This window comes from Kocuria himachalensis (assembly GCF_054784195.1).
In genome coordinates this window covers 77,863-192,117 of sequence record NZ_BAAGPL010000019.1, presented here as the reverse complement: position 1 = coordinate 192,117, position 114,255 = coordinate 77,863, and the positions used below count along the sequence as shown (strand labels likewise).

At 72.7% G+C, this 114,255-nt stretch carries 102 protein-coding genes, 1 tRNA gene and 1 pseudogene (1 of these 104 only partly in view); 71 read left to right on the top strand and 33 right to left on the bottom strand.

Features of this window, described 5'->3' with window-relative positions; translation table 11 throughout:
• Positions 1–34: 34 nt before the first annotated feature.
• From ACYVM4_RS13235 to ACYVM4_RS13205, 7 genes are all read right to left on the bottom strand, one after another.
• Positions 35–1,564 carry a SulP family inorganic anion transporter gene (locus ACYVM4_RS13235; protein ID WP_460668840.1) on the bottom strand — a complete coding sequence of 510 codons (1,530 nt, stop codon included), beginning with the start codon at positions 1,562–1,564 and terminating at the stop codon, positions 35–37.
• Between the two features lie 284 nt (positions 1,565–1,848).
• Positions 1,849–4,101, bottom strand: a complete 2,253-nt coding sequence (locus tag ACYVM4_RS13230; RefSeq protein ID WP_460668839.1) for an acyltransferase family protein — start codon at positions 4,099–4,101, stop codon at positions 1,849–1,851.
• Between the two features lie 231 nt (positions 4,102–4,332).
• A complete protein-coding gene (locus ACYVM4_RS13225; protein WP_368821346.1) occupies positions 4,333–4,701 on the bottom strand; it encodes a MerR family transcriptional regulator in 369 nt (122 codons plus the stop codon).
• 115 nt (positions 4,702–4,816) lie between these two features.
• Entirely contained in the window at positions 4,817–6,502 is a 1,686-nt protein-coding gene (locus tag ACYVM4_RS13220) for a ribonuclease J (RefSeq protein ID WP_368821347.1), read from the bottom strand.
• A 206-nt stretch (positions 6,503–6,708) separates the two neighbouring features.
• Complete coding sequence (locus ACYVM4_RS13215; RefSeq protein WP_460668838.1) at positions 6,709–7,590, bottom strand: ribonuclease Z; 882 nt, start codon at positions 7,588–7,590, stop codon at positions 6,709–6,711.
• A gap of 75 nt (positions 7,591–7,665) precedes the next feature.
• Positions 7,666–8,637, bottom strand: a complete 972-nt coding sequence (locus tag ACYVM4_RS13210; protein WP_460668837.1) for a CapA family protein — start codon at positions 8,635–8,637, stop codon at positions 7,666–7,668.
• Positions 8,638–8,809: 172 nt separating this feature from the next.
• Positions 8,810–10,162 carry an MFS transporter gene (locus ACYVM4_RS13205; protein ID WP_460668836.1) on the bottom strand — a complete coding sequence of 451 codons (1,353 nt, stop codon included), beginning with the start codon at positions 10,160–10,162 and terminating at the stop codon, positions 8,810–8,812.
• Between the two features lie 382 nt (positions 10,163–10,544).
• Between ACYVM4_RS13205 and ACYVM4_RS13200 the strand changes: the two genes are divergently transcribed.
• The 3 genes from ACYVM4_RS13200 to ACYVM4_RS13190 all read left to right on the top strand — a co-directional run bounded on the left by ACYVM4_RS13200 (position 10,545) and on the right by ACYVM4_RS13190 (position 14,557).
• Positions 10,545–11,120 carry a hemerythrin domain-containing protein gene (locus tag ACYVM4_RS13200; protein WP_368821351.1) on the top strand — a complete coding sequence of 192 codons (576 nt, stop codon included), beginning with the start codon at positions 10,545–10,547 and terminating at the stop codon, positions 11,118–11,120.
• Positions 11,121–11,414: 294 nt separating this feature from the next.
• Complete coding sequence (clpB, locus tag ACYVM4_RS13195; RefSeq protein WP_368821352.1) at positions 11,415–14,030, top strand: ATP-dependent chaperone ClpB; 2,616 nt, start codon at positions 11,415–11,417, stop codon at positions 14,028–14,030.
• Positions 14,031–14,332: 302 nt separating this feature from the next.
• A complete protein-coding gene (locus ACYVM4_RS13190) occupies positions 14,333–14,557 on the top strand; it encodes a DUF3073 domain-containing protein (RefSeq protein WP_368821353.1) in 225 nt (74 codons plus the stop codon).
• Between the two features lie 146 nt (positions 14,558–14,703).
• Here ACYVM4_RS13190 and purM read toward each other — a convergent pair whose 3' ends face one another.
• Genes purM through ACYVM4_RS13165 form a run of 5 tightly spaced genes read right to left on the bottom strand, consistent with a single transcriptional unit; the run spans position 14,704 to position 19,510 of the window.
• Positions 14,704–15,864 (bottom strand): phosphoribosylformylglycinamidine cyclo-ligase, encoded by a 1,161-nt coding sequence (gene purM / locus ACYVM4_RS13185; protein WP_368821354.1) that lies wholly within the window; start codon positions 15,862–15,864, stop codon positions 14,704–14,706.
• A gap of 1 nt (position 15,865) precedes the next feature.
• Positions 15,866–17,659, bottom strand: a complete 1,794-nt coding sequence (gene purF, locus ACYVM4_RS13180) for an amidophosphoribosyltransferase (protein WP_460668835.1) — start codon at positions 17,657–17,659, stop codon at positions 15,866–15,868.
• 5 nt (positions 17,660–17,664) lie between these two features.
• Positions 17,665–18,099, bottom strand: coding sequence for a hypothetical protein (locus ACYVM4_RS13175; RefSeq protein ID WP_460668834.1), 435 nt, complete (start codon positions 18,097–18,099; stop codon positions 17,665–17,667).
• 10 nt (positions 18,100–18,109) lie between these two features.
• A complete protein-coding gene (locus ACYVM4_RS13170) occupies positions 18,110–18,475 on the bottom strand; it encodes a sterol carrier family protein (protein WP_368821357.1) in 366 nt (121 codons plus the stop codon).
• 3 nt (positions 18,476–18,478) lie between these two features.
• On the bottom strand, positions 18,479–19,510 hold the full coding sequence (locus tag ACYVM4_RS13165) for an asparaginase (protein ID WP_368821358.1): 1,032 nt from the start codon (positions 19,508–19,510) through the stop codon (positions 18,479–18,481).
• 117 nt (positions 19,511–19,627) lie between these two features.
• On the opposite strand from ACYVM4_RS13165, the gene purD reads away from it, so the two are divergent.
• Together purD and ACYVM4_RS13155 are read left to right on the top strand one after the other, a co-directional pair.
• Positions 19,628–20,950 carry a phosphoribosylamine--glycine ligase gene (purD, locus tag ACYVM4_RS13160; RefSeq protein WP_368821359.1) on the top strand — a complete coding sequence of 441 codons (1,323 nt, stop codon included), beginning with the start codon at positions 19,628–19,630 and terminating at the stop codon, positions 20,948–20,950.
• Entirely contained in the window at positions 20,947–21,927 is a 981-nt protein-coding gene (locus ACYVM4_RS13155) for a phosphoribosylaminoimidazolesuccinocarboxamide synthase (RefSeq protein WP_460668833.1), read from the top strand. Before purD ends, ACYVM4_RS13155 begins: the two co-directional genes overlap by 4 nt.
• 124 nt (positions 21,928–22,051) lie before the next feature.
• On the opposite strand, the gene ACYVM4_RS13150 is transcribed toward ACYVM4_RS13155, so the two are convergent.
• From ACYVM4_RS13150 to ACYVM4_RS13140, 3 genes are all read right to left on the bottom strand, one after another.
• A complete protein-coding gene (locus ACYVM4_RS13150) occupies positions 22,052–22,393 on the bottom strand; it encodes an MGMT family protein (RefSeq protein ID WP_460668832.1) in 342 nt (113 codons plus the stop codon).
• The gene (locus ACYVM4_RS13145; protein WP_368821424.1) at positions 22,390–23,532 is read right to left on the bottom strand and encodes a sensor histidine kinase; all 1,143 of its coding nucleotides are present in this window, start codon (positions 23,530–23,532) and stop codon (positions 22,390–22,392) included. The genes ACYVM4_RS13150 and ACYVM4_RS13145 overlap by 4 nt, the downstream gene beginning before the upstream one ends.
• A 114-nt stretch (positions 23,533–23,646) precedes the next feature.
• Positions 23,647–23,775 (bottom strand): hypothetical protein, encoded by a 129-nt coding sequence (locus ACYVM4_RS13140; protein ID WP_368821362.1) that lies wholly within the window; start codon positions 23,773–23,775, stop codon positions 23,647–23,649.
• 217 nt (positions 23,776–23,992) lie between these two features.
• On the opposite strand from ACYVM4_RS13140, the gene ACYVM4_RS13135 reads away from it, so the two are divergent.
• Positions 23,993–24,676 (top strand): response regulator transcription factor, encoded by a 684-nt coding sequence (locus ACYVM4_RS13135; protein WP_368821363.1) that lies wholly within the window; start codon positions 23,993–23,995, stop codon positions 24,674–24,676.
• Between the two features lie 421 nt (positions 24,677–25,097).
• Here the strand turns inward: ACYVM4_RS13135 and ACYVM4_RS13130 are convergent, their stop codons facing one another.
• Together ACYVM4_RS13130 and ACYVM4_RS13125 are read right to left on the bottom strand one after the other, a co-directional pair.
• A complete protein-coding gene (locus ACYVM4_RS13130; protein ID WP_460669077.1) occupies positions 25,098–25,817 on the bottom strand; it encodes a FadR/GntR family transcriptional regulator in 720 nt (239 codons plus the stop codon).
• Between the two features lie 117 nt (positions 25,818–25,934).
• Positions 25,935–27,587, bottom strand: a complete 1,653-nt coding sequence (locus ACYVM4_RS13125; protein WP_460668831.1) for an L-lactate permease — start codon at positions 27,585–27,587, stop codon at positions 25,935–25,937.
• 274 nt (positions 27,588–27,861) lie between these two features.
• Here ACYVM4_RS13125 and ACYVM4_RS13120 point away from each other — a divergent pair, with 274 nt between their 5' ends.
• The 9 genes from ACYVM4_RS13120 to ACYVM4_RS13080 all read left to right on the top strand — a co-directional run bounded on the left by ACYVM4_RS13120 (position 27,862) and on the right by ACYVM4_RS13080 (position 36,432).
• The gene (locus ACYVM4_RS13120) at positions 27,862–28,713 is read left to right on the top strand and encodes a (Fe-S)-binding protein (protein WP_460668830.1); all 852 of its coding nucleotides are present in this window, start codon (positions 27,862–27,864) and stop codon (positions 28,711–28,713) included.
• The gene (locus tag ACYVM4_RS13115) at positions 28,710–30,371 is read left to right on the top strand and encodes a lactate utilization protein B (protein WP_460668829.1); all 1,662 of its coding nucleotides are present in this window, start codon (positions 28,710–28,712) and stop codon (positions 30,369–30,371) included. The genes ACYVM4_RS13120 and ACYVM4_RS13115 overlap by 4 nt, the downstream gene beginning before the upstream one ends.
• Positions 30,368–31,009 (top strand): LutC/YkgG family protein, encoded by a 642-nt coding sequence (locus ACYVM4_RS13110; RefSeq protein WP_460668828.1) that lies wholly within the window; start codon positions 30,368–30,370, stop codon positions 31,007–31,009. The genes ACYVM4_RS13115 and ACYVM4_RS13110 overlap by 4 nt, the downstream gene beginning before the upstream one ends.
• Before the next feature lie 116 nt (positions 31,010–31,125).
• Complete coding sequence (locus tag ACYVM4_RS13105) at positions 31,126–31,452, top strand: CHY zinc finger protein (RefSeq protein WP_460668827.1); 327 nt, start codon at positions 31,126–31,128, stop codon at positions 31,450–31,452.
• A 178-nt stretch (positions 31,453–31,630) separates the two neighbouring features.
• Entirely contained in the window at positions 31,631–32,389 is a 759-nt protein-coding gene (locus ACYVM4_RS13100) for an energy-coupling factor ABC transporter ATP-binding protein (protein ID WP_368821369.1), read from the top strand.
• Complete coding sequence (locus ACYVM4_RS13095) at positions 32,389–33,093, top strand: energy-coupling factor transporter transmembrane component T family protein (protein ID WP_368821370.1); 705 nt, start codon at positions 32,389–32,391, stop codon at positions 33,091–33,093. Before ACYVM4_RS13100 ends, ACYVM4_RS13095 begins: the two co-directional genes overlap by 1 nt.
• 86 nt (positions 33,094–33,179) lie before the next feature.
• Positions 33,180–33,776 carry a biotin transporter BioY gene (locus ACYVM4_RS13090; protein WP_460668826.1) on the top strand — a complete coding sequence of 199 codons (597 nt, stop codon included), beginning with the start codon at positions 33,180–33,182 and terminating at the stop codon, positions 33,774–33,776.
• A gap of 51 nt (positions 33,777–33,827) precedes the next feature.
• Positions 33,828–35,285, top strand: coding sequence for a class I adenylate-forming enzyme family protein (locus ACYVM4_RS13085; RefSeq protein WP_460668825.1), 1,458 nt, complete (start codon positions 33,828–33,830; stop codon positions 35,283–35,285).
• Entirely contained in the window at positions 35,266–36,432 is a 1,167-nt protein-coding gene (locus ACYVM4_RS13080; RefSeq protein WP_460668824.1) for a thiolase family protein, read from the top strand. Before ACYVM4_RS13085 ends, ACYVM4_RS13080 begins: the two co-directional genes overlap by 20 nt.
• A 91-nt stretch (positions 36,433–36,523) precedes the next feature.
• On the opposite strand, the gene ACYVM4_RS13075 is transcribed toward ACYVM4_RS13080, so the two are convergent.
• The gene (locus tag ACYVM4_RS13075) at positions 36,524–36,739 is read right to left on the bottom strand and encodes a hypothetical protein (RefSeq protein ID WP_460668823.1); all 216 of its coding nucleotides are present in this window, start codon (positions 36,737–36,739) and stop codon (positions 36,524–36,526) included.
• A gap of 87 nt (positions 36,740–36,826) precedes the next feature.
• Here ACYVM4_RS13075 and ACYVM4_RS13070 point away from each other — a divergent pair, with 87 nt between their 5' ends.
• The 13 genes from ACYVM4_RS13070 to ACYVM4_RS13010 all read left to right on the top strand — a co-directional run bounded on the left by ACYVM4_RS13070 (position 36,827) and on the right by ACYVM4_RS13010 (position 49,978).
• On the top strand, positions 36,827–37,402 hold the full coding sequence (locus ACYVM4_RS13070; protein WP_460668822.1) for a CGNR zinc finger domain-containing protein: 576 nt from the start codon (positions 36,827–36,829) through the stop codon (positions 37,400–37,402).
• A gap of 105 nt (positions 37,403–37,507) precedes the next feature.
• On the top strand, positions 37,508–38,707 hold the full coding sequence (locus ACYVM4_RS13065) for a glycoside hydrolase family 26 protein (protein ID WP_460668821.1): 1,200 nt from the start codon (positions 37,508–37,510) through the stop codon (positions 38,705–38,707).
• A 40-nt stretch (positions 38,708–38,747) separates the two neighbouring features.
• On the top strand, positions 38,748–39,950 hold the full coding sequence (locus ACYVM4_RS13060) for a glycosyltransferase (RefSeq protein ID WP_460668820.1): 1,203 nt from the start codon (positions 38,748–38,750) through the stop codon (positions 39,948–39,950).
• A gap of 91 nt (positions 39,951–40,041) precedes the next feature.
• The gene (locus tag ACYVM4_RS13055; RefSeq protein WP_460668819.1) at positions 40,042–41,859 is read left to right on the top strand and encodes a hypothetical protein; all 1,818 of its coding nucleotides are present in this window, start codon (positions 40,042–40,044) and stop codon (positions 41,857–41,859) included.
• A gap of 297 nt (positions 41,860–42,156) precedes the next feature.
• Complete coding sequence (locus ACYVM4_RS13050; RefSeq protein WP_460669076.1) at positions 42,157–42,843, top strand: prepilin peptidase; 687 nt, start codon at positions 42,157–42,159, stop codon at positions 42,841–42,843.
• Between the two features lie 245 nt (positions 42,844–43,088).
• Entirely contained in the window at positions 43,089–43,295 is a 207-nt protein-coding gene (locus ACYVM4_RS13045) for a Flp family type IVb pilin (RefSeq protein WP_460668818.1), read from the top strand.
• Positions 43,296–43,377: 82 nt separating this feature from the next.
• Positions 43,378–43,752: a TadE/TadG family type IV pilus assembly protein gene (locus ACYVM4_RS13040; protein WP_460668817.1), complete on the top strand. Its 375-nt coding sequence runs from the start codon at positions 43,378–43,380 to the stop codon at positions 43,750–43,752.
• Positions 43,749–44,726, top strand: coding sequence for a pilus assembly protein TadG-related protein (locus ACYVM4_RS13035; RefSeq protein WP_460668816.1), 978 nt, complete (start codon positions 43,749–43,751; stop codon positions 44,724–44,726). Before ACYVM4_RS13040 ends, ACYVM4_RS13035 begins: the two co-directional genes overlap by 4 nt.
• A 12-nt stretch (positions 44,727–44,738) precedes the next feature.
• Positions 44,739–45,476: a Flp pilus assembly protein CpaB gene (gene cpaB, locus ACYVM4_RS13030; RefSeq protein ID WP_460668815.1), complete on the top strand. Its 738-nt coding sequence runs from the start codon at positions 44,739–44,741 to the stop codon at positions 45,474–45,476.
• Positions 45,473–46,684: an AAA family ATPase gene (locus ACYVM4_RS13025; RefSeq protein ID WP_460668814.1), complete on the top strand. Its 1,212-nt coding sequence runs from the start codon at positions 45,473–45,475 to the stop codon at positions 46,682–46,684. Before cpaB ends, ACYVM4_RS13025 begins: the two co-directional genes overlap by 4 nt.
• Positions 46,681–48,129, top strand: a complete 1,449-nt coding sequence (locus ACYVM4_RS13020; protein ID WP_460668813.1) for a CpaF family protein — start codon at positions 46,681–46,683, stop codon at positions 48,127–48,129. Before ACYVM4_RS13025 ends, ACYVM4_RS13020 begins: the two co-directional genes overlap by 4 nt.
• Entirely contained in the window at positions 48,129–49,067 is a 939-nt protein-coding gene (locus ACYVM4_RS13015) for a type II secretion system F family protein (RefSeq protein ID WP_460668812.1), read from the top strand. Before ACYVM4_RS13020 ends, ACYVM4_RS13015 begins: the two co-directional genes overlap by 1 nt.
• A gap of 35 nt (positions 49,068–49,102) precedes the next feature.
• On the top strand, positions 49,103–49,978 hold the full coding sequence (locus ACYVM4_RS13010) for a type II secretion system F family protein (protein WP_460668811.1): 876 nt from the start codon (positions 49,103–49,105) through the stop codon (positions 49,976–49,978).
• An 84-nt stretch (positions 49,979–50,062) separates the two neighbouring features.
• Here ACYVM4_RS13010 and ACYVM4_RS13005 read toward each other — a convergent pair.
• Positions 50,063–50,139: transfer RNA gene (locus tag ACYVM4_RS13005), tRNA-Pro, on the bottom strand.
• A gap of 218 nt (positions 50,140–50,357) precedes the next feature.
• Here ACYVM4_RS13005 and ACYVM4_RS13000 point away from each other — a divergent pair.
• The 7 genes from ACYVM4_RS13000 to ACYVM4_RS12970 all read left to right on the top strand — a co-directional run bounded on the left by ACYVM4_RS13000 (position 50,358) and on the right by ACYVM4_RS12970 (position 58,510).
• Complete coding sequence (locus ACYVM4_RS13000) at positions 50,358–51,599, top strand: M28 family peptidase (RefSeq protein ID WP_460668810.1); 1,242 nt, start codon at positions 50,358–50,360, stop codon at positions 51,597–51,599.
• A 157-nt stretch (positions 51,600–51,756) separates the two neighbouring features.
• Positions 51,757–53,346, top strand: a complete 1,590-nt coding sequence (locus tag ACYVM4_RS12995; RefSeq protein ID WP_460668809.1) for a M20/M25/M40 family metallo-hydrolase — start codon at positions 51,757–51,759, stop codon at positions 53,344–53,346.
• A 196-nt stretch (positions 53,347–53,542) separates the two neighbouring features.
• Entirely contained in the window at positions 53,543–53,686 is a 144-nt protein-coding gene (locus tag ACYVM4_RS12990; protein WP_460668808.1) for a hypothetical protein, read from the top strand.
• A complete protein-coding gene (locus ACYVM4_RS12985) occupies positions 53,674–55,128 on the top strand; it encodes a M28 family peptidase (protein WP_460668807.1) in 1,455 nt (484 codons plus the stop codon). Before ACYVM4_RS12990 ends, ACYVM4_RS12985 begins: the two co-directional genes overlap by 13 nt.
• Positions 55,129–55,387: 259 nt before the next feature.
• On the top strand, positions 55,388–56,974 hold the full coding sequence (locus tag ACYVM4_RS12980; RefSeq protein ID WP_460668806.1) for a M20/M25/M40 family metallo-hydrolase: 1,587 nt from the start codon (positions 55,388–55,390) through the stop codon (positions 56,972–56,974).
• Positions 56,975–57,038: 64 nt separating this feature from the next.
• The gene (locus ACYVM4_RS12975; RefSeq protein WP_368821393.1) at positions 57,039–57,749 is read left to right on the top strand and encodes an HAD family hydrolase; all 711 of its coding nucleotides are present in this window, start codon (positions 57,039–57,041) and stop codon (positions 57,747–57,749) included.
• A 62-nt stretch (positions 57,750–57,811) separates the two neighbouring features.
• Positions 57,812–58,510, top strand: coding sequence for a haloacid dehalogenase type II (locus ACYVM4_RS12970; RefSeq protein WP_368821394.1), 699 nt, complete (start codon positions 57,812–57,814; stop codon positions 58,508–58,510).
• A 9-nt stretch (positions 58,511–58,519) separates the two neighbouring features.
• Here ACYVM4_RS12970 and ACYVM4_RS12965 read toward each other — a convergent pair whose 3' ends face one another.
• The 4 genes from ACYVM4_RS12965 to ACYVM4_RS12950 form a co-directional block, all read right to left on the bottom strand.
• Entirely contained in the window at positions 58,520–59,527 is a 1,008-nt protein-coding gene (locus ACYVM4_RS12965; protein WP_460668805.1) for an NADP-dependent oxidoreductase, read from the bottom strand.
• 58 nt (positions 59,528–59,585) lie between these two features.
• On the bottom strand, positions 59,586–60,008 hold the full coding sequence (locus tag ACYVM4_RS12960) for an organic hydroperoxide resistance protein (RefSeq protein ID WP_368821396.1): 423 nt from the start codon (positions 60,006–60,008) through the stop codon (positions 59,586–59,588).
• 5 nt (positions 60,009–60,013) lie between these two features.
• Complete coding sequence (locus tag ACYVM4_RS12955; RefSeq protein WP_460668804.1) at positions 60,014–60,502, bottom strand: MarR family winged helix-turn-helix transcriptional regulator; 489 nt, start codon at positions 60,500–60,502, stop codon at positions 60,014–60,016.
• A gap of 68 nt (positions 60,503–60,570) precedes the next feature.
• Entirely contained in the window at positions 60,571–63,426 is a 2,856-nt protein-coding gene (locus tag ACYVM4_RS12950) for an FAD-binding and (Fe-S)-binding domain-containing protein (RefSeq protein ID WP_460668803.1), read from the bottom strand.
• A 230-nt stretch (positions 63,427–63,656) separates the two neighbouring features.
• On the opposite strand from ACYVM4_RS12950, the gene ACYVM4_RS12945 reads away from it, so the two are divergent.
• Entirely contained in the window at positions 63,657–63,815 is a 159-nt protein-coding gene (locus ACYVM4_RS12945) for a hypothetical protein (protein WP_165979625.1), read from the top strand.
• Positions 63,812–64,411: an RBBP9/YdeN family alpha/beta hydrolase gene (locus ACYVM4_RS12940; protein WP_460668802.1), complete on the top strand. Its 600-nt coding sequence runs from the start codon at positions 63,812–63,814 to the stop codon at positions 64,409–64,411. The genes ACYVM4_RS12945 and ACYVM4_RS12940 overlap by 4 nt, the downstream gene beginning before the upstream one ends.
• Before the next feature lie 7 nt (positions 64,412–64,418).
• Here ACYVM4_RS12940 and ACYVM4_RS12935 read toward each other — a convergent pair whose 3' ends face one another.
• Together ACYVM4_RS12935 and ACYVM4_RS12930 are read right to left on the bottom strand one after the other, a co-directional pair.
• The gene (locus ACYVM4_RS12935) at positions 64,419–65,342 is read right to left on the bottom strand and encodes a metallophosphoesterase (RefSeq protein ID WP_460668801.1); all 924 of its coding nucleotides are present in this window, start codon (positions 65,340–65,342) and stop codon (positions 64,419–64,421) included.
• Between the two features lie 13 nt (positions 65,343–65,355).
• Entirely contained in the window at positions 65,356–67,512 is a 2,157-nt protein-coding gene (locus ACYVM4_RS12930) for a transglycosylase domain-containing protein (RefSeq protein ID WP_368821401.1), read from the bottom strand.
• Positions 67,513–67,603: 91 nt separating this feature from the next.
• On the opposite strand from ACYVM4_RS12930, the gene ACYVM4_RS12925 reads away from it, so the two are divergent.
• From ACYVM4_RS12925 to ACYVM4_RS12915, 3 genes are read left to right on the top strand one after another with little or no spacing between them, the layout of a single operon-like run.
• Positions 67,604–67,798, top strand: coding sequence for a DUF4177 domain-containing protein (locus tag ACYVM4_RS12925; protein WP_133409226.1), 195 nt, complete (start codon positions 67,604–67,606; stop codon positions 67,796–67,798).
• Between the two features lie 40 nt (positions 67,799–67,838).
• The gene (locus tag ACYVM4_RS12920) at positions 67,839–68,324 is read left to right on the top strand and encodes a RidA family protein (protein WP_095651153.1); all 486 of its coding nucleotides are present in this window, start codon (positions 67,839–67,841) and stop codon (positions 68,322–68,324) included.
• On the top strand, positions 68,308–69,228 hold the full coding sequence (locus ACYVM4_RS12915) for an NUDIX hydrolase (protein ID WP_460668800.1): 921 nt from the start codon (positions 68,308–68,310) through the stop codon (positions 69,226–69,228). Before ACYVM4_RS12920 ends, ACYVM4_RS12915 begins: the two co-directional genes overlap by 17 nt.
• 131 nt (positions 69,229–69,359) lie before the next feature.
• Here ACYVM4_RS12915 and ACYVM4_RS12910 read toward each other — a convergent pair whose 3' ends face one another.
• Complete coding sequence (locus tag ACYVM4_RS12910; protein ID WP_017832519.1) at positions 69,360–70,037, bottom strand: Crp/Fnr family transcriptional regulator; 678 nt, start codon at positions 70,035–70,037, stop codon at positions 69,360–69,362.
• A gap of 255 nt (positions 70,038–70,292) precedes the next feature.
• Here ACYVM4_RS12910 and ACYVM4_RS12905 point away from each other — a divergent pair, with 255 nt between their 5' ends.
• Positions 70,293–71,456: a MarP family serine protease gene (locus ACYVM4_RS12905; RefSeq protein WP_460668799.1), complete on the top strand. Its 1,164-nt coding sequence runs from the start codon at positions 70,293–70,295 to the stop codon at positions 71,454–71,456.
• Between the two features lie 4 nt (positions 71,457–71,460).
• On the opposite strand, the gene aroQ is transcribed toward ACYVM4_RS12905, so the two are convergent.
• Complete coding sequence (aroQ, locus tag ACYVM4_RS12900) at positions 71,461–71,910, bottom strand: type II 3-dehydroquinate dehydratase (protein ID WP_368821407.1); 450 nt, start codon at positions 71,908–71,910, stop codon at positions 71,461–71,463.
• A gap of 116 nt (positions 71,911–72,026) precedes the next feature.
• Positions 72,027–73,976 carry an acetate--CoA ligase gene (acs, locus tag ACYVM4_RS12895; protein ID WP_460668798.1) on the bottom strand — a complete coding sequence of 650 codons (1,950 nt, stop codon included), beginning with the start codon at positions 73,974–73,976 and terminating at the stop codon, positions 72,027–72,029.
• A gap of 175 nt (positions 73,977–74,151) precedes the next feature.
• On the opposite strand from acs, the gene nth reads away from it, so the two are divergent.
• The 3 genes from nth (at position 74,152) to ACYVM4_RS12880 (ending at position 79,624) form a co-directional block, all read left to right on the top strand.
• Positions 74,152–75,027 (top strand): endonuclease III, encoded by an 876-nt coding sequence (gene nth / locus ACYVM4_RS12890; RefSeq protein WP_368821409.1) that lies wholly within the window; start codon positions 74,152–74,154, stop codon positions 75,025–75,027.
• A gap of 29 nt (positions 75,028–75,056) precedes the next feature.
• Positions 75,057–75,803 carry an NUDIX hydrolase gene (locus ACYVM4_RS12885; protein WP_368821410.1) on the top strand — a complete coding sequence of 249 codons (747 nt, stop codon included), beginning with the start codon at positions 75,057–75,059 and terminating at the stop codon, positions 75,801–75,803.
• A gap of 110 nt (positions 75,804–75,913) precedes the next feature.
• Positions 75,914–79,624, top strand: a complete 3,711-nt coding sequence (locus ACYVM4_RS12880; protein ID WP_460668797.1) for an nSTAND1 domain-containing NTPase — start codon at positions 75,914–75,916, stop codon at positions 79,622–79,624.
• 61 nt (positions 79,625–79,685) lie between these two features.
• On the opposite strand, the gene ACYVM4_RS12875 is transcribed toward ACYVM4_RS12880, so the two are convergent.
• Positions 79,686–81,434 (bottom strand): bifunctional 3'-5' exonuclease/DNA polymerase, encoded by a 1,749-nt coding sequence (locus ACYVM4_RS12875; RefSeq protein WP_368821413.1) that lies wholly within the window; start codon positions 81,432–81,434, stop codon positions 79,686–79,688.
• A gap of 143 nt (positions 81,435–81,577) precedes the next feature.
• Here ACYVM4_RS12875 and ssd point away from each other — a divergent pair, with 143 nt between their 5' ends.
• The 7 genes from ssd to ACYVM4_RS12840 all read left to right on the top strand — a co-directional run bounded on the left by ssd (position 81,578) and on the right by ACYVM4_RS12840 (position 86,711).
• Positions 81,578–82,663, top strand: coding sequence for a septum site-determining protein Ssd (gene ssd / locus ACYVM4_RS12870; RefSeq protein ID WP_460668796.1), 1,086 nt, complete (start codon positions 81,578–81,580; stop codon positions 82,661–82,663).
• Positions 82,660–83,865, top strand: a complete 1,206-nt coding sequence (locus tag ACYVM4_RS12865) for a TadA family conjugal transfer-associated ATPase (protein ID WP_460668795.1) — start codon at positions 82,660–82,662, stop codon at positions 83,863–83,865. Before ssd ends, ACYVM4_RS12865 begins: the two co-directional genes overlap by 4 nt.
• Entirely contained in the window at positions 83,862–84,626 is a 765-nt protein-coding gene (locus ACYVM4_RS12860; protein WP_460668794.1) for a type II secretion system F family protein, read from the top strand. The genes ACYVM4_RS12865 and ACYVM4_RS12860 overlap by 4 nt, the downstream gene beginning before the upstream one ends.
• Positions 84,623–85,189: a type II secretion system F family protein gene (locus ACYVM4_RS12855; protein WP_460668793.1), complete on the top strand. Its 567-nt coding sequence runs from the start codon at positions 84,623–84,625 to the stop codon at positions 85,187–85,189. Before ACYVM4_RS12860 ends, ACYVM4_RS12855 begins: the two co-directional genes overlap by 4 nt.
• Before the next feature lie 213 nt (positions 85,190–85,402).
• Positions 85,403–85,702 carry a DUF4244 domain-containing protein gene (locus ACYVM4_RS12850; RefSeq protein WP_460668792.1) on the top strand — a complete coding sequence of 100 codons (300 nt, stop codon included), beginning with the start codon at positions 85,403–85,405 and terminating at the stop codon, positions 85,700–85,702.
• A 273-nt stretch (positions 85,703–85,975) separates the two neighbouring features.
• The gene (locus ACYVM4_RS12845; RefSeq protein ID WP_460668791.1) at positions 85,976–86,293 is read left to right on the top strand and encodes a TadE family type IV pilus minor pilin; all 318 of its coding nucleotides are present in this window, start codon (positions 85,976–85,978) and stop codon (positions 86,291–86,293) included.
• Between the two features lie 73 nt (positions 86,294–86,366).
• Positions 86,367–86,711, top strand: a complete 345-nt coding sequence (locus ACYVM4_RS12840) for an Rv3654c family TadE-like protein (RefSeq protein ID WP_438612818.1) — start codon at positions 86,367–86,369, stop codon at positions 86,709–86,711.
• A gap of 4 nt (positions 86,712–86,715) precedes the next feature.
• Here ACYVM4_RS12840 and ACYVM4_RS12835 read toward each other — a convergent pair whose 3' ends face one another.
• Both ACYVM4_RS12835 and ACYVM4_RS12830 read right to left on the bottom strand, forming a co-directional pair.
• Positions 86,716–89,058 carry a DEAD/DEAH box helicase gene (locus ACYVM4_RS12835; RefSeq protein ID WP_460668790.1) on the bottom strand — a complete coding sequence of 781 codons (2,343 nt, stop codon included), beginning with the start codon at positions 89,056–89,058 and terminating at the stop codon, positions 86,716–86,718.
• 192 nt (positions 89,059–89,250) lie between these two features.
• Positions 89,251–91,041 carry a glycoside hydrolase family 13 protein gene (locus tag ACYVM4_RS12830; protein WP_460668789.1) on the bottom strand — a complete coding sequence of 597 codons (1,791 nt, stop codon included), beginning with the start codon at positions 91,039–91,041 and terminating at the stop codon, positions 89,251–89,253.
• Positions 91,042–91,306: 265 nt separating this feature from the next.
• Here ACYVM4_RS12830 and ACYVM4_RS12825 point away from each other — a divergent pair, with 265 nt between their 5' ends.
• From ACYVM4_RS12825 to proC, 12 genes and pseudogenes are all read left to right on the top strand, one after another.
• Positions 91,307–92,092: a DeoR/GlpR family DNA-binding transcription regulator gene (locus tag ACYVM4_RS12825; protein WP_368820561.1), complete on the top strand. Its 786-nt coding sequence runs from the start codon at positions 91,307–91,309 to the stop codon at positions 92,090–92,092.
• Positions 92,089–93,225 (top strand): galactose-1-phosphate uridylyltransferase, encoded by a 1,137-nt coding sequence (gene galT / locus ACYVM4_RS12820; RefSeq protein WP_460668788.1) that lies wholly within the window; start codon positions 92,089–92,091, stop codon positions 93,223–93,225. Before ACYVM4_RS12825 ends, galT begins: the two co-directional genes overlap by 4 nt.
• A complete protein-coding gene (gene galK, locus ACYVM4_RS12815) occupies positions 93,222–94,463 on the top strand; it encodes a galactokinase (RefSeq protein ID WP_460668787.1) in 1,242 nt (413 codons plus the stop codon). The genes galT and galK overlap by 4 nt, the downstream gene beginning before the upstream one ends.
• 278 nt (positions 94,464–94,741) lie before the next feature.
• On the top strand, positions 94,742–96,142 hold the full coding sequence (locus tag ACYVM4_RS12810; protein WP_368820556.1) for an MFS transporter: 1,401 nt from the start codon (positions 94,742–94,744) through the stop codon (positions 96,140–96,142).
• A 105-nt stretch (positions 96,143–96,247) separates the two neighbouring features.
• Positions 96,248–96,745, top strand: a complete 498-nt coding sequence (locus ACYVM4_RS12805) for a pyridoxamine 5'-phosphate oxidase family protein (RefSeq protein ID WP_460668786.1) — start codon at positions 96,248–96,250, stop codon at positions 96,743–96,745.
• Between the two features lie 77 nt (positions 96,746–96,822).
• Positions 96,823–97,698: pseudogene (trhO, locus tag ACYVM4_RS12800) on the top strand (oxygen-dependent tRNA uridine(34) hydroxylase TrhO); the annotation flags it as partial.
• A gap of 191 nt (positions 97,699–97,889) precedes the next feature.
• Entirely contained in the window at positions 97,890–99,611 is a 1,722-nt protein-coding gene (locus tag ACYVM4_RS12795; protein ID WP_460668785.1) for a DUF7059 domain-containing protein, read from the top strand.
• Entirely contained in the window at positions 99,608–100,045 is a 438-nt protein-coding gene (locus ACYVM4_RS12790) for a pyridoxamine 5'-phosphate oxidase family protein (RefSeq protein WP_460668784.1), read from the top strand. Before ACYVM4_RS12795 ends, ACYVM4_RS12790 begins: the two co-directional genes overlap by 4 nt.
• 207 nt (positions 100,046–100,252) lie before the next feature.
• Entirely contained in the window at positions 100,253–103,081 is a 2,829-nt protein-coding gene (topA, locus tag ACYVM4_RS12785; RefSeq protein ID WP_368820548.1) for a type I DNA topoisomerase, read from the top strand.
• Between the two features lie 50 nt (positions 103,082–103,131).
• On the top strand, positions 103,132–104,109 hold the full coding sequence (locus ACYVM4_RS12780) for a Ppx/GppA phosphatase family protein (RefSeq protein ID WP_460668783.1): 978 nt from the start codon (positions 103,132–103,134) through the stop codon (positions 104,107–104,109).
• Positions 104,106–104,981, top strand: coding sequence for a sugar phosphate isomerase/epimerase family protein (locus tag ACYVM4_RS12775; protein WP_368820544.1), 876 nt, complete (start codon positions 104,106–104,108; stop codon positions 104,979–104,981). Before ACYVM4_RS12780 ends, ACYVM4_RS12775 begins: the two co-directional genes overlap by 4 nt.
• Positions 104,982–105,129: 148 nt before the next feature.
• A complete protein-coding gene (gene proC, locus ACYVM4_RS12770) occupies positions 105,130–105,966 on the top strand; it encodes a pyrroline-5-carboxylate reductase (RefSeq protein WP_460668782.1) in 837 nt (278 codons plus the stop codon).
• Positions 105,967–105,991: 25 nt separating this feature from the next.
• Here proC and ACYVM4_RS12765 read toward each other — a convergent pair whose 3' ends face one another.
• Both ACYVM4_RS12765 and ACYVM4_RS12760 read right to left on the bottom strand, forming a co-directional pair.
• A complete protein-coding gene (locus ACYVM4_RS12765; RefSeq protein ID WP_368820541.1) occupies positions 105,992–106,660 on the bottom strand; it encodes a potassium channel family protein in 669 nt (222 codons plus the stop codon).
• Positions 106,653–108,065, bottom strand: a complete 1,413-nt coding sequence (locus ACYVM4_RS12760; protein WP_438612800.1) for a TrkH family potassium uptake protein — start codon at positions 108,063–108,065, stop codon at positions 106,653–106,655. The genes ACYVM4_RS12765 and ACYVM4_RS12760 overlap by 8 nt, the downstream gene beginning before the upstream one ends.
• Before the next feature lie 171 nt (positions 108,066–108,236).
• Between ACYVM4_RS12760 and ACYVM4_RS12755 the strand changes: the two genes are divergently transcribed.
• The 8 genes from ACYVM4_RS12755 to ACYVM4_RS12720 form a co-directional block, all read left to right on the top strand.
• On the top strand, positions 108,237–109,448 hold the full coding sequence (locus ACYVM4_RS12755) for an acetoin utilization protein AcuC (RefSeq protein ID WP_368820540.1): 1,212 nt from the start codon (positions 108,237–108,239) through the stop codon (positions 109,446–109,448).
• A gap of 101 nt (positions 109,449–109,549) precedes the next feature.
• Complete coding sequence (locus tag ACYVM4_RS12750) at positions 109,550–110,131, top strand: ArsR/SmtB family transcription factor (protein WP_460668781.1); 582 nt, start codon at positions 109,550–109,552, stop codon at positions 110,129–110,131.
• Between the two features lie 35 nt (positions 110,132–110,166).
• Complete coding sequence (gene gdhA, locus ACYVM4_RS12745) at positions 110,167–111,507, top strand: NADP-specific glutamate dehydrogenase (protein ID WP_368820537.1); 1,341 nt, start codon at positions 110,167–110,169, stop codon at positions 111,505–111,507.
• 115 nt (positions 111,508–111,622) lie between these two features.
• On the top strand, positions 111,623–112,468 hold the full coding sequence (locus ACYVM4_RS12740; RefSeq protein WP_460668780.1) for a FadR/GntR family transcriptional regulator: 846 nt from the start codon (positions 111,623–111,625) through the stop codon (positions 112,466–112,468).
• Positions 112,469–112,633: 165 nt separating this feature from the next.
• Complete coding sequence (locus ACYVM4_RS12735) at positions 112,634–112,732, top strand: 30S ribosomal protein bS22 (RefSeq protein WP_005504750.1); 99 nt, start codon at positions 112,634–112,636, stop codon at positions 112,730–112,732.
• Positions 112,733–112,837: 105 nt separating this feature from the next.
• Positions 112,838–113,101 carry a glutaredoxin family protein gene (locus ACYVM4_RS12730; protein ID WP_368820534.1) on the top strand — a complete coding sequence of 88 codons (264 nt, stop codon included), beginning with the start codon at positions 112,838–112,840 and terminating at the stop codon, positions 113,099–113,101.
• Between the two features lie 48 nt (positions 113,102–113,149).
• Positions 113,150–113,821 carry a histidine phosphatase family protein gene (locus ACYVM4_RS12725; protein WP_368820532.1) on the top strand — a complete coding sequence of 224 codons (672 nt, stop codon included), beginning with the start codon at positions 113,150–113,152 and terminating at the stop codon, positions 113,819–113,821.
• 54 nt (positions 113,822–113,875) lie between these two features.
• Positions 113,876–114,255, top strand: the 5' portion of a protein-coding gene (locus ACYVM4_RS12720) for a TlpA family protein disulfide reductase (protein WP_460668779.1). It continues 241 nt past the right edge of the window; the window shows 380 of its 621 coding nt (coding positions 1–380); it begins with the start codon at positions 113,876–113,878; the stop codon falls past the right edge of the window.

The following is a 114,255-nucleotide window of genomic DNA, read 5'->3' as shown; positions in this document are numbered from 1 at the left end:
ACGTCGGGGCGGCACGTCGGGGCGGCATGTCGGGTCAGTGCCCGGTGTTGAGCATCCCGCCCAGGCGCACGCGCATCCGGCGGCTGGCCTGGTTCAGCCCGACGATCTCCACGTCCTTGCCGTAGTGGGTGTACTTGTCGGTCACCGAGTCGAGTGCCGCGACCGTGGAGGCGTCCCACAGGTGCGAGTCGGAGAAGTCGATGACCACCCGCTGCGGGTCCCCGGCGTAGTCGAACATCGTGTAGAGGTCGTTGGAGGAGGCGAAGAACAGCTCCCCGTGCACGGTGTAGACCGCCGCCGTCTCCCGGCCGTCGCTCCGCTCGAGCACACGGTCGACGGTGACGAAGTGGGCCACCCGGCGGGCGAAGGCGACCATCGCCACGAGCACACCCACGATCACGCCGAGGGCGAGGTTGTGCGTCCACACGGTCACGGCCACGGTGGAGAGCATCACCAGGGTCTCCGGGACCGGCATCCGCGTCAGGGTCGAGGGGCGGACCGAGTGCCAGTCGAAGGTCGCCCAGGACACGAAGATCATGATCGCCACCAGTGCGGCCATCGGGATGACCGCCACGATCTCGCCCAGGGTGACGACGAGGATGAGCAGGAAGACCCCGGCCAGGAAGGTGGAGATGCGGGTGCGGGCCCCGGAGGCGCGCACGTTGATCATGGTCTGGCCGATCATGGCGCACCCGCCCATCCCGCCGAAGAAGCCGGTCACGATGTTGGCCGCGCCCTGCGCCCACGACTCGCGGGTCTTGTTCGAGTGCGTGTCGGTGATGTCGTCGACGAGCTTGGCCGTCATCAGCGACTCCAGCAGGCCCACCAGCGCCATGGTCAGCGCGAACGGGGCGATGATCCGGAAGGTCTCCAGGTCCAGCGGGACGTCGGGGAAGTGCGGCGAGGGCAGGGAGTCCGGCAACTCGCCCTTGTCGCCGACGCTGGGCACGTCCATGCCCATCGGCACCACGATCGCGGTGATCACCACGATGGCCACCAGCGGGGCCGGGACCACGCCGGTCAGCCGGGGGAACAGGAACACGATGGCCAGACCCAGGACCGTGAGGGGGTACACGGCCCAGGGCACGCCGATCAGCTCGGGAATCTGTGAGCTGAAGATCAGGATCGCCAGGGCGTTGACGAAGCCCACCATGACCGACCGCGGAATGAAGCGCATCAGCCGTGCCGCGCCGACCAGGGCCAGGACCACCTGGAAGACCCCGGCCAGGATCACCGTGGCGAGGAAGTGGTCCAGGCCGTGGGAGGCCACCAGCGGGGCGATCACCAGCGCCACCGCACCGGTGGCCGCGGAGACCATCGCCGGCCGCCCGCCCAGCACGGCGGTGGTCACGGCCATGGTGAAGGACGCGAACAGGCCCAGGCGGGGATCCACGCCGGCGATGATCGAGAAGGCGATCGCCTCCGGGATGAGCGCCAGGGCCACCACGAGCCCGGCCAGGACCTCGGTCTTGAGGTGGCGGGGGGACCGGAGGCTCAGGCGCACCGACTGGCGCTGCTCGGGCGTGAGGTGGTCGGCTGCGGGGCCGGCTGTCGTGGTGGCCAAGGAGGCTCCGTTCGCAGGGGTGGGGGCGGGAAAGATGGACGGGGAGGCCGGGAGACAAGGGCTGGGAGGCCGGGAGGCAAGGGCTGGGAGGCCGGGAGGGAAGGACGGAGGAGAAGGGCAGGACGGACGAGCTGAGGCACTCCGGCTGGTGCGCGTGCGGGTGGGCGCGGCGTCGCGCGAGAGGTGCGGCGTCCGGGCGCGGAGGCGCACCGGTGGAGACCGGGCACCAACTCTACCCTGGCGTCAGGGTAGAGTCCTCGGTCTCGGTCCGGAGGAGACGCAGCTCATGCCCGTCCCAGAGCCTCCAGCAGGCGCGCTTCGACGTCGGGGACCAGTGTCTCGCCGTAGGCGGACGTGACGTGGTCGAGGTCCATGTACACCTGGATGTTGCCGACGACCCCGGGGCAGGTGGTCTCGGTGCACAGCCGGTCGGTGAGATCGATGCTGTGCAGGTCCTCGTGCCGGGCGGCCAGCTCCTCCAGGGGGTTGACCGGCAGCAGCGACTCGGAGCGGGGGACGTTGCAGCGGTCGTGGTCGGGTCCGTAGGTCTCCACGCACTCGAACATGTCGTAGGGGAAGCGCGGGTTGTCCCGGAAGGCCACCACCGGGATGCCGGCGTCCAGGAACGGGGTGACCCCGTCCTCGTAGCCCTCGACGAGCTTCTCGTGCGGGGCCTCGGAAAGGCTCAGGGTGCCGACGGTCAGCACCGCATCGGGCTCGGCCTCCAGGGCCGCGTCCCGGGCGGCGGCGTTGAAGTCGTTGCACTCGGCCTGGTAGTTCTCCGACGGGGCGGTGTAGCGGCAGGCCATCCGCAGGTAGGAGACCACCGTCCAGCCCTGGGCGTCGGCGACCCGGTGGATCGGGGTGAGCAGCTGCCGGGCGTGGGAGTCCCCGAGCACCACCAGGGTCCGCTGGGAGCCGGTGCTGCGGGTGCTGTCGTCGCCGTTGCTCGTGCCGGTGTCGGCGCTGTCAGCATCGTCGCGGTGGCCGCTGCTCGTGCCAGCACCGGTGCCGGTACCAGTGCCGGTGCCGGTGCCGGTGCCGGGGTCGGGGGTGATGATCCAGCACTCTCCGCCCAGCTCCTCGATGCCTGCCGGGGTCTGCTCGGGGGCGCAGGGGTCTCCGGTGTCGCCCCACTCGTACCCGCGTTCGGAGTAGGTGGGGATGATCGGCACGTCCGGGACCTCGGTCGCCTCATCGCGCAGCACCGCGGCCCCGGGATAGTTCTGCGCCGTGCGCTCCACCCCGGCGGTGGGGTCGCGCTGGATCGTGTACTGGTGGGCGCCGGTGAGCGGGACCGCCACGAGCAGGGCGGTGGCGGCCAGCCGGATCCCGCTGCCCGCCCGGACCCCGGGCAGTGCGCGCCAGCCGGTCAGCAGCAGCGCGGTGGCTCGGGTGAGAGCCACGGAGGCGGCCAGGATGCCCAGCCCGGCCGGCACGGGGACGGTGTCGCGAGCGGTGACCAGCAGATAGGTGATGAGCAGCGGCCAGTGCCACAGGTAGATGCCGTAGGCGCGGTCCCCGAACCACTGCAGCGGGCCCAGCGCGAGCACCCGGCCCACCCCGTGGGGTGCGTCGGGGGCCAGGGCCCCGCCCGCCAGCACCGCGGCCGCCCCCAGGGTCGGGGCCAGGGCCACGGTGCCGGGGAAGCGGATCTCGGCGTCGACGAGGAAGGGGGTGGCGAGGATCGCGGCCAGCCCGGCCCAACCCAGCACGACGCCCAGTCCCACCCGGGGGCTCACGCCGGGGGCTCCGCCTGTCGGCCGGACCCCCACCGGGGGCGCGGCGCCCGGCGCGGCGCCCCGCAGCCCGGCGGCAGCGGTGAGGGCCAGGGCGGTGAGCGAGCCCAGGGCGAACTCCCACAGCCGGGTGAGGGTGCTGAAGTAGGCGGCCTCGGGGCCGGCCGCGGTGGCGACCACCGACCAGGCCAGGGAGCCGGCGAACACCGCGCCGAACACCGCCCAGGCCACCGGGCGGACCCGCAGCGCCGTTCGCCGGGCCACCCACGCGCAGCCCGCCAGCAGCAGCGGCCAGGCCAGGAACACCTGGCCCTGCACCGACAGCGACCACATGTGCTGCAACGGGGTGGTGGCCGCGCTGTTGCCGGCGTAGTAGTCCACGGCCTGGTCCGCCAGCACCCAGTTCACCGTGTAGAACAGCGACCCCCAGGCCTGGGTCAGCAGCTCGGGCCACCGGCTGGGCGGGAACCAGATGAACATCGCGGCCAGCACGGCCAGCAGCATCACCGCCACGGGCCCGAGCAGGCGGGCGAACGTCCGGGCCCAGTAGGCGGGCAGCCCCAGCGGCTTGCCGTGCTCGATCCGGCGCAGGAAGGAACCGGTGAGCAGGAAGGCGGAGAGCACGAAGAACACGTCCACCCCGCCCGAGACCTTCTCGGTCCACACGTGGAAGACCACCACGAGCAGCACCGACACTCCGCGCAGGCCCTGCAGGTCCGGGCGGTGCCGGACCCGCGGGGAGGGAGTGGACGGCGCGGTGTCCGGAAGCACCTGGGTGGTCGCGGTGGGGAACGTCATGGGGTGCAGTGCCTGTACGGGTCGGTGGCGGGCGGCCGGGGGCAGGTCGGCGACCGGCACGTCGCTGCCGCGGCGACCGCGCCCGTCGCCCTCCGGCCCCGGACGGCCCCCGAGGAAGCATCCCCGGGGTGGAGGTCCCAGCAGTCGATCACGACTGCCTGGAGGTCTCCTGCGTGGACGGGCCGGGGAGTGCCGCCAGGAGCGCGGCACCGCGCCAGGTGGAGCGGTCGCTCATCGCCGGAGCCGCTGCTCCAGCATCGCGATGAACTCGTCCGCCTGGGCCAGCTTCCTGGCCAGCCGGTCCCGCTCCGGGTGGGCCCGGGCGAGGTAGTCGGCCAGTCGAGCCCCGGCGGGCTCGTCGGCGCCGAGCAGCTCGAGCAGCTCGGCCATCTCCTCCAGGGAGAAGCCGAGCGGCTTCATCCGCTTGATGTGGGTGAGCCGTTCCACGTCCCGCTCCGTGTACACGCGGAAGCCGCCTTCGGTGCGCGAGGCCGGCAGCAGGCCCACCTCGTCGTAGTGACGGATGGTGCGCAGGGACAGCTCGGTCCGCTCGGCGAGCTCGCCGATCTGCATGGTGCCTCCACGGACGCGCTGCGGCATCGAACGACCTCCAGAGATCAGGGGACCCCGAGTCTACCAACCGCACGGTCCCGGTCCCGGGACAGGCACCGTGCGCCGCCCGGCCCCGGGACCGGGGCCGGGCGGGTCGTGCGGCTCAGGCGTCGACGACGACGACCGTCACCAGCGGGGCCCGCCGGTAGGCACGCTCGAGGTGGCGGCTGACGGTGTCGGCGATGATCGACTCGAGCTTGTCGAGGTCGGCGACCTTGGAGGTGTCCGGGCGCGCCAGGGCGTTCTTCACCTTGTCGGCGGCCCCGTCGAAGATGTGCTCGTCGTGGACGAAGCCCTTCGCGAGGAACTCGAGGGGCTCGGCGAGCGCGTTGGTGTCGGCGTCGACGATGGCCACGACCGTGACCACGCCGCCCTCCTGCAGCAGTCGGCGCTCGACGAGGGTCTCCTCGGTGACCTTGCCCACGGTGTGGCCGTCGACGTAGACGAGCCCGGCCTCCACCTGCCCGGAGATCCGCGCCCGGCCGTCGACGAGGTCGATGACGGTGCCGTCCCGGCCGATCAGCACGTTCTCCGGATCGACACCGGTGCGGATCGCGAGTTCGGCGTTGGCGTGCAGGTGCTTGGACTCCCCGTGCACGGGCAGCACGTGGGTGGGCTTGACGATGTTGTAGCAGTAGACCAGCTCCCCGGCCGACGCGTGGCCGGAGACGTGGACCTTGGCGTTGCCCTTGTGCACCACCTTCACCCCGAGGTCGGTGAGCTTGTTGATGATCCCGTAGATGGCGTTCTCGTTGCCGGGGATCAGCGAGCTCGCCATGAGCACCGTGTCCCCGGCGTTGAGCTGGATCTGGTGCGTCTCGCTGGCCATGCGCGAGAGCGCGGCCAGGGGTTCGCCCTGGGACCCGGTGCACACCAGGCAGACCTTGGCGTCGGGCATGGACTGGAGCTTCTTGAAGTCGACCACCAGCCCGCGCGGGATCTTCAGATAGCCCAGGTCCCGGGCGATGCCCATGTTCTTGACCATGGACCGGCCCACGAAGGCGACCTTGCGCCCGTGCGCGTGAGCCGCGTCCAGGACCTGCTGGATCCGGTGGACGTGGCTGGCGAAGCTGGAGACGATGATCCGCTTCGGCGCGGTGGCGAAGACCTGGTTGATCGCCGGCGTCAGCTCCTGCTCCGAGGTGGTGAAGCCGGGGACCTCGGCGTTGGTGGAGTCGGTGAGGAACAGGTCCACCCCTTCATCGCCCAGCCGCGCGAAGTGGCGCAGATCGGTGATCCGGTCGTCCAGCGGGAACTGGTCCATCCGGAAGTCCCCGGTGTGCAGCACCAGCCCGGCGTCCGTGCGGATCGCCACTGCCAGACTGTCCGGGATCGAGTGGTTGACCGCGACGAACTCGCAGTCGAAGGGACCCGCCTGGTGCCGGTCGCCGGCCTCGACGTGGACCGCCTTCGGGGTGATCCGGTGCTCCTTGAGCTTGGACGTGATGAACGCCAGGGTCAGCTCGGAGCCGATCACCGGGATGTCCGGGCGCTCCTTGAGCAGGTAGGGCACGCCCCCGATGTGGTCCTCGTGGCCGTGCGTGAGCACGATCCCGACGATGTCGCCCAACCGGTCCCGGATCGAGGTGAAGTCGGGCAGGATCACGTCGATGCCCGGCTGGTGCTCCTCGGGGAAGAGCACGCCGCAGTCGACGACGAGCAGCTTGCCGGCGTGCTCGAAGACGGTCATGTTCCGTCCGATCTCGCCGAGACCGCCCAGCGGGGTGATCCGCAGGCCTCCGGAGGGCAGCGGGGGCGGGGACTTGAGCTTGCGGGAGGAAATGGTCAAAGGATTTCGCTTTCATCGTGGGTTCAACGTGGGGTGGTGCAAGGTCGTGCGGTCGGCTCTCGTCGAGCCGGGGCCGCGTGCGGGGCCGGTTTGCCCCGAGAAGTCTGGAACAACTCTAACGTCGGGTCAGGGTCACGGCGGACCGTCGGGCGGCGCGGACGCGGAACGAGCCGCTCCGGCGGGGGTCCGGAGGAGGGGGAGGCCGGTCACCGCCGGCGGGGGAAGGGGATCCGGTCCAGGTCCTCCGCGGCCAGCACGGTCGCTACGCCGGCGCGCTCGCGGGCCTGTCCGGCGAGGCGGGAGACGTCGGGATACCGCGACGAGAAGTGGGTGAGGACCAGTGTGCCGGCGCCGGCGGTGGCGGCCAGCGCGCCCGCCTGACCGGCGGTGAGGTGGCGGTGCCGCGCGGCGAGGGCGGCGTCGTCGTCGGCGAAGGTGGACTCGGCCACGAGCAGGTCGGCGCCGGCGGCGAGCTCCTCGGCGCCCGGGCAGGGCGCCGTGTCCATGACGAGGGCGAAGCGCTGCCCCGGCCGCCGCGCGCTCACGTCCTCGAGGCGCACCCCGTCCAGCCGCCCCTCCCGCTGCAGCCGCCCGACGTCCGGGCCGGCGATCCCGGCCGCCGCGAGCCGGTCGGGCAGCATCGTGCGGCCGTCGGGCTCCACGAGCCGGTAGCCGTAGGTCTCCACGCGGTGGTGCAGCGGCCGCACCTCCAGGCCCGGCGCCACCGTCCCGCCGGTCCCGTGCGGGTGCAGCCGCAGGTCCGTGCCGGCAGCCGCGAGGGACACGAGCGCGCGGACCACGTCCTCGCCGGAGGCCGGGTAGTGCAGGTGGACCGGGTGCGGCACGCCGTCGAGGGCCATGCGGGAGAGCACGCCGGGCAGTCCGTAGCAGTGGTCGCCGTGGACGTGGGTGAGGCAGATGCGCGTGATCCCGGAGGCGGGGACGCCCGCACGCGTCATCTGCCGCTGCGTGCCCTCGCCCGGGTCGAAGAGCAGGCCCTGGCCGTCCCACCGCAGCAGGTACCCGTTGTGGTTGCGGGTCCGCGTGGGGACCTGGGAGGCGGTGCCGAGGACGACGAGCTCACGCATGGGACGAGTGTGCCACCCCCGCCCGGGGTTGCTCAGGGCGCGCGCACCGCAGGACGGGGAGCGGCGGGTCGGGCATCAGCTCAGCGGGACGTCGAGGCACTGCTCGTCGTCGTGCCACGTGCACCGCGTGCCCAGCGCGGCGCTGAGCCGCTCCATCCGCCGCGCGACGGCCCGGGCCTCGACCGTGGCCGTTCTCGCCCGGAGGTCCTCGATCACCGTGGGGTGCAGGCGCAGGCGGCGGGGCATGCCGTCCCGGACGTCGAGCACGAAGACGAACGACTGGTCGTTGCGCTCGTCGGAACGGACGGCGTAGTCGTCGACGAAGTCCCCGGCGCTGTAGACCACCGGCCGGCCGCGGTGCACCTCCACGCCCCGGAAGACGTGCGCGGAGTGGCCGAAGACCACGTCCGCCCCGGCCTCCACCAGCGCGTGCGCGAACGCGCGGTGCTCCCGTGGCACCGCGGCGCCCCAGTTGGGCCCCCAGTGGGCGGAGACGACGAGGAGGTCGGTGCGCTCCCGGGTCTGCCGGACGAGCTGCAGGAGGTCCCGCGCGCGCCTGTCCGTCAGCCGGACGGGCACGTGGTGGACGCCGGGGGAGCGGGGCCCTGCCGCCCAGCCCGGCTCGTTGTCCGTGAAGGCGAGAAAGCCCACCGCGGTCCCGGCCCGGGTGCAGACCGCGGGACGCCGGGCCGCCTCCGCGTCCGGGCCGGCCCCGGTGTGCAGGATGCCCTGCTCGTCGAGCAGGGGGAGCATCTCCCGCAGGGCCTCGGCACCGTGGTCGAGCACGTGGTTGTTGGCCAGCGAGACGACGTCGACACCGGCGGCCGTCAGGCTCGCGACGTTCTTGCGGTCCGAGCGGAAGTGGAACCTCTTGCCGGGCCAGGGCGGGCCGTCGTCGGCGAGCACGCACTCGAGGTTCGCGAAGCGCAGGTCCGCCTGCTGGAGCAGGGGGAGGACGTCTCCCCACGGGAAGGCGGGGCGCTCGTGGCGCAGCCGGTCGTTGACCAGCCGGCCGAGCATGACGTCGCCGACCAGCGCGATCCGCATGAGCCGCCTCCTGTCCGGACGCTTCCATCCTGGCCCTCGGTGTGCGGGGCGGACAAGAGCGACCGGTGGAGGCGACCCTGGCCGCGAGGAGGCGGTGAGGCGAAGGAGCCGGGGTGCCGTGGCTCCGCCGGCGCTCCCTGCTCAGGAGGCAGGGCGCGCCGGCGGCCACCGGTCACCGGCCGAGATCGGCCCAGCTGGTCATCCGGGCGCTGTTCGCCAGGACCGGGCGCGACTGCGCGGCCTCCGGCAGGAGCACGGCCAGGTCGGAGACGGCCTGGTAGGCCCAGGAGGGCCCGGTGCGGACGGGCGAGGAGGCGGGGGCTCCTCCCGTCCGGTGCAGGCGGGTCGCGTAGCCCAGGATGAGCAGGCCGGCCACGGCCAGGCCGACGCCCACCCAGGCGGGGGAGCGGTAGCCCCAGCCGGCCGTGATCACGGCGCCGCCGAGGAAGGCGCCCATGGCGTTGGCCAGGTTGAACGCCGCGTGGTTCATGGCGGCGGTCAGGGACGGGGCGTCCTTGGCCTCGCGCAGCAGGCGCATCTGCAGCGCGGTGCTGAAGAGCGCGCCCATGGCGCCGATCCACAGCACGCCGATCACGGCCGCGACCGCGGAGTGGGCGAACAGGCCGAAGAAGGCCAGGGCCACGCCGGAGACGGCCCCCGCTCCGAGGGCGGTCTTCTCGATGGAACGGTCCAGCAGGGGGCCCGCCAGCAGGGAGCCCGCGGTCATGCCCACCCCGTACACGGCCAGCACCCACGGCACCGCCGAGAGGCCGAGACCGCTGAGCTCGGTCAGGATCGGGGAGATGAACGTGTAGACCGCGAACATGCCGCCGAAGCCGACCGCTCCGGCCAGCAGGGTCAGGGTCACCTGGGGGCGGCCCAGGGCACGGACCTCCTGGGCCACGGAGACGCCGCCGCCGTTGCGGGTGCGTGGCACCCACAGGGCGAGGGCGGTGACGGTCAGCAGGCCGATGGCCACCACGAGCCCGTAGCCGGAGCGCCAGCCGAGTGACCCGCCGAGCACGGCGGCGAGGGGGACGCCCACGATGTTGGCGACCGTCAGGCCGAGGGCCACCCGGGCCACGGCCGTGCCGCGCCGCTCGCGCGGCACCAGGGAGGAGGCCACCACTGCGGCCACCCCGAAGTAGGCGCCGTGGGGCAGGCCGGAGAGGAACCGCGCCACGTACAGCCACTCGAGGGAGGGTGCGGCCGCCGACAGGACGTTGCCCACGGTGAACGCGCCCATGAGCCCGAGCAGGAGCGTCTTGCGCTCCACCCGGGAGGTCAGGGACGTGATGAGCGGCGCGCCGACCACCACGCCCAGCGCGTAGAGCGCGATGGCGTGCCCGGAGGCGGGGATCGAGGCGTCGAGGTCCTCGGCGATGAAGGGGAGCAGGCCCATCGAGGCGAACTCGGTGGTGCCCACGCCGAAGCCGCCGAGGGCGAGGGCGAAGAGGGCGAGTCGAGTGCCGGTGCGGTCCGGGGCGTTGATCACCTGGAGCACGGCAGTGCGCGGTGCGGACATGGCAGATCCTTCCGTGTGGAACGAGGGGGAGTGGAAGGCGCGTCGTCGGGCCGAACAGGTTGAAACCTCGATGCTACGGACGATGTCGGGAACATCCAACGGTTCGGGCCTGTGATCTTGGACAAATCGGATCCTCGTGTGATATAGGTCGCGACCCGCTCCGGCGGGCCGCGGAGTGGTCCGGGGCCTCGGGCGGCCGCTGTGCCGGGTGAGCGGTGTCATCCGCTGGTGGGACCTGGTCGGCCGGTGTCCGCGTGACCTAGAGTCGCAAGTGATCAGCACACTGCTGAAGGACGGCACGAGCGCGGCCGGTGCTGAGGCACCGGGAGCTCGTCCTGCCGCCCGCGGAACCGGGATCCACGACTTCAAGGAGGCGCGTCTCATGACCGACACCCACGCAGCGGGACCGGGCACGGATGTCATCGACATCCTCACCACCGACCACCGGGAGATGCTCGAACTGCTCGGCCAGATCGAGAGCGCGCCGGACGCCGCCCGGCGCCGGGACCTGGCCGACACCGTCATCGCCGAGGTCATGCGCCACGCCGTCGCGGAGGAGATGCACGTCTACCCGGTGATGGCGAAGCACCTGCCCGACGGCGCCGAGGAGGTCGAGCACGACAAGAAGGAGCACGACGAGCTCGTCCAGGTCATGAAGCAGGTGGAGGGCGTCGACGCCTCCGAGCCGGCGTTCATGGAGCTGATCCGTGAGATGCAGGCGCAGCTGCGCCACCACATCGAGGACGAGGAGTCCGACCAGTTCCCGAAGCTGCGGGCGCACATCCCGGCCGAGGACCTCGTGAAGCTGGGGGAGAAAGTGCAGAGTGCCAAGAAGGTGGCGCCGACCCGGCCGCACCCGTCGGCACCGCACTCGGAGCTGTTCCACAAGACCATCGGGCCCGGCGTCGGCATGGTCGACCGCCTCCGCGACAAGCTGACGGGCCGGAGCACCGGATAGGCCGGCGCGAGGTCCGCACGACCCGCACCGCACGGACCCCTGTCGGGCGAGCACCTCGGAAGGCTCGCCCGACAGGGGTCCGCGCTGTTCCACGGGGCCGCCGAGGGCGACCGGGGGCCACGGAGGGCCACTGGGAGCCATCGGGCACTCCTGGCGACGGGCAGGGCAGGAATAGACGCTGTCGGACCACAGTTGAGTGGGGTAGACTCAGGTTAGCTGAACCGTCTGGCCGCACTCGCTGGAGCGCCGTGCCGGGTCGGTTCGTCCCCGATCGTCCCTCGTGAAGGAGCCGCAGTGGAGACCAAGTTCACCACCAAGTCCCAGGAGGCGCTCTCCGCCGCCTCGACCAACGCCTCGACGGCGGGCAACCCGCAGGTCGAGCCCGCTCACCTCCTCAAGGCCCTCATGGACCAGCGGGAGGGCGTGGCCGTCGCCGTCCTGAAGGCCACCGGGGCCGACGTCGACGCCGTCTCCGCGCAGGCCAGCGCCGCCATCAAGGCCCTGCCCTCCGCGTCCGGGTCCTCCACGGCCCAGGCCCAGTTCAACCGGGGCGCGCTGCAGGTCATCCAGGCCGCGGAGCAGTTCGCCCAGTCCCTCGGCGACGAGTACATCTCCACCGAGCACCTCCTGTACGGCCTCGCCCAGCAGGACGGGAAGGTCGGGGACATCCTGCGGGGCGCGGGCGCCGGGCCCGAGCAGCTCAAGACCGCCGTCCCGTCCGTGCGAGGAGACCGCCGCGTGACCACCGCCAACCCCGAGGGCACGTTCCAGGCGCTCGAGAAGTTCGGCGCCGACCTGACCGCCATGGCCCGCGAGGGCAAGCTGGACCCCGTCATCGGGCGGGACTCCGAGATCCGGCGCGTGGTGCAGGTGCTGTCGCGCCGCACCAAGAACAACCCCGTCCTGATCGGTGAGCCCGGCGTCGGCAAGACCGCCGTCGTCGAGGGCCTCGCCCAGCGCATGGTCGCCGGGGACGTCCCCGAGTCGCTGCGCGGCAAGACGCTGATCTCCCTGGACCTCGGGTCCATGGTGGCCGGCGCCAAGTACCGCGGCGAGTTCGAGGAGCGGCTCAAGGCCGTGCTCGAGGAGATCAAGGACTCGGAGGGGCAGATCGTCACCTTCATCGACGAGATCCACACCGTGGTCGGTGCCGGCGCCGCCGAGGGCTCGATGGACGCCGGGAACATGCTCAAGCCCATGCTGGCCCGCGGCGAGCTGCGCCTGATCGGCGCGACCACCCTGGACGAGTACCGCGAGAACATCGAGAAGGACGCCGCCCTGGAGCGCCGCTTCCAGCAGGTCTACGTCGGCGAGCCCTCCGTGGAGGACACCGTGGCGATCCTGCGCGGGCTCAAGGAGCGCTACGAGGCCCACCACAAGGTGCAGATCGCGGACGCCGCGCTCGTCGCGGCGGCCACGCTGTCCAACCGGTACATCCCGGGCCGGCAGCTGCCGGACAAGGCCATCGACCTGGTCGACGAGGCCGCCTCGCGGCTGCGCATGGAGATCGACTCCGCGCCGGAGGAGATCGACCAGCTGCGGCGCGCCGTCGACCGCCTGACCATGGAGGAGCTCGCGCTCGAGCGCGAGACCGACCCCGCGTCGGTGGAGCGCCTCGCCGTGCTGCGCCAGGAGCTGGCCGACAAGAAGGCGGACCTCGACGCCCTCAACGCGCGGTGGGAGGCCGAGAAGGCCGGTCTGAACCGTGTGGGGGACCTCAAGGAGCGGATCGACAACCTGCGCTCGCAGGCGGAGATGGCCCAGCGCCAGGGCGACCTCGGCGAGGCGTCCCGGCTGCTCTACGGGGAGATCCCCGCCCTGCAGAAGGAGCTCGACGCCGCCCAGGAGCAGGAGGGCACCTCCGCCCCGCACGACACCATGGTCTCCGAGGAGGTCACGGCCGACGACGTCGCCGAGGTGATCTCGGCCTGGACCGGCATCCCCGCCGGTCGCATGCTCCAGGGCGAGACCGAGAAGCTGCTGCACATGGAGGAGCTGCTCGGGAAGCGGCTCATCGGCCAGCGGCGAGCCGTGCAGGCCGTCGCGGACGCCGTGCGCCGCTCGCGCGCCGGCATCTCCGACCCGAACCGGCCGATCGGCTCGTTCCTGTTCCTGGGACCCACCGGCGTGGGCAAGACCGAGCTCGCGAAGTCCCTGGCGGAGTTCCAGTTCGACGACGAGCGCGCGCTGGTGCGGATCGACATGTCCGAGTACGGGGAGAAGCACACGGTCTCCCGGCTGGTCGGCGCCCCTCCGGGCTACGTCGGCTACGAGGAGGGCGGCCAGCTCACCGAGTCCGTGCGGCGCCGCCCGTACTCGGTGGTCCTGCTCGACGAGATCGAGAAGGCCCACCCGGACGTCTTCGACATCCTGCTGCAGGTGCTCGACGACGGGCGGCTCACCGACGGCCAGGGGCGCACGGTGGACTTCCGCAACGTGATCCTGATCCTCACCTCCAACCTGGGCAGCCAGTTCCTGGTGGACCAGACCATCGATCCGGAGGCGAAGAAGCAGGCGGTGATGAACGTGGTCAACGCCTCGTTCAAGCCGGAGTTCCTCAACCGGCTCGACGACGTGATCCTGTTCGACCCGCTGTCCACGTCCGACCTGTCGAAGATCGTGGACATCCAGGTCGCCCAGCTGGCCGAGCGCCTGGGCCAGCGCCGCCTGGGCCTGGAGGTCACCCCCGCGGCCGCCGAGTGGCTGGGCATCACCGGCTACGACCCGGCCTACGGGGCCCGTCCGCTGCGCCGGCTGGTGCAGCGGGAGATCGGGGACAAGCTCGCGAGGGCGATCCTCTCCGGGGCGGTCGTGGACGGCGACGCGGTCCGGGTGGACGTCAACGCGGACGTCGTGGCGGACGGGCTCACCGTCACCGCGGTGTCCGAGCAGGCGCACGCCGCGAGCTGAGGTGCGGGGCGTGCCGCCGGCCGAGCGCCGGGCCGCGCCGTGAGCAGCGGCGGGCACGGCCCAGGTCGGCCGGCGGGCCGCCGTCGGGGGACCCGGCGACGGCCCGTCACGGCCCGCCCCGGACCGGGTTCCGTCCGCCTCCCGTGAGGTTGCCGACAGTCCACCGCGCCGGTCCCGGGCCGGGCGCAACGGGCTGACAAACCATGTACCCTGGTCTCACGAACCATTCATACGACATTTCCGGGGCCGTACTCTGTGCCTGAGTGCCGCCGTCCGGACCAAGAGACAGAGGGGGTCACGCCATGGGGCGCGGCCGTCAAAAGGCGAAGGCGACACGGCAGGCGCGGGAGATGAAGTACTTCAGCCCGCAGACCGACCTCACGGCACTCCAGCGGGAACTGCGTGGCAGCGAGCAGCTGCCGCCGCTGCGAGAGCCGGTCGAGGAGACCGTCGAGAAGGACGAGGACGAGTACTCGGCCTACGTCGACAAGTACGCCGACGACTACGACGAGGACTACCGCCGGTAAGCACCGGGAACTCCGCTCGTCTCCACCGCATGACGCAACGAGGTGCCCGTCCAGGACGAGCACCTTCTTCGCGTTCCCGCGAACGACGAACGCCCCGCCGGCCGGCGGGGCGTTCGTCGTCTCCCCGGCGGTCCCGCCGGGCGGGATCAGCCCGCGTAGGCGTTGACCATGCGCACCGCGCCGCCGTCCACGCCCTTCGCGCCCTGCACCCAGTCCGGTCCGCCGTGGTCGGCGTCCGGGTCGATCTCGGCCACCGTACCCATGACCCAGGAGGGCAGGCCGCGGGCCGTGAGGTGGGCGACGGCGTCGTCGGCCACCGCCGGGTCGACGATCGCGACCATGCCCACGCCGAGGTTGAGGGTCCGCTCGAGATCGGGCAGGGGGACGTTGCCGAGCTGGCTGATCAGCTGGAAGACGGCGGGCAGCTCCCAGGTGCTCCGGTCCACCGTGGCCTCGAGTCCGCCGGGCAGCACCCGGGCGAGGTTGGCGGCGAGGCCGCCGCCGGTCACGTGGCTGAAGCCGCGGACACCGCGGCCCGTGGTCCGGTCCGGGCCGTTGACGGGGAAGGCGGCGGCGAGGTCGAGGACGTCGGCGGCGTAGACGCGGGTGGGCTCCAGCAGCTCCTCGCCCAGGGTGCGGCCGAGCTCGGAGACCTGCCGGTCGAGCGACCACCCGGCCACGTTGATGACCTTGCGGACCAGGGAGTACCCGTTGGAGTGCAGCCCGGAGGAGGCCATGCCGATGACCACGTCGCCGGCGCGCACGCGGTCCGGGCCCAGCAGCTCGTCGGCCTCGATCACGCCGGTGGCGGCCCCCGCCACGTCGTACTCGTCCGGGCGGAGCAGACCGGGGTGCTCGGCGGTCTCGCCGCCGACCAGGGCGGTGCCGGCCTGCTCGCAGGCCGCGGCGATGCCGCGCACGATGTCGGCGATCCGCTCGGGCACCACGCGGCCCGTGGCGATGTAGTCGGTCATGAACAGGGGCCTGGCGCCCACCACGACGATGTCGTCGACGACCATGCCCACGAGGTCGAAGCCGATCGTGTCGTGCACGTCGAGGGTCTGGGCGATCGCGACCTTGGTGCCCACGCCGTCGGTCGAGGTGGCGAGGTAGGGCTTGCGGTAGGCGAGCAGCTCCGACACGTCGAACAGTCCCGCGAACCCGCCGACCCCGCCGATCACGTTGGGGGTGTGCGTGGCCCTGACCGCGCTCTTCATGAGCTCGACGGCGCGGTCTCCCGCCTCGACGTCCACGCCCGCGCTGGCGTAGGTGACGGTGCGGTTCGTGGAGGAGGGGGGCTGGGCCATGTCAGGCGTCCTTCGCGGTCTCGTGCTGGGCGGCGTGCTGGGATCCGGGGCGGGCGGCGTGCCCGGTGGTCGTCCGAGCAGCGGGTCCGGCGGGGACCCGGTCCTCGGGCAGGATCAGGTCCTCGAGGTCGGCGTCGGGCCCGGGGTCGCACCCGGTGGAGGTCTCGTGGACGCCGGGGTCCTCGTCGGAGATGCTGGTGCGCTCGACCGGCCGGCGGGAGACGCCGTCGGCGGCCGAGGGACGGGTGTCGATGGACACGGCCGAGGCGTGCTCGGGCCGCTGCGCCACGGACGGCCCGCCCGCGCCCCGGCGGGGCGAGGAGTCCACGGGCCCACGGGTCTCGAAGACGTTCTTGCCCAGCTTGTCCGCGTCCGGCAGCCGGGTGGGGTACGTCCCGGAGAAGCACGCGGTGCACAGCTCGGCGCGCTCCTGCAGGGTGGCCGCGATCATCCCGTCCTCGGAGATGTAGCCGAGGGAGTCCGCCCCCAGGGAGGCCCTGATCTCCTCGACCCCGAGCCCGTTGGCGATCAGCTCCGCGCGGGAGGCGAAGTCGATGCCGTAGAAGCACGGCCACTTGATGGGCGGGGAGGAGATCCGCACGTGGATCTCGGCGGCCCCGGCCTCCCGGAGCATCCGGATGAGGGCTCGCTGGGTGTTGCCGCGCACGATGGAGTCGTCGATGACCACCAGCCGCTTGCCCGCCACCACGGACCTCAGCGGGTTCAGCTTGAGCCGGATGCCGAGCTGGCGGATGGTGTCCGAGGGCTGGATGAACGTTCGTCCCACATAGGCGTTCTTGACCAGGCCGTTGCCGAACGGGATGCCGGACTCCTCGGCGTAGCCGATGGCGGCCGGGGTCCCGGACTCGGGGGTGGGCATGACGAGGTCCGCGTCGATGCCGTGCTCCCGGGCGAGCCGGCGGCCCATCTCCACGCGGGACTCGTACACGGAGCGGCCGTTGATGGTGGTGTCCGGGCGGGCCAGGTAGACGTACTCGAACACGCACGCGGCGCGGCGGGTCTCGGCGAAGCGCTGGGAGCGCAGACCGTGCTCGTCGATCACCACGAACTCGCCGGGCTCGATCTCCCGGACCAGCGAGGCGCCCACGATGTCCAGCGCGGCCGTCTCGGAGGCCACCACCCATCCCCGCTCCAGCCGGCCGAGGACCAGCGGGCGGATGCCCTGCGGGTCGCGGGCGGCGTAGAGGGCGTTCTCGTCCATGAAGGCCAGGCAGAAGGAGCCCACGAGCTGGGGGAGCAGGTGCATGGCGGCGTCCTCGAGGGAGCCGTGCGGGTGCTCGGCCAGCAGCGCGGTGACCAGCGCGGTGTCCGTGGTGTTGCCCTGCGCCATCTCCCCCTGGGAGGGGAAGCCGGACTTGTCGATCAGCTTCTCGTACAGCTCGGCCGAGTTGGTGAGGTTGCCGTTGTGGGCGAGCGCCACGGTCCCGTGCGGGGTGGCGCCCAGCGTGGGCTGGGCGTTGGCCCAGTGGGACCCGCCCGTGGTCGAGTACCGGCAGTGGCCCACGGCCAGGTGCCCGGTCAGGGTGGTGAGGGTCGCCTCGTCGAAGACCTGGGAGACGAGGCCCATGTCCTTGTACACCGCGATGCGGTTGCCGTCGCTCGCGGCGATGCCGGCGGACTCCTGGCCGCGGTGCTGCAGGGCGTAGAGGCCGTAGTAGGCCAGTTTCGCGACCTCCTCGCCGGGGGCCCACACGCCGAACACGCCGCACGCGTCCTGGGGGCCCTTCTCTCCGGGGAGCAGGTCGTGGCTGAGTTGTCCATCAGGGCGAACCACGTCGATCAGCCTTCTCTCGAGCTTCGGGGGTCGGTGGGCCGGGGTGCGTCCGCCGGCGCGCCGGAGGGGGCGTCGTCGTCCCCGTCCACGACCTCGGTGGTGACGGCCCGCGCCCGGGCCACGGAGACCCGGTCCAGCACGAGGGCCAGCACGGCACCGGCGGCGAGCCCCAGGACCGTGCAGACGGAGACCATGAACAGCGTCACGGCCCCCTGGGTGAACTCGGCGCTGCCCCCGCCGGACAGCCCCACGAGCACGCCGGCCACGGCGCCGAGGACGCCGCCGAGCAGGACGAAGGCCCAGATGTTCGGGGCCCGGCGCAGGGTCATCTGCTGGCTGCCGGAGACGACCAGCGGCACGGCCGTCCGCTGCCGGCGGCGCCGGCGCGGGACCTTCCGCGGAGACGGGCGCGCGGAGGGGGAGGAGGGAGTGGAGCTCATGTCTCCAAGGCTACCGGGGAAAGAGGGGGAGGGCGTCCGCGAGATCGGTCCTTGTGCCCGAGGCCACAGCGGCGCCCGAGGCGACGGCCTCCGGCCAGGTCACGGCCCCCGTGACCAGGCCGAGCCACGTGCGGGCGTCGGTCTCGACGACGTTGGGCGGGGTCCCGCGGGTGTGCCGGGGCCCGGCCACGCACTGGGTCACGCCGAAGGGAGGGACGCGCACCTCCACGCTGTTGCCGGGCACCCGCGCGGCGAGCTCCTCGAGCGAGTAGCGCACGGCGGTGGCCACGGTCCGGCGCGGGGTGCCGTCCGGGTCCGCGCGCCAGGCGCTCAGGGCCAGGGTCCCGTCCGCAGGGTCGACGCGGCGGCGGGCCACGGCCTAGTCCTGCCCGAGCGCCCGGACCAGCTCCGGTCCGAGCAGCTCCAGGAGGGGGTCCGCCAGGCGGAGCCGGCCCACGGGACGGGACCCGCCCATGATCGGGCGCACCACCCGCCCGATCACCGCGGCGGCCGCCGGGGCGGGCACGGCCCCGGCCTGGGCGAGCAGGCTCAGGCCGATGAGCGCGTTGGCGCGGGAGCCGCCGTCGAGGACCTTGAGCGCCACCGACCAGCCGGTGCGGGTGCCGAGGGCGAGCACGCCCTCCGCCCCGAGCTTCGCCACGACGTCCAGCTCCTCCATGACCACGGTGTTGTACCTGCCCGGCCCGTGCACGAGCTCGGGGTAGTCGAGCATGCACTGGGAGACCGTCGCGGCGCGCGCGTCGGCGTCGAGATTGCCGGCGGCCCGGCCCAGGGTCGAGTACGCCCGGGCGAGGCCGGTCAGGGAGATCGCCGCGAGGGGGGCGCCGCACCCGTCCACGCCCACGTGCGCCACGCGCTCGCCGGAGAACTCCTCGACGGTCTCCAGCACGGTCCGCTGCAGGGGGTGCTCGGGATCCAGGTAGCTGTCCGTGGGCCAGTCGTTCTCGGTGCAGGCCCACAGGAACGCGGCGTGCTTGCCGGAGCAGTTCATGCAGATCCGGGCCTTGCCGCGCCCGGCCCGCACGAGCTCCGTGCGGACCTCCTCGTCCTCGGGCCAGTCCGGCGGGCACTGGAGCGAGTCCTCGGTCAGGCCCGCGGCGTCCAGGATCGAGCTCACGGCGTCGAGCTGATCGAAGGAGCCGATGTGGGACGCGGAGGCGATGGCCACCTGGGCCCCGCGCAGCGGGACACCGGCCTTCATGGCGGCGATGGTCTGGAACGGCTTGAGCGTGGACCGCGGGAAGATCGGGGTGCCGATGTCCCCCAGCTCCACCGCCACGGTCCCGTCCGGGTCCAGGACCACGGCGGAGCCGCGGTGGCGGGACTCGACGAAGCCGCTGCGCTCGAGCACGGCGAGGTCCACGGCACGGTCCGAGGTGAAGGTCTGCATCGCCCCAGTATGTCAGCGGGGCCGGGAATGTCCGGCGGCGCCCGGAACCGGCGAGGGCCGTGCCCGCATGCCGGGAACGATGTGCCACTTCCCGGTGCCGCCAACTAGCCTGAGGGCGTGAAGGTTCTAGTACTGGGCCCCGGAGGCCGCGAACACGCAATCATCCGCGCACTGCTGGCCGATCCCGAGGTCGAGCAGGTGCACTGCGCGCCGGGCAACGCCGGGATCGCGCAGCTCGTCCCGGTGCACGCCGTGGACGCCGACGACCCCGCCGCGGCCACCGCGCTGGCGCGCGAGCTCGCGGTGGATCTCGTCGTCGTCGGCCCGGAGGCCCCCCTGGTGGCCGGTGTGGCCGACGCCCTGCGCGAGGCGGGCTTCCTCGTCTTCGGTCCCTCGCGGGCCGCGGCGCGGCTCGAGGGCTCCAAGGCGTTCGCCAAGGAGGTCATGGCCTCCGCCGGGGTGCCCACCGCCATGGCGCGGGTCGCGACCACGGAGGAGGAGGCCGCCGACGCCCTCGACACCTTCGGCGCCCCCTACGTGGTCAAGGACGACGGGCTCGCCGCCGGCAAGGGCGTGGTCGTCACCTCCGACCGCACGGCCGCCCTCGAGCACGCCGCCGCGTGCTTCGCCGCGGGCGGGAGCGTGGTGGTCGAGGAGTTCCTTGACGGGCCCGAGGTGTCCCTGTTCGTGCTCACCGACGGCTCCCGCGTGATCCCGCTGAGCCCCGCCCAGGACTTCAAGCGGATCCACGACGACGACGAGGGCCCCAACACCGGCGGGATGGGCGCCTACACGCCGCTGACGTGGCTGCCGCAGGGCTTCGTGGACGAGGTCGTGGAGCGCGTGGCCCGTCCCACGGTCGACGAGATGCGCCGCCGCGGCACCCCGTTCGTGGGCGTGCTGTACTGCGGGCTGGCCGTGACGACCCGCGGTCTGCGGGTCATCGAGTTCAACGCCCGCTTCGGGGACCCCGAGACCCAGGCCGTGCTCGCCCGGCTCACCACCCCGCTCGGGCGGCTGCTGCACGACGCCGCGGCCGGGCGCCTCGACGAGGCCGAGCGGCTGCGCTGGCGGCCCGAGACGGCCGTCGCCGTGGTCGTCGCCGCGCAGGACTACCCGGACAGACCCCGGAAGGGCGACCCGATCGGCGGGCTGGAGGACGCCGAGGCGCTCGAGGGCGTGCACGTGGTCCACGCCGGCACCGCGGTCGCCCCCGAGGGCGAGCACGCCGGGCGGATCGTCTCCGCCGGCGGGCGGGTGCTCGCCGTCGTCGCCCTCGGGGCTGACCTCGACGACGCCCGCGAGCGCGCCTACCGGGGCGTGGGGCTCGTGGCGCTCGAGGGCTCGCAGCACCGCACCGACATCGCGCTGAAGGCCGCCCGCGGCCTGGTCACCGTTCCCGGCGCCTCCGATCCCCGTCCCCGTCAGGAGCAGGCATGAGCGAGCAGGGCACCCTCACCACCCCTCCCGAGATCCCCGGGTGGAGGCACATCTACTCCGGCAAGGTCCGGGAGCTCTACGTCCCCGACGAGTCGCGGCTGCGCGCCACGGGCGTGGCCATCTACGACGACGCCGAGTACCGGGCCGGCTCGGTCCTGGTGCTGGCCACGGACCGGATCAGCGCCTTCGACGAGATCCTCCCCACGGTGATCCCGGACAAGGGCAAGATCCTGACGCAGCTGTCCCTGTGGTGGTTCGAGCAGCTCGCGGCCGTGCCCAACCACGTCCTGTCGACCGACGTGCACGAGTCCGTCCGCGGGCGGGCCATCGTCTGCAAGAACCTCTCGATGTTCCCGGTCGAGTGCATCGCCCGCGGCTACCTGACCGGGTCGGCTCTCAAGGACTACCGGGAGACCGGTGAGATCTGCGGGATCGAGCTTCCCCCGGGGCTCGTGGACGGCTCCCGGCTCGCCGAGCCGATCTTCACCCCGACCGGCAAGGCGGAGGTGGGCGAGCACGACCTGCCCATCACCTTCCAGGAGATGGCCGACGGGGTCGGGCACGCGGTGGCGGACCGGCTGCGCGAGCTGACCCTGGAGATCTACACCGCCGCCGAGCGGATCGCCCGGGAGCGCGGGATCATCGTGGCGGACACCAAGGTGGAGTTCGGCCTGGACTCCTACCGCGGTGCGATCACCCTCGGGGACGAGGTGCTCACCCCCGACTCCTCCCGCTTCTGGGACGCCGAGACCTACGAGCCGGGCAGGGCCCAGCCCTCGTTCGACAAGCAGTACGTGCGGGACTGGCTGCGCTCGGACGAGTCCGGCTGGAACGGGACCGGCCCCGTGCCCCCGCTGCCGGAGCAGGTGGTGGAGCGGACCCGCGCGCGCTACGTCGAGGCGTTCGAGCGGCTCACCGGCCGGACCTTCGACCCGAACGGAAACTTCTTCGAGGTGGCAGGCCCGCTCGAGTACTGAGCACGGACACCGAGCCCGGACCTCTGCTCCGGACACCTATCCTGGTTCCCGGGTCCGGACACCGGGCCGGAGCGTGGAGCGGGCGCAGTGCACGGCATGCACGGAGCGGCTGCACCGAGCAGCGTCAGCGGCCGGGGGAGTCCGGGGTCCACAGGGCGCGGTCCATGTCCACGCGCACGAGGTGCCGGTCGTCCTCCCGCAGCGGCGTGCCCTCCTCCCGGTACCGGTCCCGGGCCTCGACCTGCAGGTGGCCCGCGAGGGTGCCCTGCACGGTGACCACACGCCACCACGGGAGCTCGTCGCCGGTGGGGTTGCGCGCCATGACCGTGCCCACCAGGCGCGGGGAGCGGCACTCCGCCAGCTCCGCGACGTCCCGGTAGGACAGCACCCGCCCCGGGGGGATGGCGGCCACGACGTCCGCCACGCGCCGCGCCAGGCCGGGGTTCGGCTCGGCGCGCTCGGTCACAGGGCTTCCCGGCGGTCCACCGGCAGGCACACGTCGAGGACCCACTGGCCGTCCGCGGTACCGCTCTCGGCGTGACCGCCCAGCAGGGAGACGCGTTCCGTGATGCCCCGCAGGCCGAGTCCCGAGGACATCTCCGAGGAGTGGTCGCCCGTGCGCTGGGTGCTGCGCGGCATGGGGTTCGCGACGCGCAGACACAGCTCGTGGTCGTCCGCCGTCACCTCGATCCGGCAGCGGGACCCGGCCGGGGCGTACTTGATGATGTTGGTGACCGCCTCCTGCAGGATGCGGGCAGCGGTGCCGCGCACCGTGGTGGGCATGGCCTCGAGGTCGCCCGTGATGATCACCTCGGGATCGAAGCGCAGGTCCCGCAGACTCGCCGCGAGGGACGTGACCACGTGCTCCAGGCTGCCGATGGCCAGGCCGGCGCCCGTGACGTCCCGGGGGTGCTCCCCTTCGTTCTCGTTGCGCAGCAGCCGCAGCAGCACCCGCAGCTCGTGCAGGGCCGAGCGCGCGGCGCCCTCCACCGTCTCGAGGACCTGGTGCAGCTCGCCCACGTCCCCGGAGCGGCGCCGGCTCATGGTCTGCATCGTGATGAGGGTGAGCTCGTGGGCGACGACGTCGTGCAGATCGCGGGCCAGCGCCTGCCGCTCGTCCTCCCGGAGCCGCTCGTTGAGGACCTCCAGGTCTCGGACACGCTGTTCGCTCTTGCGGCGCTGCAGCCGGAAGTGGCGGAGGCCGGCGCCGATGAGGGCAGCCACGAGGAGAGGGATGAGAAGGTTCCAGAACGCGATGCCGTCGAACCCGCCCTCCCGGAAGAGAGTGGCCATGAAGGTCCAGACAATGTAGACGAGAAGATGTGCGGTGATGAAGCGGGATGTCGCGGTGGCGACCACGGCCACGGTCACCACGAGGACCGGGACGATCACGGCGCCGAAGTTGTCGATCGCCACGGAAGTGAGCAGGCAGCTCAGCGATGCGACGCTGGCCCAGGTGGCCCGCCAGGCGACGAGGCTGACGACGACGTAGGACAGAACCCCGTCCAATACGAACAGAAACTCTTGCGACAGTGAGCCGTCGAAACTTCCGACGAGATGGGCCAGGTTGTCGGCCAGGGAGAAGATCGCGTACACGACGAGCACCGCGGACAACCACCAAGCGATGGGCTCGGCGTGGAAGAACGAAGTCTTCCCGGACGTCCGCGGTGCGCGTTCTATGGATGAAGTTACATTGGCCACAAGGCTAGTGATACAGCATCAGCAGATGGCAGGCCACCAGCTGCACACCACGTAACGCGGCGCGGCGTTCGCGGGGGCGATGGGGACGGCCACCAGGGTGCTGGCGACGAGGACGGCGGCGAGGGCGCTGGTGATCTTCTTCTTCATGGGGGGCTCCTTGGATCACGAGGGCAGCACCGGATCGGGGGGATTGCGGCCGGGGTGGGGGAGAGATCTCCCGGTCGCGAGGGGGTGTGCTGCCCTGGTAGTTCCATTTTGCCAACGTTAACTGAACGAACCTATCGACCTTTGTCCAGACCGTTTGTGACTTTTGTCGAATATGACGTGTTGCACTTTGGGGGACAAGGAAAAATAGACTGTGCGGGTGACTGATTGCAGAGTGCTTGTCGTGGACGACCAGCCGTTGATGCTGGAGGCCCTGAAGTCCTTCTTCTCGGCCGAGCCCGGGTTCGAGGTCATCGGGACGGCGGCCAACGGCCGTGAGGCGGTCGACCGATGTCTGGCGATCGACCCGGACGTGGTCCTGATGGACATGAAGATGCCCGTGATGGACGGGATCGAGGCCACCCGGGAGATCACCTCGCGAAGCCCCCGGTCCAAGGTGCTGGCGCTTACGACGTTCTCCACGCTGGAGTTCGTGGTGCCGGCCCTGCGTGCCGGTGCGGCCGGCTACCTGGTCAAGGACGCCCGGCCCGACGAGATCATCGACGCCGTGAACCAGGTGCGCAACAACGAGATCGCCCTCTCCCCGGCGATCGCCCGCGCGCTCGCGGACAACGTCATCTCCGTCCCGGACCAGCAGCAGCCGGTGCGGTCGGCGGACAACGGCCTGCGCTCGCTGCTGACCGATCGGGAGATGGAGACCGTGACGCTCCTGGCGCAGGGGCTGAGCAATCGGGAGATCGCCGAGCAGATGCACGTCTCCGAGGGCAGCGTGAAGGCCTACCTCGGGCGGGTCTGTGAGAAGTTCGGCGTCCGCGACCGGGTGCAGGCGCTCATCAAGGCGTACCAGAGCGGACTCGTGGATCCGCAGCTGCGCGATCTCTGAGCCGCACGCTGCTCCCGTGGTCCCGGACCCGGACCCGGACCCGGAGCCGGACCCGGACGGAAGTCCAGTCCATCTGTAGACGAAAGTGTATTCATCTGCATTAGCAAACCCGGCATGATCGGTAGTGCGAGCAGAGAAGAAAAGTCGGTGGATGAGTGAGAGACATCCCCACGGCGGACGGCCCATCCCCCCATGTGGCCGAGCCCCGGACCGGATGGTCCACCGACCTGCTCACGGTAGGGGGCCGCCCCGGGACAGTCCCCCCTGGACCCGGGATGTGGCCGCGCAAGGCCTGGATCACCTTGCACCCCCCTCGGCCGAGGGCCCCCTACCGTGCAACATCTGCTCCGCAGACCTGAAGACGCGAACGGCCCCACCGGAACCGGTGGGCCCGTTCGCGTGCGTCGACGAGTTCGCCCCGTCAGGTCCGCGGGTCCCGGACCTCCCGGGCGGCGGCGCTGTGGCCGAAGAACCAGGTGATGTGCTTCCGCAGCGCGGCGGCCGCGTCCTCGCCCCGGCGCTCCTGGAAGGCGCGCAGGATCTCCCGGTGCTGCTCCTGCAGGGTGCGGCGCACCTGGGGCCAGTCCTCGAGGCCGGCGACGGTCTCCTGGACGTACCCGATCATGGCCTGGCGCAGCGAGGCCATGATCGTCTCGACCACCACGTTGCCGGCGAGGGAGGCGAGCAGGATGTGGAACTGTGCGTCGTCGGCGTGGAAGCGCTCGTCCGGCAGGTCGGGATCCTCCATGGCCGCCACGAGCTCCGCCGCGCGCTCGAGCACCGCCGCCCGCTCCGGGGTCTCCGCCGCGCCGGCCGCCTCGCGGGCGGACTGGGTCTCGAGCAGCAGCCGGGTCTGCACGAGATCACGCACCGGCAGGGACCGGTTGGCCACGTGCATCCGCAGTGCCCACCCGAGTGCCGCCGAGGGCTCCGCGATCACGATCGCCCCCGCGTTCGGCCCGGACCCGGTCGAGGAGCGGACGAGCCCCATGGCGTCCAGGATCCGGATCGCCTCCCGCACCGAGGCCCGGGAGATGCCGAACTCCTCGGCCAGGTGGCGCTCCCCGGGCAGCTTGTCGCCCACCGAGATCTCGCCCGAGCGCAGGCGCTCCTCGAGCCAGTCGAGGACGACGGTGTACATGCGCGAGGCTGCGGGCACGGGGGCTCCTCAAGGGGCGGGCGGGACGCGGACCAGTCTAGGGAACCGGCAGGGGCCCCGCCGGACCGGGCGGTCGGGCAGGGCCCCGGGGTCGGGTGCTCAGGAGGTCGGGAGCATCCAGGCCAGCACGTTGGACTGCAGGAACACCAGGGTGCACAGCAGCAGGAGCAGACCGAGCGACCACCAGATGACGGAGCGGAAGATCGCGGACTCCTTGCCCTCCATGCCCACGGCCGTGGCGGCGATGGCCAGGGACTGCGGCGAGATCATCTTGCCCACCACGCCCCCGGAAGTGTTCGCCGCGGTCATGAGGTGCGGGTCCAGCCCGGTGCCCTCGGCGGCGGTCTTCTGCAGGTTCGAGAACAGTGCGTTCGCCGAGGTGTCGGAGCCGGTGACGGCCGTGCCGAGCCACCCCAGGACGGGGGAGAAGAAGGCGAACGCCGCGCCGAGGCCGGCGACCCAGGTGCCGACAGAGATCGTCTGGCCCGAGGTGTTCATGACGTAGGCCAGGGAGAGGACGCTCATGATCGTCAGCGCGGAGAAGCGCATCTTCCAGAAGGAGCGGCCGATCTCGGCGACCGCGTTGCCCAGCGAGAGCTTGAAACGGCCGTCGGAGGTGAACACCGAGTAGATCACGGCCACGAGCAGACCCGTGATCAGCAGCAGCGTGCCGGGGCTGGAGAGCCACTGGAACTTGTAGATCGTGCTGGTGACGGGCTCGCCCGCGGAGTTCAGCAGGTGCCCGTGCAGGCCCGGCCAGGGCGCGGCCACGTCGGTGGCGGCCAGGGCCGCGGGCACGTCGGCCCCGAGCTTCCAGAGCTTGGCGACGCCGAAGACGCCGACGACGAGCACGTAGGGCAGCACGGCCATCCACACGCGTGCCGGGGTCAGCCCCTCGGGCGCGGGAGGCTTCTCCACGCCGAGGCGGGTGCGGACGGCGTCGGCGCCCTTCGGCCGCCAGAAGCGCAGGAGGACCACCGCGGCGGCCAGGCCGGTGAGGGAGGCCACGACGTCGGTGAGCTCGTAGGAGAAGTACGTGGCGCACCACCACTGGGCGACGGCGAAGGAGACGCCGATGACGAGCGCGGCCAGCCACGCCTCCGTGAGCCCGCGCACCCCGTCGATGATGAACAGCAGGATGAACGGCACCATAACCGCGAAGAAGGGCGCCTGGTGGCCGACGACCGCGCCGATCCGGGCGGGGTCCAGGCCGGTGAGCACGCCGGCGGTGGTGATCGGGATGGCGATCGCGCCGAACGCCACGGGCGCGGTGTTGGCGATGAGGACCACGGTGGCGGTCTTCAGGGGCTTGAGGCCCAGGGCCAGGATCATGGTCGCGGTGATCGCCACGGGCGCGCCGAAGCCCGCGAGGGCCTCGAGCAGGCCGCCGAAGCAGAAGGCGATGAGCACCGCCTGGATGCGCAGGTCCCCGCCGCCGATGGTGTCGAAGATGGTCCGCAGGTCCTCGAAACGGCCGCTGAGGACGGTGACCTGGTAGAACCACAGCGCCATGACCACGATCCACACGATGGGGAACAGTCCGTAGACCGCTCCCTGGGTGGCCGAGAGCAGGGCCAGGGACAGCGGCATGCCGAAGGCCAGGACGGCGACGACGATCGCGGCCAGCAGCGCGGTGGCGCCGGAGACGTGGGCCCGGGCCTTGACGCCCAGCAGCATGACGAAGAACGTGAGCAGCGGGACGGTGCCGACGAGGGCGGAGAGCGCGACGCTCCCGCCGACGGCGTCGGTCATTGCGGTGAAGGTGGTCACTCGGGCTCCCAGGGACGGGGACGGGCAGGGCGGAACAGTGCGGGACCGGCCGGGAACACGTCACGGCTATGGTCGGACCACAATGGTCCGACCACGAAGAGTACATGAGCCACGTCACACCACCAACCGCTCCGCCGGCCCGGCCGGTTCGTTGTGGCGGCCGATTGTGTGACGGGACTCACCGGCCTACTATGGTCAGACCACATGCGGCGGCCCGTCGTCGTCCTCCTCTCCCCTTCCCGTCCCCGGAGGTCCCATGAGAATCGCCCTGTTCGCCACGTGCATCGTGGACGCGATGTATCCGCGGGTCGCGCTGGCCACCGTGCGGGTGCTCGAGCGGCTCGGCCACGAGGTGGTGTTCCCGCCCGGCCAGGGCTGCTGCTCCCAGATGCACGTCAACAGCGGCTACTTCGCCGACGCCCTGCCCGTGGTCCGCAACCACGTCGAGGCCTTCTCCGCCGCGGACTACGACGTGGCAGTGGCCCCCTCCGGCTCCTGCGTCGCCTCCCTGGGCCACCAGCAGCCGATGGTCGCCCGCGCCGGCGGCGACGAAGCCCTCGCCCGCGGCGCCGAGGCGGTCGCCGCGAACACCTACGAGCTCTCCCAGCTGCTGACCGACGTGCTCGGCGTGACGGACGCGGCCGCGCAGCTCGGCTCCTGGTTCCCCCACCGGGTGACCTACCACCCGTCCTGCCACGGGATGCGGCTGCTGCGCCTGGGGGACCGGCAGAAGGACCTGGTCGCCTCGGTCGGCGGCCTCGACTTCGTGGAGCTGCCCGACGCCGAGGAGTGCTGCGGGTTCGGCGGGACCTTCTCCTTCAAGAACCCGGACGTCTCCGCGGCGATGGCCGAGGAGAAGATCGGCAACATCGTCTCGACCGGTGCCGAGCTGTGCACCGGGGGCGACGCCTCCTGCCTGATGCACCTGGGCGGGGCCATGAACCGCCGGGACTCCGGGCCGGCCACCGTCCACTTCGCCGAGATCCTCGCGTCCACCCGCGAGAACCCGCTCGAGGTCTCCGGGCCGGTCGAGCTGTCCATCCCGGGCCCAGGGGCGCGCCGCACGGCGTCGTCGTCGACCCCCCGCACGACCGGAGGTGCTCGATGAGCCGCACAGCCCTGGGCATGCCTGCCGTCCGCCCCGTCCACGGCCAGGGGAACCTGCACGCGCAGACCGCGTTCCCCGCCGCCGCGAAGGCCGAGATGGGCAACACGCAGATGCGCGCCAACATCCGCCACGCCACCCACACCATCCGCGGCAAGCGCGCAAGGGTGGCGGGCGAGCTGCCCGACTGGGAGGAGCTGCGCTCCGCCGGCTCCGCGATCAAGGCGCACGTCATGGCGAACCTGCCGGACCTGCTCGAGGAGTTCGAGCGCAACCTCACGGCCCGCGGCGGCACGGTGCACTGGGCGCGCGACGCCGCCGAGGCCAACCGGATCGTCACCGAGCTCGTGCAGGCCACCGGGGCCACGGACGTCATCAAGATCAAGTCCATGGCCACCCAGGAGATCGGCCTCGAGGAGCACCTGGCCGGCCACGGGATCACGGCCACGGAGACGGACCTGGCCGAGCTGATCGTCCAGCTCGGCCACGACAAGCCGTCCCACATCCTGGTCCCGGCCATCCACAAGAACCGGCACGAGATCCGTGACATCTTCCTCGCCGGGATGGCCGAGACCGACGAGACGCTCACGTCCGAACCGCGCGACCTCGCCGAGGCCGCCCGCACCCACCTGCGGGAGAAGTTCCTCTCCACCTCCGTGGCGGTCTCCGGGGCCAACTTCGGCGTGGCCGAGACCGGGACGCTGGCCGTGGTGGAGTCCGAGGGCAACGGACGCATGTGCCTGACCCTGCCCGAGACCCTGATCACCGTGATGGGCATCGAGAAGATCGTGCCCACGTTCGCCGACCTCGAGGTGTTCCTGCAGCTCCTCCCGCGCTCCTCCACCGGGGAGCGGATGAACCCCTACACCTCGATGTGGACGGGCGTGACCCCGGGGGACGGCCCGCAGGACGTGCACGTGGTGCTCCTGGACAACGGCCGCACCGCGGTGCTCGACGACCCCGCCGGGCGCTCGGCGCTGCACTGCATCCGCTGCTCGGCGTGCCTGAACGTCTGTCCCGTCTACGAGCAGGCCGGCGGCCACGCCTACGGCTCCACCTACCCGGGGCCCATCGGGGCGATCCTCTCCCCGCAGCTGACCGGCATCGGTTCCGAGCAGAACGCCTCCCTGCCCTACGCCTCCTCGCTGTGCGGAGCCTGCTACGACGTGTGCCCGGTGAAGATCAACATCCCCGAGATCCTCGTGCACCTGCGCGACGAGGACGTGCGCACCCGGCACGGCGAGCGCTCCGACGACGGCGCCGCCGCGGCACCGGCCCGGACCCGGCGTCTCCCGCAGGCCCCGTCTGAGATGGACCTCATGATGAAGGGAGCGTCCTTCGTGATGTCCTCCGGCAAGCGCATGGCACTCGCCGAGAAGGCCCTGCCGCTGGGCCGGGCGGTCGCGGGCAGGGACCGGGCGATCAGCTGGCTGCCCGGGGCGGCCGGCGGCTGGACCGACGAGCGGGACGTCCCCGCCCCGCCGAAGGAGTCCTTCCGCAACTGGTGGGCCAAGCACGCAGACGAGACACGGCAGCGGGTGGCCGCCGACGGCGGCCACCCGCCCGACGGAACGGCCGGAACCACCGGCACCACCGGCACTGCCGACGGCCCACAGGACGGGTCCTCGGACGACACTCAGCACGACGGAGGAGAGCGATGACCGACGCCAGGACCGAGATCCTCCACCGGATCCGCGGGGCGCTGCACGACACGCCCGCGCCCGCACCGGCGGAGCGCGCCTACCGCCGCACCTCGGACCGGCCGCGCGAGGAGGTCGTCGAGATGCTCGAGGACCGGCTGGTCGACTACAAGGCCGCGGTGCACCACGAGACCCCCGAGTCCCTGCCCGCCCGGATCGCCGAGCTGCTGGGCGCCTCCGCCCGGTACGTGGTGCCGGAGGGCCTGGACCGCTCCTGGCTGCCCGAGGAGTCCGGCATGCGGCGGGTCATCGTGGACCCCAACGACGCCCGGGCGGCCTCCGCCCTCGGGGTGCGGGAGCTCAACGCCGTGGACGCCGTGGTGACCTCCTCGACCGTCTCCTGCGCCGAGACCGGCACGATCTTCCTCACCGGCCGTCCCGACGAGGGCCGCCGGGCGATCAGCCTGGTCCCCGACCACCACATCTGCGTGGTGCCGCTGGAGTCGGTGGTCGAGCTGGTCCCCGAGGCCCTCGCCCTGGTGGAGCCCACGGCCCCGGTCACGATGATCTCCGGGCCGTCCGCGACCTCGGACATCGAGCTCGAGCGCGTGGAGGGCGTGCACGGGCCCCGGACGCTGGACGTGATCCTGCTCGGCTGAGCGCCGTGCCCTGTCGCACGCTGGTCCTCCGTCGCACGCCTCCTGCTCCGTACAGTGGAGGTGGTGAGACGGACGAGGAGCCGGGCCCGGGCCCGTGCGTCATGGAGAGGGCGGCGATGATGCGGGTTCTGGGCAGCCCTGTCGACGAGCAGACGCGGTGCGTGCACTACCGGACGGCGCTGGATGTGATCGCCGTCAAGTTCTGGTGCTGCCGGGAGTACTACCCTTGTCATCTGTGCCACGAGGAGACCGCCGGCCATCCGGCGGCGCAGTGGCCGGCCGAGGAGCAGGACGCCGAGGCCGTGCTCTGCGGGGTCTGCGGCCACGAGCTCTCCGTGCGCGAGTACCTGGCGGTGGAGGGCTGTCCGCGGTGCGCGGCACGGTTCAACCCGGGTTGCGCCCTGCACGCCGACCTGTACTTCGAGCCGGCACCGCGGGACTGAGGAACTGCGGACCGCGGCGTGCCGGGACGAAGACTCCTCGGGACGGAGACGCCGCGGGACGGAGGCTTCTCGGGGCGGAGACGTCCCGGGACGGCGGCATCGCCTCCGGGACGCACCGGGCGTGGTGCGGCAGCGTCCGCGGACCGGTGAGCACGACGAGGAGAGGAAGGCTTCCACGGTGTCGATCAAGCATCCGCTGCGGGACCGGTCCCGCCGGGCGGAGCCTTCTGCCGCGCCGGGTCCGCCGGGATCGCAGCCCTCGGACATCCGGCTGACGGGCGTCACGGTCACCCGGGAGGGCCAGGATGTCCTGCGGGACGTCGACCTGGTGATCGAGGAGCAGCGCGTGGCGGTGATCGGGCTCAACGGCTCGGGCAAGTCCACCCTGGTGCGCCTGTTCAACGGTCTGCTGCTGCCCACCCGGGGCGAGGTCCGGGTGGGCGGGCTGTCCACCGCGAAGGACGCCAAGCTCATCCGCCGCCAGGTGGGGTTCGTGTTCCAGAACCCGGAGAACCAGATCGTCATGCCGCTGGTGGCCGAGGACCTCGCCTTCGGGGCGAAGAACTTGGGCCTGCGCGGGGCCGAGCTCGCGGCACGGGTCGACGAGGTCCTGGAGCGGCTGGGCATCGGCCACCTGCGCGAGCGGGAGTCCTACGCCCTGTCCGGCGGCGAGAAGCAGCTCGTGGCCCTGGCCTCGGTGCTGGTCATGGAACCGGCCACGATCGTCTTCGACGAGCCGACGACGATGCTCGACCGACGCAACCGGCGCCGGCTGCAGGCCACGATCGACGACCTCGACCAGCGGGCCGTCGTGGTGACCCACGACCTGGAGCTGATCGGCGGCTATCAGCGCGTCCTCGTGGTGCACGAGGGCCGGATCGCCTTCGACGGCGCCCCCGCCGAAGCGGTCGGGTTCTACTGCCGGATCAGCGACTGATGGGCGCGGCCCGGCGGCAGGACGCCCGCAGCCGTGCTGATCGGCACGATGCCGCCCGGGCGCGGGGCGGTGGAGCGCACGGCGCCGGGCCCACCGGCGTGCTGGCCCGGATCCCGGCCGGGTACAAGTTCGCGTTCCTGTTCGCCGCCAGCCTCGGCATCTACGCCGTGGGGAGCCTGGCCGTCCAGGTCGTGGTCTTCGCCCTGGCCGTGGGCGCGGCAGTGCTCACCCGCACCCCGCCGGTCCGCTTGGCCCGGATGCTGGCGGGGCTGGTGCTCATCGTCGGGATCGTGTTCCTCACCCTGGGGCTCACCACGACCTGGGAGGCCGCGGCCGTCTCAGCGCTGCGACTGCTCAGCCTGTGCCTGTTCGCCTGGGCGGTGAGCCTGAGCACCACCTTCGGCGAGATGCTCACCCTGTTCGAGCGGCTGTTGGCACCGACCCGGCACCTGGGGCTGAACCCGGCCCAGATGAGTCTGGCCCTGTCGATGACGATCCGGTTCATCCCACAGATCCGCACCCAGTACCTCGAGGTCCGGGAGGCGCAGTTCGCCCGCGGTCTGCACAACAGCCCGGTGGCGGTGCTGGTGCCCCTGCTCGTGCGCACCCTGGAGTCGGCCCAGGAGATCGCCGCGGCCCTCGACGCACGGTGCTACGATTCCGCGGCACCACCACGGCGCGCCGTCCCGTCCGCCACCGACTGACCCCTGTCCCACGCCTTCGTTGCCGCCCCGCACACCCGAGTCCCTCCGCTCGTCCCCACTCCCAGCAGCCCGACCCGAAGGACCCCATGGCCACCGACGCCTCGCAGACCACCCAGAACACCGTCCTCGTGGCGGTGTTCGCCGCCTTCATCGCTGCCCTGGGCTTGGTGCCGCCGATCACGGTCGGGATCATCCCGGTGCCCATCACGCTCCAGACCCTCGGGGTGATGCTCGCCGGCGCGCTGCTCGGGCCGGTGCGCGGCATGCTCTCCGTCGTCGTCCTGCACGCCCTGGTGCTGGCCGGTCTGCCGCTGCTGGCCGGGGGCCGGGGCGGGCTCGGGGTGTTCCTGGGCCCGACCGGCGGCTACCTGATCGGCTGGATCCCGGCGGCCCTGGTCATCGGGATGCTGGTGCAGTACTGGGCGATCCGGCGCACCGGCCGCGCGGCCCGCTTCACCGCCGTGCTGCTCAGTGTCGTGGTGGGCGGGATCGTGGTGATCTACGCCTTCGGCATCCCGTGGACGGCCGTGGTCACCGGGCTGCCGCTGTCCACCTCCGCCCTCGGCTCCCTCGTCTTCATTCCCGGGGACCTGCTCAAGGCGGTCGTGGCGACCCTGGCCGCGATCAACGTCCACCGCAGCTACCGCCGGCTCCTGGGCGGGGTGCAGACCGCCGCCCGCTGACCACCCGGGAGCGCTCCCAGGGGAGAAGCCACCACCACCGAGGACGAGGACATGCCCTTTCTGGACCGCCTGAACCGCTGGGCCGAGGAGCGCCCGCAGGAGTCCGCCGTCGTCTGCGGGAACGACCGGCTGAGCTGGGACGGGCTGCGCGCCGCGGCCGCGTTCCTGGCCGCCTCGGGCGAACCCACGGGGATCCTGCGGCAGGACAACGGTGTGGACTTCGCCGTCCGGTGGGCCGCGGGGGTGGCCGAGGAGCGCGTGTGCGCCGTCCTGGACCCGTCCTGGCCGGAGGAGGTGGCCGAGCGAGTGCAGGACCACTGCGCGGCACGACTCCCCGTCGAACCCGCTCCCGCGCGGCTGCGCGACGGGGACCCCGCCTCGGCGTTCCTGATCGGTCTCACCTCGGGCACCACGGCCCTGCCCAAGGGCTTCCGCCGCAGCCGCGAATCCTGGCGGCGCTCCTTCGAGGCCTCTGCCGCGCACTTCGGCCTGGTACCGGGGGACCGCGTGCTGGCTCCCGGCCCCCTGACGTCGAGCCTGAACCTGTACGCCCTGTCCGAGTGTCTGTACGCCGGGGCCGCATTCGTCACCCTGCCGGGCTTCGACGTCGCCGCCGCCCACGCCGAGATCACCGGGCACGGGGTCACCCGCCTGGTGCTCGTGCCCACCGTGCTGCGCGTCCTCGCCGAACGCGGCCTGGCCGCCGGCGTCGACGCGAGCGGTGTCACGACGATCGTGTGCGCCGGGCAGAAGCTCGACCGCACCACGCTGGAGGCGGCCGGCCGCTGGGCCCCGCACGCCGCGCTCTGGGAGTACTACGGCGCCGCCGAGCTCGGCTTCGTCGCCGCCCGATGCCACCGCCCGGGCGAGACCGCCGACGTGCTCGCCGACGAGGCCCCCGCCGAGCCCGCTGAGGAGTCCACCGAGAGGTCCGCAGACCTGTCCGGCACCGCGGTGGGCGCCCCGTTCCCCGGCGTGGAGGTGGCCGTCCTGGACGAGGACGGCCGTCCCGTGCCGGAGGGTGAGCCCGGCACCATCGGTGTCCGCTCGGAGCTGGTCTGCGACGGCTACCTCTGGGGCGACGACGGCCGGGCCTTCGGCCGGCTCGGCGGCCTGGCCACGGTCCGGGACCGGGGCCACCTGCGCGACGGGCAGGTGCACGTGCTGGGCAGGGCCTCGGAGATGATCAACACCGGGGGGCACAACGTCTACCCGCACGAGGTCGAGGCGGCCCTGGCCAGGGTGCCCGGAGTGGCCGACGTCGTCGTCGCCGGTCTTCCCGACGCGGCGCGCGGAGAGCGGATCGTGGCCGGGATCCTCCTCGTCCCCGGCGGACCGGACCGGTTGCGGATCCGGGCCGGTCTGGAGCAGCGGCTGGCGCCCGCCAAGCGGCCGCAGGAGTACTGGGAGCTCCAGGAGCTGCCCGTGACCGCGAACGGCAAGCTCAGCCGAGCGCTGTTCCGCCATTGGATCGTCGAAGGAGACTCCCGTGTCCGTCCGCTCGGCTGATGCCCCCGTGCTGGTACTGGGCCGGCGCACGCCGCTGGCGCGGGCCGGGACCCTGTTCGACGGTGTGCCCGTCCACCGGCTGCTGGCCCCGGTGCTCCGCTCCCTCCTGGCGGACGCGGGCCTGGACTCCGCCCAGCTCGCGGACGTCGTGGTCGGCAACGCGGTGGGCGCCGGCGGCAACCTCGCCCGGCTCGCCGCCCTGGAGGCCGGTCTGCCCCTGTCCGTGCCGGGCCTGACCGTGGACCGGCAGTGCGGCTCCGGCCTGGACGCCGTGGTGCTGGCCTGCCGGCTCGCCCAGGCGGGGGCCGGCCGGGCCTTCCTCGCCGGCGGGGCGGAGAGCATCAGCACCGCACCGCTGCGCGGACGACGACGCGAGGACGGGGGAGTCGAGTTCTACCGCCGCGCCCAGTTCGCCCCGGAGCACCTGGGCGACCCCGACATGGGTGAGGCCGCCGAGACCGTCGCCCGCGAGCACGGGATCGGCCGCGAGCGGCAGGACGCCTACGCCCTGCACAGCCACCGGCGGGCGCTCGCGGCCACGGAGACGGGGAGGTTCGAGGCCGAGCTGGTGCCGGTGGCCGGGCCGCGCGGGGACGTGCGGGCCGACAACGGCCCGCGCCGCACCCTGACCGCGGGGCTGCTGGCGCGCTTCCCGCCCGTGTTCGCCACGGCAGGCACGGTCACGGCCGGTAACTCCTGCGGCGACGCCGACGGTGCGGCCGCCGTCCTCGTCACGGACCCGGCCACGGCCCAAAGCCTCGGCCGGCGGGACGGGCTCGCCTTCCGCGGTGCAGTTACGGTCGGGGTGGACCCGGCGCGGCTGGGCATCGGTGCGGCCGTGGCCGCCCGGCAGCTGCTGGCGGAGCAGGGCGTGGCCGTCCAGGAGCTGGCGGCCGTCGAGTTCAACGAGGCCTTCGCCGGGCAGGTGCTGGCCTGCACCGACCTGCTCGGTCTCGACGAGGCGGTGCTCAACGCCGAGGGCGGCGCCCTGGCCCTGGGCCACGCCTACGGCGCCTCCGGGGCGGTGTCCGTGGTGCGCCTGCTCGCCCGGTCTCGGGCGCTGCCCACCGGGAGCCTGCTGCTGGCGATGATCAGCTCCGCCGGGGGCATCGGCACGGCGGCCCTGTTCGAGAGGGTCGACCTCTGACCGGAGCGGGTGCGCCCCGGACGGCAGGCCGTGCCCCGGCCGAGGAGATGCACACCGGCCGGGACGAGAGGCCCCGCCGGCTGCGTGCCGCTCAGCGCGAGCGCTGCGCCGCCGAGAGCTCCGCGTCGTCCAGGGCGGGGTAGGACGGTCCGTGCTCGCCGAGCACGGTCACGCCGCGCCGCACGTTGTAGTACACGTCCCGCAACGTCCAGCTGCGCAGATCCGTGCGCTCCCGCCGCGGAACGGACTGCCGGCCCACGGTGGCGAACACGAAGAGCAGCGCCAGGAGGTAGAGTCCGCCGACCATGAGGAACTCCTTCTCGCGACCATCGTCGCGTAAGGACCTAAACTGATGATGACACTCACGCTAGCCGTGGAGAGGATAAGTAGTCAAGTGCATTTTGCCTATGACACCGAAGACGTGCTCGAGTCCGACGTGGCGCTGATGAACACCGCGCCGGGCGCCTCCCGCTCCGGGGAGGACGAGCTCGTGACCACCGCGCAGCTGCGGGCTCTCCTCCAGGAGCACGGATGGTCGGGGCGCTTCGACCGCGACGAGCACGAGCTGGCCGAGGTGCGCGAGGTGCGCCGCGATCTGCGGCGGGTCTGGGCCCTGGACCGGGACGCCATGGTGGAAGCGGTCAACGCCGCGCTCGACACCACGGAGCTCGCTCCGCACCTGGCCCGGCACGACGGGAAGGACTGGCACCTGCACGCCTCGCCCTCGGACGCCCCGCTGGCCGCCCGGCTGCGCCTGGAGACGGCGTTCGCCCTCGTGGACGTGATCCGCGCCGACGAGACGGACCGGTTGCGGGAGTGCGGAGCCGAGGACTGCGACGCGGTGCTCCTGGACCTCTCCCGCAACCGCTCCAAGCGCTTCTGCAGCCAGCGCTGCGCCAACCGCACCAACATGACCGCCTACCGCCGCCGGCAGGCCGACGACCGCCCGGACGAGGGCGCCGGGGCGTGAGCCGGCCCGGCTGACCGGCCGGTGCGTCGTCGTCGTTCATCATGAGCCGCGCCGCCGGACTCTCATTTCCATGATTTGCGATCGAATGCTTCCTAAGCTGACGGGGTGAAGGAATCCTCGCTCGTCGCCGTCGTGTTCGTCGCCGCCCTCGCCCTGGGCAGCGGTACCCTCGCGGCCCAGATCACCTCCCCATCCGACGAGGAGGTCCAGGCGGCGCCGCTGCCCTCGTGCACCGTCCTCGACCGGTCCGAACTGGTCCCCGGGACCGGCGCCCTCTACGGCGTGAACCTCGACTGGGAGGACAAGCCGCTGGCCGACTACGCCGAGCGGCTGGGCCACCGGCCGGCCGTGTCCGTGTCCTTCACGGGGTTTCCCTACGACGAGCGCGGGCACGACTACCTGCGGATGGCGGCCGAGCAGATCCGGTCCGACGGCCAGATGATGCTGTTGACCCTCGAGCCCGAGGGCGGGCTCGCCGAGGTCACCGACGCCGCCGTCCAGGAGTTGGTCGCCGATCTGGCGGCGATCAACGACTCCGGGGTGCCGGTCGTGGTGCGCTTCGCCCACGAGATGAACGGCTCCTGGTACGCCTGGGGGCAGCAACCGACCGCCTACGTGATGGCCTATCGCCGCGTGGCGGCCGCGGTGCACGAGCAGGCTCCGGGCTCGGCGATGATGTGGGCCCCGAACTACGGGGGCGGCTATCCGTTCTCCGGCGGGCAGCACGAGGCCGAGCCCGGCACCGCCGACTTCGCGGCCCTCGACACCGACGGGGACGGCGCGCTGACCATGGCCGACGACGCGTACGCCCCCTACTACCCGGGCGACGACGCCGTGGACTGGGTAGGCATGTCCCTGTACCACTGGGGCGACCAGCACCCCTGGGGCGAGAACGAGCTCCCCGAGCCCGGCAAGTTCGCCGCCCAGCTCACCGGCACCTATGACGGCGCCGGCGGCGACGACAGCGCCGTCCCCGACTTCTACGCGGAGTACGGGGAGCGGCGCGGCAAGCCGGTGGCCGTCCCGGAGACGGCCGCCCTGTACAACCCGGCAGTGGGTGGCGCCGAGGAACTGGCCATCAAGCAGGCGTGGTGGGGCCAGGTCTTCGACGAGTCGATCCCCCGGGATCTCCCGCAGCTGAAGATGATCAACTGGTTCGAGTGGGACAAGCACGAGGTCGAGATCGATGGGCCCGTGGACTGGACGACCACCAACACCGCCGCCGTCCGGGACGCCTTCACGGCCGATCTGCCCGATTGGCTGCGCTGGGGCTTCGAGGAGAACTGCACCCCGCCCGGTTCCTGACCCGCCTGCGGTCGGGGCGCGGCAGGAGCACACTGGGTCCATGAGGATGATGCTGCTGACCGCGGGCACCCGCGGCGACGTGGAGCCGTTCGCCGCCCTGGCCCGCATCGCCTCCGACCGCGGGCACGAGGTCCGGCTGGGTGTGCCCGACCACTCCGGCGTGGACCTGTCCGGGCTCGACACCGTCAGCCTGGGGGTGGACTTCCGCCGGCTGGTCCAGGCGCACGGGATCTCGCCGTGGACGGCCGTGCGGCACTTCCGCACCGAGGTGGGACCCGGCATGCGCCGGATGCTGACCGCCGCCGTGCGGGAGACCCTCGCCTACGAGCCGGACATCGTCGTCTACCACCCGAAGGTGCTCACGGCGCCGGCGGTGGCGGAGGCCCTCGGCGTCCCGCACGTCGTGGTCGAGGCCGTACCGGTGCTCACCCCCACCCGGCAGTTCCCGGCGCCCGGCGTGGTGAACCGGGACCTGGGCCGGTTCAACCGCGCCACCTACGCGGCCGTCCGGGGCGCCGAGCGGATGTTCCGCCGGGACGTCGACCGGGCGTGCGTCCAGCTCCCCGGTGGCCGGCCGGCCTCCGTTGCCGCCCCCGCCGCGACCCTGCTGTCGATCAGCCCGCAGCTGCTGCCGCGCCCGGACGACTGGCCGGCCTCCGTGCACCTCACCGGGTCCTGGCACTCCGGTGCCCCGGTGCCGGAGCCCGATGCCACCGTGCTTGAGTTCCTCCGGGGCGGGCCCTACCTGGTGGCGACCTTCGGCTCCATGGCGTCCGGAGATCCGATGGCCCGGGGGAGGGCCGTGCTGCAGAGCGCCCGCGCGCACGGTCTCCGGACCCTATTGCTTACCGGGTGGGGCGGCCTCGCCCTGCCGGACGACGTTCGGGACGACCTCCGGGACCGCGACGTGCTCGCCGTGCCGTCCCTGCCGCTCGACGCGGTGCTGCCCGGCGCCGCGCTGGCCGTCCACCACGGCGGGGCCGGGACCGTCCACACCGTGGCCCGGGCCGGCATCCCGCACGTGGTGGTGCCGTTCCTGGCCGACCAGCCGTTCTGGGGCCGGCAGCTCCACGGACTCGGCCTCGCTGCCGCGCCGATCCCGCAGAAGATGCTCACGGTGGAGCGGCTCACCGCGGCGATCGACGACGCCCTCGGGTGCCGTTCCGCCGCCGAGCGGGTCGGCCTTCAAGTGCGGAAGGAGCACGGGCTGCAGACCGCGTTGTCCGTGCTCGCCTCCTGCTGACCTCCGGAAGGCGCCGAGTCGGTGTAGTTTGCCTTTGGAAATACATTGCTGCCCGGCGTCCGGCCCGGTGCACCGAGGGGCAAGGACACGCATGGACGGCGACGAGCGGGCGGAGCGCACCGCAGCGGTGGAACGGCTACGCGGCGTGGCCCGCGCCGACGCACGGGACGGGGTCGAGGGGACTCAGGAACTGGAGCGCGCCCTGGAGTTCCTCGGGGAGCTCGACCTCCGGACGCTGCGGGAGATCGAACGGGAGCTCGCCCGCCCCGACAGCATGATCGCCAGCCCGGCCACGGGAGCCCACGGGGGTCTCACCGCGTTCCTCGGCACGCGCTACGCCGCGGCCTTCCCCGCCTCCCGCTACCACCCGAGCACACCGGTCCCGCAGATCCGGGCCCGGCTGCTGGACACCCTGGTCTTCCGGGACGTCCGGATCGCCCACGGCGGCACGATGTTCGACCGTTCTGTGCGAGGAGTCCAAGGAGCCCTGGGACTGCCTCCGCGCGACAGTCTCGCGGAGACGGGCTTCCCCGAGTACGGGGCGTCGAGCGTGTTCCTGCTGCTCGACGTCGCGGCGTCCTTCGCGACCGTGCAGCTCAGCAAGACCTCCGCCCACATCACCGCGTCCATGGGCTACTCCGGCATGGACGCGTACGCGGACGCCCTCGACGCCTGTCACTTCATGACTGCCCCCTTCGCCAAGCACCTCCTGCGGTCCCGGCCGGACCCCGAGAAGCTGGTGGCCATGGCGGCGCGCGGCCGGCTGGACGCCTTCGGGATCTCGCCCACGGATGTCGACGGCGACCGTCTGCTCGCCGAGCTCTCGAAACTCCGGGGCCGGCTGCTGGAGCTGAGCGATGCGTACTCCTCCTGGAGCGCCGCGGGGGACGCCGTCCGGCGGCAGCCTCCGGCCACCGCCGGGCGGGAGGACGAGATCCGGACATCCTTCGTCGTCTCCCGGCGCCCGGGCAGACCCCGGACCGCTGGCGAGGCCGAACAACAGCACCTGTCCCGCAAGGGTTGGGCTCTGTGGGTGCGCGAGCACCGTGCTCAGCTCGCGACGGTGCTGGCAGTCGCTACCGTCGCGGTCTTCTGGTGGTCGGCGCGGGCGGCCCCACTGGAGCTCTCGGGCCGGCTCATCGTGCTCGCGGTCCTGATGGGGGCCATCGCCGGCACCGCACTGGCCGCTCTGCTTGACTCCCGGGCACAGGCGTTCTTCCGGGCGGCCGAGGGCCTCAGCATGTACACGGTGCTGCAGGGCCGGCGGAACCCGCAGTTCCTGCGAGCACTGCGCACGCTGCGCCCGGAGCTCTTCGCCGGGGCTCGGCACGCCGGTCTTCCCCGGCTGGTCACCGTGGTGGTCGAGCGCAACGGTGTGCTCTTCCTGGGTCGCGGGGTGCGTCCCCGTGTCGTCGCGGCCTTCCACTGGTTGCACGTTCCGCGGATCACCGCGCCGGAGGATCCGCCGGCGAGAATCGGCCGACGGGCGCACCGGGTGGCCTTCGAGGTCCACCGGGACGGGGCCGACGTGGTGCTCGGCTTCCCGCTGGAGCGGGCGAAGGTGGCCTGGACGCAGCGCAGCTACCTCGAGAACAAACCGCTGGAGGCGGTGCTCTCGCTTCTGCAGGGTCTGCGGCACAACTGGGCGCTGCCGCATATCGGCGAACGCAGCAACGGCGACCACGAGGACACCGTCGAGCGACTGCGCCTGCTGAGCGGCGCCCACGAAGTGGCCGGCACCCGCTGGGAGCAGGAGGCCCTCGACTGGGAGTTCGCACCCCGCCCGCCGCTGGAGCTCGCCGGTGCCGCCGCGGCGCGCCGGGAACAGGCGGTGCTGGCAGTGGTCGTCGTGCTCATGACGCTCGGGTGCGTGCTCGTCCCGCCCCTGCTGGCCCGGCTCGTCAACTGATTTCGGCGGAACTTTCGACAGAATGGTTCGGCCACCTGGGATTTCGGTTTTCTCTAACACCGTAGAGAGCGGGTAAGCCGCAGCTTCTGTGTGCTGGAATGCTTGAGCATTTCTATCACGGGGTTTTCCGACGGGAAAACCACCAATACTCGAAACGTCGATTGACGTGCTCCAACACCGGAAGAGTCGGTTGCTCCGTTAGTCTCTGTCCCGTACGGGACCCTCGAATGGGGGACAAGCATGCACCTGGGCGTCCATCGAATCGCCCACGGACCGGAGGAGCACCCTGTGGAGCCCATGCTCGGATCAGCACCCCTCTGGTTGATGCTGACCGTTGGTGTCGTGGGCGCTTTCGTGGGATGGTTCCTGCCCCGCGTCGTTATGCGGTACAGCCCCGTCACGGACGAGCCCACCTCTGCGCCGTCCCGTCCACTCCTGGCCGTCGCCACGGCGGCGCTCTTCGTCCTCGTGGCCGCGTTCTTCGGACTCAGCTGGCAGCTCCCGGCGTACCTGTTCTTCGCGGCAGTCGCGGTGGTCCTCACGGTGATCGACCTGCGGCACCACCTCTTGCCCAACGCTGTGGTCCTGCCGGCCCTGGGCATCGGCTTCGTACTGCTCGCGCTCGCCGCCACGGGGGAGAACGCCTGGGGCGCGCTGCTGCGCGCCGTGCTGGGCGCTCTCGCGCTGTTCGTCCTCTACCTCGTGTTGGCACTCATCTCGCCGGCCGGACTCGGCATGGGCGACGTGAAGCTCGCTGCCGTGCTCGGACTGTTCCTCGGGTTCCAGGGGTGGGGAGCCCTGTTCGTCGGGGCGGTGCTGGCGTCCGTGGTCGGCATGGTGGTGGGGCTCGCCGTGCTGGCCTCCCGCCGCGGGGGCCTGCGCAGCGACGTCCCGTTCGGTCCGTCGATGCTCGCCGGCGCGCTGGTGGCCGTCGTTTGGGGCGAGCTGCTGGCGCGGGAGTACCTGCTCCCGGGCCTGTACTGACGCCGTTCGGGGGACAAACGCTCTGCGATGACGGTCCATGCAGTCGAATGTAGGTTGCCACTAGGCATTACGTCGTTGTGCGACGTCCCCCAAAGAGCATGCATTCGAATGCTTGTCGCTTTGCTGGAGCAAAGCCTATTCTGACTACAGGTCAGTAGCCCGGTACGGGGAGCTTCTCGCAGGCAGTATCGGAAACAGCTGAAGACCCACTCCACCCTTTCTACGCTTTCCTTAGGAGCTTTCTCATGCTGCCTCTTTTCATCACCGTTCAGGCCTTCTTCACCGACACCTTCGAGCGCATCGAGCGCAACGAGAAGGGCGCCACCGCTGTCGAGTATGGCCTCCTCATCGGCCTCGTTGCTATTGCCATCGTGACTGCTCTTGTCGTGCTCGGGGATTCGATGGAGGGGCTGGTGGATGACATCACCACCATGCTGAACATCACTCCGTAAGCGATCTAAGGTCCTTGCGCCGTGGCGGCCCATCGTCCGGGTCGCCACGGCGTTCTATGTTCACATCTGCCGGGGAGGAGCGATGGGAAGACGGGAATCGGAACGGGGCGCCGTCGCTGTTGAGTTCGCACTGCTTCTGCCACTGCTACTGACGATCATTTTCGCGATCATCGAGCTCGGGCACGCGTACAACGTGCAGATTAGCGTCACTCATGCAGCACGCGAAGCCGCGCGAACCATGGCTATTGAGCAAGTCTGGTCGGACGCCGTGACCACGGCCCAGAACTCTTCGCCGTCTCTTGACCCTGCCTCTTTGACGCTGACGCCAGCCCCGGCCACATGTAGCCCGGGCGCCATGGTCGAAGTCACAGCCCAATACCCGTTGCCGGGTCTTACGGGCCTGATGCCGGCGGGCATCACTGTCACCGGAAAGGCGGCCATGCAATGCGGCGGATGACCGCACACCTGCTGGGAGATGAGCGCGGTGGAGTCTCCGTGATGGTGGCACTGCTTCTTGTGGTACTTCTCGGTGCTGCCGCCATCGCAGTTGATGCTGGCGCCATGTATGCCGAACGTGCGGAACTGCAGAACGGTGCGGACGCGGCGGCTCTGGCTATCGCTCAGGAATGTGCCAAACCGGCCGGTTGTGTGGATGCGGCGGGAACGGCCGCCCTCTATGCCGACGAGAACGCCAAGGACAACGCGAGCAACGTCGCAGATTTGACCTTTCCGACCGCGTACTCCGTCCGTGTCCAGCTGTCCAGCCGGGATGCGAGCACGGGCGCGGGAACGCTCGCCCTCTTCTTCGCCCCCGTCCTCGGCATCGACGACACCACTGTCGGTGCCCGCGCCGGAGCCAGGTGGGGGGCGCCCCTGTCTGGGCCGGCCACCCTACCGATCGCTATCTCTCCGTGCGAATTCACCGAAGACGGCCAATGGCATCTACTTCGGATGCGGGAACCGGGCAGTGCCAGCGCCTGTGCTGGGCCGGCCGGCCAGAACGTGCCAGGAGGCTTCGGATGGATAGGCAACGGCAACGACGCCACTTGTACCGAGATCGTGACGGCAGGAAACACCATTGCCAGCGACCCCGGGGGTAACGTCGCCGGCGGCTGTGAGCAAGTACTCGAAGACCTGAAGACCAATCCGAACAAGATCATGCTGCTGCCGGTGTACGACCAAGTGACAGGGACGGGTTCTGGAGCCACTTACCGAATTCGTGCTTGGGCTGCCTTCGAGGTAGGAGGCTGGCATCTCAGCCCAAGCGTCAGATACAAAAACACGGCCAGCACCACCACCACCGGTCTGACCTGCACGCCAAGTTGCACCGGCATCATCGGCCGGTTCCTCACCTACACCACCCTGGAAGACGGGTTCGAGGCCGGAGGCTCGAGTGAATACGGCGCCTCCTTCGCCTCTTTGACCGAGTAGAAAGATCACCCCGTGAAAGTACGTGTCATCGCAGCCGTCATGGCCGCGCTTCTTGCCGTGGTCGGCGCGGTTCTCATCTCCGGCTATGTCCGGGCTGCCGACGCACGTGCCCTCGAGGGCACGGAGACCAAGGAAGTCTTCGTGGTCGCGAACGAGGTGCGAGCCGAGATGTCCGTCGAGGAGCTGACCGACCACCTGCGCAAGCAGACGCTGCCCATCTCCGCTCTGGCCGAGGACGCCGTGACGGACCTCGGCGAGTTCGAGGGCCGCGTTACTGCCGTAGAGCTCCACCCCGGTGAGCAACTGCTCGGCAGCCGGCTCGTGACCCTCAACTCTCTCCAGGAGCCTGGCCGCGTTGCGGTGCCCAAGGATCTCCAGGAGGTCACCGTCCAGGTCAGCGCCGATCGTGTGGTTGGCGGTCAAATCAAGGCTGGCGATTTCGTCGGGGTGTTCGCCTCCTTCGACCAGGGCCCCGGGGACAAGCCCGCCACGGAGATGGTCTTTCACCGGGTCCTGGTCACCAGCATCCAGGGCGCTCCGCTCGCTACTGAGGCGAGCGATGAGGAGGAAGCCACCCCAGGTGCCCCTCCGGTCCCCGAGGGGGCGATGCTGGTCACGCTTGCCCAGGACGCGGCCGACGCCGAGAAGACCGTCTTCGCGGCGGAGTTTGGCAGGATCTGGCTGTCTAATCAGCCCGTGGACGCTAAGTGGAACGACGACGGAGCCAGCATGGAGGATTTCTTCAAATGAGCAGATTCCTACTCGTCACCGCGGACGTGACGTTCGAGCAGCGCGTGCAGATGGCCATCGCCGGCCGGATCCCGGGTTCGGTGCAGACGGTCTACAACGTGCAGGTCCCGGACACCCCCGATGAGCTCCTGCGCAAGGTGGTCGGCGAACTGCCGTCGGTCCTCCTCCTTGGCCCCGGGGTCGATCCGAGTGACGCACTCCGTCTGGCGTCCGTGTTCGACGTCCAGCACCCCGAGATCAGCCTGGTCCTCGTCGCGGAGGCCGATCCTGCCCTCGCGCTGACGGCAATGCGATCCGGAGTCCGCGACATCCTCGAGCCCCAGGCGGAGGCCGACGTCATCCGCGTGCTGCTGGAGCGAGCTTGCCACACCGCCGACAGCCGGCGCCGCGGTCTGATCCCGGACCCGTCCCTGGACGCGACTCCGTCCCGCCTCGGGGGGAGGGTGATCGCGGTGACCTCTCCGAAGGGCGGTGTCGGCAAGACCACGGTGGCTACCAACCTGGCCGTTGGCCTCGGGAAGCTCGCACCCATGTCCACGGTCCTCGTAGACCTTGACGTGCAGTTCGGCGATGTCGCCGCGGTGCTCAACCTCACCCCGGAGCACACGCTCACCGATGCGGTGACGGGGGCAGCCGCGCAGGACACGATGGTGCTCAAGGCTTTCCTCAGTGTCCATCCCGCGTCGATCTACGCGCTATGCACACCGGACTCGCCGGCCGAGGCCGATCTCATCAACGCCGACCAGATCGGGCACATGCTGGACCAGCTGGCCAGCGAATTCCAGTTCGTCGTCGTCGACACCGCCCCAGGCCTGGGGGAGCACACCCTGGCCGCATTGGAAGCGGCGACCGACGTGGTGTTCCTCTCCGGCATGGACGTTCCTGGAGTGCGGGGGTTACGCAAGGAGATCGACGTCCTCACTGAGCTGCAGATGCTGCCCGGCGCCCGGCACATCGTCGTCAACATGGCGGACCGCGCCAGCGGCCTGAGCGTCCAGGACATCGAGGCCACCGTTCGGACGCCGGTGGACGTGGTGGTCCCCCGGTCCAAGGCGGTGACCTACTCCACCAACAAGGGGGAGCCGATCCTGCAGGAGGCGTCACGGGACAAAGCCGCGAAGGCCCTCAACCAGCTCGTGGCGCGCTTCGATCCCGCCCACTCCACCACGCCGCGCAAGGCCGTGCACCGACGGGCGGTGCTCCAGTGAAGCTCTCGCAACGACTCGACGCCGCCCGCGGGGTGGTTGCTCCGCAGGTCACTGAGCCCGCCCCGACAGCCGATGAGACGGGGGGCCAGGATTTCATGTCCACCTTCGTCGTAGAGACACCCTCTGTCCCTGTCCCGGTAACCCCGGCGTCCGACGCCCTGGGCGCGCTCAAGGATCGGGTAGCCGAGGCGCTGTTCGATCGCATCGGCAGCCGGCTCAACGACTCCGGGCTGACCGAGGCTTCACTCCAGGTCTACGCCCGCGAGGAACTGACCCAGATCGTCGACGCCGAACAGGTGCCGCTCACCGTCGAGGAGCGGCAGCGCCTGGTCCGCGAGATCAGTGACGACGTCCTCGGGTTCGGCCCGCTCCAACGATTCCTGGACGACGAGTCCGTCACGGAGATCATGGTCAACGGTCCCAAGCACATCTTCATCGAGCAGGGCGGCCGGGTCGGCCTCAGCAACGCACAGTTCAAGTCCGAAGAGCACCTGCGCCAGGTCATCGAGAAGATCGTCTCGAAGGTGGGCCGTCGCATCGACGAGTCCTCACCGCTCGTGGACGCCCGTCTCGAGGACGGCTCCCGCGTCAACGCCGTCATTCCGCCGCTGGCGGTCAACGGGTCGTCGCTCACCATCCGCAAGTTCGCCGCCGACCCGCTCAAGGTCGCCGACCTCGTCCGGTTCGGCTCGATGTCGCCCGAGATGGCGGAGCTGCTCAACGCCTGCGTCAAAGCGCACCTCAACATCCTCATCTCCGGCGGTACCGGCACGGGTAAGACCACCCTGCTGAATGTCATGTCCTCGTTCATTCCGCACGACGAGCGGATCATCACCATCGAGGATGCTGTCGAGCTGCAGCTGCAGCAGGAGCACGTGGTGCGACTCGAGAGCCGTCCGGCGAACATCGAGGGCAAGGGTGAGATCACCATCCGCGACCTCGTCAAGAACTCGCTCCGCATGCGCCCGGATCGCATCGTCGTCGGCGAGTGCCGCGGTGGCGAGGCGCTCGACATGCTCCAGGCCATGAACACCGGTCACGACGGATCTCTGTCCACGGTCCACGCGAACTCGCCGCGGGACGTCATCGCCCGCTTGGAGACCCTCGTGCTTATGGCCGGCATGGACCTTCCCCTGCGTGCCGTCCGGGAACAAATCGCCTCCGCTATCGATGTCGTCGTCCAGCTGACGCGACTGCGCGACGGCACCCGGCGCGTCACCCACATCACCGAGGTGCAGGGTATGGAGGGTGAGATCGTCACCCTTCAGGACGCGTTCGTCTTCGACTACAGCGCCGGCGTGGACGCCAACGGACGGTTTATGGGCAAGGCCATCCCCACCGGGGTGCGTCCTCGGTTCGTGGACCGGTTCGAGGACCTCGGCATCCACGTCTCTCCCAAGGTCTTCGAGATGCCCGAGACGACGGCATCCGGGCGGATACGCTGATGACCGTCGTGCTCGGGGCTCTACTGTGCCTCATGGCCTTCCTGCTGCTGCTGTTCATCACGTTCAGCTCCTCCACGCCCCGGCTACCGATGGACCGGCGACGGCCGCCTCGTCTCGACGAGGCTCCGCCGTCCGTGCTCAGCCGCGTCACCGGCATCACCACCAGCGCGATCGCCGACACACTGAACCGCCACGGCTGGACACGATCCATCACCGACGCGTTGGACCGGGCCGGACTGCGATTCTCCCCGGCCGACTTCCTCGTGCTGGTGGGAACTGCCGGATTGGTCTCCGCCATCCTCGGCTTCCTCGTGGGCGGCTCGTTGCTCGGTTTGCTCCTGCTGCTCCTGGCGCCGCTCGGTGCGAAGGTGTTCCTGGGACTGGCGGTCGGCAAGCGCCAGCGAGCCTTCGCGGACCAACTGGACGACACCCTGCAGCTGCTGGCCGGCAACCTCCGGGCCGGCCACAGCCTCCTGCGGGCCGTCGACGCCGTCTCGCGGGAGGCGCAGGCGCCAACCAGCGAGGAGCTGGCCCGCGTGGTCAACCAGACCCGTCTCGGCCGCGATCTCAATGCAGCACTCGAGGAGACGGCGGACCGGATGGGCAACGAGGACTTCAGCTGGGTCTCCCAAGCCATCGGGATACACCGCGAGGTAGGAGGCGATCTGGCCGAGGTCCTCGATCAGGTCGGCCATACCATTCGGGAACGCAACCAGATCCGCCGCCAGGTCAAGTCGCTGAGTGCTGAAGGAAAGATGTCCGCCTACATCTTGATGGCCCTCCCGTTCCTTGTCCCCGGAGCAATGAGCGTGATGAATCCGTCCTTTTTTACGCCCATGTTCCAGAACCCCATTGGCTGGGGACTGCTGGCCCTCGCCGCCATCATGCTCGTCATCGGCGGACTGTGGATGCAGAAGATCGTCAGCTTCAAGTTCTAGTTCGTTCCCTCCCCGCACAGTTTCAGGAGTAATCCGTGGCCCCGACCCTCACCTACGCCGCTGTCGTCTTCGGCGCTGCGCTGGCGCTGGCCCTGTGGGCGGTGCTCAGCACTGCCGGCGCATCTGCGCGTCAGGTGCGGGACAACCTGTCCCGGGGTTTCAACGCCGAGATCGCCGCTGTCGGTGGATCTGCCCGACCCACCTTCGGGAGTTTGCACCGGCTGACGACGCCGAAGGGCGTGGCGCGTCTGGACCGACTGCACGCGCTCGCCGGTCGCCCGGCCGCGTGGCCCCTTTCGCGACTGCTCGCCGCCAAGCCACTCCTTGCGGGCGTCGGTCTGGTCCTCGGGATGCTGCTCCTGGCCGGCAACGCGAGCGGCAAGATGCTTGCACTCGTCATCGTGGTCACGGCGGTGGCCTACTTTGTACCGGACCTTCTTTTGTACAGCCGGGGCATTGAACGCCAGAGGGCGATCGGGCTGGAACTGCCCGACACACTGGACCAGATGCTGATTGCAGTGGAGGCCGGGCTCGGCTTCGAGTCGGCCATGTCCCGGGCGGGGGAGAACGGCAAGGGGCCGCTGGCCGAGGAGCTCCAGCGCACGCTGGGTGACATGCGGGTCGGTGTGCCCCGCAAGGACGCCTACCTCGCGCTGGAAGAGCGAACCAACGTGCCGGATCTGCGGAACTTCACCCGTGCCGTGGTCCAGGCCGACGTCTACGGCATCTCTATCAGCTCGGTGCTTCGCACCCAGGCGGCGGAGATGCGCGTGAAGCGCAAGCAGCGGGCCGAGGAACAGGCCATGAAAATCCCCGTCAAGATTACCGTGCCCCTAATGTTGCTCATTCTGCCCGTGCTCTTGCTTATGATTATGGGCCCGGTGGTGCTCAACGCGATGGAACAGTTCTGATACCGGCACAGCATCGCTCCCGGCGCGCCGTCGTCGGGACATGCGAAAGGCCCCGGACCGACCGGTCCGGGGCCTTTCGCATGGTGGTCGGGATGACAGGATTTGAACCTGCGACCTCGTCGTCCCGAACGACGCGCGCTACCAAGCTGCGCCACATCCCGTGAAGCGTCCGGTCTCAGCCGGAAACAACTGCTCCATCATAGCCATCCGGCCGCTCGGGTGGGAAATCGGGCCCCGCGCGCCGTGTCGAAACGGACGGAAGATCTTCTCCGGACCGTTGACCGGACGTCCCGTCCGTGTTTGCCTGGGCGAACATCGCCGTTGGTCCACTGAGATGTCCGCTCAGGGCAGGGGCGGTCCTGGGTTCTCGGGAGGGGTCGTGCGTCGACGAGCGTCCAGCAGTGGGCTCGTGTGGGCCGTGCCGGTGGTGGTCGTCTCGCTCACGGCCGGTGGCCCCGCCGCGGCGCTCCCGGCAGGGCGGGGCGGTGCCGCCGCGACGGAGGAGATCGTCCGGGCCGTCGCCGCCGAGCAGCTGGAGGGGCACCTGCGGGCGTTCCAGGACGCCGCGGACGCCCACGGCGGCGACCGCGCCGTCGGCACCGCCGGCTACCGGGCGAGCGTCGATTACGTCGTGGAGCGACTGCGGGCCGCCGGCTACGACCCCCGGGTGCAGGTCTTCACGGTCCCGGACAACGAGCACCACGACGAGTACGACGACGAGGAGTACGGCAAGGACACGGCCGCGGGCCCCCGTGTCACGTACAACGTCATGGCGGACACGCCCACGGGCGACCCGGGCAGCACCGTGCTGCTCGGTGCGCATCTGGACAGCGTGCCGGAGAGCCCCGGTCTCAACGACAACGGCTCCGGCGCCGCGGGCGTCCTCGCCGTCGCCGAGGCCCTGGCGGGCACCGACACCCGGAACAGGGTGCGCTTCGCCTGGTGGGGTGCGGAGGAGGTCAACCTCAACGGCGCCGACCACTACGTCTCCGACCTCCGGGCCAATGACCCCGGGGCGTTCGACGACATCGCGCTGTACCTGAACCTCGACATGATCGGCTCCCCGAACTACGGGCGCTTCGTCTACGACGGCGACACGTCCGGGGGCGGCTGGCACGACGACTCCGTCGAGGCCCCGGCCGGATCGGAGGCCATCGAGGTGGCGTTCAAGGGCTACTTCGAGTCCGTGTCGATGGCCGTGGAGGAGGTGCCGCTCGACGACGGGAGCGACCACCTCGTGTTCGCCGGGGCCGGGATCCCCGTCGGCGGGCTCTTCACCGGCGACACGGGCGAGAAGACGCGGCAGCAGGCGGACCGGTACGGCGGCGAGGCCGGCACGGACTACGACCCCTGCTACCACTCCGCCTGCGACGACCTGGACAACGTCGACCTCCAGGTCCTCGAGGAGATGAGCGACGCCACGGCCGCGGTCGTCCTGGGCTTCGCGTCGTCCACGATCGACGACGGGGCGCCACTCCGTCCCCCGGACGGGTGGCCTCGCCGCAGTGCGCTCGAGGAACTCCGGCCGGTGCTCACAGGCTTCGTGGCCTTGGGTGTGGTCGCCGCGGTGGCCGTCGGGGTGGCCGTCGCCGTGCGGCGCCGCGCCCACGTGCGGCGGTGAGTCCGGGCGGCTCGAGCTGTGGGCCGATCAGTGGACAAAAGTTATTGACTGGTCGGTAACCCATTTGTGAGCATGTGCAAATTCGAGTCATTCCTCGATGACTGTGAACCGCGTCATGGCCGGGCTACCTCTCGGTCGCCGCTCACCTGGAGGTTCCATGCCCGTCCGCAAGCCCAGCCACTGGATCACCGCGGCCGCCCTGGCCGGCGCCCTGACCCTCACGGCGACCAGTGCCGTCGCGGCCCCCACCCGCGACAACAGCAACAACAACACCACCCACAAGATCACCCAGGCCGTCTCCGAGCAGAAGCTCACGGAGCACCTGAACGCCTTCCAGTCGATCGCGGAGGCCAACGACGGCAACCGCGCCTCCGGCACCTCCGGCTACCGGGCGAGCGTCGACTACGTGGTCGAGAAGCTGCGGGCCGCCGGCTACACCCCGGAGGTCCAGGACTTCACCTTCCCGTTCTTCCAGGAGCGCTCTCCCGCCACGGTCAGCGCGGACGGCACCCCGCTCGCCGCCGAGGACGTCGCGGTGATGACCTACTCCGGCACGGGCACCGTCAGCGGCACCGTGCAGGCCGTCGACACCACCGGAGCCCGGGTGGGCAGCACCAGCGGCTGCGAGGCCACGGACTTCGCGGACTTCGTGCCCGGCAACGTCGCTCTGCTCCAGCGCGGCACCTGCTCCTTCGCGGTCAAGGCCGCCAACGCGGAGGCCGCCGGCGCGAGCGCCGTGCTGATCTTCAACACGGGCCTGCCGAACGCCGAGGGCGTCGTCGCCGGCACCCTGGGTTCCCCGGAGGCCACCACGCTGCCGACGGTGGGGCTCAGCTACCAGGCCGGCGTGGACCTGCTGGACGCCACGGAGGTGACGGTCGCCACCGACACCGTCTCGGCGACCCGCACCACCTACAACGTCCTCGCCGAGACCGGCACGGGCGACCCCGAGAACACGGTGATGGTCGGTGCGCACCTGGACGGCGTGCTCGAGGGCGCCGGCATCAGCGACAACGGCACCGGGTCGGCGGGCATCCTCGCCATCGCGGAGGCCATGGCCAAGACGAAGACCGAGAACAACGTGCGCTTCGCCTGGTGGGGTGCGGAGGAGCTCGGCCTGCTGGGGGCCGAGCACTACGTCACCGATCTGCAGGAGAACGACCCGGGTGCGCTCGAGGACATCGCGCTGTACCTGAACTTCGACATGATCGGCTCCCCGAACTACGGGCGCTTCGTCTACGACGGCAACGCCTCCACGTTCGACCCGGGCGACACCAACGTCCCCGAGGGCTCCGCCGCGATCGAGGCGGCGTTCCACGAGTACTTCGCCTCGGTGGGGCTGGCCTCCGGCGACACCGAGTTCAGCGGACGCAGCGACTACGGGCCCTTCATCGAGGTCGGCGTGCCCTCCGGCGGCCTGTTCACGGGCGCCGAGGGCGTGAAGACCCAGGAGCAGGCGGAGCTGTTCGGCGGCCAGGCCGGTGTCGCCTACGACTCCTGCTACCACTCCGCGTGCGATGACATCACGAACGTCAACCTCCAGGGCATGGAGGAGATGTCCGACGCCGCCGCGGCCGTCGTCCTGCGCTACGCCATGTCCACCCACGACGTCAACGGCGAGGGTGAGCCTTACAAGCAGAAGGGCAAGGGCGCCGTCGGTCACCCGAAGGGCAAGGACCGGGGCCACGGCCCGCACTCCGAGCACGGGCGCGGCCACGGGCACGGCCACGACAAGGCGGCCGCCTGACCGTCCTGACGCACCGGTGCTCCACGGCCCCGCCCCCGGCAGTTCACGCCGGGGGCGGGGCCGTTCTCTCTGCCACAATGCGCACGGTCGTTGTGCCGCCGCCCGGGAGCTGGGATTCTGTGCGTATCGCTCCATCAGCTCGTTGAAGCCGCTGTCCTGGTCGAGCCCCCGATCGGCCCCTGCCCCGGGAGATCCCATGCGCCACCGCACCCATCACCACCGGACCGTGGTCGCCGCAGCGGCCCTCGCGTTCTCGAGCTCCGGCGCCGCGAGCACCGGCACCGGGAACGACGACGTCCCCGCCGCCGCGGGGCCGACCGCGCCGGGGTGGTCGCTGTGACCGCGGCGGCCGTCCCTCCCGACAAGGTGCTGGAGCACCTCGAGGTGTTCCAGGCCATCGCGAACGCCAACAACGGCAACCGGGCCTCGGGTACGTCCGGCTACCGGGGCAGCGTGGACTACGTGGTCGGCAGGCTGCGCGCCGCCGGCTACGCCCCGCGGGTCCAGGACTTCACCTTCCCCTTCTTCCAGGAGGTCGCCCCGGCCACGGTCAGCGCGGGCGGCCGGCAGCTCGCCGCGGAGGACGTCGCGGTCATGACCTACTCCGGTTCGGGGACCGTGACCGCACCGGTGCAGGCCGTGGGAACCACCGGGGAACCGGCGGCGAGCACCAGCGGGTGCGCGGCCGAGGACTTCGCCGACTTCGTGGCCGGGAACATCGCGCTGCTCCAGCGGGGCACGTGCGCCTTCGGGGTGAAGGCCGCCAACGCGGCGGCCGCCGGGGCGTCCGCGGTGCTGATCTTCAACACCGGACTGCCGGGGGCGGAGGGCGTGGTCGCGGGGACCCTGGGCGAACCGGGGGCGACGACCATCCCCGTGATCGGCCTCAGCTACGCCGCCGGCAAGGCGCTGCTGGGCGGGGGCGAGGTGACGGTCAGCACGCAGACCGTCTCCGAGAGCCGGGAGACCTTCAACGTCCTCGCCGAGACCCGCTCGGGCACCCCGGAGCGCACGGTCATGGTCGGCGCCCACCTGGACAGCGTCCCGGCGGGCCCCGGGATCAACGACAACGCCTCCGGATCCGCGGGGATCCTGGCCATCGCCGAGGCGCTCGCGGGCACCGAGACGGCCAACGCCCTGCGCTTCGCCTGGTGGGGCGCGGAGGAGTTCGGCCTGCTCGGCTCCCGCCACTACGTGGCGGACCTCAAGGCCAACGATGCCGCGGCGCTCGAGAACGTCGCCCTGTACCTGAACTTCGACATGATCGGCTCCCCGAACCACGGCCGCTTCGTCTACGACGGCGACGCCTCGGCGTTCGGCCCGGAGGACGGCTCGGTTCCCGCCCCGGCGGGGTCGGCCGCGATCGAGGCGGCCTTCCACGAGCACTTCGGCTCCGTGGGACTGGCCTCCGGCGAGACCGAGTTCAGCGGCCGCAGCGACTACGGGCCGTTCATCGCCGAGGGCATTCCCTCCGGCGGCCTCTTCACCGGCGCCGAGGGGATCAAGACTGTGGAACAGGCCGCGCTGTTCGGCGGACGGGCCGGCATCGGCTACGACTTCTGCTACCACGCGCGGTGCGACGACCTCAGCAACATCGACCTCCGGACGCTGGACGAGATGACCGACGCGGCCTCCGCCGTGGTCCTGCGCTTCGCGAACTCCACCCTGGACCTCGAGGAGGAGGGCCGGCGGCTGCGCACCGCAGTGGGGCCCATTCCCGCCGCCACGGTCGACCAGGGCCATGGCCCGAGCAACGCCGCCGACGAGAGGCAGTCGCAGTGAGGCCGGTGCGATGAGACCGGTGTCCTGAACCGGAGCCACGGACACGAGGCGGCCGCCCGCCGGTCCTGGCGCACGCGTGCCGAACGGCCCCGCCCCGGCAGTTCCACGCCGGGGCGGGGCCGTTCCCTTTCCCAAAACCCGCCGGACTATTGTGCCTCTGACCTGGGGCTGGGATTCTGTGCACAGTGCTCCACCTGTTCGATGGAGCCGATGACGGACACGGTCGAGCCCCTGATCGGCCCCGGCCCCGGGGGGACCCATGCCGCACCGCACACCCAGCCGTTGGACCGTGGCCGCCGCCCTGATCGGCGCCCTGGCGTTGTCGGCGCCGAGCGCCGTCGCGGCGCCACCGGGGGAGGGCGCCGGAGCGGCCGCCGGGACCGCCACGGCCGTTCCACCGGAGCAGGTGCTGGAGCACCTCGAGGTGTTCCAGGCCGTCGCCCACGCCAACAACGGCAACCGTGCCTCGGGCACGCCCGGCTACCGGGGCAGCGCGGACTACGTGGTCGGCAGACTGCGGGCCGCCGGCTACGCCCCGCGGGTCCAGGCGTTTCCGTTCCCCTTCTTCCAGGAGGTCGTCCCGACGACGGTGGCCGTGCCTGGACCGGGCGGTGCCCCGCGGACCCTGACCGCCGCGGAGGCGGCCGTGATGGTCTACTCCGGCTCGGGCACGGTGACCGCACCGGTGCAGGCCGTGGAGACCACCGGCGCCCAAGAAGCGAGCACCAGCGGGTGCGAGGCCGAGGACTTCGCCGGATTCACGGCGGGCAGCGTGGCGCTGCTCCAGAGGGGCACGTGCACGTTCGGGGTGAAGGCCGCCAACGCGCAGGCCGCCGGGGCGTCCGCCGTGCTGATCTTCAACACGGGACTGCCCGGCGAGGAGGGCGTGGTCGCCGGCACGCTGGGGGAGCCCGGTGTCACGAGCCTCCCGGTGGTCGGTCTCAGCCACGCGGCCGGGACCGCTCTGCTGGGCGGGGGCGAGGTGACCGTGACGGCGCAGACCGTCTCCGAGACCCGCCAGACCTACAACGTCCTCGCCGAGACGAGCACCGGCGACCCCGGGAACACGGTGATGGTCGGCGCCCACCTGGACAGCGTGCCCGAGGGTGCGGGGATCAACGACAACGGCTCGGGCTCCGCAGGGATCCTGGCCATCGCCGAGGCGCTCGCGGGCACGGAGACCACCAACACCGTGCGCTTCGCCTGGTGGGGCGCGGAGGAGTTCGGCCTGCGCGGGTCCCGCCACTACGTCGCGGACCTGAAGGCGAACGATCCCGGGACGCTGGAGGACATCGCGCTGTACCTGAACTTCGACATGATCGGCTCCCCGAACCACGGGCGCTTCGTCTACGACGGGGACCACTCCGCGTTCCCGCCCGTGCAGGGTCCCGACGGTCCCGTGACGGCCCCGGAAGGCTCCGCCGCGATCGAGGCCGCGTTCCACGAGCACTTCGGCTCCGTGGGACTGGCCTCCGGCGAGACGGAGTTCAGCGGCCGCAGCGACTACGGGCCGTTCATCGCCGAGGGCATTCCCTCCGGCGGTCTCTTCACGGGCGCGGAGGGGATCAAGACCGCCGAGCAGGCGGCCCTGTTCGGTGGCCGGGCCGGGGTCGCCTACGACTTCTGCTACCACGGCGCGTGCGACGACCTCGCCAACGTCGACGTCCGGGGCCTGGCCGAGATGACCGACGCGGCGGCCGCCGTGGTCCGGCGCTTCGCGGCCTCCACCCAGGACCTCGACGGCGCGGGCGGACAGCAGGGAAGCCGGGAGCTCCCGCTCGGCCCCGCCACCGTGGACCAGGGCAACGGCCCGGGCAACGCCGCCGAGGTCCCTCCGGCCCGGTGAACGGAGGGTCCCCGGCTCGGCGTTGGCCATTGCCCACCCGGCCACCGGGTGGGAGGGTGAGGCCATGACTGCTCCCCGGACCCCCGACTCCTCCGCGCCGGCCAGGCGCGGCGTCCTCTTCGACGTCGACGGCACCCTCATCGACTCGAGCTATCTGCACACCGTCGCCTGGTGGCACGCCTTCAACCAGGCCGGCCACGACGTGCCCATGCACCGCATCCACCGGCTCATCGGCATGGGCTCGGAGCAGCTGATCGACGAACTGCTGCCCGCGGACCGGGACAAGGACGGGGACGACGCCATCGGTGACGCCCACGGGGCCCTGTTCTCCGTGCACTGGCCGGGGCTCAAGCCCACCCGCGGCGCGGCGGAGCTGCTGCGCCGCTGCGCCGATGCCGGGCTCGTGGTGGTGCTGGCGTCGTCGTCGAACGTCACCGAGGTGGCGGCCATGCGGGAGGCCCTCGGCTCGGACGACCTGCTCACAGCGGTCACGACCGCCACGGACGCCGAGCACAGCAAGCCCGCCCCGGACATCTTCGCCGCCGCGCTCAGAGCGGGGAACCTGCGCCCCGAGGACGCGATCGTGGTGGGGGACGCCCGCTGGGACGTCGAGTCCGCGTGGAAGCTCGGCCTCGACGCCGTGTGCCTGACGAGCGGCGGGATCAGCGAGGCGGAGCTGCGCGAGGCCGGGGCCGTGGCCGTCTACGCGGACCCGCAGGCCCTGCTGGACGACTTCGAGAACAGCCCCCTGGGCCGGCTCGTCCCGGCGGGCTGAGCGCTCCCCGCCGGCGCCCGCGCGGACCACACTGTGCACCACTGCGAACGGAAGGCCCCGCCATGACCACCGACGACCGACCCGTCCTCGTGTTCGACGTGAACGAGACCCTCTCGGACCTGGGACCCCTGCACCACGCCTTCGAAGAGCTGGGGGTGCCGGGGGAGCTGGCGGCCACGTGGTTCGCCTCCGTCCTGCGGGAGGGCTTCGCGCTGGCCGTCCACGGAGAGGCCCAGCCGTTCTCCGTGCTGGGGCAGGAGGTGGCGCGCGCGCTCTTCACCCTGCACCCGCCGGCCGGGGGCGTGGAGCACGCCGTGGCCCGCGTCCTGGACGCCGTGCAGCAGCTGCCCGTCCACGCCGACGTCCCGGACGGGGTGCGGTCCCTGGCGGAGGCCGGGTTCCGGCTCACCGCCCTCACCAACGGCTCCGCGGCCACCGCCGAGGGACTGCTGGAGCGGGCGGGCGTGCGGCAGCACTTCGAGCAGGTCCGCTCCGTCGAGGACGCCCCCTGCTGGAAGCCGGCGTCCGAGGCCTACACCTGGGCGAGCGGGGCGTGGGGCGTGCCGCTGGAGCAGATGCTCATGGTCGCGGTGCACCCGTGGGACCTGCACGGTGCCGCCCGGGCGGGGATGCGCACGGCCTGGATCGACCGGTACGGCTCGCCCTATCCGCAGTACGCGCGCACCCCGGACATCAGGGTGTCCGGGGTGCGGGAGCTCGCCGCGCGGCTGAAGGCCGGCGGCGCCGAGGTCACGGACTGACGGCCGGGCTCACAGCCTGACGACCATCTTCCCGGTGTTGGCCCCGGCGAGCAGATCGATGAACGCCTGCGGCGCGTCGTCGAGCCCCTCGCGCACGGTCTCGTCCCACTGGATCTCGCCAGCGGCCAGCCAGCCCGCCATCTTCTCGCGGAACTCCGGGCCCAGGTCCTGGTGACCGCTCACCAGGAAGCCCTGCAGACTCAGCATCTTGCCGATCGCCAGCGCCAGGTTCCGCGGCGCCGCCGGCGGCTCGGTCGCGTTGTACTGCGAGATCGCCCCGCACAGGCACACGCGGCCGTGGGTGTTCAGCGCGGAGATCGCCGCCTCCAGGTGCTCGCCGCCCACGTTGTCGAAGTACACGTCGATGCCCTCGGGCGCCGCGCGCCGCAGCTGGGGGAGCACCGGGCCCTCGTGGTAGTCGAAGGCGGCGTCGAAGCCCAGCTCCAGCAGGCGGGCGACCTTCTCGGGCGAGCCGGCGCTGCCGATCACCCGCGCAGCGCCGCTGAGCTTGGCGATCTGTCCCACCAGTGAGCCCACGGCTCCCGCGGCGCCCGAGACGAACACCGTGTCCCCGGGCCGGAACCGTGCCGCCGCCATGAGGCCGGCGTACGCGGTGAGCCCCGGCATGCCGAGCACGCCCAGATAGGCGGACTCCGAGGCCAGCGCGGGGTCCACCACGGTGGCGGAGCCGGCGTCGACCACCGCGTGCTCGCGCCAGCCGGCGCCGTGCAGCACGGTGGTGCCCACCGGCAGCTCCGGCGCGGCGGAGGCGACGACCTCGCCCACGGCGGCGCCGTCGAGCGGACGGTCCACCTGGAACGGCGGGACGTAGGACTTCACGTCGTTCATCCGGCCGCGCATGTACGGGTCCACGGACATCCAGCGGTTGGTGACCACGACCTGTCCGGGGCCGGGCTCGGGCAGCGCCGTCTCCTCGAGCCGGAAGTTCTCGGGCGAGGGGGTGCCCTGGGGGCGGGAGGCGAGCACGATCTGTCGGGTGCTGGTGGGCGGGATCATCGGTTCTCCTGGGGGTGGAAGGCCTGCGCGGCGTGGAAGGGGGCGGGGGAGCGGGGGATCAGTCCTCGGCGACGGTCACGCGGACGTCGACATTGCCGCGGGTGGCGTTCGAGTACGGGCACACCTGGTGGGCCTTGTCGGCCAGGGACTGGGCGGTGGCCTGGTCCAGGTCCGGGATCACGACCTCCAGGTCCACCTCGAGGCCGAAGCCGCCCTGGCCGTTGCCGCCGATGCCCACGCGGGCCCCGACGCTGGAGTCGCCGAGCTTGACCTTCTCCTGCCGGGCCACCATCTGCAGGGCGGAGTGGAAGCAGGCGGCGTAGCCGGCGGCGAAGAGCTGCTCGGGGTTCGCGCCGTCGCCGGAGCCGCCCATCTCCTGCGGGACGGCCAGTCCCAGGTCGATCCGGCCGTCGGTGGTGCGGGTGCGGCCGTTGCGGCCGGCGCCGGTGGCGAGGGCCTCGGCGGTGTAGACGGTGTCCATGCTGGTCACTCCTGGGTGTCGGTGGTGGTCGGTCCGGCGGTGTCCGGGCCGGTGCTGCTGGTGGCGTCCCCGTCGGCGGGCGCGCCGATCCTGCGGGCCAGTGTCCGCAGCGTCTGCATCTCGGCGGCGGTGAGCCCCGAGGCCTCCAGGACGCGCTGCTGCACGGCCGGGGCGCGCTCGCGCAGCCGGTCACCGGCCGGCGTGAGGTGGACGGTGACCCGCCGCTCGTCGTGGTGGCCCCGGCGGCGCCCGAGGAGGCCGCCGGTCTCCATGCGCTTCAGCAGCGGGGAGAGGGTGCCGCTGTCCAGGCGCAGGCGGGCGCCGAGCGCCGAGACGGTCTGCCCGTCCTCCTCCCACAGCGCGAGCAGCACGAGGTACTGCGGATAGGTCAGGCCGAGCTCCGCCAGCGGCTCGCGGTAGGCCGCGGTCGTGGCCCGCGAGGCGGCGTAGAGCGCGAAGCACAGCTGTGCGTCGAGCCGGAGGTCTGCGTCCATGCCCCCAGGGTGGCACAGAAATAAGTTGTACACAACTCAGTTGTGCACAATAGGTGAGGCGGGGCGGCTCAGCGGGTCGCCTCCTCCAGGTGCTCCAGCACGTGCCGGTACGGGTGTCCGGTGGCCTCCGTCATGCCCTGCTCGCACGTGCGGTTGAGCGACGCGTAGGCGTCGAAGCGGCGGCCGGTGACCTCGCGGGCCTCGGCCGCGGTGGCCGAGGCCGTGAACTCGGGGTGCAGCATGCCGCGGTCCCCGGCGTAGGCGCAGCAGCCCCAGGCCTTGGGCACGACCACGTCCTCGCTGATCGCCCGGGCCAGCGTCTCGAAGGCGCCGGTGATGCCCAGGTGCACGCTCGAGCACGTGGGGTGCAGCGCCATCGACCCGATCGGGCGGCTGACCGACAGCCGCCCCAGCACCCGGTCGGCCACGAACTCGACCGCGTCCACGAACCGCAGCGTGTGGTACCGGCTGGAGGCCGCAGCCAGCCCGGCCATGGTCTCCAGGCCCTCGGTGCAGGACGCGGCGTCGCAGACGACCGGCAGCTCGCCCTGGCGGGTCGCCTCCCACAGGGCCGCCAGCGTCCGCTCCGACATCGTGGCGTACCCGGTGGGCAGCCCCTTCGACTTCCACGGCGTCCCGCAGCACAGGCTGCCGATGCCCTGCGGGACGGTGACGTGCACCCCGGCGCGGTCGCACAGCGCCAGGAACGCCTCGGAGGCGGTCAGGCCCGTGCCGTCCCCGGGTCGTGCGGCCGTGCCGAACATCGAGTTGATGCACGCCGGGAAGAACACGGCCTCCGCGGCCGGGTCCTGCCGGTGCGGCCGGGGCGGGCCGCCCGCGGGCAGCTCGTCCTTGTACTGCGGCACGTGCTCGGCGCCGAGCACGGCCCGGGCCGCGGCGGTCGCGGCGGCCGGCAGCGCGGTGGGCAGGACCTTCGCGGCGGTCAGGCCGAGCCCCGCGCCCGTCGTCGTCGCCCCCCACGCCTTTGCGGCGGCGCCCCAGCCGGCGTCCGCGACCCGGCTGTGGTCCTCGGCGCGCAGCCGGCGCACCAGGTCCCCCGTGTTGATGAGCACGGGGCAGGCCGTCACGCACATCCCGTCCACGGCGCACGTCTGCAGGCCCTCGTAGTCGTACTCGGCGCGCAGCCGGGCGGCGAGCTCCGCGTCACCGCGCTCCTCGGCCGCCGCGATCTCCCGGCGGCCCACGATGCGCTGCCGCGGCGTGAGGGTGAGGTCCTTGGACGGGCACACCGGCTCGCAGTAGCCGCACTCCACGCACCGGTCCACCTCCTGCTCGACCGTGGGCGCGGTCTTGAGGTCCCGCACGTAGACGGTGGGGTCCTCGTTGAGCAGCACGCCCGGGTTCAGCAGCGCGCCCGGGTCCACGAGCCGCTTGAGCTGGACCATGACGTCGTAGAGCTCGTCCCCGTACTGCCGGCGCACGAACGGCGCCATGTTGCGGCCGGTGCCGTGCTCGGCCTTGAGTGAGCCGTGGTGGTCGAGGACCAGGGCGACCATGTCCTCGGTGAAGCGCTCGTAGCGGGCCAGCAGGTCCGGGCGGTCGAACTGCTCGTTGAGCATGAAGTGCACGTTGCCGTCCTTGGCGTGCCCGAAGATCACGGAGTCCCGGTAGCCGTGGGTGTCGAAGAGCTCCGTGAGCTGCTCGCAGGTCTCGCCGAGCTCCGCGACGGGGACGACGACGTCCTCGAGCAGCGCGTTGGACCCGCTCGGCCGCGCCCCCGCCACGGTGGTGTAGAGGCCCTTGCGCACGGTCCACAGCGCGGCGCGGGCCGCGGGGTCGTCCGTCAGGGCGGGCGGCGCCGCGAGGTCCAGGGTGCGGAACAGCCCGGCGGCCGCCGCGGAGAGCTCCTGCTCCTCCTCGCGCGTGCGGCCCTGGTACTCGACGAGCAGCGCCGCGTGGTCGCTTACGTCGATGTCCAGGATCTGCGCCGGCGCCAGCCCCGTGCGCTGCGAGACCTTCAGGGACGTGGCGTCGAGCAGCTCGACCGTGGCGGAGCGGACCGCCACCAGGGCGGGGACCGTGCGGGTGGCCGCGGCCAGGTCCGGGAACACCAGCAGCCCCGTGGAGGCGAAGGGCAGGATCTCCACCGTCCGGAAGACCGCCTGGGCCACGAAGCCCAGGGTGCCCTCGCTGCCGATCAGCAGGTGCTCGAGGATCCGCACCGGCTCGTCGTGGTCCAGGAAGGAGTTGAGGCCGTAGCCCATCGTGTTCTTCATCGAGAACTGCCGCTCGATCGTGCGCACCGACACGGGGTCCTGGCGCACGCGGTCCCGCAGCCGCAGCAGGCCCTCGTGCAGGGCGGGCTCGAGCTCCCGCAGCCGCCGGTCGGCGTCGGGGGCCGCGGTGTCCACCCGGGTCCCGGACGGCAGGACGAACACCATGGACTCCAGCGTCCGGTACGTGTTGGCCTCGGTCCCGCAGGCCATCCCCGAGGAGTTGTTGGCCACCACGCCGCCGATCGTGCACGCGGACTCGCTCGCCGGGTCCGGCCCGAGCTTGTGCCCGTACGGGGCCAACCGGGCGTTGACCTGCCGCACCGTGGCCCCCGGCTGCACCCGGACCCGCCGGCCGCCGTCCAGCACCTCGATCCCCCGGAAGTTCCGCCGCACGTCGACCAGCACCTGGTCCGTCACGGACTGCCCGGACAGCGACGTCCCGCCGGAGCGGAAGGTCAGGCCCAGGCCGTGACGGGCGACCGCGCGGAAGAGGTTGCCCATGTCCGCTGCCGAGCGCGGGCGCACCACCGCCGCGGGCTGCAGCAGGTAGTGGGAGGCGTCGTGGGCCAGCGCGCGGTGCTCGAGCTCCGAGTCCACGACCGCGTCGCGGCCGCACCAGGTCCGGAGGTCCTCCAACAGGGCCTCGGTGGCGGGGACGGGGGCGCGGTGGGCGCTGGGGGCGGTCATGGGGTCTCCTGACGGGGAGTCGGGGCGGCCGGCGTGGTCCACGCCACATCCTATGGTGTGACCACAGGTGTCCGCCCGCTCCGCCCTCCCGTTCGTGCCCTCCGCTCGTGCCCTCCGCTCGTGCCCGTCCGGCGACCCGGAGCGTGCGGGGGATTGTGGGCGGCGCCGTTTTGGGGGAAGCTCGGGCCACGGGCCCGCCGGCCCGCGAGCCGACCCTGGAGGAGACCACCATGGACCCCATCTGCCCGTCCTGCGGCGGACCCCTGCGCCAGATCCCCGAGGACCAGTGGCCCGAGGGCGGCCCCGTGCCCGAGGGCACGGTCGAGATGTACCTGTGCGACAAGACCAACCACCGGATCATCGTGGCGGTCCCCGAGATCTCCGGGTGAGCGCCCCCGAGCCGGACGTCCGCCGCGTCGTGGTGGTGCACGGCTACGACGCCGCCCCCGACCAGCACTGGTTCCCGTGGTTGCGCGAACGGCTCACCGCCGAGGGCGTGCGGACGGTCGTCGTGGAGCTGCCGGAGCCGTCCTTCCCGGAGGCCGGGGCGTGGCTGGACGCGGTGGCGCGGGCGGTGGGCGAGCCGGACCGGCACACCCACCTGGTGGGTCACAGCCTGGGCTGCATCACGCTCCTGCGCCACCTCGCCGGTCTGCCCGAGCCCTGGGCGCTGGGCGGGCTGGTGCTCGTGGCCGGCTTCACGGGACGGCTCGAGGGCGTGCCGCTCCTGGACGAGTTCCTCGCCGAGGACGTGGACGTCTCCGCGGTGCGCGCCAACGTCCGGCGCCGGCTGGTGCTGCGCTCGGACGACGACCCGACCGTGCCGCCGGCCGCCACCGAGGCGCTCGCCGAGCGTCTGGGCGCCCCGGTGCGGGTGGTGCCGGGGGCCGGGCACTTCTGCGGCTCCGACGGCGTCACCCGCCTGCCCGCCGTGCTCGACGCCCTGGTGCCGCCCGGTGGCTCCGGGGCGCGGGCGTCCGGGTAAGAGCTGCTCAGTCCGTGAGCGTCAGGAGCACGGCCTCCGGCGGGCAGAACAGCCGGATCGGGGCGAAGCGGGACGTCCCCAGGCCCGCCGAGACGTTGACCGGCACCCCGCCCTGGGTGATCAGCCCCTTGCAGCGCTCCGGCTCGAGATCGCAGTTGCTGACCAGCGCCCGCCCGCCCGGCAGGCACACCTGCCCGCCGTGCGTGTGCCCGGCCAGCACCAGCTGCGCGCCGTCCTCGGCGAAGCGGTCGAGGGTCCGCAGGTAGGGGGCGTGGGCCACCCCGAGGCGCAGGTCCGCCGTCGCGGGGTCCCCGAAGCCGGGGTGCCGGTCGTAGCCCAGGTGCGGGTCGTCCACCCCGGACAGGTCCAGGGTCAGGCCCGCGACCTCCATCCGGGCGGAGCGGTTGATCAGCGGCGTCCAGCCCACGGCGTCGAACGCGTCGTGCATGTCCTGGGTGGGCAGCAGGGGCGCCTCGTCCCGGCCCTCCCCGGAGGTGTCCCGCCACAGGTACCGGAACGGGTTCTTGGGCCGCGGCGCGAAGTAGCAGTTGGACCCCGGGACGTAGGCCCCGGGGAAGCGGAACAGCGGCTCCAGGATCTCCAGCAGCCACGGCAGCGCCCCGGGGTGGGAGAGGTTGTCCCCGGTGTCCACCACGAGGTCCGGCTCCAGCGCCGCGAGCGAGTGCACGAACTCCCGCACCGCCCGCTGGCCCGGCCAGACGTGCAGGTCCGACAGGTGCAGGATCCGCAGGGGCGCGCTGCCCTCGGGCAGCAGGCGGAGCCGTTCCGTGCGCAGCTGGAAGCGGCGGCGCTCGACGACGACGCCCCACGCGCCGAGGCCCACCGCCGCTCCGGCACCGGCCGCCGTCACGGCGGCCGCGGTCCGCAGGGCGGGCGCGACGGCGCCCCGGGGGGTGTGCACGTGGTTCATTCCCGGTCCGGCCTCAGCCGGGCCGCGAGGTGCCGTTGCGGCCCTCGAGCACGCGGTCGGAGGGCTCCTCGAACTTGTCGGTGTCGTAGTCCCGGGCGACCTCGCGCATGAACTGCTGCCACTGGCCGCCGGCGTAGGTGGAACCGTCCACCCAGTCGTCGCCCTCGGTGCGCTCCCCGCCGATGGACAGCCCGTTCAGGGACCGGGAGCCGAACTCGTAGTTGCCGACCCAGGAGGCGGTGGCCAGGCCCTGGGTGTAGCCGACCATCCAGGTCTGGGTCGAGTTGTCCGTGGTGCCGGTCTTGGCGGCGGAGGCGCCCGGCAGGCCGATCTCGCGCTGCCAGCCCGAGCCCCGGATCAGGGTCTGGTTGAGCGCGTAGTTCACGCCGTCGGCCACGTCCTCGCTGATCACGCGCTCGCAGGACGTCTCGGGGATCTCGTACTCCTTGCCGGTGTAGTCCACGACCCGCTCGAGGGCGCGGGGCTCGCACATCTCGCCGCGGTTGGCGAACGCGGAGTAGGCCCGGGCCATGGTCATGGGCGAGATGTCCACCGAGCCGCCCAGCAGGGACGCGAGGACCGTGGTGTCCACGGGCTCGCCGTCCTTGCCGTTGACGATGCCCAGGGACTCGGAGATCTTCCCGATGTCGCACAGGTCGAGGTCCTCCGCCATCGCGTAGATCGCGGTGTTGATCGAGTTGTACAGGCCGAAGTCGGCCTCCATCTGCCGGGTGTAGCCGGACTCGGCGTTCTGGATCTCGAAGCCCTCGCCGTTGTTGCCGGGCTCGATCTTGTACCCGCGCTCGAGGCACGAGGCCTTCCACCGGTGGTCGGCGGGCCACCGGGTCTGCGTGGCGTCGATCGTGTCCTCGGCGCCGTTGCCGGCGTCGATCCAGGCGGCGTACGTCAGCGGCTTGTAGGTGGAGCCGACCTGGAAGCCGCCGGCCCCGCCCATCCACGAGTCCACGTTGAAGTTGTACGTGGTGTTGGAGGCGCCCTCGCCGGTCGAGTAGTAGGTGTTCTGCGCCATGGCCACGATGTCCCCGTTGGTGGGCTCGAGGGACACGAGTGCGGTGGACACGTTGTCCGGGTTGTCGTCCCGCGGCTGGGTCTCGTTGACCGCCTTCTCGGCCGCGCGCTGCGCCTCGACGTCGAGCGTGGTGGTGATGGTGAGCCCGCCGAGCTGCAGGGTCTTGAGCCGCTCCTCGGGCGTCTCCCCGAACGCCGAGTCCTGGAGGATGGAGTTCTCCACGTAGTCGCAGAAGTAGGGGGCGACCTCGGCGGCCGTGCATCCGGAGTTCGTGGGGTTGGGGTCCACCTCGATGGGCTCGGCGGCCGCGGCCGCGTGCTCCTCCGCGGTGATGGCCCCGGTGCCGAGCATCGTGTCCAGCACGATGTTGCGCCGCTCCGTGGCCGCCTCCGGGTTCGCGGCGGGGTCGTAGTAGTTGGGGGACTGCACCATCCCGGCCAGGACGGCGGCCTGGGAGATGCTCAGGTCGGACGCGGGGATGCCCCAGTAGTACTGGGCGGCCGCCTCCACGCCGTAGTTCTGCCCGCCGAAGAGCACCATGTTGAGGTAGCCCTCGAGGATCTGGTCCTTGCTCAGCTCCTGCTCCATGGACAGGGAGAGCTTGATCTCCTTGATCTTGTCCGCGTACCCCTTGTCGGCGCCGATGGTGGTGGCCTCCTCCCCGGCGCGGACCTGGGAGTCGATGAGCAGGTTGTTCACGTACTGCTGCGTGATGGTCGACGCGCCCTGGCGGGCGTCCGGGCGGATGATGTTGTTGCCCAGGGCACGCAGGATGCCGCCGAGGTCCACGCCGCCGTGCTCGTAGAAGTCACGGTCCTCGATCGCGAGGATCGCGGCACTCATGTGCGGGGACATCTCGTCCAGGGACACGGGGGTGCGGTTCTGGGCGTAGAACGAGGCGATCTCGGTCCCGTCCCGCGCCACCACGGTGGACGCGCGCGACATCGGCCCCGCCTCCATCTGGGCCGGGAGGTCCTTGAACCACCCGATGGAGGCGTTGGCGGCGAGGCCCGTGGCGGCTGCGGGGGGGACCAGGAGACCGGCGGCCACGATGCCGGCAACGATGCTCGTGGCGATGAACGCCACGACGTTGCCCAGGGCTGACGGTGCCTGCGCGGCAGGGTTCTTGCGGGAAGCCATTCGGACAGTCTACAAGCGCGAACCTGGCCGCGACCGGTGTGCCACCCGTCACGGCGGAGCGCGTCCCGGCGTTCGTGGCTACGCTGGGGCCATGACTACCTGGGAATACGCCACCGTGCCGCTCATGATCCACGCCACCAAGCAGATCCTCGACAACTGGGGCGACGACGGGTGGGAGCTCGTGACCGTGCTGCCCGGCAGCACCCCCGCGGACGTCCCGGCGGGCAACGTGAACGCCCCCGTCCAGACCAACCCCATCGCCTACTTCAAGCGGCCCAAGGCCTGATGGCCGGACGCCGCGCACCCGAGAACCCCGGAGGACTTCCATGAGCAACGGCTCCGCCGTCGAATCCCGCATCGCCGAGCTCGGCCTCGAGCTCCCGGCCGTCGCGGCCCCCGTGGCCGCCTACGTGCCCGCCGTGGTCACCGGCTCGTGGGTGCACACCTCGGGCCAGCTGCCCTTCGTGGACGGGCAGCTGCCCGCCACCGGGAAGGTGTCGGCCTCCGGGGCGGCGGGCACCGTCTCCCCGGAGGACGCCCACGAGCTCGCGGCCCGTGCCGCCCTCAACGCCGTGGCCGCGGTCAAGGAGGCCGTCGGGGACCTGGACCGGGTGGTCCGGGTCGTCAAGGTCGTCGGCTTCGTGGCCTCCGACCCGGGCTTCACCGGCCAGCCCGGCGTGATCAACGGCGCCTCCGAGCTGCTGGGCCGGATCTTCGGCGACGCGGGGGTGCACGCCCGCTCCGCGGTGGGCGTCGCGGTCCTGCCGCTCGACGCGCCGGTCGAGGTGGAGCTCGTTGCCGAGTTCCGCTGAGCCGCAGGCCCCGCGGCCCGGCCGCCTTCCGGCCGTGCGCTGGTTCGAGATCCCGGAGGGCCAGCGCGGGGCCGCGCAGGCCTGGCTCGAGCGGGGTGCCGGCATTCCCGGCAGCGCTCCCTCGCCCGCCGCCGCGGTCGTGTTCGTGCGGGACGGCGACCACGGCGTGGAGACCTACCTCAAGTACCGGCCGGGCAACTCACCGCTCGGCACCGTCGGGTTCCCCGGCGGCACCCTCGAGCCCCACGACGACGACCCCCTCGACTGGGCCGGGCCCGGTCCCGCCGACTGGGCCCGCAAGCTCGGCGTCGGGGACGACCTCGGCCGGGCGCGGCGCACCGTGGTCGCCGCGGTCCGCAAGGCGTTCGAGGAGACCGGTGTCCTGCTGGCGGGGTCGGACACGATGAGCACCGTGGAGTCCGTGGAGGGCGCCGAGTGGATGCGCTCCCGGGAGGCGCTCGCGGTGGGGGAGGTGTCCCTCGCCCAGGTGCTGGGCCGGCGCCGGCTCGTGCTGCGCTCCGACCTGCTCAAGCCCCTCGCGCACTGGATCACCTCCGACTTCGCCCACCGCCGCTACGACATCCACTACTTCACCGCGGTGGTCCCCGACGGGCAGGCCCCGTCCGCGCTGGAGTCGAAGAGCGTCTGGGGCCGCTGGGTGGACGCCGCGCAGGCCGTGGCCGACCCGGCGGGCAGCTGGCTCGGGGACCTCGTGGGGCAGGAGGACACCGTGGGCCGCACGATCGACGACCTCTCCTCGCCCGGAGTCCAGTGCGTGCTCGAGTCGGTCGCCGAGTGCTCCTCGGCCATCGCCTTCCTGGCGAAGAAGCGGGCCGTGGTGGCCCGCAACCCGGTGCTCGAGGTGCGTGAGGGCCGGCCCGTGCTGCGTCTCGACCTGGCCTGAGCCGTCCCGCGGCCGGGCGCCTTTCCGGGGCGGAGACGGGTCCGGGTGCTTCCCCCTGCGCGGACGCGCCCGGACGGGCAACGGCCCGGCCGCCCTTGCGGGTGACCGGGCCGTTGACCTCGGAGCGGGACTCAGCGGCTGCGCTGCTTGAGCCGCTGCAGGTCCAGGATCACCACGGCGCGCGCCTCGAGCCGGATCCAGCCGCGCTGGACGAACTCGGCCAGCGCCTTGTTCACCGTCTCGCGGGAGGCGCCGACGAGCTGCGCCAGCTCCTCCTGGGTGAGCTCGTGCGCCACGAGGATGCCGTCGGTGGCGGGCCGGCCGAACCGGTCGGCCAGGTCCAGCAGCGCCTTCGCCACCCGGCCGGGCACGTCGGAGAAGACCAGGTCGGCGAGGCTCTCGTTGGTGCGCCGCAGCCGGCGGGCCAGGGCCTGCAGCAGCTGCGCGGAGACGTCGGGGGAGCGCTCGATGACCTTCTTGAGGTTCTCGTGCTTGAGCCCGGCCAGGCGCGTCTCGGACACGGCGGTCGCGGACGTGGAGCGCGGGCTCGGGTCGAACAGCGCCATCTCGCCGAACAGCTCGCCCGGGCCCATGATCGCCACGAGGCTCTCGCGGCCGTCCGGAGCGGTGCGGCCCAGCTTGATCTTGCCCGAGATGATGAAGTACAGCTGGTCGCCCGGATCGCCCTCGTGGAACAGCGTGGAGCCGCGCGAGAGGTCGACCTCGGTGAGCTCCTCGGTGAGGGCGGCGAACGCCTGGTCGTCCAGGGACGCGAACAGGGGAGCGCGGCGGAGGACGTCGATATCCATGGTTCTCCTCAAGATGTGCCGCCGCCGGGCCGTGGCCCGCGGCGGCCGATGTCAGCGGGAGTCGCCCGCACCTGCGTGTGAGCGACCTAACGTACCTGACGTTCACTGTAGTGTCTCCGGCCCGCGAATCCCAAGGACGGGCGCGGCGGGCCCCGGGGCGGTGGCAGGCCGGCTCCACGGATCTCCCAGCCGCGCTCCCTATGCTGGTGGCTCGCTCCCCGGCCCCCGGCCCCACAGAACCCGCAGAGGAACCCGATGTCTCCGTCCTTCAACCTGCTCGACGTCCTGCTGGCCGTCGTGCTGCTGGGCTACCTCTTCTACGGGTTCAGCCGCGGCTTCTTCAACTCCCTGTTCTCCCTGACCGGGCTCGTGCTCGGCGGCGTGGCGGCGTTCTCCGCCGCCCCGTGGGTCAGCGCGCAGGTGGACCCGCAGTACCGGGTGGGCGCCGTGCTGGCCACGGTGCTGGTCCTGCTCGTGGCGGGCCAGATGCTGGGCGGGCTGCTGGGCCGCGCCCTGTCCGCCGCCACCGAGCGCATGCGCCTGGGCGCGCTGAACCGGATCGCCGGAGCCGCCCTCGACGTGGCCGTCGCCGCGCTCGTGCTCTCGCTGCTCGCCTCGCTCGTCGGCCAGCTGGGCATCCCGGCCGTGTCCCAGCAGGTCGCGTCCTCCACGGTGCTGCGCACGATCGACGAGCACACCCCCGGACCCGTGCGCGAAGCGGTGACCGAGGCGCGGGACGCCGTGGGCGGCGCCACCGGCATCCGTCAGCTCGACGCCCTGCTGTTCCCCGCGGAGGAGGCCCCCGACGAGAGCGTGAGCACGCCCGCCCTGGAGGAGACCGGGCAGTCCGTGGTGCAGGTGTACGGCATGGCGGTGGAGTGCAGCCAGAATCAGACGGGCTCGGGCTTCGTGACCGCCGCCGGGCAGGTGGTGACCAACGCGCACGTGGTGGCCGGGGTGGGCGAACCGGTGGTGCAGACCCGGGACGGTGAGGTGCACCCCGCCGACGTCGTCCACTACGACCCGGCCTCCGACCTCGCCGTCCTCTCCGCGCCGTCCCTGCCGCTGGCCCCCCTGCCGCTCGGGGAGGACCCCGCGGCCGGGGACCTCGTCGCCTTCATGGGGTACCCGCTGGGCGGGCCGTTCGCCGCCGGGCCCGCCACCGTGCAGGGCACGGCGCTCGCGCCCGTGCAGGGGACCGGCGGGACCATGGAGATCATCCAGCTGGCCGGCCAGGTCCAGCAGGGCAACTCCGGCGGCCCGCTCGTGGCGCAGGACGGCTCCGTCGTCGGCGTCGTCTTCGCGAAGGCCCTCGAGGGGCAGGTCGGCTACGCCCTCACGCTGGACGAGCTGCGCGGGGCGCTCGACGCCACCGCGGGCAGCACCCAGGCCGTGGGCTCCGGCTCCTGCGCGGCCTGAGCCGCTAGCCCTCCAGGGTCCGCAGCAGGTGCTCGACCGCCATCTCGTAGCCGAAGGCCCCCGCCCCGGCGATGACCACGTCCGCCTGCAGGGACACGTAGGACGTGTGCCGGAACGCCTCGCGCCGGTGCACGTTGGACAGGTGCACCTCGACCACGGGCAGCTCCGCCGCCTCGAGCGCGTCGTGGATCGCGATCGAGTAGTGCGTGAGGGCCGCGGGGTTGATGACGATCGCCGCGCCCTCGGTGCGGGCCTCCTGGATCCGGTCCACCAGGACGCCCTCGTGGTTGGACTGGTGGAACTCGACGTCCCACCCGCCCGCGGCGGCCCGGGTGCGCACGGCCTCCTCGATGTCCGCGAGCGTCGTGGTGCCGTACACCTCCGGGCGCCGGACGCCGAGCAGGTTGAGGTTGGGGCCGTTGAGGACGTAGATCGGTCTGCGCGTGGTGGTCATCCCCGCATCCTCTCATTCCGGTCCGAGCGTGGCCGGGCCCGGGCCCGGCGCCGGGACGCCGCAGCGCCCCCTCGCACGGCAGGAGCGAGGGGGCGCTGCGGGGCACGGGACGCGGACTACTTGGCCAGCGAGTCCACGATCTGCTGCATCACGGTCTGGTCCGCGAGGGTCGAGACGTCGCCGACCTCCCGCTCCTCCGCCACGTCCTTGAGCAGCCGGCGCATGATCTTCCCGGACCGGGTCTTGGGCAGCTCGGGGACGATGAGCACCTTCTTGGGCTTGGCGATCGGGGAGATCTCCTTGCCCACGTGGGCCCGCATCTCCTCGGCCAGCTCGGCCTTGTCCCGGCCCTCGGCGTCGGCCTGGTCGGACAGGATGACGAACGCGATCACGGCCTGGCCGGTGGTCTCGTCCGTGGCGCCCACCACCGCGGCCTCCGCCACGGACGGGTGGGACACCAGCGCGGACTCGATCTCCGGGGTGGAGAGACGGTGGCCGGAGACGTTCATGACGTCGTCGACGCGGCCGAGGATCCACACGTCCCCGTCGGCGTCGCGCTTGGCGCCGTCACCGGCGAAGTACATCTCGCCGAACCGGGACCAGTACGTGTCCACGTAGCGGTCGTCGTCGCCCCAGATGGTGCGCAGCATCGCGGGCCACGGCTCGCGCAGCACGAGGAAGCCCGACGTCTCGTTCTCCACGGACTGCCCGTTGTCGTCCACGACGTCGACCTTGATGCCGGGCATCGGCACCTGGGCGGAGCCCGGCTTCGCGACGGTCACGCCCGGCAGCTGGGAGATCATGATGGCGCCGGTCTCGGTCTGCCACCACGTGTCGACGATCGGGCAGCGACCGCCGCCGATGACCCGGTGGAACCAGGTCCACGCCTCGGGGTTGATGGCCTCGCCCACGGTGCCGAGCACCCGCAGGGAGCCGAGGTCGTACTCCGCCGGGATGTCCTCGCCCCACTTCATCATGGTGCGGATCGCGGTGGGGGAGGTGTACATGATCGTCACCCCGTACTTCTGCACGATCTCCCAGAACCGGCCGCGGTGCGGGGAGTCCGGGGTGCCCTCGTAGATCACCTGGGTGGAGCCGTTGACCAGGGGCGCGTAGGCGACGTAGGAGTGGCCGGTGACCCACCCGACGTCGGCGGTGCACCAGTAGACGTCCGTCTCCGGCTTGAGGTCGAAGACGTACTTGTGGGTGAACGCGCCCTGGGTGAGGTAGCCGCCCGTGGTGTGCATGATGCCCTTGGGCTTGCCGGTGGTCCCGGAGGTGTAGAGGATGAACAGTGGGTCCTCGGCGTCCTGCTCGGACGGGGTGTGCTCTGCGGAGGCGGCCTCGACGGCCTCGTGCCACCACACGTCCCGGCCCTCGGTCATCTCGATGTCGGCCTCGTTGCGGCGGACCACGAGCACGTGCTCCACGGTGGAGCCGCCGCGGGAGAGGGCGTCGTCGACGGCCGGCTTGAGCATGGAGGGCTTGCCGCGGCGGAAGGTCCCGTCCGCGGTGACCACGAGCTTCGCCTCGCCGTCCTCGACGCGCGAGAGCAGCGCGTCGGCGGAGAAGCCGCCGAAGACCACGGAGTGGATCGCGCCGATGCGGGCGCAGGCCAGCATCGCGATGACGGCCTCGGCGATCATCGGCAGGTAGAGGGCCACGCGGTCGCCCTTGGTGACGCCGAGGCTCTCCATGGCGTTGGCGGCCTTCGACACCTCGTCCTTGAGCTGGGCGTAGGTGTAGCTGCGGCTGTCGCCGGGCTCGCCCTCGAAGTGGATGGCCACCCGGTCCCCGTTGCCGGCGTCCACGTGGCGGTCCACGGCGTTGTAGCAGGCGTTGAGGGTGCCGTCCTGGAACCACTTCGCGAACGGCGGGTTCGACCAGTCGAGGACCTCGGTGAACTCCTTGTTCCAGCTCAGCAGCTCCCGTGCCTGGCGGCCCCAGAAGTCGACGCCCTCCTCCTCGGCCTGCCGGTAGAGCTCGGCGGTGGCATTGGCCTGAGCCGAGAACTCGGGGCTCGGCGCGAAGGTCCTGATCTCGGCGGGCGTGGTCTCTGAAGCCATGTGGTCTTCCCTTCTCGTGGCACACCGCGCACGGACCCCCCGATGGCACCGGACGTCCGTGTCACAGCTCACATAGTGTCGTTTTCACCCTAGACGATCGGTGCACCCGGTTCCACAGGGGCCACGCCGCACCGGGTCACGGAAGCCCTCCGTGCGCGCCGCCTAGAATCGGGGCATGGTCCCACCTGCTGTGCCCCGCCCGCCCGCCCACCTGCGCGTCGTGGACCCCGCGAAGGCGCGCGCCGGTGCCGTGCGCCGCCGCCGGACGGGCGCCCCGGAGTCCCCGCTGGCGCGCAAGCGGAGGGCCCGCCGGATCAACGCGGTGCTCGCCGAGGCGTACCCGTACGCGGTCGCCGAGCTGGACTTCCGCTCCCCGTACGAGCTGCTCGTGGCCACGGTGCTCTCCGCCCAGACGACCGACGTGCGGGTGAACGCGACCACGCCCCGCCTCTTCGCCGCCTGCCCCACGCCGCGGGCGCTCGCCGAGGCGGACGAGGCCGAGATCCAGGAGATCATCCGCCCGCTCGGCTTCTACCGGGCCAAGACCCGGGCGATCCGGACCCTGGCGCAGAAGATCGTGGATGACCACGACGGCGAGGTGCCCGGGCGGCTGGAGGACCTCGTCACCCTGCCCGGTGTGGGCCGCAAGACCGCCAACGTGGTGCTCGGCAACGCCTTCGGGATCCCCGGGATCACCGTGGACACCCACTTCGGCCGCCTCGCCCGCCGCTTCGGCTGGACGGAGGAGGAGGACCCGGTCAAGGTCGAGCGGGACGTCGCCGCCCTGTTCGAGCCCCGCGACTGGACCGACCTGTCCCAGCGGCTCGTCTACCACGGGCGGCGCATCTGCCACTCCCGGCGGCCCGCGTGCGGCGTGTGCCCCGTCGCGGACCTCTGCCCCTCCTACGGAGAGGGACCCACGGACACGGCCCAGGCCGCGGCCCTGCTCAAGTACGAGTTCGCCCCGGGCCGGGAGGAGCTGCTGGAGCTGTTCCTCGCCGGACGCACCCGGGCCCAGCTGCAGGCCGACGGCTGGCCGCTGAGCTCGTGAGCGGCACCGACCAGCGAGGAGGACGGCCCATGGGCGACGCCTACCAGGACCTGCTGCGCGTGGCCCGCAACGGCCGGCAGCTGCGGATGGAGGACCGCGAGCCGTGGCGGATCGGGCAGATCGACGAGAACTACCGCCGCTCGGCGGTGCTCATCCTCTTCGGGGCGCTCGACGACCTGCCCTCGCGCGCCACCGAGCACGCGGAGGGCGTGGGCCGGGACCTCGACGTGCTGCTGGTCCAGCGGGCCGCGACGCTGCGCTCCCACCCCGGTCAGGTCGCCTTCCCGGGAGGCCGCCTGGACCCCGAGGACGGGGACCTGCACGAGGTGCTGTCCGTGCCCGGGGGCGAGGTCAGCGCCGCCCACGTGCGCGCGGCCGTCCGCGAGGCCGAGGAGGAGACGGGTCTGGACCCGCGCGGGGTGGAGGTGCTCGGCGCCCTCGCCCCGGTGCCGCTGCCGGTCTCCAACCACCTGGTCACCCCGGTGCTGGGCTGGTGGCGGGATGTCTCGCCGGTGGACGTCGTGGACCACGCCGAGTCCTCCCTCGTCTTCCGCGTCCCCGTGCTGGACCTCATCGACCCGGCCAACCGGCACTCCGCGACCGTCACGCGCGGACGGCAGACCTACCGCTCGCCCGCCTTCACGGTCCCCGTGGCCGGCACCGCGTCCACCGTGACCGTCTGGGGGTTCACCGGCGTGCTCCTGGACCGGGTGCTCACCGCGCTCGGCTGGGCCGTGCCCTGGGACACCGGCCGGCTCCTGCCCGCACCGCTCTAGCACGTCCCGCGGTTCGGGTGCCCCTCCGGCCGCAACATTGCCGGTGCGCCGGAAAGCCGACTTACGATGCCAGGGTCCCCCGTGTCCACGACTTCCCAGGAGGCACCCCGGTGGCCTCGTCCCGACCCGGCCCCGAGCGGCCCCGGCTCGCCGAGCAGCTCAGCGCCGCGCGCCGTCGCCGCGGCCTGTCGGTCCGGGCGCTCGCGGCCTCCTGCCGGCTTCCCGCCAGCACCATCCAGGGCTGGCTCAGCGGGGCCCACCTGCCGGGCCCGGCCCTGCGCCCGGAGTTCACGGCCCTGCTGGACGCCCTCGGGCTGACAGACGAGCGCCCGGCGGAACTCTGGTGGGAGGACGTCATCCGCTCCCGCACCCCCGCCCGCCCGGACTCCACCCCGTACGTGGGCCTGCGCTCCTACCGTCCCGAGGACGAGACGCACTTCTTCGGCCGGAGCGCGGAGGTCGCCGTGCTCGGCGAGCGGGTGGCGGGGCTCGCGAGCGCCGTCGGGCCCCGCATCCTGGCCGTGGTGGGGGCCTCCGGTGCGGGCAAGTCCTCGCTGCTGGGCGCGGGGCTCCTCGGCCGGCTGCGGGCCGAGGGCGGACCCCTGCACGGGTGGAGCGCCGTGGCCACGACCCCGGGCCTCGACCCGGTGGGCCGGTTCGTGGAAGCGGTCGCGACGGCTCCGGACCTGCTCGTCGTCGACCAGCTGGAGGAGCTCTGGACGGGTGCCCGGGACGAGGAGGAGCCCGGGCGGTTCCTGGACCGGCTCGCCGCGGCGAGCCGGGACCGGGTGGTCGTGGTCGGTCTGCGGGCGGACTTCTTCGGCACCGCGAGCCGGCACGCCGAGCTGCGCGCCGCCCTGGAGCGCCCGGTGCTGCTCGGCGCGCTGACCCGCGAGCAGCTGGAGCAGATCGTCGTGGGCCCCGCGGAGGCCGTCGGCGCCCGCGTCTCCCCGGACCTGGTCGAGGTGATCCTGCGGGACGTCGCCCCCCGCGGCACGGAGGCCGGCGTGGGCCTGCTGCCGATGCTCTCCCAGGCGATGCTCGGCACCTGGGAGCACGCCCGCGCCCGGGAGCTGACGGTGGCCGACTACCACGCGGCGGGCGGCATCACGGAGGCCGTGGAGCGCCGGGCCGAGGAGGTGCACGCCCGGCTGGGCCCGCGCGAGCGGGAGGTGGCCCGCGCGGTGTTCCTGCGGCTCGTGCGCGTGGTCGGCACCGGGACCTCCGCCACGGTGGTGCGCACCCCGGTGCTCCGGGAGGAGCTGCCGGAGGGCGGGGCGGCCGTGGTCGAGGAGTTCGCCCGCGCCCGGCTGCTGACCATCGACCGGGACGAGATCCAGCTCGGACACGAGTCCCTGCTGGACCACTGGTCCCGGCTCAGCCGCTGGATCGAGGACAGCCGCCGCGACCTCTACGTCCGGCAGCAGCTGCAGCGCGCCACGCAGATGTGGCTCGCCAACGACCGCGATCCCCTCGCGCTGATCCCGCTGGGCCAGCTCGCCTCCTTCCGGGACTGGACCGGGGACCCCCGCCAGCAGGCGCTGCTGAGCCCTGCCGAGCGGGAGTACCTGGCGGAGAGCGAGCACCACTACGAGGACGCCCTGGAGCGGCAGAAGCGCAGCGCCCGGGAGATCGAGCGGCGGGGCCACGTGGCCCTCGTGCTGCTCGCCCTGGCCGTCTGCGCCGCTGTGGTGGCCGGTGCGCTGGGCGTCCGGGCGGAGCGCTTCCAGGCCGTCGCGGAGACCGCCCGCGACGAGGCGCTCTCCCGCCAGACCGCGCTCGAGGCCTCGCGGATCCGGGGCGAGTCGCCCAACCTCGCCTCGCAGCTGAGCCTCGCCGCCTACCGGATGGCCCCCACCCGGGAGGGCACCTCCGCGCTCATCGACGCGACGGCGGTGAGCTCTCCCGAGCGGTGGCTGGGCCGCGACGGCGCGTCCCGCCTCGCGGCGCTGGACGACGGCTCGGTGGTGGCGCGCGCCGCCGGGGACGGGCGGTTGTCCGTGTGGCGGGACTTCGAGAGCCTGGTCGAGGACCGGGAGGACATCGTGGTCGTCGAGGGTGACGAGCGGGGCCTGGCCGATGTCGACCTCGTCGAGCGGGACGGCAGGGTCCTCGCGGCCACCGCGGGGACGGGCCACGTCAGCCTGTGGGACGTCACGGACCGGCCCGCGCAGCGCCTCGCCGGTCTCGAGGTGGACGCCGGGACCCTGTTCAACGCGGTGGTGTTCTCGCCCGACGGGCGGCAGCTGCTGGCCGGCGGGAGGGGCGAGGTGCTGCGCTGGTCGCTCGGGGACCCGGCGTCCCCGGAGACGCTGCCGCGGCTGCCCCTGGGCGAGGACGCCGACGTCCTCGCCGTCGCCGCGGCCGTCGACGGCACCGTCTACGCCGGCGGGAGCTCCGCGGGCATCAGCCGGTACGCCACCGACGGCCGGCGCACCGAGCGCCTCGAGGCGGTCGCCACCAGCCGGATCGTCCGGTCCCTCGCCCTCGACGACGACGGCGCCCGCCTGGCCGTGGGCCTCAGTGCGCGCGAGCTGAGGCTCTACGACGTGGAGGGGGACCGGCTGGCGGAGGCCGGGACCGTCCGCGACTTCGGCAGCTGGGTCAGCGACGTCAGCTTCTCCCCGGACGGCCGGCAGCTCGTGGCCGCGAGCTACGACCAGAACGCCTACGTGCACCGGCTGCCCGACCTCGCACGCGTCGACGTGTTCCCCACCGCCGCCCGGGTGACGGGGGCCCTGCAGGTGGGCGAGCGGCTGATCACCGCCTCCCAGGACGGCACCACCCGCTCGTGGGACCTGGAGGGCCCGGTCATCCACCGGCGCGGGGGACCGGTGTACCAGCTCTCCGCCGACCGCTCGGCCACCGTCCTCAGCGCCGTGGGCACCGGCAACGGCGTCGTCTCGCTCTTCGACCTCACCGGGGACGTGCCCGTCCCGCTGCCGTCCCCGGAGCCCCCGCCCGGGAAGACCCTCTGGTACGCGGGCGCCGTGGCGCCCGACGCCTCGTTCGTGGCCGGCGGCACCGAGGACGGGGACCTCCTGCTCTGGCCCCTCGAGGACGGGCGCCCGCAGGAACCGGCGCGGGCCGCGGCCCTCGACGTCGGGATCACGGGCACCGACGTCACGGCGGACGCCTCCACCATCGCGGCGTGGTCCGAGGTCGGCACCGAGATCGCCCTCCTGCGCCGTGACGCCGGGGGAGGGGTCCGGCGCGTGGCCTCCGTCCCGGTGGCCGGGACGGAGGCGGCGCGGTTCAACGCCTCGGGCACGGTGCTCGCCGCGGCGGACGACGACGAGCACGTGCAGCTGTGGGACGTCTCCGACCCCGCGGCGCCGCGGCGGACCGCGGAGCTCACCCTCGACTCCGTCGCCACCTCGGCCGTGTTCTCCCCGGTGGACGACGTCCTGGCGGTGGGCACCGAGGACGGCCGGGTGCGCCTCTGGGACGTCGCGGACCCGTCCGACCCCCACCCGCTGGGCGAGACCTCCGACGCCCTCTCCTCCGTCAAGGGGCTGCAGTTCTCCCCGGACGGCACCCTGCTGGCGGGCGCCTCCGGCGACAAGTTCGTGTGGATGTGGAAGGTCGGCGCCGCGGACCTGGAGGTCTACGCGGCCCTGTCCGCCTCAGGGGACCGGATGAACGACGTCCGCTTCGTCGGCGACCGGCTGATCGCCACCGGCGACGACGGCGTGGTGCGCAGCTGGCTGGTGCGGGCCGACGACGCGGTCGCCGCCGTCTGCTCGACCCGCGGCGACCGGATCACCGAGGACGAGTGGCGCCGGCACGTGACGGGTGCCCCGTACCAGGACCTGTGCTGAGCCCCCCGGCTCGTCCGCGACCTGTTCCACGGCACGTGCTGCGGCCCGCCGCGGGGGGCGTTCACTTGGCGTCCGCGTAGGACTCCACCACGGCCACGCTGACGGGGAACTCCACCGGGATCCGCCCGAACACCAGCCCCGCCGCACGCTCGGCGCAGTCGCGGACCAGCTCGGCCGCCCGCTCGGCGTCCTCCCGCGCGCAGTGCAGCACGACCTCGTCGTGCAGGAAGAACACGAGCTCCGCGTCGACGCCCTCCCGCGCCAGGGCCGAGCGGATGGCCCCCATCCAGCACACGGCCCACTCGGCGGCCGTGCCCTGGACCACGAAGTTGCGGGTGAACCGTCCCTGCGCCCGCGCCATCGCCCCGGCGCGCCGCTCGGCCTCCTCGGTGGCGGTGTCCCGCTGGGCCGCGTCCCACGCCGGGCCCGGCAGGGGTGACCAGCGGCCCAGGTGCGTGCACACCTGCCCGCCCGTCTCGCCGACCCGGGCGGCCCGCTCCACGTAGTCCACGGCGCGCGGGAACATCCGGGCGAGGTGGGGCATGAGCCGGCCCGACTGGCCCGTGGTCGCCCCGTACATCGCGCCCAGCATGGCCACCTTCGCCTGCGGGCGCTCGGTCAGCTCCGAGCCCCGCTCCTCGCCGAGGTCCGCGATGGCCTGGTAGAGGTCCCGGCCGCGCGACGCGGCGGCCAGGGCGTCGTCGTGGGCCAGCGCCGCCAGGACGCGCGGTTCGAGCTGGGCCGCGTCGGCCACCACGAGCACCCGCCCCGGGTCCGCCCGCACGGCGTCCCGCACCACGTGCGGGATCTGCAGGGCGCCCCCGCCGCGGGCCGACCAGCGGCCGGTGACCACCCCGCCCACCACGTACTCCGGGCGGAAGCGGCCGTCCCGCACCCACGTGGCCAGCCAGTGCCAGCCGTTGGCGCTGAGCAGCCGCGCCTGCTTCTTGTGCTCCAGGACGGGCTCGATCAGCGCCTGGCGCCGGGCGGCCAGACCGGGCACGGCCCGCGCCCACTCGACGAGCTCCCACTGCCGGGTGCTCGTCACGTCGATCCCCGCCGCCCGCATCGCCTTGAGCAGCTCCTGCGGGGAGTCCGGGTTCAGCCCCGGGGCGTGCAGCGTCTCCCGCAGCCGGGCCACGGTCTCCTCCATCCGCGGGGGCCGCTCCCCGGGCGCCGGCTCGGGCCCCAGTGCGTCCTCCAGCAGGGCCCGGTGGACGTCCTCCCGCCAGGGCACCCCGGCGTGCTGCATCTCCGCGGCGATCAGCGCGCCCTGGGACTCGGCGGCCAGCAGCAGGGTCAGCCGACGGGGGTCCACCGCGACCGCCACCGCGGCGAGCTGCGCCCGCAGCTCGCCGACCAGCGCGGACACGTCGGGACCCGTGGCTCGGGGGAGGTCGAACAGGCTCGACTGGTCCTCTGCGGGGGACGGCGGCGGGAGCAGCCCGGGCGCCTCGTCGGCGGGCAGCGGCGCCAGCACGGGCTCGTAGGGCAGCGGGCCCGTGGCGCCGGACCCGTGGGCGGTGGCGGCCGTGGCGAGGATCGCCTGGCACAGCCGCAGGTCGTGGCACCGCTCCACCCGGGCGCCGGCGGCCAGCAGCTGCGGGTAGACCGCGCCCGTGCGCTCCCAGGTCCAGCGCGGCGGCGTGGACCCGGACCGGCGGGCGGCCTCCTCGCGGTCGGCGACGAACGCGGCCAGCTCCCCGGCGGGCACGTCGATCCCGGGCCCGTCCGGTTCCCCGGAACCCGTCAGGTCCTGGACCCGGTGCCCGCCCCGGCCGTCCTGCGCTGGTCCCACCACGATGTGCATCCGGCCATTGTCCTGCACGGGTCCGTCACGCTACGCCGGTGCCCGGACTGCACACGCCCCCGGGCCCGCCGGAACCCGGTTGCCCGTCCACACCGGCACCGCCGCCGGGACGGGCCGGTCCAGGCCGCCCCGACAGTGGAGCCATGAGCACCGCCGCCCACCTCCCCGTCCCGGCCCCTCCGACGTCCGCCACCGCGGCCCACCGGCGCACCGTGCGCCTCGTCAGCGACGACGCCGGGCTGCGCGCCACGGTCGAGCGCGTCTGCGCCGCCGCCGGCGCCGACCTGCTGGCCGACCCGCCCGGTGCGGCGGCGCCGGGCACCGCGCCGGACACCGACCTCGTGGACGTGCGCCACGCCGTGCGCGGCCGGGTCCGGCCGGGCACGGTGCTCGTGGGCCGGCCCGAGGACCCCGGGATCTGGGACCGGGCGGCCGACCTCGGCGGCTGCGCCGTGGCCGTGCTGCCCGACGCCGCCGGATGGCTCGCCGACCTGCTCACCGCCCGGCCCGGCGGTCCCGCCGGCCCCGGCGGCACAGGACGGGTGGTGGGCGTCCTCGGCGCCGTGGGCGGAGCCGGCACCTCCACGCTGGCCTGCTGGCTCGCCGACCGTGCCGCGCACGAGGACCGGCCCGCCGTCCTCCTGGACGCGGACCGCGCCGGCTGCGGCATCGACGTCCTGCTCGGACTCGAGGACCAGGACGGTCTGCGCTGGCCGGACCTGCTCCGGATCGCCGGCACGGTGCACGCCGAGCAGCTGTGGCCGGCCATGGCCCGCACGGGACAGCTGCGCTGGCTCTCCTGGGACCGCTCCCCGCCGGACGGAGCCCCCGCGCCGTACGCCGCCGTGCTCGAGGCGCTGCGCCGGGCCGCGGCCCTCGTCGTCGTCGATCTGGGCCGGGCGGGGCCGGGCACGGCGGACACCGCGGCCCTGTGCGACGAGGTCCTCGTGCTCACGCCCCGGACGGTGCGCGGCGTGCTGGCCGCCCGGTGGGCCGCGGGTCTCCTGGCGGGAGCCACGGCCCGGCTGGTGCCCGCCGGGCTCAACGTGGCCGACGTCGACGACGCGCTCGCCGCCGCCACGACCGGTCTGCCCGTCGCCGGCTCCCTGCGCTTCCACGGCGCCGTGCCGGAGGCCTCGGAGACGGGGCGTCTGCTCGAGGCGGGCCGCTCCCGGCGGCTCGCCCGCGACGTGGCGGGCCTGCTCGAGGCCGTGGGGGCGACCCCGTGAGCGCCGCGCGCCCCGGTCCGCCGGATGCGCTGCCGGCCGCACTGCTGGACGACGTGCGGGACCGGCTGCTGACCGCCCCCGGGCCGGTCACGGACGCCGACATCGCCGAGGCCGTGCACGCGAGCGGCCGGGTGCTCGGGGCCGCCGGCACCCTCCGGGCGGTGGAGGCCGTGCGCGCCGAGCTGACCGGGCTCGGTCCCCTCGAACCGCTGCTGCCGCACCGGGGGCTCACCGACGTCTACGTCAACGGGCCCGACCAGGTCTGGCTCGAGACCGAGGCCGGAGTGCGCCGCGTCCCGTCCCCCTTCGGCTCCGACGCCGAGGTGCGCGCGCTGGCCGTGCGCCTCGTCACCGCCGCGGGACGGCGCCTCGACGCCGCCCACCCGTGCGTGGACGTCCAGACGGCCGCCGGCTACCGGGTGCACGCCGTCCTCCCGCCCATCTCCACGGGAGGGACCCTGCTCTCCGTCCGCTTCCGCAGCACGAGGACCCTGTCCCTGCAGGACCTCATGGCCGCGGGGACCGTCCACCCCGACGCCGCCGAGCTGCTCGTGGGCGCCGTGCGCTCGGGCGCCAGCTTCCTGGTCAGCGGGGCCACCGGCGCGGGGAAGACGACGGTCCTCAACGCCCTCCTCTCCTGCTCCCCGCAGCACGAGCGGATCGTGCTCATCGAGGACGCCGCCGAGCTGCGGCCCGATCACCCCCACGTGGTCGGCCTCCAGGCGCGCCACGCCAACACCGAGGGCGCGGGCAGCATCGACCTGGCGGAGCTCGTCCGGCAGGCCCTGCGGATGCGCCCCGACCGTCTCGTGGTGGGCGAGTGCCGCGGCGCCGAGGTGCGGGAGCTGTTCACGGCCTTGAACACCGGTCACGCCGGGGCGGGCACCGTGCACGCCAACTCCGCCGAGGCGGTCCCCGCCCGGCTCTCGGCCCTCGGCGCCCTGGCCGGGATGAGCCGGGAGGCCGTGACGCTGCAGGCCGCGAGCGCCCTGGACCTGGTCGTGCACGTGGCCCGCGCGGGCGGCCGCCGCGAGGTCCGTGCCGTGTCCCTGCTCGAGGACCGCGCCGGTGCCCTCGTCACGGTGCCCGCGGCGGTCCGGGCCCAGGACGGCGTGCGTCGCGGTCCCGGCTGGGACGGGCTGCGCGCCCTGCTCGACCGCTCTCCCGCCCCCGGCGACGACCTCGCGGGGAGCCGGCCGTGAGCACGGTCCCGGTCACCTTCCTGACGGTCTGCCTGTGCCTTGCCGGAAGCACCGCGGCGCTGCTCGCGGGCCCGGCCCACCGCGTCCGGTCGGTCGCGCGGGCGGGCACCGGCGCCGTTCCCGCGGTCCCGTGGTGGGCCCGGTTCACCCGGAACGCCGAGGCGGAGGCCGCCGAGTGGACCGCGCTGCTGCGCCGGCTCGCGGCGCTGCTGCAGGCGGGCCGGTCCCCGGCGGCCGCCTTCGAAGGAGCGGGCCCCGCCGGACACCGGGGCCCCCGCACGGACACCGGCCGGCACATCGAGCTGCTGTGCACCGCCGTGGCGTCCGCCGCCCGGCTGGGGCTGAGCGTCTCGACCGCCCTGGCGGGGGCGCCGGCCCCGGAGCTCGGCCACCGTCCGCTGGAGCGGCGGGCCGTCGCTACTACGGCCGAGCTCTCCCTGTGCTGGGAGGTGTCCGAGCGCACCGGCGCGCCCCTCGCCGCGCTGCTCGGCGGTCTCGCCGACGCCCTCGAGGCGGAGCTGGACGCCGAGGCGGCACGCGGCACCGCCCTGGCCGGTCCCCGCTCCACCGTCCGGATCCTGACCTGGCTCCCGGTGCTCGGGATCGGCCTGGGCATGCTCATGGGCGTCGACCCGCTGCGCACGCTGCTCACCACGCCGTGGGGACTCACCGCCCTCGTGACCGGCGCGGTGCTCACGGTCCTCGGACGGGTGTGGACGCGCACGCTGATCGGCCGCGCCGAGGCGGTGGGAGCGCGATGAGCGCCCTCGCCGCGCCCGCCGCCGGGCTGGTCCTGCTGGCCGCCGTGGCGCTGGCCGCGATCCCGTCCCGGGCCCGGCTCCCGGGGACGCCCCGCCCGGCCGCGGCCCGCGGCCGCCCACCCGGGCCGCACGTCTCCGCCGGCGTCCTCGTGGAGCTGACCGCGGCCATGCTGGACGCCGGTCTGCCGCTCGGGGAGGCCGTGGCCGTGCTGGGCGGGAGCGGGAAGGACGCCACCGGCGCCGCCCTCGAGGGGGTGGGCTCCCGGCTGCGACTGGGACTGCCGTGGCACACGGCGTGGGCCTCGGGGGGCGAGCTGCCCACGCACCTGGCCGACTACCGCGAGGCGCTCACGTTCACGGCGACGTCAGGGGCCCCGTCGGCCCGGAGCCTGCGCTCGCAGGCCGCCCAGGTCCGGCGGGCGGCCTACCGGCGGGCCGAGCGCGCGGCGGAGTCGCTGTCCGTCCAGCTCGTCCTCCCCCTGGGCCTGTGCTCGCTGCCCGCCTTCGTCTGCTGGGGCGTCCTGCCGGTCGTGATGGGACTCGTCCCCGAGGTGTTCGGATGACCCGCCGCGCCCGGAGCCGCGGGCCCCCGGCCGCCGGGTCGCGCCCGCTCCGCACCGGATCCCCGCCCGCGCGCCCTGCGCCCCCGAGGACCGGTCCGGCGCCGCCGCACTGCGGCGCCCCACCTCCTCGGCAGGCCAGTGCTGCCGGCCCAGTGCTGCCCGTCCGGCACCTGTTCCTCCCGCCTCTGTTCGTTCTGCACCGAAAGGATCGTCATGTCCCAGCACCAGATCACTGCATCCCGTCCCGTCCGGAACCGCCGCGGTCGCCCGGGGCTCGCCCCGGGCGTCGTCGCCGGGGGCCGCCCGGCCGCGCCGCCCGCCCGCGGGACCACCGGGGCCCCGCCCCGCCCGCTCGTCCGGGCCGGGGACGCGGACCTCGGCGCGACCACCGTGGAGTACGCCATGGTCGTGCTCGCCGCCGCGGCCTTCGGCGGCGTCATGGCAGCGGTGCTCTCCTCCGGTCAGGTGCGCGAGCTCCTGACCGCGATCATCGAGAAGGCGCTCGGCGCCTGAGCGGCCGTTCCCCGCGGGTCTCGCGGTGCCCCTGGCGGCGCCGCGGGACCCGCGGGGGTCGTCCCCGTCCCACCGACCCAGCGGCCACGCACCATGTCCCGTGAGGAGTCCGCCATGCCCGCCGACCGCCCCCGCCGCCGTTCTCGTTCAGCTCCCCGTTCCCGTCGCCGTTGTCGTTGCGGTTCCCGTCCTGCTGCTCCGCTCCACTCACGGCCGAGCCTCGGAGGGCGGCCTGCACCGCCGGACCAGGGCGCCGTCACCGCCGAGACGGCCGTGCTGCTGCCCGCCCTCGTGCTGCTCCTGGCCGTGCTGCTCGCGGCCGCCGCGGCCGGAATGACCCTCATCCGGTACGAGGAGGCGGCGCGGGCCTCGGCCCGGGCCGCCGCCCGCGGCGAGAGCGCCGCCGTGGTCCGCTCCACCGCGCTGCACGTGGCCGGCGAGGACGCCGTCGTCCGTCTGGGCAGGGACGCCGGGACGGCCACGGTCACCGTCACCGGCCCCGCTCCCGGCATCCTCGGGACCTGGGGCGGCTGGGAGCTGCGCGCCGACGCCTCCGCCAGGATCGAGGGAGCCGATGCGGCCGGTGGCTGAGCCCGTGGCGCGAGGCGCACCGGGCCGGGGCGACGGCTGCCGACACGGCGACGGTGACCGGGGGAGCGGCACCGTGCACGCACTGACGCTCACCCTGGTGCTGGGCGTGCTGCTGCTGACCGTGCTGCTGCTCGCCCAGGCGGGGATCGCGACCCACCGTGCCGGCAAGGCCGCCGACCTCGCGGCGCTCGCCGCCGCCGACACCGCCCGGGGCCTCGTGGCCGGCGACCCCTGCGGCACCGCCGAGCGCGTGGCCCGGGACAACGGGGCGCGGCTCGAACGGTGCGCGCTCGTGGAACCGGAGCGCGTCGTCGTCGACGTGCGCACCACGGTGGCCCTCGACGGGCCCCTCGCCCGCTTCGGGCCCGCCCGCGGCGTGTCCCGGGCCGGGCCGCCGGAGGCCGCCGGTGCTCCCTGAGGAATCAGGGGCGCGGGGCCTCGTGCAGCACCGCGTCGATCAGCCGCACCGCGCCGCCCTTGTCCAGCGGGTTGTTGCGGTTGCCGCACTTGGGCGACTGCACGCAGGACGGGCACCCGTGCTCGCACTCGCACGAGGAGATGGCCTCACGGGTGGCGCCCAGCCACGCGACCGCCGTGGCGTAGCCGCGCTCCGCGAACCCCGCTCCGCCCGGGTGGCCGTCGTAGACGAAGACCGTGGGCAGCTCCGTGTCGGCGTGCAGCGCGGTCGAGAGCCCGCCCACGTCCCAGCGGTCGCACGAGGCGACGAGCGGCAGCAGTCCGATCGCGGCGTGCTCGGCCGCGTGCAGCGCCCCGGGGACGTCGGGCTCCTCGATCCCCGCCCCGGTCAGCACGGCGCCCGGGACGGTGAACCAGACGGACTTCGTGAACAGGTCCCGGGCCCCGAGATCGAGGGGCTCCTCGCCCAGCACCTCGTTGGAGATCACGGCCTTGCGCTGGAACGAGACCACCTTCGTGGTGACCTGCACCTGGCCGAAGTGAACGGTCACCGGTCCCCACCGCTCCGAGCGCTCCTCGGCGACCACGCTCACCTGCGTGATGTCCCGCGCGGTGGTGTAGAAATCGGGGTGCGCCCGCGTCACGGCGGCGACCGCCCCCGCCTCGTCGAGCTCGTCCACGATGTAGGTCCGGCCCTGGTGCACGTACACGGCCCCGGGGTGGGCCTGGTAGTGGGACTGGGGGGAGTCCATCGTGCCCAGCACCGCGCCGGTGTCCGTCTCGATGATCCGGATCGGCCCGCCGCCGTCCGAGCGCAGCGACACCATCCCGGCCGCGGACTGGGGGTGCGTCCAGAACCAGCCGGTCGGCCGGCGGCGCAGGTGCCCGCTCGCCACGAGCGAGCCGAGCACCTCCGCGGCGGTGGGCCCGAAGCTGTCGATCTCCTCCGCGCGCAGCGGCTGCTCGGCCGCGGCCGCGCACAGGTGCGGGGCCAGCACATAGGGGTTCGAGGGGTCGAAGACCGTGGCCTCGACGTCCACGTCGAAGATCGCCTCCGGGTGGTTCACGAGGTACGTGTCGAGGGGGTCGTCGCCGGCCACGAAGGCCGCCAGGGCCTCCTGCCCGGCCCGGCCGGCCCGGCCGATCTGCTGGAAGAAGGACGCCCGGGTGCCGGGCCATCCCGCCACGACCACGGCGTCCAGCCCGGCCACGTCGATGCCGAGCTCGAGCGCGGACGTGCTGGCGATCCCCAGCAGCCGTCCGTCCCGCAGGGCCTCCTCGAGCTCCCGACGCTCCTCGGGGAGGAACCCGGAGCGGTAGGCCGCCACCCGGTGGGCCAGCGAGGGGTCGACCTCCTCCAGCTGGCGGTGGGCGATCTGGGCGATCGTCTCCGCGCCGCGGCGGGACTTGATGAACGCGATGGTGCGGACCTGGCGGAGCACCAGATCCGTGAGCATGTCGGCGGTCTCGGCCAGGGCCGTGCGGCGCACGGGGGCGTCGTTCTCGCCGCCACCGTCCGTCTGCTCCGGCTCCCAGAGCACCACCGTGACCGGCCCGTGCGGGGAGAAGTCCGTGGTCACCGGCGTCACCTCGGCCTCGGGGACGCCGACGAGACGGGCGAAGGAGGAGTGCGGCTCGAAGGAGGTCGCGGACGCCCCGATGAAGACGGGATCCGCACCGTAGAGACGGCAGATCCGGCGCAGCCGCCGCATGAGGTTGGCCACGTGCGAGCCGAAGACGCCCCGGTAGGAGTGGGCCTCGTCCACCACGACGTACTTCAGGCGGCGGAAGAAGCGGGACCACCGCGCGTGGTTGGGCAGCACCCCGTAGTGCAGCATGTCGGGGTTGCACAGCACCACGTCGGCGTGGTCCCGGACCCACCGGCGCTCCGCGGGGTCGGTGTCGCCGTCGTAGGTGGCGGCGCGCAGGGTCGGCAGGCCGAGCGCGTCCAGGCCCTTGAGCTGGTCGGCGGCCAGGGCCTTGGTGGGGGAGAGGTAGAGCGCCGTGGCCTCGTCCGGGTGGTGGATCATGCCCGGGTTCGCCAGCGCCGCGAGCCGGCCGCGGTGCACGGCGTCGGCCACGGGCGCCTGGTAGGCCAGGGACTTCCCCGACGCGGTCCCCGTGGCGACCACCACGTGTCGGGGGGCCAGCACCGCCTGGACCTGGTGCAGGTACGGCGCGTGCACGCCGAGCCGCTCGTAGGCCGCGACCACGTCCGGGTGGAGGTGCTCGGGCCACGGCGCCGTCACGGCGTCCCGGTCGGGGATCTCCCGGACGTGCCGCACCTGCTCCGGCGCGTCGCCGCGGCCGAGCAGGGGGATCAGGGAGTCGTGGTCGGTGGACGGCACCGGTTCATTGTGCCACCGCGGCCCCGGCGCCCACACCCGCCGAGGGAGCGCCGGGAGGGCGGGGGGCGCCGGCCGCGGACGGGGCCGGCCGGGCGTGCCGGCCGGGCGTGCCGGCCCGGCACACCCACCCTGCTCCTCAGTCCTGTCCTGTCAGTCCTGTCCTGTCAGTCCTGTCCTGTCAGTCCTGTCCTGTCAGCTCTGTCCCGCGGCCCCGCGGACCCACCGGTGCACGCGCGCCTCCCAGGGGGCCAGCACGGTGACGTCCGCAGGGCCACCGGACAGGTTGCCGAGCAGCACCTCGGTACCGGCCCAGGCGGCGGCGTCCGGCAGGTCGACACCCACCTCCTCACCCGAGACGTTGCACAGCACCAGCAGCTCCACCTCGCCGAGCCGCCGGGTGAAGGCGTAGACCTGTTCGTGGTGGGGGACCAGCATGGTGAAGTCGCCCAGGGCGACCACGGGCTCGGTGTGCCGCAGCGCGATGAGGCGGCGGTAGTGGTGGAACACCGAGTGCCCGTCGGCCCGGGCGGCTTCGGCGTTGACCACCTCGTGGTTCGGGTTGACCGCGATCCACGGGGTGCCGGTGGTGAACCCGGCGTTCTCCCCGCCGGTCCACTGGACCGGGGTGCGGGCGTTGTCCCGGCCCGTCCAGCGCAGCCCCTGGAGCACGGTGGCGGGCTCGGCGCCGGCTGCCACGGCGTGGCGGTAGTGGTTGACCGACTCGATGTCGCGGAAGTCCTCGATCGTCTCGAACGGTGCGTTGGTCATGCCCAGCTCCTCGCCCTGGTACACGTACGGGGTGCCGCGGTGCAGGTGCAGCAGGGTGGCCAGGCACGTGGCCGAGGCCACTCGGTGCTCGGGGCTGTCGTCGCCGAAGCGCGAGACCGCCCGGGGCTGGTCGTGGTTGTTCCAGTACAGGGAGTTCCAGCCGACCGCCTCCAGGCCCTCCTGCCAGCGGCCCAGCGAGGCCTTCAGATCGGTCAGCCGCAGCGGCTTCGGGTCGAACTTCCCGCCGGGGCCGTGGTCGAGGCCCACGTGCTCGAACTGGAAGACCATGTCCACCTCGGCCCGGGCCGGATCGGTGAACAGCACCGCCTCCTCCACGGTCACCCCCGGCATCTCGCCCACGGTGATGAGCTCGGCGTCCCGGCCAGCGAAGACCTCGCGGTGCATCTCCTGGAGGAACTCGTGGATCCGGGGACCGCAGAGGTAGGACGCCGACCCGTCGCCCCAGGGCGTCCCGTCCACCGGCGGCCCGTCGTGCAGGTGGCCGTCTGCGGCGACGTCCTTGCTGATCATGTTGATGACGTCCATGCGGAAGCCGTCCACCCCGCGGTCCAGCCACCAGCGCATCATCGCGTACACGGCCTGGCGCACCTGGAGGTTCTCCCAGTTGAGGTCCGGCTGCTTGCGGGAGAACAGGTGCAGATAGTACTCCCCGGAGGCCTCGTCGAGATCCCAGGTCGAGCCGGAGAAGAAGCTCTGCCAGTTCGTGGGCTCCGCGCCCGGGGCGCCGGGCTCCATGCCGTTGCGCGGGGCCCGCCACCAGTACCAGTCCCGTTTCGGGGAGTCCGGGGAGGAGCGGGACTCGACGAACCACGGGTGCTCGTCAGAGGTGTGGTTGACCACGAGGTCCATCACCAGCTTCATGCCGCGTCCGTGCACCGCGGCGAGCAGCTCGTCGAACTGCTCGAGGGTGCCGAAGGCCGGGTCGATGTCCTGGTAGTCGCTGATGTCGTAGCCGTTGTCGTCCTGCGGGGACCGGTAGACGGGGGAGAGCCAGAGCACGTCCACGCCCAGGTCCTGCAGGTGGTCCAGGTGGGCGATGATGCCGCCGAGGTCGCCGACCCCGTCGCCGTCGGAGTCGGCGAAGGAGCGGGGATAGATCTGGTAGACGACCGCGCCGGTCCACCACGCGGGGACGTCCCCGGTGCCGCTGCCGGACCGCTGGACGGTGGTGTGCTGCTGGTGCTCGGTGCTCATTCGACTGCTCCTCGGGTGACTCCGCGGACGACCGGCCCACGACAGGCGACGGCACGCCGGGTCGGCAGTGTCGTCGTCCGGGTGCGACCCGTCTCGATACCCGACCAGTCTGCGGGAAGGGCGAGCTGTGGGGACACCGCCGACGGAGATGGAATCAACACCATTCCACACGAAATGTGTTCAAATGAACATCATGCGGGGGGCGTGGGTCCACCTCCACCGGAACACCGGCCCGCACGGGCCCCGCGACCACTCAGGAGAACCGATGACCGAGACGCTCCCCGACCGTCGGCGGCGGGAGATCCTCGACCGCGTGCGCGCGGCCGGTGCCGTGCGGGTCGCGGACCTGGTCGCCGAGCTGGGCGTGTCCGACATGACGGTGCGACGGGACCTGGACCGGCTGGCCCGGGACGGGGAGCTGCAGAAGGTGCACGGCGGGGCGAAGCTGCCGGTGGGGTCCTCCGCCGCCGAGCCCGGCTTCCCGCACAAGTCCCGGTTGCAGCTTCCGGAGAAGGCGGCGATCGCCGCGGCCGCCGAGGCCATGGTGCAGCCGGGGATGTCCGTCTCCCTGAACTCCGGGACCACCACCTTCGCGCTGGCCCGCGCCCTGCGCCGCGTCTCCGGCATCACGGTGGTGACGAACTCCCCCCGCATCGCCGACGTGCTCCAGGGCGCGCCGGCCGCGGGCCAGACCGTCGTCCTCACCGGCGGCGTCCGCACCCCGTCCGACGCCCTGGTGGGCCCGCTGGCCACAGCCGCCCTGCGCACCCTGCACGTGGACGTGTGCTTCCTGGGCGTGCACGGACTGTCCGAGCGCGACGGACTGACCACCCCGAACATGATGGAGGCCGAGATCAACCGCCTCTTCCTGGAACGCTGCGACCGCAGCGTGGTGCTGGCCGACTCCACCAAGTGGGGCCTGTCAGGCCTGTACCGCATCGCCGGTCTCGACGAGGTCGACACCGTCGTGACCGACGACGGCCTGGGCGCGGCGGACCGCGAGACTCTGAGCCGACACCTTTCCGACCTGCGACTGGAGCCCGTCCGATGACACTGCCGCTGCCCACCGACCGCGCGGGGACCATCGCGCACCGGACCCACCACCTCGCCGACGGACGGGAGGCCGTGTTCTTCGGCGACCGCGGCACCCCGCCCGTGGAGCACGTCGTGGACCGCCGGCCCCTGGACGCCCGCTCCGGTGGTGGGGAGGTGCGCTTCGACCGGCTGACGGGGGAGTGGGTGGCGGTGGCCGCCCACCGGCAGGCGCGCACCTACCTGCCCCCGGCCGACCAGTGCCCGCTGTGCCCGAGCGTGGGCGGGCGGGAGTCGGAGATCCCCACGGAGGACTTCGACGTCGTCGTCTTCGAGAACCGCTTCCCCTCGCTGGGCCCGGCGCTCGACGAGCTGCCGGACCCGCAGCGGGTGGGGGAGCGCTCCCTGTGGGGCGCCCCGTCACCGGCGGTGGGCCGGTGCGAGGTGGTGGTGTTCACCCCGGAGCACCAGGGCTCCTTCGCGTCCCTGCCCGCCGAGCGGGCGCGCACCGTGGTGGAGGCCTGGGCCCAGCGCACCGAGGCGCTGTCGCGGATGGCAGGGATCCGGCACGTCTTCCCGTTCGAGAACCGGGGGGAGCAGATCGGCGTGACGCTGCACCACCCGCACGGGCAGATCTACGCCTATCCCTACCCCGCTCCGCACGCGGCCCGGCTCGCGGCTCGCTCGAGGGCGCACCTCGAGCGCACGGGGCGGGCGCTGATGGGTGAGGTCCTGGCCGACGAGACCGCCGCCGGGGACCGCATGGTGCTGGTGGGCGAGCACTTCTCGGCCTACGTCCCCTACGCCGCGCGATGGCCGCTCGAGGTCCACCTGGTCCCGCACCGTCAGGTCCCCGACCTGGCCGCCCTCACCGGAGCGGAGCGGGACGAGCTGGCCGTGGTGTACCAGGACCTGGTCCAGCGCGTGGACCGGCTCTACGACACGCCGACGCCCTACATCTCCGCCTGGCACCAGACCCCCGTGGGCGCGGCGGACCGCGAGGCCGGCCGGCTGCACCTGCAGCTGACCAGCCCGCGGCGCGCGGAGGACAAGCTGAAGTTCCTGGCGGGCTCCGAGGCCGCCATGGGGGCGTTCATCAACGACGTCACCGCCGAGCAGACCGCCGCACGTCTGAGGGAGGCCGCCCGATGACCCACCGGCAGACCGCTCAGCAGGCCGGGCACGACGACGGCACCCGGGCCGAGGAGCTCTCCCGCCGGTTCGCCGAGGTCTACGGCCACGCTCCCGACGGGGTGTGGCGGGCGCCGGGGCGGGTGAACCTCATCGGGGAGCACACCGACTACAACGACGGCTTCGTGCTGCCCTTCGCCATCGACCGGGCGGCGATGGTCGCGGTCCGGCTGCGCCGGCCGGACGGGGCGGGACACGACGGGGACGCGGCAGCGGCCGGGCACGACCTCGTCGACCTGGCCTCCACCTGGGCCCCGGACGACTCGGGCCTGACGCGGGCCCGGTTCCGGATCGCCGACCTGGTGCCGGGAGCGGTGTCCGGGTGGGGAGCCTATCCGGCGGGCGTGGTGCACGTGCTGGCCGGCCTCGACGGGGTGGAGGTGCCGGGGTTCGAGCTGCTGCTGGACTCGACCGTCCCCGTGGGCGCGGGCCTGTCCTCCTCCCACGCCGTGGAGGTCGCCACGATCGTGGCGCTCGACGACCTGCTCGGCCTGGACCTGGACCGGCCGGCCATGGCGAGGCTGACCCAGCAGGCGGAGAACGACTTCGTCGGCGCACCCACCGGCATCATGGACCAGTCGGCCTCGCTGATGGGCCGGACCGGGGCCGCGCTGTTCCTGGACTGCCGGACCCTGGAGTCCGACCTCGTGCCCCTGCCGGTGGCCCAGCACGGGCTGACGGTGCTGGTGGTCGACACGGGAGTCGCGCACTCCCACGCCGACGGCGGCTACGGCGCCCGGCGCGCCTCCTGTGAGCGCGGGGCCGCCGCCCTGGGGGCGGCCTCCCTGCGCGACGTCCCGGACGGGGCCGACCTGACGGGACTGGACGAGGAGACCGCCCGGCGGGTCCGGCACGTGCTCGGCGAGAACCGCCGGGTCCTGGAGACCGTCGAGCGGCTGCGGGCCGGGGACGTCCGGGGCATCGGTGAGCTGCTGGTCGCCTCCCACGTCTCGCTGCGGGACGACTACGAGGTCTCGTGCCCCGAGCTCGACCTCGCCGTCGACACGGCCCTGGCCGCCGGGGCGGTGGGGGCGCGGATGACCGGCGGCGGCTTCGGCGGCTCCGCGATCGCGCTCGTGCCCGCGGGGCACACGGAACAGGTCCGGAGCGCCGTCGCGGAGGCCTTCGCGAACGCGGGACACCGGGCCCCTGAGGTCTTCGTCGTCGTCCCGGGAGAGGGCGCCGGCCGGGTGCGCTGAGGCGCTCGGCTCCGGCGGGAGGAGACCGCCGGCGCTGCGGAGGTGCTCCCCGTGCCGGGCCCGCGAGGGTCCGGTTCCGACGTCATTACCGTCCGCGCTCTTGACGCGCCCTGTGATCTGGATCATCCTGGTGTTCAAGATACAAAAACGATTGCCACCATGTGGCAATGACGGTGTCGGCCAGTGGCTTCTCGATCCTGTCCACCCGCCGCCCCTCTCCCGCTCCGCCCACGTCCCGTGCTCCCCGCCGTCCGGGGGCACTCAGCGAAGGACCTCCCATGAACTCCTCTCCTCCACCGGCCGGTACGGTCGCGACCCACGGCAAGACCCCGAAGAAGGCGGCGCTGGCCAGCTGGATCGGCTCCGCGCTGGAGTACTACGACTTCGCCGTCTACGGCACGGCCGCCGCCCTGGTGCTCAATCACCTGTTCTTCCCGGCGGACACCTCCCCCGGGGTGGCGATCCTGCTGTCGATGGGCACCGTGGGCGTCGCCTATGTCGTCCGGCCCCTGGGAGCCCTGATCATGGGTCCCCTCGGTGACCGCTTCGGACGCAAGTTCGTGCTGATGCTGACCCTGTTCATGATGGGTGCCGGCACGTTCGCCGTCGGCTGCCTGCCGACCTACGACCAGGCCGGCCTGCTGGCCCCTGCCCTGCTCGTGACCTGCCGGGTCATCCAGGGGCTGTCCGCCTCCGGCGAGCAGGCCAGCGCGATCTCGGTCTCCCTGGAGCACTCCGAGGAGGAGCGGCGGGCCTTCACCACGAGCTGGACGCTGCAGGGCACCCAGTTCGGCACCCTGCTCGCCACCGCCGTCTTCATCCCCTTCACGCTCGTGCTCACCGAGGAGCAGCTGTTCAGCTGGGGCTGGCGGGTCCCGTTCTGGCTCTCCGCCGTCGTGGTCGTCGTGGCCTATCTCATCCGCCGCCACCTGGAGGAGCCGCCCGCCTTCGAGCAGGCCAGGGCCGTGCTGCCCGGCGAGAAGCCGGCCACCCCGCTGGCCCTGATGGTCAAGTACCACAAGACCGCCGTGCTCCGCGTGGCCGCGGCCGCCATGATCAACACCGTCAACGTGGTCTTCCTGGTGTGGTCGCTGTCCTTCGCCACCTCCGTGGTGGGCCTGGACCGCTCGACCATGCTGTGGGTCTCCGTCCTCGCCAACGCCGTGGCCCTGCTCATGATCCCCGTGGCGGCCATGGTCGCCGACCGGGTCGGGCGCAAGCCGGTGTTCATCACCGGGGCGGTCGGCGCGGCAGCGATGATGTACCCCTATCTGGCCGCCGTGCACGCCGGCAACTGGACGCTGATCTTCCTCCTCGGGGGCATCATGTCCGGCTTCTTCTACTCCATGGCCAACGGCATCTGGCCCTCCTTCTACGCGGAGATGTTCCCCACCCGGGTGCGCGTGACGGGGCTTGCCCTGGGCACCCAGATCGGCTTCGCGATCTCCGGCGGCTTCGCCCCGGTCCTGGCCAGCTCCCTTGCCGGGGCCGAGGGGGACAACTGGCTGGGCGTGGCCGGGTTCGTCACCGGCGCCTGCCTGATCGCCGTGGTCGCCGCCCTGACGGCCAGGGAGACCAAGGACAGGACCCTGGGCGAGATCGACGACCTGCACACCACCCGCACCGAGGCGGTCGAGCTCGACAGGCTGCAGGGGGCGGCCACGACCGCCGATCGCTGAGCGCCCCGGAAGCGCAGACGAGCGCGGACGAGCGCAGACGAGGGCGGACGCCCCGGTCACCGCGACCGGGGCGTCCGCCCGTCCCGGACCCCTCCGGTCACGAACATGACACGGGTCACGTCCGCGAAGGCCGCGTGCCGGAATGACCGCACGAGCAACCCCATGAACATCTCCGGGCACAACCCCGACAAGGAGGCCCGGGCGCACCGGCCCCCGGTCACGGAGCTGTCCCCGGAGCAGTGCTGGGAGCACCTCTGCAGCGCGCGCTTCGGCCGGATCGCCACCATGGACGGCGACGAGATCGAGATCACCCCCATCAACCTCGTGGCCGACGACGAGAAGATCTACTTCCGCACGGCCAAGGGCACCAAGCTGCTGCACCTGGTGCTCAACGAGCACGTCGCCGTGCAGGTCGACCAGGCGCAGGGCGGGGAGGCGTGGTCCGTGATCGTGCGCGGCACGGCCCGCCAGCTGACCGACCCGGAGGAGACCGCCCGGGTGGACGAGCTGCCGCTGCGGCCGTGGGTCGAGACCACCAAGCTCGAGTACGTCGAGGTGATCCCCACGAAGGTCACGGGCCGCGTGTTCCACCTGGGCCACTGACCCGGTGCCTCGCACCGGGGCCCGGCCTGGCGGCCGGCGCGGCGCCGGACGCCCCGCCGCACTTGTAGCCTGGACCCGTGGCTCAGCACCGGATCGTCCTGCACTACGTCTTCACCCCGCTCCCCGACCCCACGGCCGTGATGCTCTGGCAGCGCGCCCTGTGCGAGGGCCTGGGCCTGCGCGGGCGGATCATCGTCTCCCCGCACGGGCTCAACGCCACCGTGGGCGGTGAGGTCGGGGCGCTCAAGCAGTACACCCGGACCACCCGCTCCCACCCCGGGTTCCGGGACACCGCGTTCAAGTGGTCGGACGGCTCGGCCGAGGACTTCCCACGGCTGTCGGTCAAGGTCCGGGACGAGCTCGTGTCCTTCGGCGCGCCCGGGGAGCTCGAGGTCGACGAGCACGGCGTCGTCGGCGGCGGCACCCGCCTGGCCCCCGCCGCGGTGGACGAGCTCGTGGCCCGCCGCGGCGAGGACGTCGTGTTCTTCGACGGCCGCAACGCCCACGAGGCCCGGATCGGGCGCTTCCGCGGGGCCGTGGTCCCGGACGTCGCGCGCACCCGCGACTTCGTGGCCGAGTTGGACTCCGGGAAGTACGACCACCTCAAGACCCGGCCCGTGGTCACCTACTGCACCGGCGGGATCCGCTGCGAGGTGCTCTCCGCGCTGATGCGCAACCGCGGCTTCGAGGAGGTCTACCAGCTCGACGGCGGCATCGCCGAGTACGGCCGCGAGCGCGGGGACCGGGGGCTGTGGGAGGGCTCCCTGTACGTCTTCGACCGGCGCATGCACGTGCGGTTCACCCCGGCCGCGCTCACGATCGGGCGCTGCGACCGGTGCGCCGGTCCCGCGAACCGCTTCGTCAACTGCGCGGACGCCTCCTGCCGCGCCCTCGTCCTCGCGTGCCCGGGATGCCACGAGGAGCGCCCGCAGCTCACCTGCCCCGCCGGGTGCGGCACTGCCCCGCACCCGGCAGCCGACGACGGCGCCCCGGTCGCCTTCCGGCCCACCCCGGCACCCGTGACCGGCGCCTCCCCGCCGGCCGCCTCCCCACCGACCCCGGCACTCTCGCCGGAGGACGGCGCCCCGGTCGTCCTGGGGCCCGTCCAGGCACCCGTGCCCGTGCCCGTGCCGACGAGCGCCGCATGAGCCCCGCCGCTCCCGGTCCCTCCGCGGCGCCGGCCTTCTCCCGGGTCCCGGGGACCCCCGTCTCCGACGACCCGCGGGCGCCGGCCGAGCTGCACGACGCCCTCCGCCGCACGGGTTTCACCCACGACCGCGTGGCGGAGCTGCTGGGAGAGGCGGCCATGGACGCGCTCGCGCGGGACCAGGCGGTGCCCGCCCTGCGGGTTCTCGAGCCGGCCCTCCGCACGCCCGGGCACCCGGACCGGGGTCTCGCCGGGGTCGTCACCCTCTTCCTGCTCGGCCGCACCGTCCCCGTGCAGACACTCGAGCCCGCCCCGGTGCGCCCGGAGCAGCTCGTGGGCCTGGGCCTCGCCGAGGAGACGGCGGGCGGGCTGCGCTCCACCGTGGACCTGCGGCCCCACGCCTCCGACGACGGGACGGAGCTGTACGTGGCGAGCGACCTGGGCGAGTCCCAGCGCCCCGGCGTGCTGCGCCGCGACCACGTGCTGGGCATCGGGCAGGCCTCCTTGACGCTGGCCCAGACGACCGACCGCCGGCGGGTGGACCGGGCGCTGGACCTGGGGACCGGGTGCGGCATCCAGACGTTCCACCTGCTCGCGCACGCGGGGCACGTGACCGCCACCGACGTCTCGGACCGGGCGCTGGGCTTCACCCGGTTCAACCTGCTGCTCAACGCGCAGGCCCTGGGCGTCGACCCCGACCGGCTCGAGGACCGCGTGAGCCTGCGGAAGGGCTCCCTGCTGGAGCCGGTGCGCGGTGAGCACTTCGACCTCGTGGTGTCCAACCCGCCGTTCGTCATCACCCCGCGCCCCACCGGCGAGACCCCGCAGGACCGCTACACCTACCGGGACGGCGGTCTGCCGGGGGACCGGATCGTGGCCGACCTCGTGCGGGAGCTGCCCGGGGTCATGGCCCCCGGGGCCACCGCCCACCTGCTCGGCAACTGGGAGGTACTGGCCTCGCAGCCCGGGGACGCGCGGCCGGCCGCCGAGCGCTGGGCGCTGCGGCCCGAGCAGTGGGTCCCCGAGGACGTCGACGCGTGGTTCGTCCAGCGCGAGCTGGCCGGCCCCGAGGAGTACGCCGAGACGTGGCTGCGGGACGCGGCGGAGTCCCGCGACCTCGACCACTACGAACGCGCCTACCGCGCCTATCTCGACGACTTCGCCGCCCGCGGCGTCGAGGCCGTGGGCTTCGGGATGATCCGCCTCCGCCGCGCGGCCCGGACCCGGCCCGGGGGCGTGCTCCGCCGCTTCGAGCACGTCCCCCACCCGGTCCAGCAGCCGCTCGCCCCTGCGCTCGCGGCCACGTGGGAACGGGCCGACTGGCTCGCGGCGCACCCGCAGGACTGGACGGAGGCCCGGCTCGTGGCCGCCGAGGACGTCACCGAGGAGCGCCACCAGCGCCCCGGCGCGGAGCACCCCGGGGTGATCCTGCTCCGGCAGGGGGCCGGGCTGCGCCGGACCGTGGTGCTCTCGAGCGAGGCCGCGGGCTTCGCCGGGGCCTGCGACGGCGAGCTGAGCGCCCGGCAGATCCTCGGGGCGCTCGCCGCCCTGCTGGACTGGGCGGGGGACGAACGGCAGCGACTGACCGAGGAGGTCCGCCACCTCGTGCTCGACGGCTTCCTCGTGCCGCAGGAGCCGGTGCAGCCCCCCGCCCGAGCACCGTTGTGGGCGGATGAGCAGGCGACGCCGCGGAGGTGGGGTGGAAGGATGGAGGCATGAGCATCGGAGAGAACCTGAACCCCATCAAGACCCTCGACAAGGAGACCGTCTGGCAGCTCCTCGAGCAGCACCCCTTCGGCCGGCTGGCCGTCGAGGCCGCCGGTCTCGTGGACATCTTCCCGGTGAACTACGTGGTGCACCACCGCAAGCTGTACTTCCGCACGGCCCAGGGATCCAAGCTCTCGAGCCTCATCGTCAACGACCAGGTGGCGTTCGAGATCGACGAGGTCTCGGAGGACCACGTCGTGCGCTCCGTGGTGGTCCACGGCAAGGCCCGCCGGCTCGAGACGCGCGCCGAGATCGACGCCGCGGAGGAGCTGCCGCTCAAGCCCTGGGCGCCCACGCTGAAGTACAACTTCGTGGTCATCGACGTGGAGCACGCCACGGGTCGCGAGTTCACGATCGGCGACGAGCCCGAGCGCTACTCCTCCTGAGCCCGGTCCGGGCCGCACGGCCCCGCCCGCGCCGGGCGGCCGGGCGGCCCGCCGGGGGACGCCGACGTCCCCCGGGTCCCGGCGCGCGGGGGTTGACGGCGGGGACGCGTTATGGTGGAGCGCAACGGCGGGCCGACGCCCGCCCGTTCGACCCGACGTCCAGCAGCGCCGCGGCCCGCGGCACCGCGGCCCGCAGCAAGGAGTACCGTGCCAACGAAGGCCACGCAGAGCCCGGGAACGGGCAAGAGCCTGCTCATCGTGGAGTCCCCCTCCAAGGTCAAGACCATCGCCGGGTACCTCGGCGACGCCTACGAGGTCGAGTCCTCGATGGGGCACATCCGCGACCTCCCGCAGCCCTCGGAGCTGCCGGCGGAGCTCAAGAAGGGGCCCTACGGCAAGTTCGCGGTGGACGTGGAGCACGGCTTCGAGCCGTACTACGTGGTGAACCCCGACAAGAAGAAGAAGGTCACCGAGCTCCGTCGCAAGCTCAAGGACGCGGACGCCCTCTACCTCGCCACCGACGGCGACCGCGAGGGGGAGGCCATCGCGTGGCACCTCCTGGAGGTGCTCAAGCCCAAGATCCCCGTCTATCGGCTGACCTTCTCCGAGATCACCCGGGAGGCGATCGAGCGGGCCTTCGGCGAGCTGCGCGAGCTCGACCAGGACCTGGTCGACGCGCAGGAGACCCGGCGCATCCTGGACCGGCTCTACGGCTACGAGATCTCCCCGGTGCTGTGGCGCAAGATCGCCTCGGGCCTGTCCGCCGGACGCGTGCAGTCCGTGGCCACCCGCCTCGTCGTGGAGCGGGAGCGGCAGCGCATGGCGTTCGTGCCCGCCGACTACTGGGACCTCAGCGGGACCTTCGCCCGCACCGACGGCGAGGACGCCGGCACCGCCTTCAGCGCCCGGCTCTCCTCCGTGGACGGCAAGCGGGTGGCCGGGGGCCGCGACTTCGGCGACGACGGCGTGCTCAAGGGCGCCGCCGGCAAGCTCGCGCACCTGGACGAGCAGGCCGCCCGCGAGCTGGCCGCCGGCCTCGAGGACGCGGCGTTCACGGTCCGGTCGCTGGAAACCAAGCCGTACACCCGCCGCCCGGCCGCCCCGTTCACCACGTCCACGCTGCAGCAGGAAGCGGCGCGCAAGCTGCGCTTCACCTCCCGGACCACTATGCAGGTGGCGCAGAAGCTGTACGAGAACGGCTACATCACCTACATGCGCACCGACTCCGTGGCGCTGTCCGACCAGGCGGTCACGGCCGCCCGGCGCCAGGCCACGGAGCTCTACGGCGCCGACTTCGTGCCCGGCTCCCCGCGGCTCTACAGTTCCAAGTCGAAGAACGCGCAGGAGGCGCACGAGGCCGTGCGCCCGGCCGGGGACTCCTTCCGCACCCCGAACCAGGTCCGCGGCGAGCTCTCCGCGGACGCGTACCGGCTCTACGAGCTGATCTGGAAGCGCACCGTGGCCTCGCAGATGGCCGACGCCAAGGGGTCGACGGCGACCGTGCGGCTCGGGGCGACGTCGTCCGCCGGGCGGGACGCCGAGTTCTCCGCGTCCGGCACCGTCATCACGTTCCGCGGCTTCCTCGCCGCCTACGAGGAGGGCCGGGACGAGGAGCCCGCCGACGGCAAGGACGGCAAGGACGGCGACAAGCGGCTCCCGCGGATGGCGGAGGGCGACCGGCTGGACGCCACCGACGTCGAGGCCGACGGGCACCGCACCTCGCCGCCCCCGCGCTACACCGAGGCGTCCCTCGTCAAGGTGCTCGACGAGCTCGGCATCGGCCGGCCCTCGACCTACGCGGCGACCATCTCCACGATCATGGACCGCGGCTACGTCCGGGTCCGGGGCTCGGCACTGATCCCCTCGTGGACGGCGTTCTCCGTGGTGCGCCTGCTCGAGGAGCACTTCTCCGACTACGTGGACTACGACTTCACGGCCGAGATGGAGGAGGGCCTGGACCGCATCGCCCGCGGCGAGGAGGACAGCACCGACTGGCTGCAGGACTTCTACTTCGGCTCGCAGGGCCACGAGAACGGGCTCAAGCCCATCGTGGACGACCTCGGCGAGATCGACGCCCGCGCCGTGAACTCCATCCCCGTGACCGAGGACATCACCCTGCGGGTCGGCAAGTTCGGCCCCTACCTGGAGGTGGTCGGCGCCGTGGACCCGGAGACCGGGGAGATCACGGACCCGATCCGGGCGAACGTGCCCGAGGACCTCGCCCCCGACGAGCTCACGCCCGACAAGGCCCGCGAGCTCATCGAGACGGGCAAGGCGGACGGCCGGGAGCTCGGCCGCGACCCGGGGACCGGGCGCGCCATCGTGGCCAAGGACGGCCGCTACGGGCCCTACGTCACCGAGGTGATCCCCGAGCCCACCGCCGAGGAGCTCGCGGCCCAGCCCGTCGAGTACTACAAGAACGGCAAGCCCAAGCCCCCGAAGAAGCCGGTCAAGGAGAAGCCCCGCACGGGGTCCCTGCTCTCCTCGATGACCCTGCAGGACGTGACCCTCGAGGACGCGCTCAAGATCCTGTCCCTGCCGCGCACGCTGGGCACGGACGCCGAGGGCAACGAGATCACGGTGCAGAACGGCCGTTTCGGGCCCTACCTCAAGAAGGGGAGCGACTCGCGCTCGCTGCAGTCCGAGGAGCAGCTGTTCACGGTCACCCTCGACGAGGCCCTGAAGATCTACGCGCAGCCCAAGCAGCGAGGCCGCGGCACCGCCAAGCCGCCGCTCGCGGACCTCGGCGCCGACCAGATCACGGAACGGTCCATGGTGATCAAGGACGGGCGCTTCGGCCCGTACATCACCGACGGGGAGACCAACGTGACGGTCCCGCGCGGCGAGACCGTGGAGCAGATCACGCCGGCGCGCGCCAGCCAGCTGCTCGCGGAGAAGCGCGCCCAGGGCCCCGCCCCGAAGAAGACGGCCCGTTCGACGGCCAAGGCGTCGACGGCCAAGAGCAGCACGACGAAGAAGAGCACGGCCAAGAAGCCCGCGGCGGCCAAGCCCGCCCGCGCCGGGTCCAAGGGCTGACCCGCTCCGCACGCGCGGGACGGACACGGAACTCGAAGGAGCACCACGGCATGCGTCTCGGAGTCCTCGACGTGGGGTCTAACACCGTCCACCTCCTCCTGCTGGACGTCTACCCGGGCTCCCGGCCCGAGCCGTACGCGTCCCATAAGCTCGCCCTGCGGCTGGTGCAGTACCTCGACGCGGACGGCAACATCTCCGACGCCGGCCGGGACGCGCTCACCGCGTTCGTGGTCGAGGCGCGGGACTTCGCCGTGGACAACCGGGCCGAGGACTTCCTGGCGTTCGCGACGTCCGCGATCCGCGAGGCCGGCAACGGGGCGCAGGTGCTGGACCACGTGCAGTCCCGCTCCGGCGTCACCCTCACGGAGCTGGCCGGGGACCAGGAGGCGGCCGTGACGTTTTTCGCGGTGCGCCGCTGGTTCGGCTGGGGCGCGGGGACCGTCCTCGACCTCGACATCGGCGGCGGGTCCTTCGAGATGGCCCTGGGCGACAACGCTCTGCCCACCGCGGCGACCTCCGTGCCGCTCGGCGCGGGGCGGCTCACGCGCACCTTCATCGCCGGGGACGTCGCCACCCCGAAGGAGATGAAGGCGTTGCGCAAGCACGTGCGCCAGGTGCTCAAGCCCGCCGTCGAGAAGGTCCGCGCGGCGGGGGAGCCCACCTGCGTGACGGGCACCTCCAAGACCTTCCGGTCCCTCGCGCGGATCTGCGGTGCCGCGCCGTACGCGATGGGCCCGTACGTGCCCCGCACCCTCCACCTCGAGGACCTCCGGCTGTGGACCCGCCGGATGGAGGCCATGTCCCCGGACGAGCGCGCCGAGCTGCCGGGAGTCTCCGCCACCAGGGCCCGGCAGATCCTGGCCGGGGCCGTGGTGGCCGAGTCGGCCATGGACGCCTACGGCGTCGACTCGATCCGGATCTGCCCCTGGGCGCTGCGCGAAGGGCTGATCCTGCGCCGCCTGGACCAGCTGAGCAGCCACTCCGACGTCCGCACCGTGGACCCCCGGCACCTGGTGGGTGCGGCATGAGCGGGCAGCCGGGCGCCGCCGCGGAGCCGTACCGTCCCCACGTGGCGCTGTCCACGAGCTCCCTCTACCCGCTCGGGGTCCCGGAGACCTTCGAGGCGGCCGTGGAGCTCGGCTACGACAGCGTGGAGGTGCTCGTCACGCACGAACGGATGAGCCAGCTCACCCACCAGCTGCAGGACCTCGTGCAGCGTCACCAGCTCCCCATCTCGACCATCCACGCCCCCACCCTCCTGCTGACCCAGCAGGTCTGGGGCAAGTCGTGGACCAAGATCCAGATGGCGGCCGCACTCACCGAGCAGGTGGGCGCGGACGTCGTCGTGGTCCACCCGCCCTTCCGGTGGCAGCGCCGGTACGCCGCGAACTTCGTGGAGGGCGTGCGGGTGGTCTCCCGGGCGACGGGCGTGAAGATCTCCGTGGAGAACATGTACCCCTGGCGGGTCCGCGGCCGCGACACCGTGGTCTACGCCCCGCACTACAGCCCGCTCGGTCTGGACTACGACTGGGTGACGTGGGACTTCTCCCACGCCGCGACCGCCCGGATGGACTCCCTGGCCGCCATCCAGGAGCTGGGCCCCCGGCTGGGCCACGTGCACCTCACCGACGGGTCGGGGGAGACCACGGCGGACGAGCACCTGCTGCCCGGCCACGGCGTGCAGCCGGTGGCCGAGTCCCTCGAGTTCCTCGCCTCCACCCGGTGGGAGGGCATCATCGGGGTCGAGGTCTCGACCCGGCGCTCGAAGAACGCCGAGGAGCGCACGCAGTGGCTCGCGGAGTCCCTCGAGTTCGCCCGCCGGCACACGAGCCTGTCCGACGGCGCCCCGAGCACCGGCGGCACCGACGGCACGGAGAGCGCTGAGGGCACCGAGGGCTGACGGCCGCGGGCACCCGGCCTCCCGGGCCGCGCCCAACCGCCCCTCCGACCGATCCACTCGCACCGAGACCCCACCGATCCGTTCCACCGATCCGTTCCACCGACTCGATCCACCGACTCGATCCACCGACGAGAGGACCTCACCGACCATGACCCCTGTGCTCGCCTTCCTGGGCTGCGGCTCCATGAACGGATCCATCCTGCGGGGGGTGCTGGCCTCCGGCGTGCCCGTCGACCAGGTCCGGGCCACCGTCCGCTCCGCGGAGAGCGCGCGCCGGCTCGAGGACGGGACGGGCGTGCGGCCCTACGTCACCGGGGACGATCCCGAGGCCAACCGGCGGGCCGCCCGCGAGGCGGACGTCGTGCTGCTCGGCGTGAAGCCCGTCGGCATTCTCGACCTCGCCCGCGAGATCGCCCCCGCCCTGCGCCCCGGCACGGTCGTGGCGTCGGTGGCGGCGGGGATCTCCGTCGGCGCCCTCGAGCGCGCCCTCCCCGCCGGCCAGCCGGTGGTGCGCACGATGCCGAACACGCCGTCCAGCGTGGGGCGCGGGGTCGTGTCGATCACCCCGGGATCCGCCACCACCGCCGAGCAGACGGAGACCGTGCGCCGGGTGCTCGAGGCCGTGGGCACCGTGGTCGAGGTCCCCGAGGAGCAGGTGGACGCCGTGACCGGCGTCTCGGGCTCCGGACCCGCCTACGTGTTCCTGCTGGCCGAGGCCATGCAGCAGGCGGGGGAGCGGATGGGGCTGCCGGCGGACGTCGCGAGGGTCCTCGCGAAGGAGACCGTCTCCGGCGCCGGGGAGCTGCTGCGCCCGGCGGAGGCCGACCCCGCGTCCCTGCGCAAGGCCGTCACCAGCCCCAAGGGCACCACGGACCGGGCCATCACGACCTTCCAGGACAACGGCTTCGAGGACCTCGTCGCGTCCGCCGCCCGCGCCTCGGCGGACCGCTCGGCGGAGCTCACGCGCGAGTTCAGCGGCGACTGAGCCGCGGCCCGGGAGGACCCCCGGGTCAGGGACGGGCCGCGAAGCGCTCGAGCAGGTCCACGTGCCCCGAGACGATCAGCAGGTCGCGGGAGGTGACCTTGGTGTCGGGGCGGGCGTACGTGAAGTCCTCGCCCGGGGACTTCACGCCCACCACGGTCACGCCGTACTTCGACCGGACGTGGGAGTCCCCCAGCGTGAACCCCTGCACCTCCCGCGGCGGATACATCTTGACGATCGCGAAGTCGTCGTCGAACTCGATGTAGTCCAGCAGCCGGCCCGAGACCAGGTGCGCGGTGCGCCGCCCCGCGTCCGCCTCGGGGAAGATCACGTGGTGCGCCCCGATGCGGGAGAGGATCTTGCCGTGCGAGGGCGTGATGGCCTTCGCCCAGATCCGGCTCACGCCGAGGTCCACGAGGTTCGCCGTGATGAGCACGCTCGACTCGATGGACGTGCCGACACCGACCACGGCCGAGTCGAACTCGGCCGCCCCCAGCTGGCGGAGGGCGTCGATGTCCGTGGCCTCGGCCTCGACCACGTGGGTGAGCTGCCCGGAAAGCTTCTGGACCAGCTGGGCGTCCCGCTCCACGCCCAGGACCTCCCGGCCCTGACGGGCCAGCTGGAGCGCGGTGGCGGTGCCGAAGCGGCCGAGGCCGATCACCAGGACGGGGACGCTGTGGGACGAACGGTCAGCCAATGATCGGCCTTTCCTCGGGGTACTTGTACAGGCGCCGGCGCGAGCGCAGCGCCAGCGCGGCTGCCACGGTGGTCGTGCCGATGCGCCCGATGAGCATGATCAGAACCAGGACGTACTTGCCGGCGGGGGGCAGCTCGCCGGAGAGCCCGACGCTGAGACCGCACGTCGCGTACGCGGAGATCACCTCGAACATGACCCGGTCCAGTGGCTCCTCGGACATCTCGAGGAGGATCCCGCAGCCCACCAGGACGACGGTCGCGCCCATCATGATCACGGAGATCGCGATGCGCAGGGCGTCCTCGGGGATGGTCCGGTAGAACGCGATCACGGACCGGTCGCCGCGGGCCTCGGCCAGGATCGCCAGGAAGACGACGGCGAGGGTCGTCACCTTGATGCCGCCGGCCACGGACGCCGGTCCGCCGCCCGCGAACATCAGCGCGTCGGTCATCAGCAGGGTCACCGGTTCCAGGCTGTTCATGTCCACGAGGTTGAACCCCCCGGAGCGGACCATGACGGAGTGGAAGAAGCCCTCGAAGACCTTCTCGTGCACGGGCATGTCCCGCAGGGTGTCCGGGTTGGACCACTCGAAGGCCAGGAACAGGGCCCACCCCACGAACAGCAGGATCGCGGTGGTCACGATCACCAGCTTCGTGTTGAGGTTCCACCGCGAGAAGCGCAGCCCGGTCTGCCGCAGCACGAGGACCACGGGGAAGCCGAGGGAGCCCAGGAGGACGCCCAGGGCGATCGGCAGCAGGATCAGCACGGCGTCCGTGTACGGGACGAGTCCGTCCGAGTGGGGGGTGAACCCGCCGTTGTTGAACGCCGAGACCGCGTAGAACACCCCGTGCCAGAGAGCGGTGAGGAAGGGCTCCCCGTTCACCAGGAAGCCGATCGTCAGGACCGTGGCCAGGATCGCCTCGATGGTGACGGACATCAGCACGATGATCTGCAGGAGCGAGCCCACCTCGCCCAGGCGCCCGATGTTCAGCGCCTCCTGGGTGATCAGCCGGGACTTCAGCCCCAGCTTGCGGCCGATCGCCAGGGCCAGGATCGAGGTCATGGTGAGCGTGCCCAGACCACCGATCTGCATCGCGACCAGGATCACGAACTGGCCGAAGAACGACCAGTTGGCCGCCGTCGACACCGTGGTCAGTCCCGTCACGGTGACCGCGGAGGCGGCCGTGAACACGGCGTCCTCGAGCGATGTCACGACGCCGGGAGCCGAGGCGACGGGCAGCCACAGCAGGAACGAGAACACGAACACGACCGCGGCGAAGGAGATGACGGCGAGGCGGGCGGGGGAGCCCGCCGCGATCCGGTCCACGAGGTCGCGCAGCGAGGCGAGCAGCCAGAAGCGGCCGCGCTCCTCCGGACGGGTCCAGGGCCCGCGCTGCAGGTGGCTCACGGGCTCTCCTCCTGGTGTCCGGGCCGCCTGGCCGAGCGGGGGCGGCCGCGGCGGTGGCCGCGACCGCTGACAGTATCGCACTGCGGGTGGCACGCGGGCGCGACGACACATAGCCGGGGACAGGCGGGCCCCGGAACGCCGTCCGGCGTCCCGGGGTGATCTAATGTCGGTGTGACTCCCGCTACATCCGGGCCCGGTGCCCCGTACCCCACGCGACTGTTCTGGGACCCCGCCCTGCTCGAGTACAACTTCGGGGACCACCACCCCATGCACCCGTCCCGGCTCGAGGCCACCTACCGCCTGGTCCAGGAGTTCGGCCTGGACCGCCGGGACAACGTCACGGTGGAGGTGCCCGAGGTGGCCCCGGACGAGGTGCTCAACCTCGTCCACCCGCAGCACTACGTGGACGCGGTCCGGACCGTCAGCGCCGACCCCTCCGTGGAGGTCCCCGAGTGCGGGCTCGGCACCGAGGACACCCCGGCCTACCCGGGGGTGCACGAGGCGAGCGCCCGGCTCGTGGGCGGCACCTACCAGGGCGCCGTGGCCGTCCTCGCCGGGGACGCGGTGCACGCGGTGAACTTCGGGGGCGGGATGCACCACGCGCACGCGGAGAAGGCCAGCGGCTTCTGCATCTACAACGACTGCGCCGTGGCGGTCCAGCACCTGCTGGACCAGGGGGTCCGGCGGGTGGCCTACGTGGACGTCGACGGCCACCACGGCGACGGCACCCAGTCGATCTTCTACGACGACCCCCGCGTCCTCACCATCTCGCTGCACGAGACGGGCCTGACCCTGTTCCCGGGCACGGGCTTCGCCAACGAGACCGGCCGGGGGAAGGCCGAGGGGCACGCCGTGAACGTGGCGATGCCCACGGCCTCCGACGACTCCATGTGGCTGCGCGCGTTCGACGCCGTGGTCCCGCCCCTGCTGCGCCAGTTCCGGCCCGAGGTGATCGTGAGCCAGCACGGCTGCGACTCCCACTTCGCCGACGAGCTCACCCACCTGCGCGTCAGCGTCGACGCCCAGCGACAGACCGCCGTCGCCCTGGCCGGACTGGCCCACGAGCTGTGCGAGGGGCGGTGGATCGCCACGGGCGGGGGCGGGTACAACTGCTACGACGTGGTGCCCCGCTCCTGGACGCACCTGGTCGGCGTCGCCGCGGGCCACCCGATCGACGTGCGCACCGCGGTGCCGCAGCCGTGGCGCGACCACGTCCGCGAGCGCTACGGCGCGGACGCGCCGCGGGTCATGGGCGACGAGGTGGACCTGTGGTGGCGCTCCTGGGAGGTGGGCTTCGACCCGAACGACGAGACGGACCGCACCATCATGGCCACCCGCAAGGAGGTCTTCCCCCAGTGGGGGCTGGACCCGTGGTTCGACTGACCCCCCTGCCCGCGGGCTCCGACGGTCACGGCGGCGGCCACGGCGGCGGCGCGGACGTGCCGGTGCCGGGAGCCGCGCGGCATCCCGTTTACAGTGATCGAATGGGCAACAACGACGTGTTCGCGGTGATCGCCGACAAGACCCGGCGGGGGATACTCGCCGCGCTCAAGGACGGCGAACGCCCCGTGGGGGACCTCGTGGCCGAGCTGGGGGTGTCCCAGCCGACCGTCTCGAAGCATCTGAAGATCCTGCGCGAGGCCGGTATGGTGTCCATGGAGGCACAGGGGCAACGACGTCTCTACGCCGTGCAGCCGGAGCCGCTGGCCGAGGTCACCGCATGGGTCCACGAGGTCGTGGGTGGCGCGGCCCAGGGGGTGAGCGTCCCGAGGCACGCCCCGGAGGACGCCGTCGGAGCCGACATGGCCGGAGCCGACAGCGCCGGGACGGACACGGCCGGGAGGGGCCGGGAGACGACGCCCGGGACGGACGTCGTGGACGCCGCAGCGGCGCTCGTGCCGGAGCCGACCGTCGTCCCCGGCGCGGAACCGGCCGCCGACCCCGGCCCGGAGCTGACCGTCGGCGGCACCCCCGCACGCCCGAGCAGGGGCGCGGGGGCTCGTGCGGTGGACATCCTGTCCAGTCTCTCCGGCCTGCGCCGCCGCACCAGGAATCCGCGGCGGTGACCGGCCCGGCCCATCCGATCCGAACGAGGAGCACCATGCACGAGGACCTGTACCCGATCCGCCAGGCCGTACTCGCCCGCAATCCCGGAGAGGTGGAGTTCCACCAGGCCGTGGACGAGGTCTTCGACTCCCTGGGCCCCGTGGTCGCGCGCCACCCCGAGCTGCTCGACGCCGCCGTGCTCGAGCGGATCTGCGAGCCGGAGCGGCAGATCATCTTCCGTGTCCCCTGGACCGACGACCAGGGCCGCGTGCACATCAACCGCGGCTTCCGCGTGGAGTTCAACTCCGCGCTCGGACCCTACAAGGGCGGCCTTCGCTTCCACCCCTCCGTGTACCTGGGCATCGTGAAGTTCCTGGGCTTCGAGCAGATCTTCAAGAACGCCCTCACGGGCATGCCCATCGGCGGCGGCAAGGGCGGCTCGGACTTCGACCCGAGCGGGCGCTCCGACGGCGAGATCATGCGCTTCTGCCAGTCCTTCATGACCGAGCTCTACCGCCACATCGGCGAGTACACCGACGTCCCCGCCGGTGACATCGGCGTGGGCGGACGCGAGATCGGCTACCTGTTCGGCCAGTACAAGCGGATCACCAACCGCTACGAGTCCAGCGTGCTCACCGGCAAGGGCCTCAGCTGGGGCGGTTCCCTGGTGCGCACCGAGGCCACGGGCTTCGGCACCGTGATGTTCGCCGAGGAGATGCTGCAGACCCGCGGACAGTCCTTCGACGGGCAGACCGTGCTGGTCTCCGGCTCGGGCAACGTGGCGACCTTCGCGATCGGCCGGGCGCAGCAGCTCGGGGCCACCGTGGTCACCGCCTCGGACTCCAGCGGCTACGTGGTGGACCCGGACGGCATCGAGCTGGACCTGCTGCGCCAGGTCAAGGAGATCGAGCGCGGCCGGATCTCCGAGTACGCCGAGCGCCGCGGCGGGCGCGCCCGGTTCATCGCCAAGGGCTCGGTGTGGGACGTCCCGGGGACCGTGGCCCTGCCGTGCGCCACCCAGAACGAGCTGGACGGCTCCCACGCCAAGAAGCTGCTCGGCCACGGCGTGATCGCCGTGGCGGAGGGCGCCAACATGCCCACCACGGGCGAGGCCACCCGCCTGTTCCAGGAGGCGGACGTGCTCTTCGGCCCGGGCAAGGCCGCCAACGCCGGGGGCGTGGCCACCTCCGCGCTGGAGATGCAGCAGAACGCCTCCCGCGACTCGTGGACCTTCGAGTACACGGAGGAGCGGCTCGGCCAGATCATGAAGTCGATCCACGACACCTGCGCCGAGACCGCCGAGGACTACGGCATGCCCGGCAACTACGTGGCCGGCGCGAACATCGCCGGGTTCATGAAGGTGGCCGGCGCCATGATGGCGCAGGGCCTCATCTGATCCCGTGCCGGGCCCGGTGGAACCGGGCCCGGCAGGAACTCCCCGTCCGCACTTCCGACACGTCCGGACCCGCGATCGTCCCACGGAGGGCCGCGGTGGTCCTACCCTGGAGACTATGGCAACGCATCGGCAGGTCCTGCAGTGGCTGGAGAACGAGCTGTTCGACGGCCACCTCGTGCTGGGCCAACAACTGCCCTCGGACCGCGACCTCGCGGCCATCCACCGCGTGTCCCGCAACAACATGCGGGAGGCGCTCAAGACCCTGGAGGCCCAGGGCATCGTGCGGCTGTTCGACGGGCCGCGCAAGTCGATCCTGCCCATGCTGGTGCGGGAGCCCGCGGCCTCCGCGGGGCCCGCGCTGCAGCTGCACATGGCCACCTCGGACTACCCCCTGCGGGACATCGTGCAGACCCGGGTGCTGCTCGAGACGTGGGCCCTGGAGCGCTCGGACCCGGAGCACCCGGCCATGGCCGAGCTGCGGGCGCTGCTCGAGCAGATGGCCCGGGACGACCTGTCCCTCAAGGAGTTCCACCACCTCGAGGTGAGCTTCCACATCGCCCTGTGCAAGACCGCCGGCAACTCGGTGGTCTCGGCCCTGATGTCCTCCCTGCGGGACTCGATCTACGAGTACACGATGGCCCTCGTGGGCCACGTGCCCCTGTGGAGCACCACGTCGGAGCGGCTGCGCGCGGAGCACCACGCCATCTACTCCGCCGTGGCGGCCGGTGACCGGCGGCTCGCGTCCCGGCTGGTGGCGGAGCACATCGAGTACCAGTACCGCGAGGCCGGTGTCGACCCCGACCAGGAGCAGCGCACCCCCGGCCCCGCGCCGGACGCGCCCGCCGAGCTCAACCCGCCCGGCGCCGCGGCGGAGCCGCCGGACACCGGCCCGGACGCGTTCGGGGACGCGTTCGGGGAGGAGCCCGGGGACGGGTCCGCGCCGGTGTCCCGCAGCGCCTGAGGCGCCCGCGGCCGGACCGAATACAGCAAACTCCCCATGAGACGGTAGGGTGTCAGTGAACGTTTGCCCGGCCGTCACCGTCCGCAGGCCGGCACCCCTGGTTCCCGCCTGTCGCGCGGAGCTCCCGGGGGCACACCACCGAGACATGAAGATGCGAGGGATCCTATGGGTTCAGTGATCAAGAAGCGCCGCAAGCGGATGTCCAAGAAGAAGCACCGCAAGCTGCTCCGCAAGACCCGGCACCAGCGCCGCAACAAGAAGTGACCCTGCGCTGAGCGCGCCACCGGGGCCGCCGTCCGATCCGGGACGGCGGCCCCGGTGCGTTCCCGGGCCCGTCCGCGCCGCGCGACGGGCCCGTAGCATGGGCCCATGAGCTCTCCTCCGCCTCCCGCCGTCACCCTTCTGACCCGGCCGGGGTGCCACCTCTGCGTGGCCGCACGGGAGTCCGTGGCCCGGGTCGCCTCCGCGCTGGGCCTGGAGTGGGAGGACGTCGACGTCGACGCCGACCCGGAGCTGGCCCGCCGGCACGCCGAGGAGATCCCCGTGGTGCTGGTGGACGGGGTCCCGCGCGACTTCTGGCAGATCGACGAGCGCCGCCTCGCCCGGCTGCTGCGGGAGCGCCTGGCCGGCTGAGCCGCCCCGTTTTGGGGCCGGTGCGCCCGGTCTGGGACCATGGGTGCCATGCCCTCCTCGACGGTCCATCTGCTGCGCCACGGCCAGGTCCTCAACCCGGACCGCATCGTCTACGGGAGGCTGCCCGGCTACGGCCTCACCGAGCTGGGCGCGCGGATGGCGGAGGCCGCCGCCGCGGAGCTCGCCCGCCGTGTGAACGCCGGCTCGCGCATCGTCCACCTCGTCTCCTCCCCGCTGCAGCGGGCCCGGGAGACGGCCGCGCCCGTGGCCCGTGAGCTGCACCTGTCCGTGCACCCGGACGAGCGGATCATCGAGGCCCCCAACCACTTCGAGGGCCTGCACGTGGACGTCCCCGAGCTGCTGAAGCCCCGGCACTGGCCGCACCTGCGCAACCCCCTGCGGCCCTCCTGGGGCGAGCCCTACCGGCACCAGGTCGCGCGCATGGCGGAGGCCGTGCTGGACGCCGGGCGCACCGCCGCGGAGCGCGGCGGGGACGGGGCCGAGGCTGTGCTGGTGTCCCACCAGCTGCCGATCTGGCTCGCCCGGCGCTCCGCCGAGGGGCGCCCCCTGCCGCACGACCCCCGGCGCCGCCAGTGCAACCTCGCCTCCATCACCTCGCTCGTCTTCGACGACCTCGGCTCCGGCCGCCCGCCCCGGGTCGTCTACAGCGAACCCGCCGGCGACCTCTACCCAGGGGTCAACCAGCTTCCCGGTTCATAATGGCCGGGCGCCGCCGCCCTCCCCGTCCCGTCCAGAGCACCAGGTGATCCGTCCGTGACCTCCCGCCCCTCGCCCGCCTCCCGTCCGTCCCGCCGCCGTGTGCTCTCGCTCGCGGGCCTCGGCGTCCTCGGGCTCGCCCTCGCCGGGTGCACGGAGGAGGACTCCCTCGCCCAGCAGGCGAACTCGGGGGACCAGAAGGGCTACATCGCCGGGGACGGCACGGTCTCGGAGTACCCGGCCGCCGAGCGCGGGGAACCGGTGCAGTTCGCCGGCACGCTGTTCGACGGCGCGCCCCTCTCCGCCGAGGACCTGCGCGGGCGGCCCGCGGTGCTCAACTTCTGGTACGCGGGCTGCGCCCCGTGCCGCGTCGAGGCCCCCGACCTCCGCGAGCTCGCCGAGCGGTTCGAGGGGCAGGCCGCCTTCTACGGTGTGAA

Coding starts and splice junctions, on each gene's coding strand:
- ACYVM4_RS13230 (WP_460668839.1), bottom strand. CDS start 4,101: ATGACGTTCCCCACCGCGACCACCCAGGTGCTTCCGGACACCGCGCCG.
- ACYVM4_RS13035 (WP_460668816.1), top strand. CDS start 43,749: ATGACCGCACACCTGCTGGGAGATGAGCGCGGTGGAGTCTCCGTGATG.
- ACYVM4_RS13110 (WP_460668828.1), top strand. CDS start 30,368: ATGACCGACGCCAGGACCGAGATCCTCCACCGGATCCGCGGGGCGCTG.
- ACYVM4_RS13225 (WP_368821346.1), bottom strand. CDS start 4,701: ATGCCGCAGCGCGTCCGTGGAGGCACCATGCAGATCGGCGAGCTCGCC.
- ACYVM4_RS13155 (WP_460668833.1), top strand. CDS start 20,947: ATGAGCGAGCAGGGCACCCTCACCACCCCTCCCGAGATCCCCGGGTGG.
- ACYVM4_RS12735 (WP_005504750.1), top strand. CDS start 112,634: ATGGGTTCAGTGATCAAGAAGCGCCGCAAGCGGATGTCCAAGAAGAAG.
- ACYVM4_RS12875 (WP_368821413.1), bottom strand. CDS start 81,434: ATGCACATCGTGGTGGGACCAGCGCAGGACGGCCGGGGCGGGCACCGG.
- ACYVM4_RS13205 (WP_460668836.1), bottom strand. CDS start 10,162: ATGTCCGCACCGCGCACTGCCGTGCTCCAGGTGATCAACGCCCCGGAC.
- purM (WP_368821354.1), bottom strand. CDS start 15,864: ATGGCCCAGCCCCCCTCCTCCACGAACCGCACCGTCACCTACGCCAGC.
- ACYVM4_RS12730 (WP_368820534.1), top strand. CDS start 112,838: ATGAGCTCTCCTCCGCCTCCCGCCGTCACCCTTCTGACCCGGCCGGGG.
- galK (WP_460668787.1), top strand. CDS start 93,222: ATGACCCACCGGCAGACCGCTCAGCAGGCCGGGCACGACGACGGCACC.
- ACYVM4_RS12725 (WP_368820532.1), top strand. CDS start 113,150: ATGCCCTCCTCGACGGTCCATCTGCTGCGCCACGGCCAGGTCCTCAAC.
- ACYVM4_RS12910 (WP_017832519.1), bottom strand. CDS start 70,037: ATGGATATCGACGTCCTCCGCCGCGCTCCCCTGTTCGCGTCCCTGGAC.
- ssd (WP_460668796.1), top strand. CDS start 81,578: ATGAGCACCGCCGCCCACCTCCCCGTCCCGGCCCCTCCGACGTCCGCC.
- ACYVM4_RS13055 (WP_460668819.1), top strand. CDS start 40,042: ATGGACGGCGACGAGCGGGCGGAGCGCACCGCAGCGGTGGAACGGCTA.
- ACYVM4_RS13060 (WP_460668820.1), top strand. CDS start 38,748: ATGAGGATGATGCTGCTGACCGCGGGCACCCGCGGCGACGTGGAGCCG.
- ACYVM4_RS12945 (WP_165979625.1), top strand. CDS start 63,657: ATGGACCCCATCTGCCCGTCCTGCGGCGGACCCCTGCGCCAGATCCCC.
- ACYVM4_RS13075 (WP_460668823.1), bottom strand. CDS start 36,739: ATGGTCGGCGGACTCTACCTCCTGGCGCTGCTCTTCGTGTTCGCCACC.
- ACYVM4_RS12885 (WP_368821410.1), top strand. CDS start 75,057: ATGGGCGACGCCTACCAGGACCTGCTGCGCGTGGCCCGCAACGGCCGG.
- ACYVM4_RS13215 (WP_460668838.1), bottom strand. CDS start 7,590: ATGCGTGAGCTCGTCGTCCTCGGCACCGCCTCCCAGGTCCCCACGCGG.
- ACYVM4_RS12780 (WP_460668783.1), top strand. CDS start 103,132: ATGCGTCTCGGAGTCCTCGACGTGGGGTCTAACACCGTCCACCTCCTC.
- ACYVM4_RS13105 (WP_460668827.1), top strand. CDS start 31,126: ATGATGCGGGTTCTGGGCAGCCCTGTCGACGAGCAGACGCGGTGCGTG.
- ACYVM4_RS13050 (WP_460669076.1), top strand. CDS start 42,157: ATGCTCGGATCAGCACCCCTCTGGTTGATGCTGACCGTTGGTGTCGTG.
- ACYVM4_RS12975 (WP_368821393.1), top strand. CDS start 57,039: ATGACTGCTCCCCGGACCCCCGACTCCTCCGCGCCGGCCAGGCGCGGC.
- gdhA (WP_368820537.1), top strand. CDS start 110,167: ATGCACGAGGACCTGTACCCGATCCGCCAGGCCGTACTCGCCCGCAAT.
- ACYVM4_RS13040 (WP_460668817.1), top strand. CDS start 43,378: ATGGGAAGACGGGAATCGGAACGGGGCGCCGTCGCTGTTGAGTTCGCA.
- ACYVM4_RS12950 (WP_460668803.1), bottom strand. CDS start 63,426: ATGACCGCCCCCAGCGCCCACCGCGCCCCCGTCCCCGCCACCGAGGCC.
- ACYVM4_RS12750 (WP_460668781.1), top strand. CDS start 109,550: ATGGGCAACAACGACGTGTTCGCGGTGATCGCCGACAAGACCCGGCGG.
- ACYVM4_RS13120 (WP_460668830.1), top strand. CDS start 27,862: ATGAGAATCGCCCTGTTCGCCACGTGCATCGTGGACGCGATGTATCCG.
- nth (WP_368821409.1), top strand. CDS start 74,152: ATGGTCCCACCTGCTGTGCCCCGCCCGCCCGCCCACCTGCGCGTCGTG.
- ACYVM4_RS12920 (WP_095651153.1), top strand. CDS start 67,839: ATGAGCAACGGCTCCGCCGTCGAATCCCGCATCGCCGAGCTCGGCCTC.
- ACYVM4_RS12995 (WP_460668809.1), top strand. CDS start 51,757: ATGCCCGTCCGCAAGCCCAGCCACTGGATCACCGCGGCCGCCCTGGCC.
- ACYVM4_RS13130 (WP_460669077.1), bottom strand. CDS start 25,817: ATGTACACCGTCGTCCTCGACTGGCTCGAGGAGCGCCTGCGCTCGGGC.
- ACYVM4_RS13140 (WP_368821362.1), bottom strand. CDS start 23,775: ATGAAGAAGAAGATCACCAGCGCCCTCGCCGCCGTCCTCGTCGCCAGC.
- ACYVM4_RS12790 (WP_460668784.1), top strand. CDS start 99,608: ATGAGCATCGGAGAGAACCTGAACCCCATCAAGACCCTCGACAAGGAG.
- ACYVM4_RS12805 (WP_460668786.1), top strand. CDS start 96,248: ATGACACGGGTCACGTCCGCGAAGGCCGCGTGCCGGAATGACCGCACG.
- ACYVM4_RS12925 (WP_133409226.1), top strand. CDS start 67,604: ATGACTACCTGGGAATACGCCACCGTGCCGCTCATGATCCACGCCACC.
- ACYVM4_RS12740 (WP_460668780.1), top strand. CDS start 111,623: ATGGCAACGCATCGGCAGGTCCTGCAGTGGCTGGAGAACGAGCTGTTC.
- ACYVM4_RS13115 (WP_460668829.1), top strand. CDS start 28,710: ATGAGCCGCACAGCCCTGGGCATGCCTGCCGTCCGCCCCGTCCACGGC.
- ACYVM4_RS13125 (WP_460668831.1), bottom strand. CDS start 27,587: ATGACCGACGCCGTCGGCGGGAGCGTCGCGCTCTCCGCCCTCGTCGGC.
- ACYVM4_RS12980 (WP_460668806.1), top strand. CDS start 55,388: ATGCCGCACCGCACACCCAGCCGTTGGACCGTGGCCGCCGCCCTGATC.
- ACYVM4_RS13025 (WP_460668814.1), top strand. CDS start 45,473: ATGAGCAGATTCCTACTCGTCACCGCGGACGTGACGTTCGAGCAGCGC.
- galT (WP_460668788.1), top strand. CDS start 92,089: ATGACACTGCCGCTGCCCACCGACCGCGCGGGGACCATCGCGCACCGG.
- ACYVM4_RS12990 (WP_460668808.1), top strand. CDS start 53,543: ATGCGCCACCGCACCCATCACCACCGGACCGTGGTCGCCGCAGCGGCC.
- ACYVM4_RS12850 (WP_460668792.1), top strand. CDS start 85,403: ATGTCCCAGCACCAGATCACTGCATCCCGTCCCGTCCGGAACCGCCGC.
- ACYVM4_RS12830 (WP_460668789.1), bottom strand. CDS start 91,041: ATGAGCACCGAGCACCAGCAGCACACCACCGTCCAGCGGTCCGGCAGC.
- ACYVM4_RS13015 (WP_460668812.1), top strand. CDS start 48,129: ATGACCGTCGTGCTCGGGGCTCTACTGTGCCTCATGGCCTTCCTGCTG.
- ACYVM4_RS13165 (WP_368821358.1), bottom strand. CDS start 19,510: ATGCAGACCTTCACCTCGGACCGTGCCGTGGACCTCGCCGTGCTCGAG.
- proC (WP_460668782.1), top strand. CDS start 105,130: ATGACCCCTGTGCTCGCCTTCCTGGGCTGCGGCTCCATGAACGGATCC.
- ACYVM4_RS12810 (WP_368820556.1), top strand. CDS start 94,742: ATGAACTCCTCTCCTCCACCGGCCGGTACGGTCGCGACCCACGGCAAG.
- ACYVM4_RS12825 (WP_368820561.1), top strand. CDS start 91,307: ATGACCGAGACGCTCCCCGACCGTCGGCGGCGGGAGATCCTCGACCGC.
- ACYVM4_RS12775 (WP_368820544.1), top strand. CDS start 104,106: ATGAGCGGGCAGCCGGGCGCCGCCGCGGAGCCGTACCGTCCCCACGTG.
- ACYVM4_RS12960 (WP_368821396.1), bottom strand. CDS start 60,008: ATGGACACCGTCTACACCGCCGAGGCCCTCGCCACCGGCGCCGGCCGC.
- ACYVM4_RS13190 (WP_368821353.1), top strand. CDS start 14,333: ATGGGGCGCGGCCGTCAAAAGGCGAAGGCGACACGGCAGGCGCGGGAG.
- ACYVM4_RS12905 (WP_460668799.1), top strand. CDS start 70,293: ATGTCTCCGTCCTTCAACCTGCTCGACGTCCTGCTGGCCGTCGTGCTG.
- ACYVM4_RS12855 (WP_460668793.1), top strand. CDS start 84,623: ATGAGCGCCCTCGCCGCGCCCGCCGCCGGGCTGGTCCTGCTGGCCGCC.
- ACYVM4_RS13095 (WP_368821370.1), top strand. CDS start 32,389: ATGGGCGCGGCCCGGCGGCAGGACGCCCGCAGCCGTGCTGATCGGCAC.
- ACYVM4_RS12965 (WP_460668805.1), bottom strand. CDS start 59,527: ATGATCCCGCCCACCAGCACCCGACAGATCGTGCTCGCCTCCCGCCCC.
- ACYVM4_RS12970 (WP_368821394.1), top strand. CDS start 57,812: ATGACCACCGACGACCGACCCGTCCTCGTGTTCGACGTGAACGAGACC.
- aroQ (WP_368821407.1), bottom strand. CDS start 71,910: ATGACCACCACGCGCAGACCGATCTACGTCCTCAACGGCCCCAACCTC.
- ACYVM4_RS12935 (WP_460668801.1), bottom strand. CDS start 65,342: ATGAACCACGTGCACACCCCCCGGGGCGCCGTCGCGCCCGCCCTGCGG.
- ACYVM4_RS12795 (WP_460668785.1), top strand. CDS start 97,890: ATGAGCCCCGCCGCTCCCGGTCCCTCCGCGGCGCCGGCCTTCTCCCGG.
- ACYVM4_RS13045 (WP_460668818.1), top strand. CDS start 43,089: ATGCTGCCTCTTTTCATCACCGTTCAGGCCTTCTTCACCGACACCTTC.
- ACYVM4_RS13210 (WP_460668837.1), bottom strand. CDS start 8,637: ATGCGGATCGCGCTGGTCGGCGACGTCATGCTCGGCCGGCTGGTCAAC.
- ACYVM4_RS13085 (WP_460668825.1), top strand. CDS start 33,828: ATGCCCTTTCTGGACCGCCTGAACCGCTGGGCCGAGGAGCGCCCGCAG.
- ACYVM4_RS12930 (WP_368821401.1), bottom strand. CDS start 67,512: ATGGCTTCCCGCAAGAACCCTGCCGCGCAGGCACCGTCAGCCCTGGGC.
- ACYVM4_RS13200 (WP_368821351.1), top strand. CDS start 10,545: ATGACCGACACCCACGCAGCGGGACCGGGCACGGATGTCATCGACATC.
- ACYVM4_RS12955 (WP_460668804.1), bottom strand. CDS start 60,502: ATGGACGCAGACCTCCGGCTCGACGCACAGCTGTGCTTCGCGCTCTAC.
- ACYVM4_RS13090 (WP_460668826.1), top strand. CDS start 33,180: ATGGCCACCGACGCCTCGCAGACCACCCAGAACACCGTCCTCGTGGCG.
- ACYVM4_RS13175 (WP_460668834.1), bottom strand. CDS start 18,099: ATGAGCTCCACTCCCTCCTCCCCCTCCGCGCGCCCGTCTCCGCGGAAG.
- acs (WP_460668798.1), bottom strand. CDS start 73,976: ATGGCTTCAGAGACCACGCCCGCCGAGATCAGGACCTTCGCGCCGAGC.